The following is a 113,646-nucleotide window of genomic DNA, read 5'->3' on the forward strand; positions in this document are numbered from 1 at the left end:
AACGGCAGGGTCAGCACGACGATCAGGGCCGACAACCAGTCGTGGAGCGCCATGACGACGATCAGCAGCGGCGTCGCCAGGGCCGTCAGCACCAGCTGCGGCAGGTAGCGCGCGAAGTACTCGTCGAGGGCGTCGAGCCCGGGGCCGACGAGCGTCGCGACGCGCGCCGAGGAGTGGCGGTCGACCCAGGCGCGCCCCCGGTCGGCGACCGCGCGGACGACCCGGGCCCGCAGCTGGCTCTTGACCTGCGCCGCGGCCCGCGCGGCCGTCACCTCGAGGGCCCAGGCGACGAGCGATCGTGCCGCCACCGAGACCCCGAGCCCCAGCAGGGTGGTCGAGAGACCGGAGACGCGCCCGTCGACGACCTGGACCACGGCCGTCGTGGTGAACCAGGCCACGGCGACGATCGCGAGGGTCTGCGCGAGGCCGAGCACGGCACCGAGCCCCAGGAACACCCGGGCGGCGGAGGCGTAGCGCAGGAGGCGCGGGTCGAGCGGCTTCACGGACGTCGCCTCAGTGCGCGGCCGGGATGGTAGCCCGGGTGATCCGCTTGCGGAAGATCCAGTAGGTGAAGCCCTGGTAGCCGAGGATGAGCGGGACGAAGACGAGGGCCACCCAGCTCATGATCGTCAGGGTGTAGGTCGAGCTCGACGCGTTGGCGATCGTGAGACCGTTCGCCGGATCGTTGCTCGCGGGCATCACCCAGGGGAAGAGCGCGGCGAACAGGCTCGACACCGCCAGGGCGATCGTGAGGGCCATCAGGCCGAAGGACCGGCCCTCGCGACCGCGCAGGTTCGCGACGAAGGAGGCGATCAGGCTGACGGCGGCCCCGGCCGAGAGGACCACCGAGGCGAGGGTCCCGTGCATCAGCGAGGTCAGGACCAGGAAGGACGCCGCGACGACGATCGTCACGAGCCCCGCGCGGGTGGCCAGGCGCCGGGCCCGGTCACGGATCGCCCCCTCGGTCTTGAGCGTGACGAACACGACGCCGTGCGTGAAGAAGAGCAGCAGGGTCGTGAGACCGCCCAGCAGGGCGTAGGGGTTCAACAGGTCGACCAACGTCCCGGTGTAGTTGTGCCCCTCGTCGAGCGGCACGCCCTGCACGACGTTGGCGAACACCAGCCCCCAGACGAACGCCGGCACGGCCGAGCCGACGACGATCATGAGGTCGAAGCGGCGCTTCCACGAGGACTCGGGACGCTGGTGGCGGTACTCGAACGAGACGCCCCGCGCGATCAGGGCCAGCAGGATGAGCAGCATCAGGAGGTAGAAGCCGCTGAACAGCGTGGCGTACCACTCGGGGAAGGCCGCGAACAGGAACGCACCGGCGACGATGACCCAGGTCTCGTTGAGGTCCCAGACCGGACCGATGGTGTTGATCAGCACGCGCCGGTCGGTGTCGTCGCGACCGAGGAAGGGCAGGGACATGCCGACCCCGAAGTCGAAGCCGTCGAGCACGAAGTAGCCGACGAAGAAGAACCCGAGGATCACGAACCAGAGGGTGGGGAGGTCCATGGTCAGAGCCTTTCTCGCATCGGTTCGGTGGGGGTGGTGGGCATCAGTAGACCGTCGCCTCGTGGCGGATCTCGCCCGACACGGGGTCGGGTTCGGGGGCGTCGGCCGGCCCCTTCTGGGCGGCCCTGACGATGAGCTTGAACTCGACGACCGCGAGCGTGCCGTAGATCAGCGTGAAGGCGACGAGCGAGATGAGCACCGTCAGGCCGGTGACGCCCGGCGAGACGCCGTCCTCGGTCTTCAGCAGCCCGAAGACGAGCCAGGGCTGTCGACCCATCTCGGTGAAGACCCAGCCGACGATCATGGCGAGGAGGGGCATCGGGTAGCTGAAGACCGCGGCCCGCCAGACCCACCTGTTCTGCGGCAGGCGTCCTTTGCGGGTGATCCAGAGGCCGACGAGCGAGACGAGCACGCTGACCATGCCGAGGCCCATCATCCAGCGGAAGGACCAGTAGGTGACCCAGATGATCGGGGTGTAGTCCCCCGGACCGTAGAGCTGCACGTACTGCGCCTGGAGGTCGTTGATGCCCTCGACCGTGCCGTCGAAGGTGTGCGTCGACAGGAACGACAGCAGGTACGGCACCCGGATGCTGAAGAGCTCGTGCACCCCGTCGGGCGTGCCCAGGGTGAAGATCGAGAACGAGGCGTCGGCGCCGGTGCTGGTCTTGTACAGGGCCTCCGCGGCCGCCATCTTCATCGGCTGGGTCTCGACCATGGCGAGACCCAGCTGGTCGCCCGTGATGAAGGTGAGCGCGCCGGCGGCCACCATCGTCCAGAGACCGAACCGCAGGGCCGGTCGCATCGTCTCGAGGTGCTGGTTGCGCGAGAGGTGCCAGGCGGCGACGGCGACGATGACCGCGGCCGAGACCATGAAGCAGGCGAAGATCGTGTGCGGGAACGCGGCGAGGGCGACCTTGTTGGTCAGCACCTCCCAGATGCTCGTGAGCTCGGCCCGCCCCTTCTCCTCGTTGATGTCGTAGCCGACCGGGTTCTGCATGAAGGCGTTGGCGGCGATGATGAAGTACGCCGAGAGGATGCTGCCGACCGTCGCACCCCAGATGCTCAGCAGGTGGAGCTTCGGCGGCACCTTGTCCCAGCCGAAGATCCAGATGCCGATGAAGGTCGCCTCGAGGAAGAACGCGAGCAGGCCCTCGAGCGCGAGCGGGGCGCCGAACACGTCGCCGACGAACCGCGAGTAGTCGGACCAGTTCATGCCGAACTGGAATTCCTGGACGATGCCGGTCACGACGCCCATGGCGAAGTTGATCAGGAAGATCTTGCCGAAGAACTGGGTCAGCTGCAGGTAGTGGACGCGGCCGGTGCGCACCCAGGCCGTCTGGAAGACCGCCACCGTGAAGGCCATGCCGATCGTGAGGGGCACGAACAGGAAGTGGTAGATCGTGGTGAGCCCGAACTGCCAGCGGGACAACAGCAGCGGGTCGAGCAGCTCGTTCATCGGGATGTGCCTTCTCCCTCGGATGGTGGTGGTGGTCGTGCGTCGCACCGTCGGGACGTGTCGAGCCTAGATCCGAAGATGAACGACACCTGTCGTTTAGGGCACCCGGGCGCCGTGCACTCGCTGTGAATAGGCTCGGGCGGGTGAACGACGTGCTGACGACCCTGCTCGACCTGGTGCAGTCCGTCGATCCCGTGCTGAGGACGGTGCTGGCCGGCATCGCCATGGTGCTCGAGACGTCGGTGCTGCTCGGCCTGATCGTGCCGGGCGACACGGTGGCGATCGTGTCGGCCACGGCGGTGGGGTCACCCTTCGAGTTCGGTGCGCTCGTGGTCGCCCTCGTCCTCGGCGCCCTGGTGGGCGAGAGCGTCGGGTTCGCCCTCGGCCGGTTCTTCGGACCGAGGATCCGCGCGAGCGCGCTCGGACGGCGCCTCGGCGAGGCGAACTGGGTCCGGGCCGAGAACTACCTCGCGCGACGGGGCGGCATCGCCGTCTTCGTCTCGAGGTTCCTGCCGGTGCTGCACTCGCTCATCCCGTTGACGGTGGGCACGAGCCCGATGCGCTACCGGACGTTCCTCACCTGGACGGCCCCCGCCTGCCTCCTCTGGGCCCTCGCCTACGTCTCCGTCGGCGCGGCGGCCGCGGGCAGCTACCGCGAGCTGGCGGACCGACTGCACCAGGCCGGGTACGTCTTCGTCGGCATCATCGTCGCGTTCGTCCTGCTGGTCGTCGTCGTGAAGAAGGTCCTGCACCACCGCGAGGAGCGCCACATGACACGCCCCGACGGGGACGCGGGCGACGGGTCGTCCTGACCCGCGCCTCCTCGGGGTCGCCCTCCGGGCGGGGCCCGGACGACGGAGAGCCCCGTTCCGCGGACGGAACGGGGCTCTCGACGAGGGGGCCTAGCTGTCGAGCAGGCCCTTCTCGGTCAGGTAGTCCTTGGCGATGGTGGCCGAGGACTCCTTGTCGGTCTGGCTCTTCGAGTTGAGCTTCTGCAGGTCGGAGGCGCTCAGGACCTCGTCGACGCTGTCGATGACGTCCTGCGCGTCGGAGTCGACCTTGTCGGACACGATCGGCACCACGTTCTGCGGCAGGATCATGTTCTCGGGGTCTTCCAGGGTGACGAGGTCGTTCTCGGCGATCAACGGGCTGGCCGTGTAGATGTCGGCCAGCTGGACGCTGCCGTCGGTCAGGGCCTTGACCGTCAACGGGCCACCACCGTCGTCGATCGGCGTCGAGGTGACGTCGACACCGTAGATGCTCTTCAACCCGGGAGGGCCGTAGGGACGTTCGGCGTTCTCGGGCGGAGCACCCAACGTCAGCGTGCCGGAGTAGTCCTTGAGGTCGGCCAGGCTCGTGATGTCGTTCTCCTCGGAGAACTCCTTCGTCACGTTGTAGCTGTCCTGGTCGGACGCAGCAGCGGCCTTCAGCGCGGTCAGACCGGAGGGCAACGCGGCGGCGAGGGCCGTCTCGACCTCTTCGGGCGACTTGGCGGTCTCGTCTTTGTCGTAGTACTGCAACAGATTGCCGGTGTACTCGGGGAAGACGTCGATCTTGCCGGACTCGAGCTCGGGCAGGTAGACCTCGCGCTGACCGATCTGGTACTGACGGTCGACCGTGTAGCCCTTGGCCTCGAGGGCCTGGGCGTACAGCTCGGCGATGATCTCGTTCGAGTAGTACTGCTGCGAGCCGATGACGAGCGTGTCGCCGTCGCTCGACGCCGACGAGTCGCCGGAGCTCAGCGGGTCGCTCGACGCGCACCCTGCCAGGGCCACCATGGCCCCGATCGCGACTGCGCCGAGAACGGTGAGCCGGCCCTTCTTGTTCGCTGTGATCACTGTGTGCCTTTCGTGAGGGGTGTTGCCGCGACCGCCCCGGGCCGGACGGCCCTGGAGCGGATGTCGGTGGGGCGCCCGGCCGTGACCCCGGCGGGGACGACGAGGCGCTGGACGATCGAGAAGAGGATCTCGAGGACGACCGCGAGGGCGATGACGAGGATGGAGCCCGCCAGCATCTTCGGGTAGTCGTTCGCCCGGAGGCCCGTGATGATGTAGCTGCCGAGACCGCCCGCGCCGACGAAGGTGGCGAGGGTCGCCGTCGCGACGACCTGGAGGACGGCGGACCGGATGCCGCCGATCAACAGGGGCAGGCCGAGGGGCATCTCGACCTTCGTCATGATCTGCCACTCGGTCATGCCCACGGCCCGTGCGGCGTCGACGGTCTTGCGGTCGACGGCCTCGAACCCCGAGTAGGCACCGGCGAGCACCGACGGGATCGCCAGGATGACGAACGAGATGATCGGCGCGGTGAGGCCGATGCCGACGGACAGGGCGATCAGGGTGATGACGCCGAAGGAGGGCAGGGCACGCGCGCCGCCCGAGATCGAGACGGCGATCGAGCGACCATGGCCGGTGTGTCCGATGAGGTACCCGACGGGAACGGCGATCACCGAGGCGATCACCACCGAGAGGGCGCTGTACCAGAGGTGCTGGCCCAGCCTCGTGGGGATGCCGTCGGCACCCGTCCAGTGGATCGGGTCCGCGAGCCAGGCGAACGCCTCGACGAAGAAGTTCACGGCAGCACGACCTTCTGGCGGGCCTGGACGGGAGCGACGGGCTTGATCTTCGCGTCCTTGCGGCTCCAGGGCATGAGGACCCGCCCGAGGAGCACGAGCAGGAAGTCCAGCACGAGGGCCATGACGATGGTGAGCACGATCCCCGCCACGATCTCGGCGGTGATGTCGCGCTGGAAGCCGTCGATGAAGAGGAGTCCCAGACCGTTGACGCCGAGCACCCCTCCGACCGTGGCGAGGCTGACCGTGCTCACCACGACGACCCGCAGACCGGCGAGCATGACCGGACCCGCCAGGGGGAACTCGACCCTCCAGAACCGTTGCCAGGACGAGTAGCCCACGGCCATCGCCGACTGCGTGACGTCGGCCTCGACGGCGGCGAGGGCGTCGGCCACCGACCGGACCATGAGGGCGATGCCGTAGAGGGTGAGGCCGATGACGATGTTGACGGGACTCCGCAGCGAGGTGCCGAAGACCACCGGCAGGGCGATGAGGAGGGGCAAGGACGGAATCGCGTAGAACAGACCGGCGACCGTGAGGATGCCCCTCGACACCCGGTACCGGTTCGCGAACCAGCCGATGGGCAGCGAGATGACGAACGCCAGGATGACCGGCGGCACGCTCAGGCCGAGGTGCACGATCGTCTTGTCGAGGATGTAGTCGCTGTTGGACCAGATCCAGTTCACGACGCCTGCCCACCTCGGACCGACTCGGTCAGCACCCCGGCGGTGCGCCCGTCGCCGTCCACCACCACCTGCCCGGTCGGCGTCTGCTCGACGTGGAGGGCACGCTTGCCCCGGTTGGCTCCGATGAACTCGGCGACGAAGTCGGTGGCGGGTGCCGAGAGGATCTCGGAGGGGCTGCCCTGCTGGGCGATCTGGCCGCCCTTCTCGAGGATCACGACCTGGTCGCCGAGGTAGAAGGCCTCGTCGATGTCGTGCGTGACGAAGACGACGGTCTTGTCGAGTTCGCGCTGCAACCGGATGAGCTCTTGCTGCAGGTCGGACCGGACGAGCGGATCGACGGCACCGAAGGGCTCGTCCATGAGCAGGATGTTCGGGTCGACGGCGAGGCCACGGGCCACGCCGACCCGCTGTTGCTGCCCACCGGACAGCTGGCTCGGGTAGCGCTGGGCCAGGTCACGGTCGAGACCGACCGTGTCCATGAGCTCGAGGGCGCGGTCACGGGCGACCTTCTTCGACGTGCCCTTGAGGACGGGGACGGTCGCGATGTTGTCGACGACCTTGCGATGCGGAAGGAGACCGGAGTTCTGCATGACGTAGCCGATGCTGCGGCGGAGCCCGACGGGCTCGAGGTCGCCGATCGACTTGCCGTCGATCTCGATGACACCGGAGGTCGGGTCGACCATGCGGTTGATCATCCGCAGGATCGTCGTCTTGCCGCAGCCGCTCGACCCGACGAAGACCGTGGTCTTCCGGGACGGGATCACCAGGCTGAAGTCGTCCACCGCCAGGGTGCCGTCGGGGTACTGCTTCGTCACGGAACGGAACTCGATCATGGGTGGCTCATTCCTCGTGGGCAGCACGAATCGACACTTGCCAGGGCGTTCACCCAACCACAGATCCCGACGAAGCGTCATCGACCCCGCCGGGGCCCCCGACGCCGGCCGTCACACGGCCGACGAGGTCAGTGCGCGCCGACGAGGGGCTCGAGGTAGCCCGTCAGGACCGTGCGGCACTGGTCGACGAAGCGGCCGTCGCCCTCGGCGTCGTCGATGAAGGCACGCGCCAACAGGGCGTTCGCGATCTCGACGGCCACCTGGAGGCCCAGCTCGAGCTCGTCGGTGCGCGGCACCGAGCAGTGGTCGACGAGCACGGCGAGCAGCTGCTCGGCCAGGGGGCTCGTGTACTGGCGCGTCTCGGGCGTGCGCACGTCGGGTGCGTCGCCGAAGCGGATGGCCCGGAAACCGGGCTCGCTGCGGTACATCTCGGCCTTGGCGTCGACGAACAGGTCGACGGCACGACGCCAGTCGGTGACGGCGTCGTCGGACACGGCCTCGTCGACCCGGACGGTCAGACGCTGGACGGAACGCAGGGCGAGCGCGTCGACGACGGCGATGCGGTCGGGGAAGTAGCGGTAGACCGTGCCGATCGAGGCGCCCGCCCGCTCGGCGACCATGGCCGTCGTCAGACGCTCGTAGCCGATCTCGTCGATGATGGCCGCGGCCGCGTCGAGCAGCCCGGTGAGCCGCGCGGAACTGCGAGCCTGGACCGGCTCGTTCCTCAGCAGCGGTGAACCCCCGGGCAGTGCGTCATTGACGTCGGTGACGAGCAACGTTTCTCCGTTTCGTGGCGATGCCTCGACGGGGTCGGGCACGGTGCGATGACGTCGGAAGGGGGACCGAGGTGGCGGTCACCGGATGTCGGCGGCTGCCACCAGAATGGATCGCATGTGCGGACGATTCGTGATGGCACGCGCCTCGAGCGACCTGGTGGCCCTGTTCGACGTCGATGTATCAGGAGACACTCTCCCAGAGCCTTCCTGGAATATCGCTCCGACCCGGCCGGTGAGTCTGCTCGTCGACGCGGCTCCTCGGGGCGAGGACGCCGGCGGCCCGCCGGTCCGCCGGCTCGCCGCGGCGCGGTGGGGTCTCGTGCCCGGTGGCTCGGCAGGGCCCGACTCCGGTCCCCCGCTGTTCAACGCACGGTCCGAGTCGGTCGCCGAGAAGCCGTCGTTCCGCGACGCCGTGGTCTCGCGCCGCGGCCTGGTCCCGGCCACCGGGTGGTACGAGTGGCACACCCTGCCCGACGGCTCTAAGCGCCCCGTCCTCGTGCGGCTGCCCGACGACGAGGTGGTGCTGTTCGGCGCGCTCTACGAGTGGTGGCGAGACCCGTCGGCCGAGGTGGGCGCCCCGTCTCGGTGGCTGTTGTCGACGACCGTGTTGACCCGCGCCTCCTCGGGTCCGGTGTCCGAGGTGCACGACCGCATGCCGGTGCTCGTCGGCACCGACGTCATGGACGACTGGCTCGACCCCGAGACCGAGGGCGACGACGACCTGGTGCAGGGCATCGCCGGCCTCAGCGACGAGATCGCCGCGCGCCTGCTGCACCACGAGGTCGGCCCCGAGGTCGGCTCGTCGTCGGTCGACCACCCCGGTCTGCTGGCCCCCGTCGGCTGATCCGGTCCGTCGGCGGTCCGTCCGTCCGTCCGACGACCCATCGTGCGAGACTGACCGGATGCCCGACACCCGCAAGGCACCGCCCGCCGCCGTCGAGCCCTTCCTCCACCGAGCGGCCCGCATCGAGAACTCGGTCCACCGCTTCCGTGAGAAGCGAGCCCGACGCCGCGGCCTCCTGCCCACCGTCGTGCCGTACACCGGCTACGGCGCTCCCGGATGGGCGCGGGTGCTGTCCCGCGTCCTGCTCACCCGGACGGGCACGCTGTCGGGCGTGGACCGCCTCAACGTCCGGGGGTGGCGCAGCTTCACCAGCGTGCCCGTCGAGAAGGCCCTGGTCGAGGTCTCGCTCGGCGGTCGCGTCCAACGCGTCCAGGCCGACCGCGGTGGCGTGCTCGACGCCCGCATCGCCGTCGACCTCGAACCCGGCTGGCACGTCGCGACCCTGAGCACCGAAGGGTCCGTGCCGGTCGAGGCGCCGATCTTCGTCATCGATCCGGAGGCGCGGTTCGGCATCGTCTCGGACATCGACGACACCGTGATGGTCACCTCGTTGCCCCGGCCGCTGCTCGCGGCCTGGAACACCTTCGTGCTCAACGAGCACGCCCGTCGCCCGGTGCCCGGCATGGCCGTGCTCTACGAACGCCTGAACGCGGCGAACCCCGGGTGCCCCGTCATCTACCTCTCGACGGGCGCCTGGAACGTGGCGCCGACGCTGTCCCGCTTCCTGTCCCGCAACCTGTACCCGAGCGGCGCACTCCTGTTGACCGACTGGGGCCCCACCCACGACCGGATCTTCCGCAGCGGTCGCCTGCACAAACAGGAGTCCCTGCGCCGCCTCGCCGACGAGTTCCCCGAGCTCAAGTGGCTGCTCGTCGGCGACGACGGGCAGCACGACGAAGAGCTGTACGGCACGTTCCTGCACGACCACCCCGAGAACGTGGCCGCCGTGGCGATCCGTCAGCTGTCGCCGAGCGAGGCCGTGCTGGCCGGTGGACGGTCGCGGTCGGAACACGCCGAGGGCAGCGACGTCGTCTGGGTGTCGGCACCCGACGGCGCCGGCCTGTGGGAACAACTCCTCGACAACGGCGTGATCGACTGACCCTGGCAGCTCGTGGTGATCCTGTGATAGTGGGATAGTCCTGTTTTGTGAGTCGACATGGCTGCTATCGTGGATCATCCCGAGATTGGAGCATCGTGTTCGACGACGACCAGGCCGCACGAGTGCCGGTGCCCCCGCTCGTGTCGACGGACGAGCGTGAACGCCAGGTCGGCGAGCAGGTCCGTCGCCTGCGGCTCGACCGGGGACTCGACCAACTCGAACTCGCCCGACGGGCCGACCTGTCCCCCAGCACGGTGCAGTCCCTCGAGGCCGGCCGCGGCAGCACGTTGCGCACGCTCGTCCGCGTCCTGCGGGCCCTCGGTGCCGACGACGTCCTCGGGGGCATCGCCCCGGCGAGCGCCGTCAGCCCGCTCGACGTGCTGCGGTCGGCGGGCGACGAGCCGCGACGTCGGGTGTATCGCCCGAGGGGCGGACGATCACCGGGCGGCGACTCGTGAGCTGGGTCCCGGTCCGGGCGGTCGAGGTGACGGCGTGGGGTCTCCGGGTGGGGGCCGTGGCACTCGACCCGGGGATCGGGGCGTACGTCTTCGAGTACTACCCGGACTGGGTGGCGCGCGGCATCGAGTTGGCGCCACTGACCATGCCGGTGCGTACGCGGCGGCACGTCTTCCCACAGTTGCCCGAGGCGACGTTCCATCGCCTGCCCGCCGTGCTGGCGGACGCGATGCCGGACGACTTCGGCAATGCGGTGATCGACGCCTGGTTGGTGCGCCAGGGGGTGTCACGGCAGCAGGTGAGCCCGCTCGACCGGTTGGCGTACATGGCGGACCGGGCCATGGGGGCGTTGGAGTTCCGGCCGGCGCGGGGACCGCGTCAGCGGACGACGAGCGCGGTCGAACTGAGTGCGCTCGTCGAGGGGGCACGCAGCGTGCTGGACGCCAGCTTCGGCGACGACCGCGAGGCGGAGTCGGCGATCAGGTCGTTGATCCAGGTGGGGACGTCGGCGGGTGGGGCGCGGGCGAAGGCGGTGGTCGCGTGGAACCGTGGCACGGGCGAGATCCGGTCGGGCCAGGTGGCGGCGCCGGACGGGTTCGAGCACTGGTTGATCAAGCTGGACGGGGTGGGCCCGGACTCCGAGCTGGGGTCGGGAGGTCTCGCCGGACGGGTCGAGTACGCGTATTCGCTGATGGCGGGGGCGGCGGGGATCGACATGGCCGAGTGCCGGTTGCTCGACGAGAACGGGCGGTCGCACTTCATGACGCGTCGGTTCGACCGCCGGGCCGAGGGCAAGGCCCACGTCCTGACGCTGTGCGGGGCGGCCCATCTCGACTTCCGGCAGCGACAGGCCCACGACTACGGGCAGCTGTTCGACGCCGTCCGTCGGATGGGGTCGGGCGACGAGGCGATGGCGCAGGCGTTCCGCCGGATGGTCTTCAACGTGCTGGCGGCCAACAACGACGACCACACGAAGAACTCGTCGTTCCTGTTGGCGGGGCCCGAGGCGTCGTGGGGGCTGTCGCCCGCGTACGACGTGACGTTCGCGCACAACCCGACCGGGCGGTGGACGTACCAGCACCTCATGGGGGTGGACGGCGTCTTCCGTGACGTCTCGCGGGCCGACGTGATGCGCCTGGCGGATCGTTTCCTGGTGCGGGACGCGTCGGGCATCGTCGACGAGGTGCGCGACGCGGTGGGGCGGTGGCGGTCGTTCGCCGACGAGGCCGGCCTGCCCCGCGAGGCGGTCGTCCACGTCGAGGAGGCGCTGCCCGGCTGGTGAGGACGCCGGCGCCTCGGCACCCGGGCCTCGGCCCCGCACCGGGGGGTGGCCGATGTCGGTGGGGGTTCGTAGACTCCGTTCGAACACACATTCGAACGAGAGGTCGGCAGATGAGGGTGGACGAGAAGGTCCCGGTCGAGACGACCGCCGACGGGGCGCCCCTGCGCTTCGAGTGGCGGGGGGTCGTGTACGGCGTCGTCAGTTCGCCCGAACTCTGGGTCACTCGGACCGACTGGTGGCGATCGGCGACCCGGGCACCACGCGGGGCGAGCGCGCACCTGCTCGAGATGACGGTCTGGCGGGTCGACGCCGTGCCGCTCACGGACGGTGCCCACCGGGTCGACGGCACCTTCGACCTGGCGCTCGACGGCCGAGGCGACTCGTGGTTGCTGCTCGGGGTGTTCGACGACCGGGTCGAACAGCAGCTGTTCGCCTGACCCCGGGCGTCCGTCGGACGACGATGGCGGTGAGCCGTGCGCCGTCGGGAATTCCCCCCGTGCCACACTCGTTGACGCACCAGGCGCCCTGCGCCCCGGGGACGCCGTGGTCCCGCACCACCCGCCTCCCCGACCGAAGAGAGCCTCCCGATGAATCCGTTGCTGTGGTTGTTCGACGCGCAGGTGCACATCGGCGACCAGACGATCCTCTGGCGCGAGGTGGTGGGCAACGTCTTCGGCCTGCTCAGCGCCCTCGGCGGCATGAGGCGCAAGGTCTGGGCCTGGCCGATCGGCATCGTGGGCAACGCGCTGCTGTTCACCGTCTTCCTCGGCGCGGTGTTCGACACCCCCAACCCGGTGAACCTGCTCGGGCAGGCCGCACGCCAGGTGATGTTCATCGTGGTGTCGATCTACGGCTGGTACCGCTGGAAGCACGCCGACGACGCCGGCGGCGCGGCCGTCGAGCCCCGCTGGGCGGGGTGGAAGAACCGGGTGCTGATCGTCGTCGTCCTCGTCGGCGGCACCGCCGCGTTGACCCCCCTGTTCCGCCTGCTGGGGTCGTACGAACCCGTGTGGGCCGACGCCTGGATCTTCACCGGGTCGCTCCTCGCCACCTACGGCATGGCCAAGGGCTGGGTCGAGTTCTGGTTGATCTGGGTCGCGGTCGACCTCGTCGGCACTCCCCTGTTGTTCAGCGCCGGCTACTACGCGTCGGCGTTCATGTACGTCTTCTACGGCGCCTTCACGCTCGCGGGGTTCGTCGTCTGGGCTCGCACCCGGCGGCAGAAGCCCAAGGTCGAGACGCTCTGGCCCGATCCGACGCTGCAACGCTGATCCCGGCCCCGGCGCGCGCTGGTTTGATGAGCGCATGCCCCTGCCCATCGAGAACTACGCACTGATCGGCGACCTGCACACCGGAGGCCTCGTCGGCTCCGACGGCAGCATCGACTGGCTCTGCCTCCCCCGCTTCGACTCCGCGTCGACCTTCGGTGCCCTGCTCGGCGACCACGACGCCGGACGCTGGCTCGTGGCCCCCTCCGACGCCGCCGCCACCTCGACCCGGCGATACGTCGACGACACCTTCGTGCTCGTCACCCGCTGGACGACGCCCACCGGCGTGGTCGAGGTCACCGACCTCATGCCCTACGGCGACCGGCGGGCCGACGTCGTCCGCCGGGTGACCGGGGTCTCGGGCACCGTCTCGATGCACGTGGACCTCGCGATCCGGTTCGGCTACGGGACGGCCCTCCCCTGGGTGCGGCAGATCCCCGAGGGCGACGAGACGGCCCTCGTCGCCACGGCCGGGCCCGACGCCGTCGTGGTCCGCGGCCCGCGGCTGACGGCCACCGACCACACGCACGAGGCGACGTTCGACGTCTCCCCCGGCGAGACGGTCGACCTCAGCCTCACCTGGTACCCGTCCCATCGCGAACCGCCGGCGCCCCTCGACGTGCCGGCCGGCATCGACGAGACCGTCGCCTGGTGGCAGGCATGGGCCTCACGCTGCTCGGCCCCCGAGGCCTACGCCCCCGAGGTGCACCGGTCGCTCCTGATCCTCCGAGCCCTCACCAACGAGGACACCGGAGGCATCGTCGCCGCGGCGACCACGAGCCTGCCCGAACGGTTCGGCGGCTCGCGCAACTGGGACTACCGCTACGTCTGGCTGCGTGACGCGTCGATGACGCTGCAGGCCCTCATCCTGCACGGATACGCCGAGGAGGCCGACCGGTGGCGCGGCTGGCTGCTGCGTGCCATCGCCGGGGACCCCGCCGACGTGCAGATCATGTACGGCCTGGCCGGCGAGCGGTACCTGCACGAGAGCGAACTCGGGCATCTGCCCGGCTACGACGGGGCCTCACCGGTGCGCATCGGGAACGCCGCGTACGAGCAGTACCAGGGCGACATCTTCGGCGAGGTGATGGTGGCCCTGCACGAAGCCCGCCTGCTCGGCGTCGAGGAGAGCGAGTACTCGTGGCCCCTGCAGCGTGCCCTCATGCAGTACGTCGAGGACAACTGGACCCGGCCCGACAACGGCATCTGGGAGATCCGCGGCGAGTTGCAGCACTTCACCCACTCGCGGGTGATGATCTGGGCCGCTCTCGACCGGGCCATCAAGGGCATCGAGCAGTTCGGCCTCGACGGCCCGGTCGACCGGTGGCGTCGGCTGCGTGACGAGGTGCGCACCGAGATCGAGACCCGCGGCTGGAACGCCGACCGCGCCTCCTTCACCCAGCACTACGGCACGACCGAGGTCGACGCGTCCCTGCTGCAGCTGCCGCAGGTCGGCTTCGTCGCCGCCGACGACCCCCGGATGCTCGGCACCGTCGCCGCCATCGAGCACGATCTGCTGCAGGACGGCCTGCTCCTGCGTTACCGCACCGAGAGCGGCATCGACGGCCTCGACGGAGCGGAGAACCCGTTCTTGACCTGCTCGTTCTGGCTGGCCGAGCAGTACGCCGCCTCGGGGCGCGTCGACGACGCCGTCGCCCTGATGGACCGGCTGGTCGGCTACTGCAACGACGTCGGGATGCTCTCGGAGGAGATCGAGGTCGCGACGGGGCGCCACGTCGGCAACACCCCGCAGGCGTTGTCGCACCTGGCGCTGGTGCGCGCGGCCGACGCGATCGGGAAGGCGCACGACCGCGGGTGACCCGACCCGCGCCTCCTCGGCTGCCGGACGCGACGACGGCCGCCCTGCTCGGGAGAGCGGGGCGGCCGTCGAGGTCTGCCGGTCAGGAGTGCGCGACCAGGATCAGGCGAGCCAGTCCGACGGACCGGTCGACCCGGCGGCGTAGGTGTCGAGCGGCACCTGGTCGGCCTTCCAGGCCTCGATCACGGGAGCGACGATCGCCCAGCAGCGCTCGGCGACGTCGCCGCGGATCGAGAGCGTCGGGTCGTCGTGGAAGATGCCGCTGAGCACCTCGCCGTAGGGCGTGAGCTCGGGCTTGCCCAGGGTGACCGACATCGTCGACTTCTCGAGGTCGAACGGGTTGCCCGAGCCGTTCGTGGTGACGCCGAGCTCCATCGTCTCGGGGCTGATCTCGATGCGGAGCGTGTCGGGCGTCGACGAGCCGTTGAGGCCCTCGGGAAGCGCGGGGACCGGCTTGAAGGTGATGAGCACCTCTTTGCGGATCTTGGTCATGCCCTTGCCCGAACGCAGGATGAACGGCACGCCCGCCCAGCGACGGGTCTTGACCTCGAACTCGACCTCGGCGAGGGTCTCGGTCTGGCGCTCGTTGTCGACGCCGTCCTCGTCGGCGTAGGCGGGGACGTCCTTGCCGTCGATCGTGCCGGCCGCGTACTGGGCGCGACGGCTCGAGGCGACCGGGTCGGCGTCCTTGACCCAGGTGGCGCGCAGGACGCGGGCGATCTCGCTGCGCAGCTCGACCGAGTCGATGCTCGACGGGGCGTCCATCGCGATGACGGCGAGCACCTGCAGCAGGTGGCTCTGGATCATGTCGATCAGCGCGCCGGCCTTGTCGTAGTACTGGGCGCGACCCTCGAGGCCGAGGACCTCGTCGTAGAAGATCTCGACCTTCTCGATGTTCTCGCTGTTCCAGACCGGCTCGAAGAGGCGGTTGGCGAAGCGCAGGCCGATCATGTTGAGGACCGTCGCGCGACCGAGGAAGTGGTCGGTGCGGTGGATGCGCTCCTCGGGGACGATCTTGAGGAGTTCGGCGTTGAGCTCGCGGGCGCTCTCTTCGTCCGAGCCGAACGGCTTCTCGAGGGCGAGGCGCAGGCCGTCGGGCAGGTCGATCTCGGCGAGCGCCTGGATCACCTTGGTGCTGATGGCGGGAGGCAGGGCGAAGTACATGACCGGCGTGCCCTCGCTGGCCTCGAACAGGGCCTTCAGGTGCTCGACCGTGGTCGGGTCGCCCTGGATGTACCGGCTCGACGCCAGCGTCTTCTTGGCGAGGTCGCTGCCGGCGTCGCCGTTGAAGGCGGTCTTCACGACGTCGTCCCACTCTTCGGGGCTGCGCTCGCTGCGGCCGGTGCCGATGAGCTGGACGTCGACGCCGCGGTCGCTCTTGAGCAGGCTCGCGAGGCCGGGGAGCAGCAGACGCTCGGTGAGGTCTCCGCTGGCTCCGAGGATGATGAGGGTGGTGGTGTCTGTCACAGTGCAGCTTTCGTGGGAGGGCGACGATCGTGTCGTCGCTGGTCGATCAGGCGGCGGGGGTTCTCGGGGCCACGGGTGTCAACGCACAGGGGGGACGGACATTCCCGTCGACCGCCCCGGCCGCGGAGGGCACGGGTCGCGTCTCGGCGCCGGTGCCCGGTCAACCGTACTGCTCCCGGAGGGTGAGCGCCGTATCGGGGTCAGCGACCGTCGTCGGCCTCGCCGTCCTGCACGGTGTCGTGCGGGGCGGTGTCGCGGGGTGCGCTGTCGTCGTCGACCGGCCCCGTGCTGTCGGTGCCGCCCACCCGGCCGCCGGTGTCGTCGTCGTCGGCCGCGCGCCCCTCCTCGGCGGCGTCGTCCTCGGGGCGGGGCGCGGTGGTGTCGTCGGGGTCGAGGGCGGCGATGATGCGTCCGAGCGAGACGGCGATCGAGACGCCGCCGCTCGTGTCCGTGGTCGGGCGGTCCCGGTGGCGGTCGACGGCGTCCCAGAGGTCGGCGACGCGTCGCCGGGCGTCGGTGAACGCGTCGACGTCGTCGGCCCCGTGGCGTCGGATGACGGTGGCGACGCCGTGCACGGCGTGGGCGACGTCGGGCGCGAGGTCGTCGGGCATGCCGATCTGCCGGCCGATCCGGCGACCGAGGATGCCCGAGACCTCGGCGACGTCCTGCAGGTGGAACGAGACGCGCTCGTACGTGGCGAGATCCGCGTACTCCTGGCCGAGGTCGCGGCGGCGGAGCAACCACCGCGGGTTCATGCGACGGGACTCGTCCGCGTAGGCGACGGTCTCGCGGACGCGGCGGAGGGTGCTCGGCAGGACGCCCACGCGACGCTCCCATTCGTCGTCCTCGAGGGGCCAGGGGGTCTCGAACACGCCGGCGACCTCGTCGGCACGGTCGGCCAGCGAGTCCTTCACCCGGAGGAGGCGATCCTCGGCGCGCGAGGCGTAGAGCGGCGGCACGAGCACCAGGTTGACCACGACGCCGACGACGACGCCGACGCCGATCTGCACGATGTAGCCCAGCGAGTAGGCCTCGGCGTTCGCGCCGCCGAGCAGCAGCACGAACAACCCGGCCGTGAGCACCCAGTCGCGACCGGCGCCGAGCCAGCGGATGCCCGCCACGAGCACGCCGACCCCGACGACGAGCGCCACCGCCAACACGCCGGGCCGACCGTCCTGCAGCGAGAAGACCGCCGTGGCGAGGGCGATGCCGACGACCACGCCGACCAGCACCTGGAACCCCTGTCGCAGCGAACTCTTGATGGTCGGGTACATCGCGATCACGGCGCCGAGCGGCGCGTAGTACGGGTAGTCGGCGGCGACGCCGGGCACCTGCGGCGCGATCCAGTAGGCGAGGGCCGCGGCGAGCGCCGTCTTCACGGCGAGCAGGAGGCGCGGTTGGGCCAGCAGGACGCGGGTCCAGTGGGTCGCGGTGCGGGCGTCGCGACGCAGGGCGGACCGTCGATCGGGCGAGGTGGAGCCTCGATCGGTCGGGGTGGGGCGTCGATCGGACATGCCCCGATGATGACAGGCCGTGGGACCCGAGGGACGGGCCACGGGGTGCGACGGCCGATCGGAGCGACGTACACTGGTCGAACACCTGTTCGAACGACCCGGCCGGGGGTTCAGCAGCCCGAGGTACCGACCATGAGCTTCACCCACCTGCGCGTCGCGTCGGCGTTCAGTGCCCACCACGGCACGGCGCACCCGAAGGCGCTCGTCGACGCCGCCGTCGCGGCGGGTGCCGACGCGGCGGCGATCACCGACCGGGACGGGCTGTACGGGGCGATCCGGCACGTCGGGGCCTGCCGGACGGCGGGCGTCGACCCGATCGTCGGAGTCGAGCTGGGGTGCCGGGACGACCGCGAGGGGTTCGTGGACGGTGGTGCCGACGGCGGCGGGGCCGTCGGCGGGGTCGACCGCATCGTGGTGCTGGCGCACGGGGCGCGGGGCGGCGGGCCGGCGAAGGCGGGGTGGGCGGCGCTGTGCCGGCTGATCAGCGCGTCCCACGGTCGGGCCACCCGCCGCGCCAGCGGCAGCGCCAACAGCGTGGCGACCATCGCCCGGTCCCGGGTGAGGGGCTTCGTCCAGGGCGAGACCGAGCCGGCGGCGACCGTGCTGCTGGGGCCCGACTCCGACGTGGGCCGACTGGTCCAGGCGGGGCGTCACAGCGAGGCCGCGGCGTCGCTCGCCGACTGGGCGGCGACGCTGCCGGGCGGCGTGGTGGTCGAGGTGGTCTGCCACCTGACCGAGCCGGGCGAGAGCCGCAGCATCCGGCACGCCGCCCGCATGCTCGAGTTGGCCGACCACGTCGGGGTGCCGGCCGTGCTCACGAACGCCGTGCGGTACCTCGATCCCGACGAGGCCGTCACGGCCGACGTGCTCGACTCGGCGGGGCACCTGGCCGCCCTCGGCTCGTTCCGGCCCCAACCGAACGCCCAGGCCTACCTCAAGCGCCCCGCCGACATGCGCCGACTGGCCCGTCTGGTGAGCGACGCCTCGTCGTTGCCCCGCAGCGTCGGCGACGAGATGCTCGCCGCCACCGAACGCCTGGCCGACCGGTGCCGACTCGACCCCGTCGCCGACCTCGGCTGGGGCCGCCCGAAGGTGCCGGAGCTCAGCGCGATCGGCGTCGACGGCGACCCCGACCAGGCGCTGTTCCGGCAGGCCCAGGCCGGCGTCACCGAACGCTTCGGCGACGCCGACCGTGCCCTGCGCGACAAGGTCGAGGACCGCATGCGCTACGAACTCGGCATCATCACCGGGTTCGGCTTCGCCGGGTACTTCCTCACCGTGGCCGACGTCTCCGCACTGATGCGCGACCTGCGGGTGCGCAACGCGGCTCGGGGATCGGGGGCGGGCAGCCTCGTCACCTACCTGCTGCGCATCTCGAACGTCGACCCGATCGAGCACGACCTGCTGTTCGAACGGTTCCTCGGCAACAAGCGCGAGACCCTGCCCGACATCGACATCGACGTCGAGGCGGCGCGGCGGCACGAGGTCTACCGGGCGATCTTCGACCGGTACGGCAGCAACCGGGTCACGCTCATGTCGATGCAGTCCACCTACCGCGGACGCGGGGCGGTGCGCGACGCCGGTCTCGCGCTGGGCCTCGACGACGAGCAGATCGACCTCGTGGCCAAGAACGTCTGGCGGTCGAACGCCCGAGACCTGCGCACGGCGATGGCCGAGAAACCCGAGCTGCGCGAGATCGCCGAACTCGCCCGGAGCAACGACCAGATCGACCTGCTCGTCGACCTCAGCGAACGGCTCGACCGTCTGCCCCGGCACATCTCGATGCACCCGTGCGGGGTCATCCTCGGCGACTCCGACCTGCTCAGCACGACCCCCGTCCAGCCCAGCGGCATCGGCCTGCCGATGAGCCAGTTCGACAAGTACGACATGAACGACGCCGGCCTGCTCAAGCTGGACGTCCTCGGCGTCCGCATGCAGAGCTCGCTCGCCTACGCCCTCGACGAGATCGAACGCGTCAACGGCCCCCGTGCCGCCCTCGCCGGTGCCCTGCCCGTCGACGTGCCCTACGTGAACCGCCAGGGTCGGATCGAGCTCGACGAGATCCCGCACGACGACGAGCCCACCTTCGAGGCGATCCGCACCACCCACACGCTCGGCATGTTCCAGATCGAGAGCCCCGGGCAGCGCGAGCTGATCGGCAAGATGCAGCCCGACCGCTACGAAGACCTCATCGCCGACATCTCGCTGTTCCGGCCCGGCCCGATGAAGGGCAACATGATCGCGCCGTTCCTCGACACCAAGCACGGATTCCAACAACCCGACTACCTGCACCCGAGCTTCGCGTCGTTCCTCGACGACAGCTACGGGGTGGTCATCTACCACGAGCACGTGCTGCGCATCCTCGAGGCGACCATGCAGGTGTCGCTCGCCGAGGCCGACGAGATCCGACGGCACATGGGCAAGGGCGACGACGACGCGCTCGAGGCCACCTTCCGCGAGCGCACCCGCGGCAACCTCGACCCCGCGACCGGGAGGCGACGCTTCGACGACGCCGCGGTCGACCGGATCTGGGCCGCGCTCAAGGGGTTCGGGTCGTTCGGCTTCTGCAAGGCCCACGGGGCCGCGTTCGCCCTGCCGACCTACCAGAGCGCGTGGTTGAAGACCCACTACCCGGCCGAGTTCCTGGCGGGCGTCCTCACCCACGACCCGGGCATGTACCCGAAGCGGTTGCTGCTGACCGAGGCGCGACGCATGGGCGTCCCCGTGCTGCCGCTCGACGTCAACGCCTCGACCGACGTCTACCGGGTCGAGCGCCTCCGGCCGCCGGCGACCCCGATCGCGCCGACCCGGGTGGGCGACCTCGGTCTGCGGCTGTCGCTGGCCGACGTGCACGGCATCAGCGACGCCGAGCTGGCCCGGGTGGTCGTGAACCGTCCCTACGACTCGATCACCGACTTCTGGCAGCGGGCGACGCCGTCCCGATCGCTCTTCGAGCGCCTGGCGCAGGTCGGGGCGCTCGACTCGGTCGCCGGGCCCGGCCGCACCCGCGGCGACGTCCTGGCGCGGGTGCGAGCGCTCACCGGCCGGTCGTCGCGCCCGAAGGCCACCGACGTCGAGAACCAGCTCGACTTCTCGATCGACGACTCCGACACGGTGCCGACCGGCACGCCCGACGTCGACGCCCGGCAGCGGGTCGCCGACGAGCTCGACATCCTCTCGATGGAGGTCAGCGAACACGTGATCGAGAGCTACCGGCCCATGCTCGACGACCTGGGCGTGGTGCGCGCCGCCGACCTGCGCGACCACTGGAACGGCACGACCGTGCTCGTGGCGGGCATCCGCATCGCGACCCAGACCCCGCCGATGCGCAGCGGCAAGCGCGTGGTCTTCATCAGCCTCGACGACGGCAGCGGCTGCTCCGACTCCACGTTCTTCGAGGAGGCCCAGGCCCGCGCCGGCTCGCTGCTGTTCGGCACACAGCTGATGGTGATCCAGGGACGCACGCGTCGCACCGGCGAGCGCGGCATCTCGCTCGAGGCCGAGAACGCGTGGGACCTCAAGGCGATGTGGCGCGACTGGAACGCGGCCCGCGCCTCCTCGTCCCTGGCCGTCGGCAACTCCTGACCCGTGTCGTCACCACGGCGGCCGGGGCCGCCGCTCGTCCGCGCACGTCGCAGCAGCCAGGAATTGCCGACACCCCGTGCGTAGGGTGGCGACATGAGCGATCAGCAGGTCAAGGGCAGCTACGTCGAACCGGGTCAGGAGTACACCCGCGACACCAACTACATCGAGGACCGCATCACGCGCGATGCCGTCGACGGGTGGCCGGTCGAGGCCGGTCGCTACCGCCTGGTCGCCGCCCGGGCCTGCCCCTGGGCGAACCGCAGCGTCATCTCGCGACGCCTGCTCGGGCTGGAGGACGCGATCTCGCTCGGCCTGCCCGGCCCCACGCACGACGCCCGCAGCTGGACCTTCGACCTCGACCCCGACGGTCGCGACCCCGTCCTCGGCATCGAACGCCTCCAAGAGGCGTTCTTCGCCCGCACGCCCGACTACCCGCGCGGCATCACCGTGCCGGCGATCGTCGACGTGCCGAGCGGCAAGGTCGTCACGAACGACTTCCCCCAGATCACCCTCGACTTCGCGACCGAGTGGACCGCCCACCACCGCGAGGGCGCCCCCGACCTCTACCCCGAGGCCCTCCGCGGCGAGATCGACGAGGTGAACGCCGTGGTCTTCCACGACGTCAACAACGGGGTCTACCGCGCCGGTTTCGCCGGGTCGCAGAAGAGCTACGAGCGGGCCTACCGCACCCTCTTCGAGCGGCTCGACTGGTTGTCCGAGCGACTGGCCGGTCAGCGCTACCTCGTGGGCGACACCATCACCGAGGCCGACATCCGGCTGTTCACCACGCTCGCCCGGTTCGACGCCGTCTACCACGGGCACTTCAAGTGCAACCGGAACAAGCTCAGCGAGATGCCGGTGCTCTGGGCCTACGCCCGCGACCTGTTCCAGACCCCCGGGTTCGGCGACACGATCGACTTCGACCAGATCAAGGCGCACTACTACGTCGTGCACTCCGACATCAACCCCACGGGCATCGTCCCGGTCGGTCCGGACGCCTCGGGATGGCTCACCGACCACGGGCGCGAGCAGCTCGGTGGCCGCCCCTTCGGCGACGGCACTCCCCCGGCACCGCCCCGCGCCGGCGAAGAGGTGCCGACGCTCGTCGGGGCCTGAGGCACCGCCTCGTGCTCGATCCCTCGGACCGGTTGCGCACCACACGCGACGAGGCCCTGGCGCTGGCCGCGCGACTGCTCGGGGACATGGAGGCGGTGGCCGCGGCCCGCGAGGGAGCCAACGTCGACGACGAGCACGACCCCGAGGGGTCCACGATCGCCTACGAACGGTCGCAGCTCGACGCCGTCCGGCGATCGGCCCTCGAACGCGCCGCCGACGCCGAGGCCGCCCTGGCCCGGCTCGCCGACGGCACCTTCGGGCGCTGCGAGCGATGTGCGGCCCGGATCGGCGAGGCTCGGCTCGAGGCGCGACCCACCGCCCGACTCTGCATCGACTGCGCGAGCTGACCCGCGCCTCCTGCCGGTGCCCCGTCCCGCGCCCTCAGCGGGGGCGTCGGCGGGGGCGTCAGCCCCAGATGCGAGCGATCTGCTCGTCGAGGAACGACTCGAACCAGGCGTCGCGGTCGGTGACGACGTCGGTGAGGTGACCGAAGAGCTCGAAGCTGAGATGCCCGTAGAGGGCCGTCCAGGCGGTGATGCCCGCGGCCAGCACACCGGGGGCGACCGACGCCCCGAGGCCCTGGGCGAGCTGCGTGAACTCGTCGGCCAGGCCGGCTCGCACGGGCATCGCCCGCAACGTGGCTCCGCTCGCCGCCGCGTCGTCGACCGCCCCGAGCAGGAGCAGCCCCACCGCGATCGCCGGTTCGACGGTGTCGACGGGGGCCGCGTACCCGGGGACGGGTGAGCCGTAGAGCAGGGCGTAGCGGTGCGGGTCGGCGATCGCCCAGCGACGGGTCGCACGGGCCGTCTCGCGGAAGCGCTCCTGGTGGTCGGCCCGGTCGACGTCCTGCTCGGCCCGACGGGCGGCCTCGGCGAGGTCGACGTAGGCGTCGGTGATCAGGCGGGTCAGCAGGGCGTCGCGGCTCGGGAAGTACCGGTAGATCGCCGAGGACGCCATGCCCAGGTCGCGCGCGACGGCGCGCACCGAGAGGGCGGCCGCTCCCACCTCGGCCAGCTGCCGGTGGGCCGAGGCGAGGGCGCGCTCGACGATCTCGGTCCGTGCCCGCTCGCGGACGCCCCCCACGGCCCGGTCGCGTCCGTCGTCCCCTGCGTTCGTGGTCATGCCCCGATCCTGTCGTCCGAGAGCACGCGACACAAACGAGAGCACCGCTCTTGCGTATCGGGCCGCCCGACCCTAGGGTCAGATCCGAGAGCACCGCTCTCGCTCATCGCCCCCAGGAGGACCCCATGCCCACCCATCTCGTCGTCGGAGCCGGAGCCATCGGCACCCCCCTCGTCCGCCGCCTCGCCGAGCGGGGCGACACCGTGCGCGTCGCCACCCGCCGCGGCACCGCGATCGCCGGGGCCGCCCCGTTCACGCTCGACGCCAAGGACGCCGCCGCCCTGACGAACGCGGCCCACGGCGTCGACACGATCGTGGTCTGTTCGAACCCGCCCTACCCCGCCTGGGGCGTCGAGTGGCCGGCCATCACCACGGCCCTGATCGAGACGGCCTCCACCACGGGGGCGCGCATCGTGCTGATGGGCAACCTCTACGGCCACGGGCCGGTGTCCGAGCCGATGACCGAGCACACGCCCCTCGCCTCCGCCGAGGGGAAGGGCAGGGTGCGTGCCGACAGCTGGCAGCGGCTCCTGGCCGCGGCCGACCGGGGCGTCCGGGCCGTCGAGGTGCGCGCGAGCGACTACTTCGGGCCCGGTGCCGGGCGCAACGCCCACCTCGGCAGCGACTTCTTCGGGCCGCTCGTCGCGGGCCGCACCGCCCACGCGGTCGGCGACGTGACCCAGCCGCACGCCTGGGCGTACCTGCCCGACGTCGTCTCGACCCTCGTGGCCGCCATCGACCGCGACGAGTGGGGACGCGCCTGGCTGACGCCGCACGCCACCCACGCCTCACGGGTCGCGATCGCCGAGGAGGCGCGGCGCCGCTACGGCCTGACCGGTCGCGTCCGCCCGTGGAACCCGCTGCTGTGGGCCGGCCTGACCCGCACGGTGCCGTTCCTCCGCGAGGTGAGGGCGATGCAGTACCAGTTCGACTCGCCCTTCGTCGTGGACTCGTCCGAGAGCGAACGCCTGCTCGAGATCGGACCGACCCCGTGGCCCGAGGCGCTGGACGCGACGATCGCGGCCGCCCGCAACGCCGTGCATCGGTAAGTCCTGACTCCTGTCGCCCCGCACGACGACGGCCCCTGCCCCCGGGGACGTCCCGCGACGGCGCGACGGGAAGCAGGAGTTGCCGACGGGACCGACGGTTCCCCGAGGTCACAGCAGACCCCCACGCGCCGCCCTTCCCCGACGGCCGCACGCCACCGTACGCTGACAGCACCCCGGCGACGACGCCGCACGACGGCCGACTCGCCCCGATCGACGACGATTGGTGCTCCATGACGCTGACCGCGAGCCGTCCGCCCCGCGACGTCGGGCCGCAGCGCCGGGTGGTGCGCGACTCGTGGGACCGCGCCTCACGGCACCGGCTCGATCCCGACGGCCTGCCCCGACTCGAGCTGCCCGAGGACGACCTCGACGACTGGCGTCGGGACCACCCGTTGGCGCTCGCGCTGCCCGTGGTGCGTCGTCTGCTCACGGACGACGTCTCGGGCTCGGGACTGCTCGTCGCGATGGGCGACGAGCACGGACGCCTGCTCTGGGTCGAGGGCGACCACGCGGCCCGCCGCCGCGCCGAGGACATGCTGTTCGTCGCCGGTGCGGGCTGGTCGGAGTCGCGGGTCGGCACCTCGGCCCCGGGCACCGCCCTCGTGCTCGACCGGGGCGTGCAGATCCGCGGCGACGAGCACTGGAACCACCGCGTGCGGGCCTGGAGCTGCACGGCCGTCCCGGTCCACGATCCCGTCGACGGGCACGTCATCGGAGTCGTCGACATCACGGGAGACGAGCGGGCGGCCGGCTCGTTGACGCTGCCCCTGGTCACGGCGACCGTCGCGGCCGTGGAGGCGCACCTCGCGCTCCTGGGATTCGCTGCGGTCGATCGCGTCCCGACCCGCACCCCCCGGCGGCCGGTCCGATCCGGTCCGGACTCCCCCGCCGGCCTGACGACCCTGGGCCGTGACGAAGCCGTCCTCACGGTCGGGGACGGCCGCATCGCGCTGGGTGCCCGGCACTCCGAGATCATGACCCTGCTCGCCCACCGGACCGCCGGCTACACCGCTCACGAATTGGCCGACGCGGTCTACGGCGACGTCGACGCGGTGTCCACCCTGCGCCCCGAGATGGTGCGCCTGCGGCACGTCGTCGAGGCCCTCGACCCCACGCTGGTCCCCCTGTCGCGCCCGTACCGCCTGCCCCGCCCGGTGGCCCTCGACCTCGACGCGCTCGTCGGACTCGTCGACCGCGGTGCCCACCGCGCCGCCGTGCGAGCCGACACCGGCCCGGCGCTGCCCTCGTCCACGGCACCCGGCGTCGTGGCGCTGCGGGTCGAGGTCGCGGCGACCGTCCGGGACGCGCTGCTCACCGGCGGGTCGATCGAGAGCCTGGTGTCCTACTCCGAGTCGGACGCGGGTCGCGACGACGTGCGCGTGCTGCTCGAGCTGCTGCGTCGGCTTCCGCCGGGATCGCCCCGGCGGACGCACCTGGTCGCGCACCTCGAGGCGCTCGGTGGCCGGGACTGACGCGCAACCGGATGCAACCCCGCCCGACGTAGCCTGCCGCCAGCGGCGGGCGACCCCCGCCACCGACCCGACACCGTCGTCGAAAGGGACCGTCATGACCGTCACCACTCCCCCGAACACCTACGCCGCGCCGGGACGGCCCGACGCGAAGGTGGCCTTCAAGCCCCGCTACGACCACTTCATCGGCGGCGAGTACGTCGCCCCGGCGAGCGGGCAGTACTTCGAGAACCCGAGCCCGGTGAACGGCAAGGTCTTCACGGAGGTCGCCCGGGGCAACGCCGCGGACGTCGACAAGGCGGTCGAGGCCGCCTGGCGCGCGTTCGACTCGTGGAAGAAGACGACGATCGCCCAACGCGCGCTGATCCTCAACAGGATCGCCGACGTCATGGAGGCGAACCTCGAGATGCTCGCCGTCGCCGAGACCTGGGACAACGGCAAGCCCATCCGTGAGGCCCTCGCCGCCGACGTCCCGCTCGCGATCGACCACTTCCGCTACTTCGCCGGGGCGATCCGGGCGCAGGAGGGTTCGACCGGCGAGATCGACGCCGACACCGTCGCCTACCACTTCCACGAACCGCTCGGCGTGGTCGGCCAGATCATCCCCTGGAACTTCCCGCTGCTGATGGCCGTGTGGAAGCTCGCCCCCGCCCTCGCCGCCGGCAACTGCGTCGTCCTCAAGCCGGCCGAGCAGACCCCCGCGTCGATCCACGTCTTCATGGACCTCGTCAAGGACCTCCTGCCCGCCGGGGTGCTCAACATCGTCAACGGCTTCGGCGTCGAGGCCGGCGCCCCCCTGGCGAGCCACCCGAACATCCGCAAGATCGCGTTCACCGGCGAGACCACCACCGGGCGCCTGATCATGCAGATGGCGAGCGAGAACCTCATCCCGGTGACGCTCGAGCTCGGCGGCAAGAGCCCGAACGTCTTCTTCGCCGACGTCGCCGACGAACGGGACGACTTCTACGACAAGGCCCTCGAGGGCTTCTCGTTCTTCAACCTGAACTCGGGCGAGGTGTGCACCTGCCCGAGCCGGGCGCTCGTGCAGCAGTCGATCTACGACCAGTTCACCGCCGACGGCGTCGAGCGGGTGAAGAAGGTGAAGCAGGGCGACCCGCTCTCGATGGACACCATGATCGGCGCCCAGGCGTCCAACGACCAGCTCGAGAAGATCCTGAGCTACATGGACATCGGCAAGCAGGAAGGCGCGACGCTGCTGCTCGGCGGCGACCGGGCCGACCTGGGCGGCGACCTGACCGGCGGCTACTACGTCAACCCGACGATCTTCGAGGGCCGCAACTCGATGCGGATCTTCCAAGAGGAGATCTTCGGCCCCGTCCTGTCCCTGACGAGCTTCAGCGACTACGACGACGCCATCAAGATCGCCAACGACACCCTCTACGGTCTCGGTGCCGGCGTCTGGAGCCGCAACGGTGCCCAGCTCTACCGGGCCGGCCGCGACATCCAGGCCGGTCGCGTCTGGTCGAACACGTACCACCAGTACCCCGCCGGGGCGGCGTTCGGCGGCTACAAGCAGTCCGGCATCGGTCGCGAGAACCACAAGATGATGCTCGACCACTACCAGCAGACCAAGAACCTGCTGGTCAGCTACGCGGACGGTCCGATGGGCTTCTTCTGATGACGCCCGAGCAGACGGCCGCCGCCGCGCCGGCAGCGGCAGCAGCCGAGGAGGCGCGGGTCGGCGCGGTCACGCCGGCCCCCGCCTCCGGGATGGTCGCCGCCACCCCCTCCCGGGTCGACGTCTCCCCCGAGGCGGCGACGTTCCTCGTGTCCCTGACGGCGCAGCACGGCCCACTGATGTTCCACCAGTCGGGTGGCTGCTGCGACGGCTCGTCGCCGATGTGCTACCCCGTCGGGTTCTTCCGGGTGGGAGCCGTCGACGTCCACCTGGGCGACCTGCACGTCGACGGGATCGACCCGATCGAGGTCTACATGTCCCGGAGCCAGTTCGAGTACTGGAAGTACACGCACCTCACGATCGACGTCGTGCCGGGCCGCGGGGCCGGGTTCTCGATCGAGAGCCCGGAAAGCCGGCGGTTCCTGATCAGGTCACGTCTGCTGGACGACGACGAGCTGCGGGCGTTCGGACTCGACGGCGCGGGGGGCGACGCCCCGGCCTGACCGGCCGACGTCGCCCGGGGATTCAGTCGGCCGGCGGGTGGGGCAGGGCGTAGACGCCGTGCCCCACCCGGTCGACCACGCCCTGCCGGGCGAGGACGCTCAGCGTCGACAGCACGCTGCTGCGCCGGTAGTCGGGCAGGGCGGCGACGATCTCGGTGGTGCGCCGGGCGCCGTCCCGCAGCACCTCGGGCACGCGCTCGGCCAAGGAGTCGCCGACGGGCGCGGCCGCCGGGGCGACGTCCGTCGGGTCGCCGGCCCGCGCCTCCTGGTCGTACTCGGCTCGGGCCTGGTCGAGGCCCTCGGCCGAGACGCGGGTGGTCGCCCCGTCGGCGCCGGAGGCGTGCGCGTAGGGCGCGAGGGTGAGCGACCGGCCGACGCGGGCGTACACGGCCGACGCGCTGGTGCCCTGGTGCTCGGCGATCTCGGGGTACGACGCGCCGCCGAGCAGCAACACCGCCTCGCCCTCGACGCCGAGCCACTGGCCGAGGCTCGCGATCTCCCAGCCGGCGGCCGTGACGGCCGAGCCCCAGACCTCGATGTCGTCGGCGTGGTCGGTGGTGAGCGTCCTCAGGTCGTCGAGCAGGTCGAGCAGGCGTTCGCGGGCGTCGTCGACGATCTCGGCCGTGAACTGCGGCGGGCGGCGAAGTTTGATCGGTCGTGACATTTGTGAAAGACTATCCAAGTTGCCTTCGTGGCACCACGACGTCGTCCGGCAGTCCGGGCGTCACATCCCCCACTTTTTTGGAGTTCCCATGGCTTTCGCAATCGTGCGCGCCGGTGGCCGTCAGGAGAAGGTCGAGGTCGGCACGATCCTGACCGTCGACCGCCTCAAGGCCGCGACCGCCGACACCGTCTCGTTCGTCCCCGTCCTGCACGTCGACGGCGACACCATCCTGTCGGGCGACGACCTGGCCAAGGTCACGGTCGAGGGCGAGGTCCTGAACGACCTGCGCGGCCCGAAGATCGTCATCCAGAACTACAAGAACAAGACCGGCTACAAGCGTCGCATGGGCTTCCGTGCCGACCTGACCCGCGTCAAGATCACCTCGATCACCACCAACTAAGGGGCTGACACCACATGGCACACAAAAAGGGCGCATCGTCCACCCGCAACGGTCGTGACTCGAACGCACAGCGCCTCGGCGTGAAGCGCTTCGGCGGCCAGGTCGTCCTCGCCGGCGAGATCATCGTCCGCCAGCGCGGCACCCACTTCCACCCCGGCGTCAACGTCGGCCGCGGCGGCGACGACACCCTCTTCGCCCTCGCCCCCGGCTCGGTCGAGTTCGGCAACAAGGGCGGCCGCAAGGTCGTCAACATCGTCGCCTCCGCGACGGCCGTCGCCTAGGCGACAGCACACGCGTCATCCGCCTCGGGGCGGTCGGGCCCAGGCCCGGCCGCCCCGAGGCGTTTCCGTGCCCGCTGTACCCCTCGTCCAGGCGGCACTGGGCGAGGACGCGTAGACGGGAACGATGAAGGCACTCACGTACCAGTCCGTCACCAACGTCTCCGTCGAGGACGTCCCCGATCCCACGATCATCGACCCGAGCGACGCCGTCATCAAGGTCACCTCGGCCGCGATCTGCGGAAGCGACCTGCACCTGTACGACGCCCTGGGCGCGTTCCTCGACAAGGGCGACGTGCTCGGCCACGAGACCATGGGCATCGTCACCCAGGTCGGTTCCGAGGTCAGCCGCATCAAGGTCGGCGACCGCGTCGTCGTCCCCTTCGTCATCGCGTGCGGCCACTGCTTCATGTGCGACCGCGGACTCTTCTCGCAGTGCGAGACCACCCAGGTCACCGAGTACGACTCGGGCGCCACCCTCTACGGTTTCAGCAAGCTCTACGGCCAGGTGCCCGGTGGCCAGGCCGAGCAGCTGCGGATCGCGCGTGCCGACGCCAACCTCGTGAAGGTCGGCGCCGACCTGCCCGACGAGCGCTACCTCTTCCTCAGCGACATCCTGCCGACCGCCTGGCAGGGCGTCGAGTACGCCCAGGTGCCCGAGGGCGGCACCCTGGTCGTCCTGGGCCTCGGCCCGGTCGGCCAGTTCGCGTCGCGCATCGGCAAGTACCGCGGCTACCGCGTCATCGGCATCGATCCGGTGCCCGAGCGTCGCGCCATGGCCGAGCGCCACGGCGTCGAGGTCCTCGACCTGACGAAGGACGTCGCCGACGTCGTCAAGGGCATGACCGACGACCGCGGACCCGACTCCGTCGTCGACGCCGTCGGCATGGAGGCGCACGAGCACGCCGGCATCGGCCTCGTGCAGAAGTTCGCCGCCGCCCTGCCCGACGCGATCGGCCAGGCCGTCATGCAGAAGGCCGGCATCGACAGCCTCGGCGCCATGCACCTCGCCTTCGAGATCGTGCGCCGTGGCGGCACCGTCTCGCTCAGCGGGGTCTACGGCGGCACGGCCGACCCCACGCCCTTCCTCACGCTCTTCGACAAGCAGATCACCATCAAGATGGGCCAGTGCAACGTCCAGAAGTGGATGGACACCCTGATGCCCCTCGTCGAGGACCCGACCGACCCGCTCGGCACCGAGGACCTCGTCACCCACCCGGTGCCGCTCTCCGAGGCCGCCGCCATGTACGACGTCTTCAAGAACAAGGAGGACGGCTGCATCAAGGTCGTCCTCAAGCCCTGACGCCTCGACACGTCAGAGACCTCGACGACGCGACCCCCGCCTCCTGGGGGTCGCGTCGTCCCGTGAGGCGGGCTAGCGTCGTCGCTCGGGAATGCGGCCTGTTCGACGACCGTTCACCGAAACGCGCGCGCACGTTCACCCCACTCATGGCAAACGGGTGATGGACTGGTGACGAATCAACAACGAGGGTCTCGTCCCGAGCCCACGTCGGCGACATCGATTGAGAGAACCATGGATCTCCGGACGGCCGAACACCCCAGGCCGAACCACTTCATCCTGCACCTCAGCGACACGCACCTCGTCGGCGGGGACCGCGACCTCTACGGCGCCGTCGACAGCGAGGCCCGGCTCCGTCAGATCATGGACGAGATCGAGGCGTCCGACGGGCGGCCCGAGGCCATCGTCTTCACGGGCGACCTCGCCGACAAGGGCGAGCCGGACGCCTACCGCAAGCTCCGCGCCCTGATCGAGCCCGTCGCCGAGCGACTCGGAGCCCAGGTCATCTGGGCCATGGGCAACCACGACGACCGCAGCGCGTTCCGGTCCGAGCTCTTCGGGCAGCTGCCGTCGCAGCGACCCGTCGATCTCGTCTACGACGTCAACGGCCTGCGCGTCATCACCCTCGACACGACCGTGCCCGGCCACCACTTCGGCCGGCTCTCGGGAGACCAGCTCGACTGGCTCGCCGAGGAGCTCTCGACCGATGCCCCCGACGGCACCATCATCGCCATGCACCACCCGCCGGTCCCGAGCGTGCAAGACCTGACGGCCCTCGTCGAGCTGCGTGACCAGGCGGCCCTCGCCGAGGTGATCGAGGGCAGCGACGTCCGCTCCATCATCGCGGGGCACCTGCACTACTCGACCAACGCCACCTTCGCGGGCGTTCCCGTCTCGGTCGCGTCGGCCACCTGCTACACGCAGGACCTCAACGTCGCCGGCGGCGGAACCCGCGGCCGCGACGGTGCCCAGGCGTTCAACCTGGTGCACGTCTACGAGGGCACCGTCGTGCACTCGGTCGTGCCGATCGGCACCTACGAGACCGTGGGCGAGTACGTGCCCGCCGACGTGGTGGCCGAGCGTCTCGCCGTCGCCGGCGTGCGCATCGCCCCCGCCGCCCCCCGCCACCGCGCGACGGACACGGCACCGGTGCCCGTGGTGCCGCGTGACCTCGCGCTGACGGGGCCGATCGACACGCTCTGACCGGGCGGGCGGGCCCTCGCACGACCGCAGCCGGTCTCGTGCACCGTCGGCAACTCCTGGCTCATGCTGCGCGCGACGGCCGGTGCCCCCTTCCCTGGCCCGTCGTGCAGCACGGAGCAGGAGTTGCCGACCCGCTCGGTGCCGTCGACCCCGCCCCTCCCGACGCAGCCACGCCGACGACGACCGACCGCCCCGAACACGGCCCGCGCGAGTCGGCAATTCCTGCTTCACGTCGCTCGAACGACGCCGACACGCCCCCGCCTGCGATCGCCGTGACGGGAGTCAGGAGTTGCCGACAAGGGACGAGGGCACCGTGACAGGAGGCGGGCGGTGCCGACCCGGGCGCCGGCGACGGGCGGACCGGGTCAGCCGTGGGCGGGGGTGCGGGCCTCGGCGGCCATGGCCGCGCGCAGCCGACGCAGGTACCCGTCGCGGAGGACGTGACGGAGGCGCGGTGGCAGATGCGGGACGACCGCAGCCGTGACGCGCATGACCCGGTCGTAGCGGCGCTGGGCGGCCGGCGACCAGGGCAGGCCGAAGTCGTCACGGACTCGACCCGGCAACGACCCCGCGGTGACGAGCCGGGCGAGCGGCATCACCGCCCTCAGCCACCACGGCCCCGTCGTCGGGTGCAACAACTCGTGGGCGACCCGACGCGTGACGTCGTCCACCACGAGGTGCGCGACGGCGTCGTCCCAGTAGCGCCGGAACGACGCCGCATCGGCCGGCCACAGCTCGCGCGGCATCTGCAGCGACGTGCCGACGAGGGCGTAGTCCTGGTAGACGGTCTCGGCGTGGGCCGGGTCGATCGGCCCGTGCACCCGCTCGAACAGCTGCACGGCCGAGTCGTAGAGCGTGGCTGCGACCCAGAGCTGCAGATCGGGGTCGAACGCGTCGTACCGCACCGGCGAGGACCCGCCGTCGTGCACCGGACGGTGCGCCCGCCCGACGACCCGGCGGACGTGGGCCACCTCGGACGGGGTGCCGAAGACGATGGCGTAGAGGTACGTCATGGTGCCGTGCAGCCGCGACAACGGGCGCTCGACGAAGTCGCTGTGCTCGGCGACGCCGTGCCCCACCCCGGGGTTCGCGAGTTGCAGCAGGATCGCCCTGCCCCCACCGGCCAGGAGCAACGACTCGCCCGCCATGTCGGAGATGCGCCGCACGTCCGAGCCGTGAAGGGTCCAGGGCAGTCGCATGCGGTCAGCCTACGGCGGGCCGTCGGTAGGGTGCTGACATGGCCACCCCCGACTTCGTCCTGTCCCTGCGCGAGAAGATCGGCACGGCACCGCTGTGGCTCGCCGGCGTCACCGCGGTCGTGGTGCGCGGTGACGAGACGTTGCTGGTGCGCCGAGCCGACACCGGCGCCTGGACGCCGGTGACGGGCATCGTCGACCCGGGCGAGCACCCCGCCGACGCCGCCGTCCGCGAGACCCTCGAGGAAGCCGACCTGAACGTCGTCCCCGAACGGCTGGCCTCGATCGGAGTGACCGACGAGGTCGTCTACCCGAACGGCGACCGCGCGCAGTACCTCGACCACACGTTCGTGATGCGCTACGTGTCGGGCGAGCCCTCCCCCGCGGACGGCGAGAACACCGAGGCCCGCTGGTTCCGGCTGGACGACCTGCCGACCATGGGCCCGGACATGCTCTCTCGTCTCGACGCCGCACTCTCGGGCGAACAGGCCGCCCGCTTCGGCACCTCGTCGAGCTGAGCGGCCGTCCGGACGACGGTGACGGCCACCGCGCCGGTGACCGGCGACCGGTGACCGGCGGCCGGTGATGCCCGTCACACCCGCGACGCGGGTACGACCGGCGTCAGTCCGACCCTTCGAGCCCCCGCCGGGACGACGATCCGGTCGCCTCGCCCGACTGCGCCGCCTCGGCCCCGAGTGCCCGCCTGTCCTGCTCAGCGTTCTCGAGGGCGACGCGCTGCATCTCGTCCTTCTCCCACGGTGCGGGGAACGGGTAGTACCGCTCGAGGAAGTCCGTGACCGTCGCGGTCCGCTCGTCGTCGGTGACCTCGGGGAAGCTGCCGTCGTTGAGGCAGAAGAAGTCGAACGCGCGTTTCTTCAGCACCTCGGACAACGACGCCAGCCCCGACACCATCGTGGTGTCGATGTAGCTGACCTTCGCGTTCTCCTGCACGATCGCCCGACCCGTCATCAGCGAGTAGTAGTGGTAGAGCGAGTTGGTGACCGAGATGTTCTCCTTCGCACGGAAGGGGCTGCCCGCCGTGGCGGCGAACTCGTCGGCGAACTCGTGCTCCATCTCGAACAGGACGCTGCGGCGCAGCGGCGCGGCGGTGTGCTCGAGGTGACGCGTGAGGACGCGGCCGAAACGCTGCTGCAGCAGGCGGCGGTTGACCCGCGCGGCGTTCTCGAACCCGCTGCGGTCGATGTTGTTGTGCCCGAGCCCGATGCGGGTGTCGGCCTCGATGAACTTCGTGACGGAACCCGGTGAGAAGAACATGCTCGGCGCGACGGGTCGCCCGAAGAACATGTCGTCGTTCGAGTACAGGAAGTGCTCGCTGAGCCCCTCGATGTGTTGCAGCTGCGACTCGACGGCCTGCGAGTTGTGCGTCGGGAGCATCGAGAGGTCGCTGAAGAACTCCTCGCTGCGCACGACGCGGACGCGGGGGTGCTCGCCCAACCACTCGGGCACGGGCGAGTCGGTCGCGATGTAGATGTTCCGGACCCACGGGGCGAACATGTAGACCGACCGCAGGGCGTACTTGAGCTCGTCGATCTGACGGAACCGGGCAGCCGAGTCGTCGCCCTCGCCGACCACGTGACGCTTGGCCTGGGCGGCCCGGGCACGCTGGTACTCGATGGAGTTGCCGTCGACCCACGAGAAGACGATGTCGATGTCGAAGGTGATGTCGGTGGCGTGGTCGTCGAACATGTGCTCGAGGGTGGGCCACTCGATGCCGTACCGCTCGACCGTCTGTTCGACGGCCTCGGCACGGGGCAGTTCGGTGCGCATCAGCGCGTTCTCGGTCGGGGCGAGGATCTCGTCGTCGGTGATGATCCAGAACTCGACCTGCACGGCCGTGCCCGCGCCGTAGCGGAGGCGGCCGATGGGCTCGACGCGGGGCCGGTAGACGCGGAAGACCCGCTCGGTCTCGAGCTCGAGCCCGCCCTCGACGACGAGGGACGCCTGACCCTTGCGGGGTTTGGCGTAGAAGGGCTCGGTGGCCGAGGCCGCGACCATGGCGGCGGTGAAGCGGTCACGGTGGACGGTGTCGACGGCGATCACCGGGCGGACGTCGTTGCCGCGAACGAGCAGGAAGGGCACCTGGGCGGCGTCGAGCACACGCCGGATGTAGAGCAGGTCCTCGATCATCGACTGTTGGGGCGTGAGGTGACCGTTGAGGAGCGTGTACTGGCCCTTGCGGACGACGACGTCCTCTCGATCGAGACCACCGGCTCGGTGACGAGGGGTCAGGAGAGGGCTCTCGGACGTGCCGACCATCTCTGACGTACCGGGGATCTCCGTGGCCATGCAGACTCAACCTTCCGTGCGGGCCTCGGGCGGGCGGACGCACCCTCGGCATTTTACGGGGTCGGAGGCACCTCGGCGGATCCGCTGCCCACGACGGTCAGCGACGGCCTCGGACCGGGGCGGCCCCCGTGGTCGTCGCGGCCGCGGTCGGCACCTTCACGAGCACCCCGACGGCGATCATGAGCGCCGCGGCGACGAACTGCAACCCTTGCCAGAGGTCGGGCTGGACGGGCACCACGAACACCGGGTTCCAGAGGACGGCCACGGCGGCGAGCAGGGGCAGCGCCCACCAGGCACGCCCCCGGTAGGCGAAGACGAGGACGATCAGGGCGAAGATCGACACCACGTACCGGAACACGGTGAAGACGTCCGAGCCGAGCAACGCGGTGCCGGCCAGCAGGGCGATGGCCGCGATCAGGCCGGGCGCCAGGGCCGGACGCGTGAACGCGGGGGCGGTGGGGGTGGGCACCGCCTACTCGATGTCGTAGGCGACGTCGAGGACGCTGATCGGACGGCTCATCGGCGGCTCGTCACGCAGGCGCTCGAGGGCCGGCTGCAGTTCGCCCAACCAGGCCTGGTAGCCGGCGTCGCTGAGGTGGACGTGGTCGGCGGCGAACTCGGGTCGCAGCGCGTCGCCGGATTCGTCGGCGAGGGCGGGCCAGAGGTCGAGCCACTGCGCCCGGACCGTCGAGGAGAACTGACGGAGGTGGCGGTTGGCGTCCTTGAGGCGGGGTGCGAACTCCGCCCCCCGCGGCGCGATCGACTGCAACAGCAGACGCGTGCCGGGCAGTTCACGACGCATCGCCACCATGAAGTTCTCGATGCCGCGCACCACCTGTTCGACCGAGCGTCGCGCGGTGAAGTCGTTGGTGCCGATCATGAGCACGACGGAGTCGGGGTTCGCGGCCACGACGTCGTGGAGCCGTTCGGTCAGGCCGGCGACCGTGTCGCCCCCGACGCCCAGGTTGACGACCTGCTCGTCGGGCAACCACGCCGCCCAGTCGCCGTTCTCGGTCAAGCTGTCGCCGACGAAGGCGACGGTCTCTCGGTGTGTCATCACGACCTCCTGGTGGTCTGCTGAAGTGCCCCCATCGTGCCATCACCCGCTGGGAGCCGCGAACCGGCGCGCGCGTGCGCACCGCCCCGACCTCATTGACGGAAGCGCCGCGGCCTCTTCGACCAGACGCGGTCGAGCGCGTGGCGGACGCGCGGCAGCAGCACCACGAACGACGACACGACGACGAGCACCCCGAACAGCACCCCGAGCCACAACGGCACGGGCGACATGGCCTCGTCGCCCGCCGGGTACAGCGGCACCGGCGACGACGTCAGGACGAGGAGGCGCGGGTCGGTCACGCCACGGCCGTCGCGTCGGTCGTGGCCCCGCCCGCGGCACCGGCCGCCCGCGTGCCGGTCGCCCGGGCGGCCGCCTCCCGCTCGGCCGTCGCCGTGATGCGCCGCAGCATGCCCGAGAAGATCACGCCGTGGAACGGCAGGATCGCGAACCAGTAGAGGCGCCCGCCGAGTCCCTGCGGGAAGAACACCGCGCGTTGGCGGTAGTGCGAGCCGCCGTCGGGACGCGGCTCGACCGTGAGTTCCAGCCACGCGCCTCCGGGGACCTTCATCTCGGCCCGGAGCCGCAGCAGGCGGCCGCGATCGAGCTTCTCGACCCGCCACCAGTCGAGGGCGTCCCCGACGCGCAGGGTGGTCGCACTGCGGCGGCCGCGACGGAGGCCCACTCCCCCGACCAGTCGGTCCATCCAGCCGCGGGCCGACCACGCCAGCGGGAACGAGTACCACCCGTTCTCGCCGCCGATGCTCTCGAGCACCTTCCAGAGCTCGGCGGCCGGAGCGGAGGTCTCGGTCTGCCGGTCGTCGGTGTAGACGATGTGCCCGGACCAGTCGGGGTCGCTCGGCAGCAGGTCGCTCGGCGCGCCGGCGACCGACGAGTCCTGCCAGCTGGTCTCGACGTCGCCGTCCTGTTCACGCTGCAGGGCGAGGCGGACGGCGCGACGGTAGGGCAGCAGCCCCTCGGCGGGCGGGGGCACGACGGCGTCGATGTCGTGCTCGCGGACGACGCAGTCGTACTGCAGCGACGCGATGATCGGCACGGCGAGGGCGCGGGGCACGGGGGTGACGAGGTTGACCCACTGCGAGGCGAGCCACGGGGTGAAGACGGGGAGGGACGCGATCGGCCGCTGCTTGAGGCCGGCCTCGAGGGCGTACCCGTTCATCATCTGCCCGTACCGGAGCACGTCGGGACCGCCGATGTCGAAGGTGCGGTTGACGTCGTCGGGCACGTCGGCCGCCCCGAGCAGGTAGTGCAGCACGTCGCGCACGGCGATCGGCTGGATGAAGTTGCGGACCCACTTCGGTGCCGGCATGTAGGGCAGCACGTCCGTCAGGTGGCGCACCATCTCGAACGAGGCGCTGCCCGACCCGATGACGACGCCGGCCTGCAGGGCGACGGTCGGGACCCCGCTCGCCAGCAGGACGTCGCCGACGTCCTTGCGCGACTGCAGGTGCTTCGACAGGTCGCCCTCGGGGTGCAGTCCGCCGAGGTAGACGATCCGGCGGACACCCGCGTCGCGCGCCGCGTCGGCGACGGTGTGCGCCGCGTCGGCCTCCGCGCGCTCGAAGTCGCCCTTGCCACCCATCGCGTGGGCGAGGTAGTAGACGACGTCGACGCCCTCCATGGCGGGACGCACCGTCTCGGGGTCGGTCAGGTCGCCCTGGACGACCTCGACGTCGCCGGACCAGGGCACGTCCCGCAGCTTCTCGGGCGATCGCACGAGCACCCGCACGTCCGCCCCGGCGGCCACGAGCCGCGGCGTCAACCGCCCGCCGATGTACCCGGTCGCCCCGGTCACCAGCACCCGGCGGGAGGCCACGGCATGGTCGGTGTCGCTCGTGACGGGGGCGCTCGACGTCTCGGCGTCGGGAGTGTTCGCTGACATGGGCCCAAGCTACGCTGGACCCCATCATGACTACCCAGCAGCTCCCCACCGTCTCCGCCGTCGCCGGCATGATCGACCACGCGATCCTCAAGCCCGAGCTCACCCGCGCCGAGGTCGACGCGGCCCTCGACGACGCCGCCGCGAACCACGTCTTCAGCGTCTGCGTCCGGCCCTCCGACATCGCGCACGCCGTCGAGCGCCTCGAGGGCACCGGCGTCCTCGTCGGCACCGTCATCGGCTTCCCCCACGGCACGACCTCGACGGCGGCCAAGGCCGCCGAGTCGCGCCAGGCGATCGCCGACGGCGCCGCCGAACTCGACATGGTCGTCAACATCGGCTGGCTGCGCAGCGGCATGACCGCCGAGGTCGAGGCCGACGTGCGTGGCGTGGTCGAGGCGGCGGGCGACACGCTCGTCAAGGTCATCCTCGAGACGGCCTACCTCGTCGACGACCAGATCGTCGCCGGTTCGACGGCCGCCGAGCGCGCCGGAGCCGCCTTCGTCAAGACGTCCACGGGCTTCGCCGGTGGCGGGGCGACGCTCCCGCACCTGCGCCTCATGCGCGAGGCCGTCTCCGAGTCGGTGCAGGTCAAGGCCTCGGGCGGCGTGCGCGGCCTCGACACCGTGCTCGAGATGCTCGAGCTCGGCGTCACGCGCTTCGGCACGAGCGCCAGCGGCACGATCCTCGCCGACCTGGCGCACCGCCTCGAGACGGGCCGCGCCTCGGGCGCGGGCGACGACACGACGTCGTACTGACGAGCCGAGGAGGCGCGGGTGACGTCGACGACGTGACCCGCGCCTCCTCGAGGCCGTCGGGCCGCACCCTCGCACGGCTCGGCGTCCCGTCGTCGACGTGCGCCGGACGATCTACTCACGGCGCTCGACGCGTGACGCTCGACGCCAGACGCCTCAGGCGGTCGGCAGCCCCAAGATCTCGCGCGTGCGGACGACGTCGGCCCTGATGTGCGCGATCAGGGCGTCGAGCCCCTCGAAGCGCACGTTGCCGCGCACCCAGTCGACGAAGTGGACGGTGACCTCGAGCCCGTAGAGGTCGAGCGAGACGTCGAGCAGGTGCGCCTCGACCTGCTTGGCCGGCACCCCCTCGAACGTCGGGTTGTTGCCGACCGACACGGCCGCCGGGTAGAGCGTGTCGCCGACCGAGACCCGGGCGGCGTAGACGCCGTCGGCCGGGACGAACCCCTCGCTGTCGCGGGCCAGGTTGGCCGTCGGGAAGCCCAGCTCGCGGCCCCGCTGTTCTCCGTGGACGACGATGCCGCGCACCGACGGCTCGCGGCCGAGCAGGACGCCGGCCTCACGGACGTCACCCGCGTCCATCAGCTCGCGGATCCAGGTGGACGACGCTCGGCGGCCGCCACTCGGTCTCACGTCGTCGATCGACACGACCCGGAACCCGCGCGAGGCACCGAGGCCGCGCAGGGTGTCGACGGTGCCGCTGCCGCGCACGCCGAACCGGAAGTCGTCACCCACGAACACGACGCGAGCGTGCAGGGCCCCGACGAGGATGCGGTCGACGAACTCGTCGGGCGTCAGCGCCCGCAGCTCGGCGTCGAAGGTGAGCATGAGGGTCGCGGCGACCCCGGCCTCGTCGAGCAGCTCGCGCTTCTGACGGTTGCTGACGAGAGCCGTCGGCACGTCGTCGGGTCGCAGGACCGCCAACGGGTGCCGGTCGAACGTGACCACGGTGGACACGAGACCCTCGTCGCGCGCCACCCCCTCGAGCATGTCGATCACGGCGCGGTGCCCGACGTGGACCCCGTCGAACTTGCCGATGGTGACGGCGCTCGGCCCGAAGTCGGGCGGCACGTCGCCGACCAGGTCGTAGAACTGCACGCGCGCTACCTCGTCGTGCCCGGGCCGCGAGGGACCCCACCGGCCCCCACGCCGTCGGCGCCCGCCCCGTCGACCCCCGAGGCGTCGACGGCCCGGGCCACGCGGCCCTGCCGGCGCAGCCACAGGATGCCGAGCACGGGCAGGACGAGCGGCACGAAGCCGTACCCGCGACCGAAGAACGACCACACGGTGTCGTGCGGGAAGAGTTCGGGGTCGAGCACGGTCACGAGACCGATGATCAGGACGCCGGCGAGCTCGAAGCTGATGGTCGCCCAGGCCACGGCGTACCACCCCTGGCCACGGCCGATGAGGGCCACGGTGGCGACGATGTAGACGACGGCCGACAACGCGCTCAGGGTGTAGGCCAGCGGGGCCCCGGAGAACTGGGTCGCGATCTGGAAGACCGACCGACCGGTGGCGGCGAGGGCGAGGAGGGCGTACACGGCGATGAGGACCCGGCCGAGGCCGACCGCGCGCGTTGACTTCTGAGTGACCATCTCGTCAAGGATAGGACTCCGACGCCTCCACCGCCGACCGGGTGGGTCAGAGGCCCTGGACGGTCCAGATCTGGAACATCCGGTAGACCATCACCGCGATCGCGAACGACGAGGTCGCCAGCACGAGGTTGCTCCAGCGCGTCCGGTCGACGAGGGCCCAGACCGTCGCGAGGGGCGGAAGGAGGATGGCCGAGACCAGGTAGATGTAGAACTCGACGAGGTTGCCCGTCGGTCCGTTGCCGACGAAGGGCGCGACGATCGCGACGACCAGCTGCACCAAGAGGAGCAGCAGCACGACGGCACCCGTGCCGACGGTGATGTCGTCGGGCTGACGCTTGGCGAAGCAGGCGACCACGCAGACGATGCCGGCCACCACGGCCACCACGACCTGCACCCAGGTGAACCACTCGATCATGCCTGCACCTCGTCGGTCGGGAAGTTCACGATGGGCTTGGCGGCCCCGCCCCGCACCGAGACCAGGCCGGCGAGGGCGCCCGTCGGGGTGACGGCGGCGACGGGCCCCGGGGTGTCGGCCAGCTCGACGGCCACGCGCTTGCCGTGCCCGAGGTCGACGGCCTCGGCAGCGGTCATGGACCACTCGGGGAAGAGGGTGCGGGCGACGTCGACCGGAGGGAGCAGCGCCGGGGCGACGTCGATGCCCTCGAGGACGGAGGCGCGGGTCACGTCGAACGGCCCGACCCGCGTCCGACGCAGTGCGGTCAGGTGTCCCCCGACGCCGAGGTCGGCTCCGAGGTCGCGGGCGAGGGCCCGGACGTAGGTGCCGGACGAACACGAGACCCGCACGTCGAGGTCGCGCACGGGCACACCGTCGACGACGGTGTCGCGTCGCTCGAGCACGGTGAACTCGGAGATCGTCACGTCGCGGGCCTTCAACTCGACCTCGACCCCGGCACGGGCGAGGTCGTAGGCGCGACGGCCGTCGACCTTGATCGCGCTGACCGTGGTGGGCACCTGGCTGATCGGCCCGGTCAGTCGCGCGATGCCGGCGTCGACGGCGTCGTCGGTGACGTCTCCGGCCGCGGTCGTCGAGACGACCTCGCCGTCGCTGTCGTCGCTGGTGGTGGAGACGCCGAGGCGGATGGTGGCGTCGTAGCCCTTGTCGAGGCCGACCAGGAAGGTCAGGAGGCGCGTCGACGAGTTCAGGCCCAAGACCAGCAACCCCGTGGCCAGCGGGTCGAGCGTGCCGGCGTGGCCGACCTTGCGCGTGCCGGCGGCCTTCCGCACCCGGGAGACCACGTCGTGGCTGGTGATGCCCTGCGGCTTGTCGACGAGGAGGAGACCGCTGTTCACCCGACGACGTTAGCGCAGCAGGACCGCGACGGAGCCGGGGACGCGCTCAGCACGCGTCGTCGAAACGTCGACGGGGGTGCTCGCGGTCGGAGTTGTCGACGACGGCCGAGGCCCTGGCCCGGGCGTCGAGTCGCGAGTCGTCGGCCGTGACCCACACCCGGTAGTGCCACAGCCCCGCGAGGCCGGGGCGGGCGAGGTCGGTGCCGTCGACGAGCAGCACCGCGTCGGCGGGGCCCGTGACCCAGGCGGACTCGACGGAACGCTCGGCGTCGGCGTCCCAGGCCCGGTCGACCCAGCCCGTGCTGCCGCCCATCCGGAACGGCTCGACGAGCACCCGTCGGAAGAGGCTCTCGTCGAGGACCGGAGCGGAGTCACGAGACGCCCCTGCGGGCCGTTTCTCGAAGCCGGCGAGCGAGGCCCGGAACGCCGCGTGGCCCTGCTCGCGGAAGGCCTCGAGGAGGTCGTCGGCGAGACCGGCCGCACCCGCGCCTCCATCGCTGTCGATCGCGACGAGCACGCGTCCGCGCCCGTAGTTGTGCACGATCTCGGTGGCGAGTTCGCGCAGCGTGTCCTTCTTGGCAGGGGCCCATCGGGTGGTCATGCGGCCACCGTACGCCCGACGGCCGGGACCTCGCCGGGCACGCCCTCGACGAGCCGTAGGCTCGTATGGTGAGCATCTCCCCCGCCGTGGCCGCCTGGTTCCGCGAGAACGGTCGCGACCTCCCGTGGCGGCGTCCCGGCTTCACGGCCTGGGGCACGCTGGTCAGCGAGATCATGCTCCAGCAGACCCCCGTGGCCCGCGTCGTGCCACGACTCGAGCAGTGGCTCGACCGCTGGCCCACGCCACGCGACCTGGCGGCGTCGCCGGCCTCCGAGGCCGTGCGCGCCTGGGAACGCCTCGGCTACCCGCGTCGGGCCCTGGCCCTCCACGCCGCCGCCGTGGCCATCACCGAGCGACACCACGGGGTCGTGCCGGAGGACGTCCCCTCGCTCCTGGCGCTGCCCGGGATCGGCGACTACACCGCACGGGCCGTCGCGGTCTTCGCCTACGGCCACCGACACCCCGTCGTCGACACGAACGTCCGCCGGGTCCTGGCCCGTGCGGTCGAGGGACTCGCCGAACCGTGGGCGCCGAAGGCCTCGCGGGACCTCCCCCTGATGGAGTCGCAGCTGCCCGACGACCTCGAGGAGGCGCGGGTCACTAACGCGGGCGTCATGGAGTTGGGTGCCCTGGTCTGCACGGCGCGGTCACCGAAGTGCGACGTCTGCCCGCTGGTCGATCGGTGCGCGTGGGTGCTGGCGGGTCGTCCTGCGCACACCGGGCCGCGCCTCCGGACCCAGGCCCGCTTCGAGGGATCGGACCGCCAGGTGCGCGGATTGATCCTGGCCGAGCTGCGGGCCAGCGACGTCCCCGTCACGGCGGCCGAGATCGCGACCGTCTGGCCGGACGACGTGCAACGCGCGAGAGCCCTCGCCGGGCTGCTCCGCGACGGTCTGGCCACGGGGTCGCCCGACGAGGGCTATCGCCTGCCCGACTGAGGCGGGGGCGTCCTGACGGGTGCCCTGGCTAGCGGGTCGAGCCGTCGGGCTCGGTCGATTCGCCTGCGGCGGGTGCCTCGAGCTCGTCGTCCATCGCCAGGTCGTCGTCGAGATCGTCGTCCGCGTCGAGGTCGTCGTCCGCGTCCAGGTCGCGGGGCTTGACGTACGGGTCGGCGTCGCCGGCGTACTCGGCCGACGAGGCCATGGTCTGGCTCTCGTGGTCGCGCTGGCGAGCTTCTTGCAGCAGACGATCGATCGAGGCCGCGTTCTCGGGGAGTGCGTCGAGGATGAACTCGAGGCTCGGGGTGAGCCGCGCGGTGATGTTCTTGCCCACCTCGCTGCGCAACATGCCGGTCGCCGACTTGAGGGCGGCACCCGTGTCGCGCCGTTCGTCGTCGGTGCCGTAGACCGTGTAGAAGACCGAGGCGTGCTGCAGGTCTCCCGTCACCTTGACGTCGGTGATCGTCACGAACCCGAGTCGAGGGTCCTTGATGCCGCGTTCGAGACGCCGCGCGATGATCTCGTGGATGCGGTCGGCCATCTTGCGGGCGCGTTGCGCGTCAACCATTGTTCACTCCTGTTCGTGCTGCTCGCCGCCGTGGCGAGAGGGGTGAGGCCCCGCCCCGACCGTAGTCGGAGCGGGGCCTCGTGTACTGCGACGACGCCGGGTCAGCCCCGGGGCTTCTCGACCATCTCGATGGTCTCGATCTCGTCGCCGATCTGGATGTCGTTGAACTTGCCGAGACCGATGCCGGCCTCGAAGTCCGTCCGCACCTCGGTGACGTCGTCCTTGAAGCGACGCAGCGAGTCGATCGCCAGGTTGTCGCCGACGACGACGCCCTCGCGGATCACGCGGGCACGAGCGTTGCGGGTGATCGTTCCCGAGCGCACGATGACACCGGCGATGTTGCCGACCTTCGACGAGCGGAAGATCTCGCGGATCTCGGCGACACCGGACTGCTTCTCCTCGAACTCGGGCTTGAGCATGCCCTTGAGCGAGTTCTCGATGTCCTCGAGGGCCGCGTAGATGACCGAGTAGAACCGGACGTCGACACCCTCGCGAGCAGCGCGCTCACGAGCCTTCGTGTCGGGACGGACGTTGAACCCGATGATGACCGCGTTGTCGACCGTGGCGAGGTTGACGTCGCTCTCGGTGACGGCACCCACACCGCGGTGGATGATGCGCAGCTGCACGCTGTCGTCCACCTCGATCTTGAGCAACGATTCTTCCAGCGCCTCGACGGCACCGGACACGTCACCCTTGATGATGATGTTGAGGGCTTCGACCTTGCCCTCTTCGAGAGCACGGGTGAAGTCCTCGAGCGAGATGCGCTTGCGGGCCTTGGCCAGCGAGGCGTTGCGTTCGACGGCTTCGCGCTTCTCGGCGATCTGACGGGCGGTGCGGTCCTCCTCGGTGACGAGGAAGGTGTCACCAGCCCGGGGAACGCTCGACAGACCCTGGACCAGCACGGGCCGGCTCGGGTAGGCCTCGTCGACCGAGTCGCCGTTCTCGTCGACCATGGCGCGGACGCGGCCGTAGGCCGTACCGGCGACGATGGCGTCACCGACGCGCAGCGTGCCCGACTGGATCAGGACCGTCGCTACGGCACCGCGACCCTTGTCGAGACGGGCCTCGATGGCGACGCCACGGGCGTCCTTGTCGGGGTTGGCGCGCAGGTCGAGACCGGCGTCGGCCGTGAGCAGGACGGCCTCGAGGAGGGCGTCGATGTTCTTGTTGTCACGGGCCGACACGTCGACGAACATGACGTCTCCGCCGTATTCCTCGGCGACGAGGCCGTATTCGGTGAGCTGCTGACGCACCTTCGCCGGGTTCGCGCCCTCTTTGTCGATCTTGTTGACCGCGACGACGATCGGCACGCCGGCCGCCTGGGCGTGGTTCAACGCCTCGACGGTCTGCGGCATGATGCCGTCGTCCGCCGCGACCACGAGGATCGCGATGTCGGTCACCTGGGCGCCACGGGCACGCATGGCGGTGAACGCCTCGTGACCGGGGGTGTCGATGAAGGTGATGGCGCGCTCGACGCCCTCGTGCGGAGCCCACACCTGGTAGGCGCCGATGTGCTGCGTGATGCCACCGGCCTCGCCGGCGACCACGTTGGCGTTGCGGATCGCGTCGAGCAGACGCGTCTTTCCGTGGTCGACGTGGCCCATGACCGTGACGACCGGGGGGCGGATCTGCAGGACGGACTCGTCCTCGTCCTCGAGCTCTTGCTCGAGGTCGATGTCGAAGCCCTCGAGGAGCTCCTTGTCTTCGTCCTCGGGCGAGACGACCTGGATGTTGTAGCCCAGCTCTTCGCCGAGCACCTGGAAGGTGGCCTCGTCGAGCGACTCGGTCGCCGTCGCCATCTCACCGAGGTGGAACAGGACGGTCACCAGGTTGCCGGGGCTCGCGTCGATCTTGTCGGCGAAGTCGCTGATGGACGCACCACGGCGCAGACGGACGATCGTGTTGCCGTCGCCGCGGGGGACGCTGACGCCACCCAGCGACGGGGCCGACCGCATCTCGAACTCGGCCCTCTTCGTCCGCTTCGACTTGCGTGCCTTGCTCTTGCCGCCACCACGACCGAACGCACCGGCGGTTCCGCCACCGGGGCCGCGGCCTCGACCGCCACCACCGGAGGGACGGGGTCCGCTGAAGCCGGGACGGAAGCCGCCGGCCGCGCCGGGGGCACCGGCGCCGGGACGCTGGAAGCCACCGCCGGCACCACCGGGACGACCCGCGCCGCCACCGGCGGGACGCTGACCGAAGCCGTTGGGACGGGGGCCGGCACCGACGCCGGGACGCGGAGCGCCCGGACGAGGAGCACCGGGACGGGGAGCCTGCGGGCGCGGGCCCGCGGCGCCGCCGGGACGAGGCATGCTGCTGGCCGCACCGGAGCCGCCGGGACGAGGAGCACTGGGGCGCCCCATGCCCTGGTTGCTGGCGAAGGGGTTGTTGCCGGGACGAGGGGCACCGGGGCGCGGGCCGCCGGGCTTGGGTCCCGCGGCGCCGGGCTTGGCGGCGTCGTCGGCCGGAGCCGCCGCGTCGTCCTTGGCTGCGGCGGCTGCTGCGGCACGCTGCGCCTCGGCCTGGGCCTGGCGCTCGGCGACCGTCAGCGGGGCGACGGGTGCGGGTGCCGCGTCGACGTCGGGCTCGGCAGCCGCCACGGGGGCGGGCGTCGGCTCGGCGACGGGAGGCTTGGGGGCTGCCGGACGGGGACCGCCGGGCTTGGGGGCCGAGCTCGCGGGCTGCGCGGCGGCACCGGCCGAGGGGGCCTTGGCGGCGGGGGTCGCGGGCTTCGCGGCACCGGCGAAGGCCTGGCGCAGCTTGCGGGCGACGGGAGGCTCGACGCTGGAGGACGGTCCCTTGACGAACTCGCCCATCTCTTTGAGCTTCTCTAGTGCGGTCTTGCTGTCGATCCCCAGCTCGCTGGCGATCTCGTGTACGCGTGGTTTAGCCACAGTTCTCCTGTCTCGGGCCCTTCCCGAGACGGGAAGAGCCTTAGTTCTGGACGGGTCTCATTTCGAGCCGCTCATTAGTGGTTGCTCATTAGTTGTCCATGTGCCGTTCAGCCTGTTCTGTCGTGGCGATGGGTCGTGAAGTGGTGATCCGCGCGAGGTGGGCGCGGAGCTCGTCGACGTCGGGTTCGGAGTCGAGGCGGAGCGCACGGCGGAAGGCCTTGCGCTTCACTGCCGACTCGAACGCGTCGATCGACGGCGTCAACCACGCACCCCGCCCGGGAAGGGTCGCGGTCGGATCGACCACGAGACGTCCGTTTCGGGCGACGACCCGCACGAGTGCGGATCGCGGAGCGCGCGCTCGAGTACCGATGCACGTTCTGACGGGTTCCACCTTACCCCCTCGGGTCGTCGGACGGGAGACGCCGAGGGCGAACGGCGTGGTGCGCCGGTCGCCCTCGGCCACCCGGGTTCTCGTCGGGGCGATCAGTCGTCTTCGATGATGCTGTCGGGCTGGATGGGTCATTCCCGAGACCGGGCCGCCGACGCTGGCGCGTCGTCGACCCGGCGCGCGGATCGACATCCACTCAGTCGTCTTCGAGGATGCTGTCGGGCTGGATGTCGATCCGCGCGCCCGTGAGCTTCGCGGCGAGGCGGGCGTTCTGGCCCTCCTTGCCGATGGCGAGCGACAGCTGGTAGTCGGGGACGAGCGCCCGGACGGCCTTGGTGGACGCGTCGATCACGAAGGCCGACGACACCTTGGCCGGCGACAGGGCGCTGGCGACGAAGGTGGGGAGGTCGCTCGAGTAGTCGACGATGTCGATCTTCTCGTCGTTGAGTTCGGTGGTGACGGCGCGGACGCGCTGCCCCATCTCGCCGATGCAGGCGCCCTTGGCGTTGACGCCGGGCTCGGTCGCACGGACGGCCATCTTGGTGCGGTGGCCGGCCTCGCGGGCCAGGGAGACGATCTCGACGACGCCGCTGGCGATCTCGGGCACCTCGAGGGCGAAGAGCTTGCGCACGAGCGACGGGTGGGTGCGCGAGACCGTGATCTGCGGCCCCTTGGTGCCCTTGCTGACGCCCGTGACGTACACGCGGATGCGCGAGCCGTGGGCGTACTTCTCACCCGGCACCTGCTCCTCGGGCGGGAGGATCGCCTCGACGGTGCCGAGGTCGACGTGGATCATGCGGGGGTTGGGCCCCTGCTGGATCACGCCCGCGACGATGTCGCCCTCGCGGCCCTTGAACTGGCCGAGCACCTTGTCGTCGCCGATGTCGCGCAGGCGCTGGTTGATGACCTGCTTGGCCGCGAAGGCCGCGATGCGGCCGAAGTCGCTGGGGCTGTCGACGGACTCGCCCACGACCTCGCCCTCGTCGTCGCGTTCGATGGCGAAGACCGAGACGTGCCCGGTCTTGCGGTCGAGTTCGACGCGAGCGACCGGGATGCGGCTCTCGGGCTGGTTCGTGTGCTTGAGGTAGGCCGTGAGGATGGCCTGCTCGATGATGCGCACGAGTTCGTCGAAGGGGATTTCACGCTCGCGCTCCATGAGACGCAGCACGCTCAGGTCGATGTCCACTGAGGGCCTCCACTATTCAGATCTGCAGGCTGCACGCACGATGGCGCGCGCAGCATCCCCCTACGGTACCCGAGAGCGGGGTGGACGGCGGACCGTCCGCGAGCCCGGCACCGCGCCTCCTCGGGGTCGTCACGACCGGGACGAGGAGGCGCGGTGCCGGCGCTCAGGACGCTCGCGGAGCCGTGAGGGTCGCGACGGCCTCGGCCACGGGGACCGGCGTGCGCTCGCCCGTGCGGCGGTCCCAGAGCTCGACGACGCCCTCGCCGGCCGAACGGCCGACGACGACGATCTGCGGCACGCCGAGGAGTTCGGCGTCGCCGAACTTGACGCCGGGCGAGACCTTGGGTCGGTCGTCGTAGAGGACGTCGAGACGGTGGGCCTCGAGGTCGGCGGTGAGTTTCTCGGCGACCTCGTAGACCACGGGGTCCTTGCCCGTGGCCACGACGTGGACGTCGAAGGGGGCGACGTTGGCCGGCCAGATCAGACCCTTGGCGTCGTTGTTCGCCTCGGCGATCACCGCGAGGATGCGCGTGACGCCGATGCCGTACGAGCCCATCGTGACCGTGACCTGCTTGCCGTTCTCGTCGAGCACCTTGAGGCCGAGCGCCTCGGCGTACTTGCGGCCGAGCTGGAAGACGTGACCGATCTCCATGCCGCGGGCGGTCTCGATGGGGCCGGAACCGTCGGGCGCGGGGTCGCCCTCGCGGACCTGCGCGGCCTCGATGGTGCCGTCCGCGGTGAAGTCGCGGCCCATGACGAGGTCGGCGACGTGCACGCCCTTCTCGTTCGCCCCGGTGACCCAGGCCGAGCCCTCGACCACGCGCGGGTCGACGAAGTAGCGGATGCCCGAGTCGGACTCGCCGCCGAGCACCTGGGGGCCGAGGTAGCCGCGGACCAGCACGGGGTTCTTCGCGAAGTCGGCGTCGCCGGCGGCCTCGACCTCGGCCGGGGCGAAGGCGACCTCGAGCCGCTTCATGTCGACCTCACGGTCACCCGGCAGGCCGACCACGACGAGCTCACGGCGTCCGTCGAGGTGGCTGAGTGCGACGACGACGTTCTTGAGCGTGTCGGCGGCCGTCCAGGGCCCGGAGTCGCGGGACTCGTCGGCGTTGAGCTGGGCGACCAGCGAGTCGATGGTCGGCGTGTCGGCCGGGGCCAGGCGTCGGGAGGGGGCCAGGCCCTCGAGCGGGACCGTGTCGGGGACGATCGTCGTGAAGGCCTCGACGTTGGCGGTGTAGCCGCCCGCCGAGCGGACGAAGGTGTCCTCGCCGATGGTGGTGGGGTGCAGGAACTCCTCGCTGCGCGAACCACCCATGGCCCCGGCATCCGCCTTGACGATGACGTACTCGAGGCCGAGCCGCGTGAAGATGCGCTCGTAGGCGTCGCGCTGCTTCTGGTAGCTGTCGTCCAGACCGGCGTCGGACGCGTCGAACGAGTAGGCGTCCTTCATGGTGAACTCGCGGCCGCGCAGCAGGCCGGCCCGGGGTCGAGCCTCGTCGCGGTACTTGTCCTGGATCTGGAACAGCGTCAGCGGGAGGTCCTTGTAGGACGAGTAGAGGTCCTTCACCAAGAGGGTGAAGGCTTCCTCGTGCGTGGGGGCCAGGAGGTAGTCGGCGTCCTTCCTGTCCTTGAGGCGGAACATGCCGTCGCCGTACTCGGTCCACCGCCCGGTGGCCTCGTAGGGCTCGCGAGGCAGCAAGGCGGGGAAGTGCACCTCTTGGGCGCCGGCGGCCTGCATCTCGTCACGGATGACCGCCTCGATCTTCGCCTTGACGCGCAGGCCGAGCGGCAGCCAGGCGAAGACCCCCGGTGCCTGACGGCGGATGTACCCGGCACGGACGAGCAGCCGGTGGCTGGTCACCTCGGCGTCGGAGGGGTCTTCTCGGAGGGTGCGGACGAAGAGCTGGGAGAGACGTGTGGACACCCGTCCAGCTTAGGGGCGTGCCCGGGTCACCACGGCTTGCCGTCGTAGTCACCCGGGTTCTGCTCGTAGTAGCGGTCGCGGTCGGTGTCCTGCTGTTGCTGCTGCTGGCTCTGTTCGCCCTGCTGCTGCAGTTGGTCGAGCGGGTCGTCGGACTCGGCCTGCCCCTCGCCCTCGCCGGGCTCGTCTCCCCCGGCGCCGGGATCGCTGCCGTCGTCCCCTCCCGGCTGCTGCTCGTCGCCCTCGCCCCCCTGGGCCTGCTGCCCCTTCTCGTCGAGGCGCTGCTGGGCGTCGTCGAGCGGCTGGGAGGTGTCGGGCTGCCGGGGGTCCTCCGGCGGCTGGAAGCACCCCTCGGGAGCCTCGTCGACGGTCTTCGCCCCGAGTTCGTACAGCGCCTCGGCGTCGGCGTAGCGCAGTTCGAGCAGGGCAGCATCGCCCTGGGCCTCGATCGTGAGAACCAGGTTGACCCGGATGACGCACGAGATCGTGGCGTCGTCGGGGGCGAGGTCGAGTGCCGTGACGAACTCCTGACGCGCGACGTCGAGCACGCCGATCTGGGCGTAGGCGGTCCCCCGGTCGAAGTGGTGCACCCAGGGCTCGACCACGTTGGCGACGCCGAGGGGTTCGGACCAGGAGGCGCTGCGCTCGAACTCCCTGTCGCCGTACGACCACTGCGTCAGGGCGGCGAAGGCGGGCAGGCTCAGCAGCTTCAGGGCCACGAGCAGCACGACGAGCACGACCGGGGCCGACCAGAGCAGCAGCCGACGCCGGAGGCGTCTCCGGTACTGCTCGACGTCGGGCCCGGCCTCGGCCTCGTGGGCGCGGCGGATCTCGTCGACGGGCGGGGGGACGAGGGTGTCGGTCACGAGCGGACTCCCCTCTCGGGTCGTGAGGCGTCGAGTCCCGACGGCGCATCGCGCCCTCGACCGCGTCCGGCGCGGACGGGCCGTGGTGGACGGACCTCGCCCAGTGCCCTCGCCACGAGTGCGACGTCGAGGAGCAGCAGGACGAACAGGGGGATCGCGGCGATCCAGTAGAGGTCGATCAGGCTGTCGGCCCGCCCCTCGTCGGAGGCCACGGCGCCGTCGCGGGCGTCCGCGACCGCAGCGTCGACGGATGTGTCCGCCGTGCGGTGCACGTACGGCACGCCGAGCTGATCGGCGATGCGCCGCAGGGCGTCCTCGTCGATCGTCGAGACGGCATCGGGATCGCCGGGCTGTGTGCGGTCCTGGATGTACTCCTTCGTCGAGTACTCGTCGCCGTAGCCGTCGAAGACGCGCATCTTGCCTCCCCGCTCGGTGCCGTAGCCGAAGACGGCACCGCCGTCGACGTCGCCGGCGGATGCCGCAAAGCTCTCGGGCTCGGTGCCGCTGGTCTGCTCGCCGTCGCCGAGGTAGTAGACGACGTTGGCCCGTTCGGGCGCACTCTGCCGGGCCTCGGACAGCCGCTCGGCCAGCAGGTCGTTCGCCTCGCTGACGGAACTGCCGCTCGAGTAGTAGGTGACCTCTTGGTTCATGGCGTCGGCGGCGGCGACCACGGCGGAGGCGTCGTCGGTCAGCGGCGTCCGCAGGACGGCGGTGCTGTCGAAGGACAGCAGCGAGAACCGGGCTCCCGCCAGCTGCGAGGTGACCTCGGCGATGTCGGCCCGCACCCCGTCGAGTCGACGCCGACCGTCGCCCCAGTCCTCCGCCGCGATGCTCGACGTCGTGTCGACCACGAAGAAGACGTTGAGCTGGGCGACCGACGCCTGCGCCGACCCGCCCGGCAGGCTCGGCCGCACGGCGACGACGAGGAGCAGGGCGACGATGACCAGACGTCGCACCCAGGTGAGAAGGGCCCGTCGTCGGCCCCGCTCGGCCACCACGCGCCAGCCCGTGAACCCGAGCAGGGCGACGGCGGCCACGGCGAGGAGCCACCAGGGCAGGACGGGCTGGAACACCAGCGCCCGGGCGATCACAGGCGCACCCGCCAGAGCAAGACGAGCCCGCCCATCGCTACGAGCAGGGCGGCGATCGCCAGGGCCTGCGGGTGGTCGGTCACCACGAGCCGTCGGGCACCGGTGAAGAGCCCCGCCTCGCGGGCGTCGATCTCGTCGACGATCTGCGGCACGGTCGTCGAGTCGTCGAGGGCGTAGTAGCCACCGTCGGTCGACTCGGCCGCGGTGCGCAGTTCGGCGGCGACCTGGTCGGCCACGGCGTCCGTGGCGTGGTCGGCGGGGTTCACCGCGTACACGCGGACATCCCGCTCGGTCGCCAGGTCGGCCGCCTCGGTGAGCGTGAGCAGGGCCTTGCCGTTGACGTAGTTGTCGGTGGCGAGCACGACCGACTTGGGCCGCGTGCTGTCGTCGTCGCCGAACCCGAGGACGCACGACGCCAGACCGTCGCCGATCAGCGACGCACCGTCACCGAGGTCGGTGCCCGTCCAGTAGCGGGTCCCGTTCTCGCCCATGGTGTCGAACGAGTCGCGGTACTGCTCGAGTTGCGTGCGCACGAAGTCGTAGTCGTCGGTGAGGGGGAACGCCTGCACGGCCGAGCTGTCGAAGAGGTACAGCCCGACGCGTTCGCCGTCGAGCCCCTGCGAGAGGGTCGAGAACGTGTCGACGATCTGCGAGTCGACCTCGGTCATCGAACCCGACACGTCGAGGCAGAGCATGATGTCGCGCTTGTACGACTGGGGCTCGACGACGTCGGTGCTCGATACGCGGGCCGCGAGCAGGACGCTGATGCCGGTCAGCGCCACCATGGCGACGAGCACGACCGCGAGCGCGGCACGGTAGCGCCGGACGACGCGCTGGTACGCGGGCAGCGCGGTCAGCCGCTCGCCGTGCGCGACCGGGACGCCGAGGCGACGGAGGCGCGCTCTGTCGCGGCGCCTCCACCGCACGTAGAGCCATGCCGCGACCGCCACGACCGCCAGTGCGACCAACGGGACCCACCAGAAGATCAGCCCCATGACGACACCAGGTCCCTCGCGGTGGCGACGGCACGGGCCGGGTCGCCGGGCGCTTCGAGCCGGAAGGCCGGCGGGTAGTACTGCTCGACCGCACCGACGAGCCGGGGCAGGTTCGACTCGCGGAGGTCGGCGAGGGTCATCACGTGGGTGTCGACCCCGTTCGTCTCGTGCGCGAAGAACCGCAGGAGCAGGCTGAGCCGGGAGTGCACGCCACGGTCGTTCAGCCGCCCCGAGGACGCGGCCGTCTCGACCTCGTCGATCAGGGCGAGGTACTTCGCCTTGGTGTCGGCGAGGGCGACCGGTCGGGAGGCCGCGCGGGCCGCCCGCTGGGCCGGAGGGAGGCGGCGGGCCGAGAGACGGATCACGAAGACGTACCAGGCGGCCACCAGCGCCAGCCCGACCAGGCCGAGCACCAGCCAGAGCACCCAGAGCGGGTACTGGTAGGGCCCGAAGAAGTCGTCAGCGCCCGACACGACGGTGCTTCTCGATCAGGGTGAACAGCCCGGGAACGACCTCGGCCTGGCTGCCGAGCCGTTGGCTGCTGATGCCGAGGGCCAGGAGCTCGCGCTCGGTGTCGCCGACGCGCCGCAGGGAGGAGTCGTCGAACTCTCGACGGAGCTGCGCGTTCTCGCGCAGGTACGCCGGCAGTCCGGCCATCTCGCGGACGTCGAAGACCTCGCCCGCCCGACCCGCGCGCGTCATCAGGTCGGCGTCGCCGATCGTCAGCCAGACGACCTCGTGCTGCGCGCGCAGACGCCGGAGCAACCGGGTGATGCGATCGTCGATCGCTAAGTCGTCGGTGATCACGAGCAGCATGGAGCGCCGCCGGATGCCCCGCGCGACCCACTCGAGCACGGCCGCGAGGTCGCTCGTCGGGGCGTCGAGGTCGACGCGTCGGTCGACCTGCCGCAGGAGGGTCTCGAGGTGGGCTTCGGTCGCGCCCGCCGGGTGCGCGCGTGTGCCCGACGAATCACCCGCCACCAGTGACACGACGTCCCCGTGCTTGGCGGCGATGTAGGCGAGGGCGCCGGCCGCCATCAGGGCGATGTCTTTCTTGCTTTCGCCACTCGTGGCCGTCGCGGCCATGTTGCGACCGGTGTCCATCACGAGGACGAGGTTCTGCCGGCGGCTCGCGATGTACCGCTTGACCAGGGGCTCGCCGTGACGGGCCGTGGCCTTCCAGTCGATGTCTTTCACCTCGTCGCCCGGGACGTAGGCCCGGAGGTCGTCGAAGTCGTGGCTGCGCCCGTGGTGCACCGAGGCGTAGCCGCCCTCGAGCAGGTCGATCGTGCGTCGGTGGGCGAACAGCCCCATCTTCGTCCGGACGCGCAGCAACAGGCTGGCCACCGGCGTCAGGGGGTCTGGACGGCGCCGAACACGGCGTCGATGATCGTCTCGGGCGCGACCTCGTCGGCCGTGGCCTCGTAGTTGAGGATCATGCGGTGTCGCAGCACGGAGTGCCGCAGGTGCTTGACGTCTTCGGGGATGACGTAGTCGCGCCCGCGCAGCAGGGCGAGGGCACGGGCCGCCTGCATGAAGGCGATGCTGGCCCGGGGGCTGGCCCCGAACTCGACGTAGTCGGCGAGGGTCGCCGGGATGTACTGCTGCGGATGCCGCGTGACGTAGATGAGCTGCACGATGTAGTTGACGATCGACGCGTCGACGTAGACGCGCTTGGCCAGATCTTGCAGGTAGACGACGTCGGCCAGGCCGACGCCCGTGGACGGTGCGGCGGCCTCGTCGTAGACGCCGCTCTCGATGCGCCGGATGATCTCGGCCTCTTCGGCGGGGGTCGGGTAGTCGAGGATCTCTTTCAACAGGAAGCGGTCGAGCTGCGCCTCGGGCAGTTGGTAGGTGCCCTCTTGCTCGATCGGGTTCTGGGTGGCCAGGACGAGGAAGGGCGACGGCAGTCGGTAGACCGTCCCCCCGATGGTCGTCTGGCGCTCTTGCATCGCCTCGAGCATGGCGCTCTGGGTCTTGGCGCTCGAGCGGTTGATCTCGTCGAGCAGGACGAAGTTCGAGTGGACCGGCCCGAGCTGGGTGACGAAGGTCGATTTCTGGGCGTCGTAGATCTGGGTGCCCGTGATGTCGCTCGGCAGGAGGTCGGGCGTGCACTGGATGCGCCGGAAGCTCGCGTCGATCGACTGCGCGATGGTCTGGGCCGCGGTCGTCTTGGCCAACCCCGGGACGCTCTCGAGCAGGACGTGCCCGCCGGTGATGAGGGCGACGAGCAGGGTGTCGCGGAGTGCGGTCTGACCCACGACCTTGCGACCGAACGCCTGCGACACCGCCCCGACGATCTGCCGAGCCCGCTCGAGCTCGGCGGGAGTCACGGGGGCCGGAGCCGGCGGCGGGGTCTGGCTGGCGGTGGCGGTGTCGGTCACGCGCCCCACTGTAAACCAGTCCCCCGACAGCTCCCGTGCCCCCGAACACCACATCTCATCGCCGCAGCGCGCGCCTCGCCAGCCAGTTGCCCAGGAACTGGACGAGCTGCACCAGCACGATGATCAGCAGCACCGCGGCCCAGGTCACGACCGGGTCGAACTGCCGGTAGCCGTAGAGCAGGGCGAAGTTGCCGAGCCCGCCGCCGCCGATGTAGCCGGCCACCGCCGACATGTCGACCAGCGCGACGAAGATGAACGTGTAGCCGAGGACGAGCGGTCCGAGCGCCTCCGGCAGCAGCACCGTTCCGATGATGCGGGCCGGGCCGGCCCCCGCCGCCCGTGCGGCCTCGATGACGCCCGGCTGCACGGTGAGCAGGTTCTGTTCCACGATGCGCGAGATGGCGAACGACGCGGCGAGCGACAGGGTGAAGATGATGGCCGGGTTGCCGCTGCCCGACCCTATGACGAACCTCGCCAACGGCTGGGCCGCGGCCAGGAAGATGATGAACGGGATCGGTCGGAACACGTTGACGACCACGTTCAGCACGCCGTAGACGACGCGGTTCGCGAAGAGGGCTCCGCCCCGCGTCAGGTACAGCGCCAGGCCGAGCAGGAGTCCGCCGATGCCGCCGAAGAGGAGGGTCAGGGCGACGATGTAGACGGTCTCGACGGCCGCCTGCCACAGCATCGGCTGCAGTTCGATCAGGGAGTCCATCAGCGTCCTTCCGTGGGTCGGACCGACGTCGTCGGCGAGGTGGGCAGCTCGTTCGCGTCGTCGCCCAGGTCGGCGACGGCCGCTCGGACGGCCGCGTCGTCGCCGGTCACGGCGAGGGTCAGGGTGCCGAACGTGCGTCCCTGGATGTCGTTCACGCCGCCGAAGACGATCTCGAACGACAGGCCGTGCCGCGCGAGCAGCGCGAAGACGTCGCGCTGGTCGACGCCACCCTCGGCGATGCGCACCGACACCAGGACGCCGGGGTGGCGGGCCCGCAGCGCATCGAGTTCGTCACCGTGCGGCGTGCCCGCGATGACCGTCGAGACGAACCGTTTGGTCGACGCCTGCTTCGGGTCGGAGAACACCTCGAAGGTGGGGCCGGTCTCGACGACACGACCGGAGTCCATCACGGCCACCCGGTCGGCGATCGACTTGATGACGTCCATCTCGTGGGTGATCACGACGATGGTGATGCCGAGCTCGGCGTTGACGCGTTTGAGCAGGGCGAGCACCTCGCTGGTCGTCTCGGGGTCGAGGGCGCTCGTCGCCTCGTCGGCGAGCAGGATGCGGGGGTTCGTCGCGAGCGCGCGGGCGATGCCGACGCGCTGCTTCTGACCGCCCGAGAGCTGGTCCGGCCGCGCGTGGGCCTTGTCACCGAGGCCGACGAAGTGCAGCAGGTCGCTGATCCGCCGCTGGTGCTCGTCCTTGGGTACCCCCGCCGCCTTGAGCGGGAACTCGACGTTGCCCCAGACCGTCTTCGACGAGAACAGGTTGAACTGCTGGAAGATCATGCCGATGCCGGCCCGGACCGAGCGCAGTTCGCGCTCACGGAGGCCGGTGATCTCGCGGCCGTCGACGCGGATGCTCCCGCTCGTCGTGGGCTCGAGGGCGTTGACGAGGCGGACGAGGGTGCTCTTCCCCGCGCCCGAGTAGCCGATGATGCCGAAGATCTCGCCCTCGGCGATCTCGAGGCTGACGCCGTCGACCGCGGTCAGCGGTGCGGCGCCCTTCTCACGGGGCGGGTACGTCTTGACGACGTCGGTCAGGGTGATGGCGGGCACGCGTTCTCCTCGGCACGGGCGGAGGCCCGGACCGCGAGCGGATGCTGCGCGCGGTCCGGGCCGGGGTGGCGACCTGGTGGGTCAGCCGTTCTGTTCGACGAGCTTCTCGGTCTCGGTCAGCGACTTCTCGAGGTCGCTCGCGGGGATCTTCGTGATGATCGCCGTGCCACCCGAGTTGTCGACGACGCCGTCGGTGACGGCCTTGGTGTCCTGGTAGATCTGGACGAGCTTCTGGTAGGTGGCATCGTCCTTGTCTTCCGCACGGGCGGCGAAGACGTTGGCGTAGGGCACCGACGAGGGGTCGTTGGGGTCGTCCTGAGCGATGACGTCGTCGGTCGACAGACCGGCCTTCGTCGCGAAGTCGTTGTTGATGATCGCACCGGCGTAGTCGGGCAGTGACGTGGCGGCGAGGTCGGCGCTCACCGTCGCGACCTTCACCTTCGACTTCGACTCGTCGACGTCGTTGACGCCCGAGAAGATCGTCCCGCCGTCCTTCAGCGAGACCAGCCCGTTCGACTGCAGGACGAGCAGGGCGCGGGCCAGGTTGCTCGAGTCGTCGGGGATCGCGATGGTGTCACCCTCCTGGAAGTCGCTCAGCTCGGTGTACTTCGACGAGTACAGGGGCAGGGGGTAGATCGCCGTCGAACCGATCGGCACGATGTCGTTGCCGGATGCCACGTCGTACTGCGCGAGGTAGACGATGTGCTGGAACTGGTTCAGGTCGATCTCGCCGTCGGCGAGGGCGGGGTTCGGCTGCTCGTAGTCCGAGTAGTCCACGAGGTCGACCGTGATGCCCTCGTCCGCCGCGGCCTGCACGAAGTCGGCCCAGTACGGGTCGCTCGCGCCCACGACGCCGATGCGGACGGTCTCGTCGTCGCCACCGCCGCGGGTGACTCCGATCGCGATGCCGACGGCGGCGAGCACGACGACGACCGCGACGATGACGGCGATCAGACGACCGGGGCCCTTCTTGGGGGCGTCGATCAGGGGGGCGCTGCTGGTCATGGGTTCCTCTCGGGGCGCTGCGGGAGCACCGCTCGGGGGTGGGCCGGGGCCGTCACGGTGCGTCGTCCATGCTGGCGGACGCCCCGGGGCGCGTCACATCGGGGCGTCACACGACGACACACGGCCCCGTCGGCCCGGCCGCGGACGTGACCACGCGAAGGAGGCGCGGTGCGAGATCTCTCGCACCGCGCCTCCTGACGGGGTCGCGTCGCCCCCGGGGTGGACCCGGTCAGACGGTGACGACCTCGGGCGAGCCCAGCTCGCCGGGGGGCATCTCGGCGGCGAGACGGTTTGCCTCGTCGATGAGGGTCTGGACGATCTCGGACTCGGGAACGGTCTTGATGACCTCGCCCTTGACGAAGATCTGACCCTTGCCGTTGCCCGAGGCGACGCCGAGGTCGGCCTCGCGGGCCTCGCCAGGACCGTTGACGACACAGCCCATGACGGCGACGCGCAGCGGGACGGTCATGCCCTCGAGCCCGTCGGTGACGTCGTTGGCCAGCTTGTAGACGTCGACCTGGGCGCGACCGCAGCTCGGGCAGCTGACGATCTCGAGCTTGCGCTCGCGCAGGTTGAGCGACTGCAGGATCTGCAAGCCGACCTTGACCTCTTGGGCCGGCGGGGCGCTGAGGCTGACGCGGATGGTGTCGCCGATGCCCTCGCTCAGCAGGATGCCGAAGGCCGTGGCCGACTTGATCGTCCCCTGGAACTCGGGCCCGGCCTCGGTCACTCCGAGGTGCAGGGGCCAGTCGCCGCGTTCGGCGAGCTGGCGGTACGCCTTGACCATGACGATCGGGTCGTTGTGCTTGACCGAGATCTTGAAGTCGTGGAAGTCGTGCTCCTCGAAGAGCGAGGCCTCCCACACGGCGGACTCGACGAGCGCCTCGGGGGTGGCCTTGCCGTACTTCTGCAGGATGCTGGGCTCGAGCGAGCCGGCGTTGACGCCGATGCGGATCGAGACGCCGGCGGCCTTCGCCGCGGCGGCGATCTTGCCGACCTGGTCGTCGAACTTGCGGATGTTGCCGGGGTTGACCCGGACCGCCGCGCACCCGGCGTCGATCGCCTGGTAGACGTAGTTGGGCTGGAAGTGGATGTCGGCGATGACCGGGATCTGGCTCTTCTTCGCGATGATCGGAAGGGCCTCGGCGTCGTCACGGCTCGGCACGGCGACGCGCACGATGTCGCAGCCGCTGGCCGTGAGCTCGGCGATCTGCTGCAGGGTGGCGTTGATGTTGGGGGTCGGAGTCGTGGTCATCGACTGCACGCTGACGGGGGCGTCGCCACCCACGAGCACCTTGCCGACCTTGATCTGCCGCGTCTTGCGGCGCGGGGCGAGGACTTCGGGGACCTTCGGCATTCCGAGATTGACTGCTGGCACGGAGTCATCGTAAACCTCGGCGCTGGACGCCGAGTGACGGACGCGTGACCGGTGCGTCACGGGTCGCTCGCGACCGGACGTCAGCCGAAGATGTCGATCGGGTTCACGATGTCGGCGTAGGTGAGCAGGACGGTCATGCCGCCGAGCAGGATCACGATGGCGAAGGTCACGGGGATGGCCTTGGCCGTGTCGACCGGGCCCGGGTCGGGCCGGCGGAGGAGCTTGGCGAAGCCGCGGCGGATCGCCTCGATCAGGGCCCCGGCCACGTGACCGCCGTCGAGCGGCATCAGCGGCACCAGGTTGAACACGAAGAGGGCGACGTTGAGGCTCGCGAGCAGCCCGACGAGGGTGCTGATGCGGTCGACCACCGGGATCGTGTCGAGGCTGGCGATCTCGCCCGCCATGCGACCGACGCCGACGACGCTGACCGGTCCGTTCGGGTCGCGCTCGGCCCCGCCGAAGGCGGCCTGGGCCACCCCGACCAGACGCTGCGGCAGGGTGACGATGACGCCGACGACGTGCGAGATGTTGTCGCCGACCGCCGGCAGCACGGCCGTCACGGGCTCGCGCACCTTCTCGTAGGCGAACCCGATGCCGACGAAACCGACCTCCTGCGTCTGCGAGCTGCCGTCGGGGTTCGTCGCCACGGCCCCGCTCGACGTCGTCACGTAGCGCTCGGACAGGGCCGGAGTCACCTGGAGCGTGCGCTCGGTGCCGTCGCGGTCGACCACGACGTCGAGGGTGTCGCCGGGAGAACGCTGCAGGATGCCCGTGATCTGGTCGCCGTCGGTCACGGTCGTCCCGTCGATCGACACGATGCGGTCGCCGTTCAGCATGCCCGCGGCGTAGGCCGGGGCCTCGGGCGCGTCCGAGGGGCAGCTCGTCTCGGTGGAGCCGGCGGGCAGGACGCAGGTGCTGACGCTGCCGACCGTCGTGCTCGCCTGCTGGACGCCGAAACCGCAGAGCAGCACCGCGAACAGGGCGATCGCGATGAGCAGGTTCATGAACGGGCCGCCGAGCATGATGATGACGCGCTTGTACACGGGCAGGCGGTAGAAGGTGCGCGATTCGTCGCCCTCGTCGACGGTCTCGGCGCTGGCCGTCCGGGCGTCCTGCACGAGGGTGTTGAAGAAGCCGGTGCTCGACTGGCGCGCGCCTCCCCCGGTCCTTCCCGGGGGGAACATGCCCGACATCGAGATGTAGCCGCCGAGCGGCAGGGCCTTGACGCCGTACTCGGTCTCGCCCTTCTTGCGCGAGAAGACGGTCGGCCCGAAGCCGATCATGTACTGGCCGACCTTCACGCCGAACTTCTTCGCCGGCACGAGGTGGCCCACCTCGTGCAGGGCGATCGACACGGCCAACCCGACGACCATGACCAGGACGCCGAGCACGAAGAGGAGGATCGTCTGCACCGGGCAAGGCTAGCCGCCCGTGCCCGGACGTCCACCGCGTCGGGGCCATGACGACGCTGGGAGCCCCGAACTGGGGCGGCGGGCTCAGTGGGCCGGCATCGCGGGCGCTCAGCGGGCCGGCAGCGTGGCGGGCTCAGCGGGCCAGGAGCGCGTCCGCCTCGGCACGGGCCCAGCGTTCGGCCTCGAGCACGCCCTCGAGGCTGCTCTCGCCCGCGGTGTGCCGGTCGACGACGGCCTCGACCACGTCGAGGATGTCGAGGTACCCGACGCGTCCCGCGTGGAACGCCAGGACGGCCTGCTCGTTGGCCGCGTTGAAGACGGCCGGGTACGTCCCCCCCGCGCGCCCGACCTGCTTGGCGAGTCGCACGGCCGGGAAGGCCTGTTCGTCGAGGGGCTCGAACGTCCAGGTGGAGGCGCGGGTCCAGTCGAGCGGGACCCCCACGCCCTCGACGCGGTCCGGCCAGGCGAGCCCGAGTGAGATCGGGAGGCGCATGTCGGGAGGCGAGGCCTGGGCGATGGTCGAGCCGTCGACGAACTCGACCATCGAGTGGACGATCGACTGCGGGTGCACCGTGACGTCGATGTGGTCGTAGTCGACGTCGAAGAGCAGGTGCGCCTCGATCACCTCGAGACCCTTGTTGACGAGGGTCGACGAGTTCGTCGTCACCACCAGGCCCATGTCCCAGGTGGGGTGCGCGAGCGCTTCGCGCGGGGTGACGTCGGCCAGCGATTCCCGTGTCCGGCCGCGGAACGGCCCACCCGACGCCGTCAGGACGAGCCGACGCACCTCGCGGTCGGAGCCCGACCGCAGCGCCTGCGCGATCGCCGAGTGCTCGGAGTCGACCGGCACGATCTGGCCGGGGGCGGCGCGCTTCGTCACGAGGTCGCCTCCGACGATCAGACTCTCCTTGTTGGCCAGGGCGAGCGACGCCCCAGAGTCGAGGGCGGCGAGGGTCGGCGCGAGGCCGACCGAGCCCGTGATGCCGTTCAGGACGACGTCGGCCCGGACGTCGCGGACGAGCTGCACCGACTCGTCGGTGCCGAGCGCCGTGTGCTCGACCCCGAACTCGGCGGCCTGCGCGGCCACGCCCTCACGGTCGGAACCGGCGGAGAGGCCGACGACCTCGAAGAGGTCGGGGTGGGCCCGGACGACGTCGAGGGCCTGGACCCCGATCGAACCGGTGGAGCCGAGGATCGTGATGCGACGCATGGGGTCAGCCTAGGGCGAGCTTCGTCGGGGCCGCCCACCGCCGTGAGGCGAGCCGTGGTGGGGCGGACCGGGGGCTAGGCGACGGAGAGGATGTCGATGACGAAGACGAGCGTGTCGGTGCCCCCGATGCCGGCCGACGGTTGACCGGCCTCGCCGTAGCCCTCGGCGGGCGGGATGATCACCACGACCTGCGAGCCGACCGTCTGACCGATCATGGCCTTGGCGAACCCGGGCACGACCTGGTCGGTCGAGAACGGTGTCGGCGTTCCCTTGCCCCAACTCTGGTCGAAGACCTCGCCGGTGGTCCAGTTCACGCCCTGGTACTGGACGGTGACGTTCGCGGGGTCGGGGACGACGGGGCCGTCGCCCTTCTTCAGGACCTCGATCTGCAGGTCGGACGGCGGTTCGGTGCCGGGCGGGATCGTCACGGTGGGCCGACCGTCGTCGGCGAGCTCGACCGTCGGGAAACCGTCCTTCGGGGGCTGGGCCTCACCCGTCGCCTTGGTCGGCACGATCGAGACGACGTCCGCGACGATCACCACGGGCGTGGGTGTGGCCGCCTGCTCCCCCGCGGTCGCGGTCGTCATGTCGGCCGCCGAGGCGACGGTCACCGTGCGGCTGCCCGAGGGCACGCAGGCGATCGCGTCGACGATGCCCGGCACGTAGTAGTCGGTGCTCACCGTGAGCTGCGTGGGCTGCTGGCCCTCGTCGAAACCGGCCGAGGTGACCTCGGCCCCGGTGGTCGCGTCGTAGACCGCGATGCGGACGTTGGCCACCGCGCCCTGCCCGGCGACCTCGCCGCTGCCCTCGACCAGGGTGGTGCGTTGGGTCGACGGGACCTTGAGCGGGGTGTCGAAGACGACCTCGGGCTTGCTCTCGACCTCGCCCGTGACGTCGACGCCGTCGGAGAGCTCCCCGGACGCCGGAGCCTTGCAGTCACCCGCCGCGCCGCTCGCCGTCGGCGACGGTGAGGTGGAACCCCCCGTGCATCCGCTCAGCACGAGGACGACGAGCGGAACGGCCGCCACGGCGGCGAACCGTCCTCGGCGGACACGGGCGGACGAACGAGGAGGCGCGGTGCGGATCATCGGGGAGTCGTGTCGGGGGTCGGCGGCGACGGTCGACTAGGAGACGGCGAGGATGTCGATGACGAAGACGAGCGTGTCGGTGCCCGAGATGCCGGCCTGCGGGGCGCCGGCCTCGCCGTAACCGTCGGCCGGCGGGATGACGACGACGGTCTGCGATCCGACGGTCTGCCCGACCATGCCGTCCGCGAAGCCGGTGATGACCTGGTCGGTCGAGAAGGTGGCCGGTGCACCGCGCGACCAGCTCTCGTCGAAGATCTCGCCCGTGTTCCAGATGACGCCCTGGTACTGGACGGTGACGGTGTCACCGGCCTGGACCGTGGCTCCGTCGCCCTTGATCAGGGTCTCGACACCGAGTTCGGTCGGAGCGTCCGCGTCGGGGACGGTCACCGTCGGGCGGCCGTCGGCGTCGAGCTCGACCGTCGGGAACCCGTCCTGCGGGGCCTGGGGCTCGCCCGAGGCGCGCAGCGGGACGTCGGAGGTCGCCTGCGACGAGCTGCTCGGCGTCGCCGCATCGGAGGACCCGCCGGCGTCACCGGCACAGGCCGCGAGCGACAGGAGGAGGGCGGGGACGGCCAGGAGGGCGAGGGAACGGCGCATGGGGATCTCTCGGTCGGGGTGACGGGGGTCGTGCCGTGGGGCTCGGCGCGGCGGAGGTGCCGTGCCATTCTGCCTCACGCCGGGTCGGCTTCTCTGGACACCGCCACGACGGTGGGCTCGTGACCGACCGGGAAGGCGACCGACGCGGCGATGAAGCACTTGCGGCTCGCCTCGGCGTGCAGCTCGAGGGCGCGCTCGACCATGTCGTCGTCGGCGACGGTCACCCGGGGCCGCAGGGTCACCGAGGTGAAGCGACCACCCCCGTCGTGCGTCTGGGTCATCCGTCCCACGGCGGCGTCCTCGTACGCGACCACGACCACCCCGGCGGCCGCGGCGACGTGCAGGTAGCTGAGCAGGTGGCACTGCGCCAGTGCGGCGAGCAGCAGCTCCTCGGGGTTCCAGCGGTCCGCGTCACCGTGGAAGGTGCGGTCGGCCGACGCCAGGACGTCGTGCTGCTTGCCGGTGGCGACGATCGTGGCGTCGCGGCCGTACGAACGGTACGAGGTCGTGCCCTCGCCCCGGTCGCCCGTCCAACGGACGTCGACGGCGTAGTCGTGGTCGAGCATGCTGCCTCCCTCTCGGGCCCCTCGTCGGTGCGACGTGGTCGCTTGGCGGGCCTCGGTACACTCCCCATCATGACCGACCCCCGCCCCGCCGCGCCCTCCCGTCACCCCCTGACCGCCTCGGCCAGCGTCGAGCTGGCCGTGCTCGAGCGCTCGGGTTGGGACGAGAGCCGTCACCTCGGAGCCGGTGTCGTCGTGGACGCCGACGGACGCGAACTGCGTCGGATCGGGGACGCCGACGCGACCATCTACCCGCGCTCGTGCCTCAAGCCGTTGCAAGCGCTCACGGTGCTGCGGTCGGGGGTCTCCCTCGACGGCCCCCAGGCCGTGCTGGCCACGGCGAGCCACGCGGGCACGCCCGCCCACCTCGAGGTGGTCGAGGCGTTGCTCGGCCGGTCGGGCAGCACCGAGGACGACCTCCTCTGCCCGCCGGACTGGCCCGGTGACCGGGCCAGCGCCCGCGAGGCCACCGCGCCGCGCCGGCTCGCGATGAACTGCTCGGGCAAGCACGCCGCGTTCCTCCTCGCCTGTGCCGAGAACGACTGGGACCCGTCCCGCTACGTCGCCACCGACCACCCCCTGCAGGCCGCGGTGCGCGAGACGGTCGCCGAGTTCACCGGCGAGGCCGCTGACCACTCCGGCGTCGACGGCTGCGGTGCCCCGGTGATCGCGACCACCGTGGTCGGCCTGGCCCGGGCGATCGCGCGCATCACCGGGTCGGTCGGCACGACCGGGTCGGGACGCGACGGCCACGCCGCGCATCTCGTCGAGGCCGTCCTGGGCGACGCCTGGGCGATCGACGGTCCCGGTCGAGCCAACACGGTGACGATCGACGAGCTGGGCGTGTTGGCCAAGCTCGGCGCCGAGGGCGTCATGGTGATGGGCACGACCGACGGCGTCGCGGTGGCCGTGAAGGTGCTCGACGGGAACGTGAGGGCCGGCACCCTGGTCGCGCTGCGCCTCCTGGTCGACGAAGGGGCCGTCGACGCCGCCGCCGCCGCTCGCGTCGTCGAGCGCACGCTCGAGAAGGTCACCGGCGGTGACGGCCTGGTGGGCCGCATCCGCCTGGGCAGCGGGGTCGACCGCTAGGCGCACCGCGCGACGTCGTCGAGCACCGACACGAAGGCGACCCGCAGGCTCTGTCGGCACGGCCGGCCGTCCTTGAGGGTGACCGTCGCTCCTCCGTCCTGACCGATCACGACGACGGTGTCGACCGGGGGTGGCTCGGCCTCGGGCCGGGCCCCGCCCGAGGTCGGCGCCCGGACCACCACGCAGTCGATCGCCGCGGCCGCGTCGACCGACGATGCCCCTGCGGCCCGCAGCTGACGGCGGAGGCCCGACGCCACGGCCTCGGCCACCACGGGTGGACCGACGACCCTCACGGCCGACGAGAGGGGCACGCACAGCGGGGCCTCGTCGAGGGTGGCCGCCTCGGCCCGGAGGCGTGCCAGACGATGGGCGACCGGGTCGCCCGGCTCGAGGTCGTCCTCGGGACGCCCCTCGAGGACGAGCCCGCTGGAGGCGCGACCCACCCCGAGCACCAGCACCCGGGTCGGACGACGTGCGACGTCGCACTCGTCGAGCCGATCGGCCGTCGGGTACCAGTCGGCCAGCTCACGCGACCGCACCGCCCGGAGGCGCGCGACGACCTCGTCGACGTCGTCGAGGGCGGCCAGGAACCTCGACCGTTCGCGCCGTGCCGTGAGCGTCGCCCCGACGACACGGTCGACGGCCCAGCCGACGAGGACCGCGAGAGCCGTCGCGAGCGAGAGCCCGAGGACGGCAGGCGGCGCGGTCCACGGGACGAGAGCACCGCACGCGGACACGACGGCACCCGTCGACATCGCCGCCACGGGCGTCGCCGTCGGGCGGGGTCTCGTAGGCCCGGACGGCAGCCGGACGCGGGACGGCAGGACCGGTGACGCCGCGGTGGTCGAGGAGTTCATGACTCCAGTGGAGCGGAGCACCGTCCGCGGCGGGTACCGGGTGGTCGGGCCGGGGGAAGGACCGACCACCCTTCCGCGTGGGGAGGAGCCGTGGGTCAGACCACGACGAAGAACTGCTCGCCGATCTCGACCCGGGTTCCACGCGTCACGCGGACGCGGACTCCGGGATCGGCACGGCGGGGCGGGAGGTCACGAGGACGGACGACCGTCCCGTTGCCGGACCACCGGTCGCTGACCCAGAGGGCTCCGGCCTCCTGACCGAACTCCAGATGCGTCTTCGACACGGACTTGCCGGGATCGACGATGCGGACGAGCTGGTCGAAGCGCTCCCCCGGCTGGGGCGTCGGTGCACGGCCGACGAGGCCGGTCCCGTCGACCGTGATGCTCTCACCGGTGCTGAACTGCAGCACGTACTCGGTTCCGAGTGCACCACGACGGACGATCCGGGTCTCGTCGACGTCGGCGTCGTCGGGCAGGTCCACGGGCACCCGACGCGGGCGCCAGGACGGAGCCGACGACGACGTGGGAGCAGGGGGGAGGTCGGCGACGCTCGGCGTCGGAGTCGCCGCCGGTCGTTCGGCGCGGAATCCCGGGACGTGGTCGATCGGTTCGGGTGCCGGGCGTGGCGTATCGTCCTGCCGGTCGTCGGCCTCGTCTCGGACGGGTACGTCGTCGCCGGAGCCCGGGCCGTCCGGAGAGGTCCCGGCGTCGTCGGAGCCCGATCCGGCGCCCTCACGGTCCTGTGTGGCGGAACGACGGCGGAGGACGGACTCGTCGTCGGGTCTCCATTCGGGCGGGAGCGGGACGACAGGCCCCGTGAACGACAAGGCGACCGACTGCACGACCGCACCGCATTCACCGCAGAAGATGTCGTCCTCGTCGATGGGTGCGCCACAGTGCGTGCACCGTTCGGGAACGACGGCGGAGCCCGGTTCGACGAGCGGTACGGGGTCCACGAGCGGTGCGGGCTCGACGAGCGGTACGGGCTCGGGGCGGTCGGAGTCGGGGAGGGCGGGCCGGGACCCGCTCGGGACCGGCGGGCGGAGGTCACGGCCGAGCGCGGCCACCGGGGCGGTGTCGCCGTCCCGCGGCCCGTCGGCCGTCGGCCGCACGAGAGGCGGCGGGCCCGCAGGAGGCGCGACCCGGTCGCCGGGGACGACCTCGGAGGAGGAGTCGGACGAGGGAGCGGACTCGTCCGGCATCACCGTCGCCTCGGGGTCGGTCGCGCCCTCGGTGTGGTCGTTCTCGACCGGCCGGGTTCCGTCAGGGGCGGTGGACGTCTCGACCTCGCCTGACCGGACCTCGCCGTCGTCGTCTCGACGTCCGTGGGGCGCCTCGGCGGAGAGGGGTTCGACGGCGACCACCACGTCGGGAGAGGACTCGTCCGATGCGAGAGGCGTCAACGACGCCGTCCAGAGCGGGGCGGACGAGGGGCGGGGCCCGTTGTCGGGGTGCTCGGAGGGCATTCGGAGCGGTGTGGGCGATCCGACCGTCTCGGGTGGCGGCGTCGCGAGGGCCCCGACGGGGCCGTCGGGGACGGCGGAGATGCCAGGGACGGCGGGACTGCCGGGGTCAGGGGTCCTCGGGGACTCGGCCCGCGCCTCCTCGGAGGCCGTCGGGCGGTCGTCCTCGCCCGTGGACACGACGGTTCGATCGTCCACCGGCCACACCGGGGGCTCGGGAGCCGACGCGGACGCTTCGGACCGGGCGTGATCGACACGGGGCGGCTCGACCTCGACCCCGGGCACGCCGGTGTCGGCCTGACGGTCGCGCACCCACCACGGGGGTTGCGCATCGCTGCGGCGGGGGTGCGAGGTCGCACGCGGAGGAGCCTCGGGCAGGTCGGGCGCACTGGTGGCGTCGACGTGCTCGGCGGCGGCGTCGGCCCGACGTCGGGCAGCCGCGAGGTCTGCGCTCGAGACCGCCCGACCGCACTCGCCGCAGAACATCGCGCCGACGGGCAGGGGGCTGGCACAGGTGGGGCAGTACATCAGTCGTTCCTCTGTCGCTCGGGAGGGGTGCGCCCATGGTAACCACGCAAAGATCGGAGCGAGACCGCCGCGGCGAACCGCTGCCGCCTCGTGAGCCCGACGCCGAGGGCGTGTCTCATCTCGGCGACGGCCGTCCAGACGCGGTCGGCGTCGGACTCCGCGGGCGGGTTCGGCGAGAACACCGCACGGTCCGCCACCCGGGCGAGCACTGCGGGACGCGAGCCACCGACGACGGCGGCGACCTCGCTCCGGGTCGCCGCGGGCGGGGTGCGGATGCCGTGGTCGACCACGGCATCCTGGAACTCGTGCCAGCCGCCGCTGATGCGGTCGGAGGGACTCGTCGCCGTTCGGCGGCGACGACGCCGCTGCGCCTTGAGGACCACGACCGTCACGAACGGGGCCGCGAGCACTCCGGCGACGAGGGCGCTCCAGCCGACGACCCGCACGACCGCCAGGACGATGGCCAACCAGGCCGGAGGGGTCTCGGGATCGTCCTGCTCGGACTGCGGCGGCGTCTGGTCGTCCCGCATCTGAGGGTCCTGGGGTGGGGGCTGGACGACGGACTCGGGCCGGGAGATCTGCGTCGGGTCCTGCACCTGGTCCTCGGGGATGGGACGTTCGGCCGGGTTCGGGTCGAGCGCCACCCAGCCGTACTGGGCGGTGTCGACCTCGATCCAGGCGGTCACGCTGGACCCCGTGACGTCGACGGGGCCACCGTCCGTCTCGGGGGCGAATCCCATGACGACCCTCGCGGGGAACCCCAGCCGGTCGGCCATCAGCGCGGCGGCCGTCGCGTACTGCTCGGCGTCGCCGATCATGACGGGGTCGGTGAAGAGCTGGGCGATGCGGTCCGCACCGTGCCCGGATCGGCTGACGGGTTCGTCGGCGGTGACGCCGTGGCTCACGTAACCGTCCTCGCGCAGGGCGCTCAGCGCCGCCCGGAGTCGCGCCCCGGGGCCCTGGACTCCGGCGACGTCCTCCTCGAGCGAGGAGGTGAGCTCGTCCGGCACGTCCCGCGGCGTCGGCACGGTGGCGGTCCCCGGTGTGAGCGCGTCGAGCTCGTCGTCGCCGGGCTGGCGGGGCTCGACCGCGTCCAGTCGGTACGAATCGCCCTGTCGCAGTCCGCCGAGGACGGCCGCCGTGCCCGTGAGGTCGTTGTAGAAGAACGCGTCCCGCCGGGCATCCGCCGTGGGTCCGCCGAACGAGACGGACTCGAGTCGGCCGACGGTGGGGAGCCAGAGGTCGTCGTAGGCACCGATCGTGACGTTCACCGCGGTCGCCTGCCCATCGACCCGGGATTGGTCGACGTCGGACGGCACGCGGGTGAAGAACCCGGAGGCGCTGTCGACCTCGCCGCTGCCGACGCTGTAGACGACACCGTCGTAGGTGTCGAGCGTCGCCACCCGCAGTCGCTGACCGTCGCGGAGGCCCGCGACCGTGAGGAGCGCCTGGTCGACGGTGGGCTCCTGTTCGTACGCCCGGAAGCCGCTGAGCGGGCTGACGTGGTCCCGCGGATCGAACGGTTGCTCGACCACCGTGCGGGCCACGGTCCGCGAGGTGACCGGCGGGATCGCGGCGACGGCGACCGTGCCGGCCGTCCCTGCGACGGCCAGCGTGGCGAACGCGCCGACGACGGCACGGACGGCCACCGGGCGGTGCCCGGCAGACGTCGTGACAGCACGGGTGGTGAGGGCCCCGAGCGCGATGCGACGTCGACGGAGGCGCCACCAGACGACCCAGGCGACCACCGTCACCAACACGGCGAGACCGGTGACGCGGGGCCACCAGGCCTCGCCCGGACCGAGCACGATCGCCGCGATCCAGACGACGACGGGAACGACGACGGCGAGTTCTCCGCGTCGGCTGCGGAGCGCGACGGACAGGCCGACGACCGTGCCGACGAGGACCAGCGCGAAGACCGGCACCAGCAGGGCCTCGTAGCTGCCCACCGGCAAGGCGATGGTGACGAGCTGCTTCCAGCCGAGAGCGGTCGCCGAGACCAACGTCAGGAGGCCCCGACCCGTGGGCAGCACGCCGCCGAAGGCTTGCGACGGCACGGCGAGCGGCACCCCGAGCAACAGGTACGCCACGATCGTCGCCGCGAACACCCACACGCTCGACAGCCGGAGGGCGGCCGTGCCCAGCGCGATGACCACGCCGACGGCGAAGGCGACGACGACGAGCACGACGAAGGCGGCGCTCTCGTACACCGGCCAGAAGGTCACGGTCGCGGCGCCGAGCGAGGCCGCGAACAACGCGACGACCCAGGCGACGAACGGGGCTCGCAGTCGTGACGGCCGCGCGCGGGACCGTGCGCGCGGAGGAGGCGCCGCGGGCCCCGCGGGCGTCCGGACCCCGTCGACGACGCTCATGCGCTCGCCGTTCGGGCGAGCGACTTCTGCAGGTCCTCGAGGAACCCGATGGTCAGCACGGTGAGATCGGCGATGCGCCTCATGCCGGGGACCGTCTCGGGGTCGCACACGATCGCCACCGCCTCCACCCCCAGGGGGAACTGCAGGGCTGCGGCGCGCATCTCGGTGACCGTCGTCGTGGACCCGACGACGAGGAACGCCACCGAGATCCCCACGACCTGATCACCCGCCACCCGCGCGACGTCGGTGATGGCCAGCGCCGACTCCGCCGACGTGACGACCGCGAGTTCGTCGAGCAGGCGGTTCCGGGTCAGCGTGCTCAGGGAGCGGATCTCGAGGTTCTTCCGCTTGGCGAACTCGGGGGTGGTCTCGCCGACGACGACGCTGACCTCACGCGCGTCACGGATGGCGCGGGCACCGAGAGAACCCGCGACGCTGACGGCCAGTTCGAACTCGTCGTCGTTGGCGAAGTCACCGGCCGCGAGGCTCAGGGCGATGACCAGGTGGCTGCGCCGGCTCTCCTCGAACTGCCGCACCATGTAGGTGCCCGTCTTGGCGGTCGACTTCCAGTGGATGTTCCGTCGTTCGTCGCCCGGCTGGTACTCGCGCAGGGCGTGGAACGAGATGTCGCTGGGCGAGAGGTCACGCGTCGGGTTGCCCTCGAGGTCACGGATGAGACCCGTGCTCGTGCTCGGGATGCCGATGGTGCGAGGGTGCACGAACACCTCGGTGACGCCGGTCCACTCGATCTCGCGTCGGGCGAGGCCGACCGGGTCGCCTCGCACGGTGCTGACCGGACCCACGGCCACGACGCCGCGTCGCGTGGTGGGCAGGTCGAACGACTCGGCGACCTCGTCTCCCGATCGGAGGCTCGGCAGGCCGATCTCGGCGAGACCCGGACCGACGGGGACCTCGACGGACACTCCGAGGATGCGGCGGGCGCTCGCGTTGCGCACCCGCACGGTGCCGGCCGCCGGGGCGCCGACGGCCACGCGCTCGTGCGGGATCTCGAGTGTGATGCGGACGGTGTTCCGTCCGACGAGAGCGAGCCCTGCGACGAGCAGCAGGACGATCGCGGCGAAGCCGACCACCACGAGCTCGGTCCAGCCGAGCAGGTAGCCGACGAGCAGCCCGACCGGTGCGGCGACGAGCATCGACCACCCGAAGGGCGTGACCACCGAGGAGGCGCTGGTGAACGCCCGGCGGACGGAACGGCGAGCCCCACGCGTCGTCCTGACCAGCAGGACGAGCAGGTCCGCTCCGATGCCGGTACGGTCGCCGACGATCCGGGTCCGGGCGTTCGTCAGTCCTTGCGTTCCCGTCGAGAACGCGGAATCGAATCGCTGGTCGGCGCCGCGGGTGCCGACCCGCGGTCGTGTCCGGCCGGCGCGGGACCCGTCCACGGTCGACCCCGGCGCGGGCCGGGCGGCCCGGTCGGTGCCTCGGGGACGCTCGCTCACACGGCTACCCGCTCGGCGGGTGGCGCCGTCTCGATGAGCAGCTGGCTCACGACGCTGGACGGCGTGACCCCGTCGAACTCCGCTTCGGGGTCGAGCACGAGACGGTGGGCGAGCACGGGCTCGGCGAGCGACTTGACGTCGTCCGGGATCACGTAGTGACGACCGAGGGACGCCGCGTAGGTCTTGGCCGAACGGACGAGGGCCAGCGCACCGCGGACGCTCACACCGAGACGGACCTCCTGGGCCGTTCGCGTCCCGTCGACGAGCCGGGCGACGTAGTCGCTGATGGTGGGCTCGACGTGCACGGTGCGGGCGAGTTGCGCCATCTCGGTGATGACCCCGGCCTGGACGATCGGGTTGAGGCTGCCCTCGTGGACCCTCGTGGCGGAGCCCTCGAGGATGCGGACGGTCGCCGCGTGGTCGGGGTAGCCGATCGAGGTCTTCATGATGAACCGGTCGAGCTGGGCCTCGGGAAGACGGTAGGTGCCGGCCTGCTCGACCGGGTTCTGGGTGGCGATCACCATGAACGGCGAACCCACGGCGTGACTGACGCCGTCCACGGTCACGCGGCTCTCTTCCATCACCTCGAGGAGGGCGGACTGCGTCTTGGGGCTGGCGCGGTTGATCTCGTCGGCGAGGACGATGTTGGAGAAGATCGGCCCGCGGTGGAACTCGAACCCACCGGCCTTCTGGTCGTAGATGCTGACGCCGGTGATGTCGCCGGGCAGGAGGTCGGGGGTGAACTGCACACGGTTGCTCGAGCCCTGGACGCTCTGGGCGATCGCGCGGGCGAGCGAGGTCTTGCCCGTGCCCGGGAAGTCCTCGAGCAGCAGATGCCCCTCGCTCAGCAGAGCCGTGAACGACAGCCGCACGACGAAGGTCTTGCCCAGCAGCACCTGGTCGACGTTGGCCACCAGTCGCCCGAAGATGTCGGAGAACCAGGTCGCCTGCTCGGGGGTCATGCTCATGTGTCTTCGTTCCTCGATGTGTCGTTCATGGGCTTCAGCCGCAGGTGACCCGTGCGTAGCCGCTGTCGGTCTTGCCGTCGACCGTCCCGCGGATGCGGACCTCCGTCGCCGAGGGATCGACCCGGGACGTCGTCGTGTACGCGCCGTTCCTGTCTCCCGACTGCCAGTTGTCCAGGATGAGGGGCGACACGTTGAACTCGACCGTCGCCGAGAAGTCGAGGTTACCGTTCGACGGCGGGTTGACCACGAGGGGTTCGCCGGGGACGCACGAGACGATGACGGGCCGCACCGTCACGGGCGTCGCAACCTGACGATCGGACGCGGCGCCACAGAACGTCTCGGAAGCGTCTCGACAGCCTCGGACGTAGACCTGGAGTTCGGTGCCGTATCCCCCGGTGGAGACGAAGCCGTCGGCGGCCAGGGGCTGCCAACCCGTCTGCCCGTTCTGCGACCACTCGAATCGGACTGCCGTACCCGACACCACGTCGGTCGCGGAGACCCTGACGTCGAAGCGTCCCCCACCGTTCTCGATCGACGCCACGGTCGCGCGAGCAGCACCAGGGGCCTTGAGTGCCGTGGTGCGACCCGAGCCCGCGGAACAGAAGGTGCCGTTGTCCGCCTTCACGACGTAGAGGTAGGTGACGCCGTCCTCTGCGGACGAGTCCGTCGCTCCCCCGCCGGCGAGGGGAACGGGGTCACCCGGGGTGTCGCAGGACACCGGCCCGTCCGAGCCGGCGACGCGGACCACCCGGTACGTGGGAGCCGATCCGCCGTTCGCGGTCGACGGCGTCCAGGTGATCTGCACGCCGCCGCTCACGGGAGTGGCCGTGACCTGGGGTACCCCGGGGCTACCGACGGGTACCACCCGCGTCAGGGACGCCCGGGCCCACGCCGCCTCGCTGTCGACGTCGGCGTCGTTCTTCGCGAAGACGTTCACCGTGTAGTTCTGGTTCGGGACGAGGCTGGGGATGACGGTCTGCTGCACCCCACGGCGAACGGTCTGGGATCCCGTCGTGGGCCCGGACCATTCGACGACGTACGACTGGATCGCGGAGCCCGGCCGGGGATCCGGCGAGTCCGTCCACCTGATCCGGGTGTCGCCCTGGCCCGACGGCACCGCAGTCGCGCTCAGGCCCGTGGGTGCGGCGGGAACGTAGTCGGCACTGTAGGCGGGACTCGGCGCCGATGCAGCGGAGTCCCCGACGCCGTTGGTGGCGACGACCGTGAAGGAGAACCGCTGGCCCGCGGGCAGGTCGGTCAGGGTGCAGACCGTCGCCAGCCCGCAGGCCTTGGAGTACGAGCCCCCGGCCGAACCCGCCCCGGTCAGACGGTAGCCGGTCAGCGGCGAGTTGTTGGCCGCGGGAGCCGTGTAGCTCAGGGTGAGCTGTCCCCCCGTGAAGGTGCCCGTTCGGACCGGAGCATTGGGGGCGTTCGGGACGTCCTGCACGCTGATGGTGACGGTGCCCCAGACGTATCGGTCGGGGTCGTCCGTGACGTCGGCGACCTGGTACTGGAGGTTCGTGTCGCCGGGGGCCGCGGAAGCCGCGACCGAGACGGCGAGACTCCGGTTGTCACCGCTCGGCGTGATGGAGACGCCTTCCGGCACGCTCGACCCGTTCAGCCCACGGATCGCCACCACCCGCAGCGCCTGCCCGGGGAAGGGATTGGTCGCCTGGTCGTTCTGCAACACGTCGACCGAGGTCGAGGCCCCGCGCTTGACGACGGCACGATCGGCGGCCGGTTGAGCGAGCGGGCGGGTCGATCCCACGACCGACACGGTGACGGCACCGCTCCGGCCCGGGTTGAGGGCATCGCTGACGGCGACGGGGAGCGACCTGCTCGTCCCCTTCGCGGTGCCGGCCTCGGCCGAGACGGTGAGCTTCGACCCGGACAGGTCGAAGCCGAAGCCCGCGACGCCGCCCTGTTCGACCGAGTACCGGAGCTCGTCGATGTCGTCCGGATAGGGGTACGTGGTGAGCCGAGCGAGGTCGAGCGTGCGGGACTGGCCCGGTTCGAGGTCGATCGAGGTGCCGTTGAAGACGGGTGGCTGGTTCTCTCGCGACGTCACCGTGATGGGCAGCACGAGCGACGCCGTCCGACCGTCCGGGTCGTCGGCCGAGCGACCGTCGGTCACCTGGAACGAGATCGAGGCCGTACCCGAGAACAGGTCGGCGGACGTGAACCGGAGGGTCGTGTCGTCGACCACGAGGGCGTCGCCGTTCGAGTTCGTCGCCCGGACCGTCGCGGGGTCGGTCAGTCGGACTCCGTTGGTGCCGGCGGAGATCACGTAGCGGTCGAGGTCGATCGTGACGGCCTTCTCGCTCTCGACCGTGATCGGACGGACCGTCCGGTCGACCTGCGGAAGGGCGTCGTCGAAACCGGGCACGACGATGAACGCGTAGGAGCGGACGCCCGGGTCGTCCTTCCTCGAGACCGAGAACGGGATGATCTGGCTCGAATCGGTGATGCGGACGGTCACGCGCGAGTTCGGCGTCACCTCGGCCGTCGAGCCGAATCCCGGGGCAAGTCCGAGGTCGAGCTGCGAGGTGCTGCCGTCCGAGAAGAACACGTTGGTCAGGGGGTTGACCGTCACGGTCTGCCGACCGGCGATGTCGCTGAGTCCGAGGACCGTGTCGTCGGCGAGTGGGTAGTTGAGTGGTGCGTCGGGATCGACGGTCACGGTGACGAAGGTCGAGTTCTGCCCGCCGCGCTCGTTCGACACCGTGTAGACGAGGCCGTACGTCCCGGGGGTCTCGGGGGGCGTCACCGACACCATCGTCCCCGACACGACCTTGGCGACGACACCCTCGCCGTTCGGCTCGACGGCGTCGACCGACAAGGCGCCCCCGTCGGGGTCGGAGTCGTTGTCGAGCACCCGGACCGTGATGGAACCCCCGGGTCGCATCGTCACGGCGTCCGCGACGGCGATCGGGTTGCGCGATCCGTCGGCGCGGGTCGAGATCCCCACGCGGACCGTGCCGGTGGCCCGGGCACCCAAGCCGTCCACGACCGCGTAGGTGAAGCTGTCGGTGCCCGCCGAGCTGGCGTTCGCCTGGTACTCGACGTAGTCGGTGCCGACGGTCGACACGCTGCCCTTCTCGGGGTTCGTGCCCACCCCGAGCAGCTGGACCGAGTCGCCGTCGGGATCGATGCCGTCGAGCGGAACGCCGATGCGCACGGTCTCGCCTGCGACGACGCGCGCCGTCACCGACTGGGGCGCGGGGGCGGCGTTGCTGCCCGCGTCGACCTCGCGGACCGCGATGGCGACCTGGGCCGAGGCCCGCTGCCCGTCGGGGCCCTCGACGGTGTAGGTCGCCGTGACGTTGCCCGGGGTGGTGGGGGCCAGGTACCGGAGGCGGTTACCCGACGCGAAGAGCAACCCGCTGCCGGCCGGGACGTCCCTCTCGAGTCGCGGCACCAGCGTCAACTCGTCGCCGTCGGGCTGCTCGTCGTTGGCGAGGACGTCGATGTCGATGGAGTCCCCCACCCGGACGGTCACCTGGTCGTCGGTCGCGATCGGCGGCTGGGTGATCGCCCGGCGCGGGATCTCGACCACCGTCACGGTGCCGGTCGCGGAGGCGAGGCCGTTGCTGACGGTGTAGCCGAAGGTGACCGGCCCGTCGTCGAGCGGGGCCGCGAGCGTGATGCGGGCGTAGCGCTGATCGAGGGTCTCGACCCTGACCCCGGACGCGGCGGGCACGGCATCGGTCGCCGTGAGCATGAGGACGTTGTTGGCCGGGTCACGATCGGTCGCGACGACGTCGAGCGTCTGCGTGCCCAACGTCTCGACGAAGATCGTCTTGGGCGTCGTGACGGGCGGTGTGCCCGCGTCCGGAGGGGATTGGACGTCCACCCTGACCGTGCCGGTCGCCGTCTGGTCGCCGTCCGTCACGGTGTACTCGAGCAGGTGGGTCCCGGGCACGTCGCTGAGGAACCGGAACGTGCCCTGTTCGTAGTTCGGCGTGACGGTGACGTCGGCCTTCGCCGGGACGCTGTTCAGCTTGACGGTGCCCGTGCCGCCTCGAGCGTAGGTCAGCGGCCGCACGGTCAGCTGCTGGCCCGCATAGGCCTGCTGCGAGAAGGGCAGGGCTTCGAGGGGCACCTGCCCTGCCCCCATCACGCTGATCGCGAGCGATCCTCGCCCCTCGTCACGGCCGTCCGAGACCGTCAGGGGGACGTCGACGGTCGTGTCGCCCGCACCGGCGTCCTGGTAGACGACGTCCCCCGAGGGCTTGTACGAGAGCCCCGCCGCCCCTCCTGCCGAGGTCAGGTAGAAGGCATCACCGTCGGGGTCGATCCAGTCGCCGAGCACCGAGGTGGTGACCCGGCCCGACGACGACACCGACGCCGACGTCCTGCGCGCCTGCTGCGGCGGCGAGTTCTCCGACGGTTGGCGCACGGTGAGGGCGACCGTCGCGCTGGCCTGACCGCCACGTCCGTCGGAGATGGTGTAGTCGAACGAGAACGTGCCGGAAGCCGAGTCGGTGAGGGTGAGGAGCACCTGTTGTCGGTCGTTGACGAGGTCGATCCGGCCGACGGCATCGTCGAGTGCGGACACGTCGTCGATCACGAGCGGGTCGCCGTTCGGGTCGTAGTCGTTGAGCAGCACGGGCAGGGTGCTCGCTCGACCGGGTCGTGCGCCGAACGCGTCGTCCACGGCGACCGGTGGTTTCTGGTCGAGATCCAGCTCGGGCGGTTGCTGGTCGTCGTTCTCCTGTTGCTCTTCTTGGTCGCGGTCCTCTTGGAAGAGGTCCGACCAGTTGTCGATGAGCTCGCCGGAACGCTGGACCGCCCAGGACCGACCCGACGCCGGATCGTTGAGCACGACCCGGCGCGCGTTGACGTCGAAGACGAGGCTCGCCCCTCCGGTGACCTGGTCGAGGTCGAGGACTCCCCCGCGGGCCGACGCACAGTCGCTCCACGCCGACCCGCCCGCCCAGGCGCCGAAGCGGCAGTCGCCGACGACGACGGGTCGCGCGGGCTTGCCCTCGCGTCCGCCGACGACCTCGGCGACCCGTGAGGAGTCGATCGACACGGACAAGAGGCCGGTGGACGTCGCGACCAGGACCTCGTCGCCCGTGTCGGACCCCGTCTGCAGAGCGAGCCCGCCCGAGGCCCGGTCGGACAGGTCGACCTGCCGTCCGTCGACGACCAGTTCCCCCGTGACGGCATCGAGCACGGCCCAATGACCGCCGACCGAGGCCACCTGGTACCCGGAGGACGACGAGGCGGGCACGTCGTGCATCTCGGCGACGTCGGGTGACACCGTTCCGTCGAAGATCGACACCCTGCCGGTGTCGGACGAGTAGGCGACCACACGGCCGTCGGGCGTGACGTCGGTGACCAGTCCCTTGCCGAGGCTGAGATCGGGGTCGACCTCGTTGCTGAAGGACGCCAGGTCCGAGAGCGGTTGGCTCCAGACCTCTCCCGTGCCCTGTGACACGACGAGCACACGGTCCCCGGCGATCGACACGTCGGGCGATTCGGGCGGGAGCGGGACGCTCTCGGCCACCTCGGCCGTGGCGGTGTCGACGACACCGACCGTGGCGTTGCTGCGATCCACGAGCAGGACGTCCTGCTCGCGTTGGACGACCGAGAGGTCGGCACCGGTGCCGCGCACGGCGGAGTTGAGCTGCAGGACGTCGGTGTTCGCCCGACCGATCGCGGCGCGTTCTCCGTTGGCGACCCAGACCGTTCCGTCGGAGAGGTCGACGCGCTGGGCCTCGTAGCCACCGCTGGCCACGGCGACGGTCGTCACGAGCGTGGCCACCACGACCACTCCGACCCCGGTGACGACGGCGGATCGACGACGGGAGGCCCAGTCGAGCAGCCGCCCCATCAGCCCTGACCCGCCGTCGCGCAGTTCTCGTTGCTCTCCGGGCCGGTCGAACCACCGCGACTCACGGAGACGGTGATGCAGACCTCGTCACCCGGGTCGGCAGGGGTGGCGACGAACCGGTCGGCGGATTGCTGGCTCGTCTGCCCCCCGGTCGAGATGACGTAGGTGTCACCTGCCCGGAGCCCCGGGTCGCTCCAGGTGAAGACCACCGAGGAGCCGTCGCTCGACGACGCGACGTCGGCCACCCGGGGGATGTCGGTCGACGTCGAGCGGACGAGCACCAGCGTCGCGGCGGCTGCGAGACCGATCCCCACCACCGACGCCGCCACGAGGGCCCACGTCACGACGAGCAGCGACCGACGCCGCGTCGGACGTGTACCCGTGCTGCGAGGCACGGCGCGGCTCTGCTGGAGCGAACCGCCGTGCTGCGCCTGGACCTGGGCCTCGGTCGCCCGGCGCCGGCGGCGACGCCGCGAGGCCTGCACGGGGGTCACACCTCGGAGGCGCGTCTTGTCCTCGAGGTCGGCCACGGTCGCCAGGGCCCAGTCGTCGACCGCCACCTCGATGGGGGTCTGCGCGACGCCGATCTCGCTCTCGACCTGCTGGAGCTCGCGCACGAACTCGAGGACGCTGGCCTGGCGGTTCTCGGGGCGCCGCGACATGGACCTCGCGAGCAGTCGCTCGAGGGTGGGAGGGACGTCCGTCCGTCCGGTCGGCACGAGCTTGGCCTTGTCGATGCGACCGATCAGGTCGGACGCGCCGTTCTTGTCGCCGCCGAGGACCTCGAAGGGGCTCCGGCCCGCGAGCAGCGAGTACACCGTCGCCCCGAGGGACCACACCTCGGACTCGATGGTGCCGTTGGTCTCGTCGAGCAGCACCTCGGGGGCCGACCACGGGATCGACATGCCGACGACCTCCTGCGGCTCGCTCTCGCTGAGGGACGCGGCGATGCCGAAGTCGGACAGCACGGGGTGTCCGTAGGCCGTCATGAGGATGTTCGACGGTTTCAGGTCGCGGTGCAGGACGCCCTGCCGGTGGGCCGTCTCGACCGCGCTGCCGATCTTGACGCCGATGCGCAGCACCTCGGCGACGGGGATGCGGTCGCGCCGGTACCGCTCGCTCAACGACGACGAGCAGAGTTCCATCACCAGGTACGGACGGCCGTCGGCCGAGACGCTGGCCTGGAACACCGTGAGGATCGACGGGTGGGCACTCAGCTGGGCCATGAGGTTCGCCTCGGCCTGGAACATCTGGCGGACCTGGTCGTTCACGACCTCGCTGAGCATGACCTTCACCGCGACCTGCCGGCGCGGCATGTTCTGTTCGTAGAGGAACACGTCGGCGAAGCCGCCCGACCCGAGCACGCGCACATGCGAGAATCCCGGCAGGACGGGGGGCGCCGAAGGCAGTCGTCGAGCCACGTCGCCTCCTCTGGGGATCGATGCCGGGTCGGCCGGGCGGAACAGGTCGGCGTCGGTCCGACCGCAGCCATTCTACGTGGGGGTCCCCGACGCCCGAGAGGCCCGTGGGCCCCCCTGTGGACGGACCCGGTCCCCCCATTTCGGGGGCGGGGCCGTCCGTGTCCGCGTGTCGCGCCTACTAGGCGTCCGTCGTCTCGGCGCTGCGGACGTCCACGACGACGGCCGTGACGTTGTCGCGTCCACCCGCCTCGACGGCGGCCTCGACGAGGGCCGTCGCCGCCGGCTCGGCACCGTCGACGCCGCCGAGGAGCTCGGCGATCCGCCCGGCGGACAGTTCTTTGGTCAGGCCGTCCGAGCAGACGAGGAGGCGCAGGCCGGGTCGGGCGGGCACCCTCCAGTAATCCGGACGCGGGTCGACGTCGAACCCGACCGCCCGGGTGATCACGTTGCTGTCGGGGTGCTTCTCGGCGTCGTCCGCGTGCAGGAGCCCCGCGTCGACCATCTCCTGGACGACGGAATGGTCGACGGTCACCTGGCGGAGACGGCCGTCTTCGAACATGTACACGCGGGAGTCGCCCACGTTGAAGACCGTGAAGTCGACCTCGGCGCCTTCTCCCTCTCGTGAGAGGAACGCCCCGGTGGCCGTCGTGCCGACCCCGAGCTCGGTGTCGGCCGCCGCCACCGCGATGTCCTCCGTGGCCACGCGGAGGGCCGTCTCGACGTCGTCCGTGGTGGCGAACGGGCGTGACGCGATCTCGCTCATGCGGCGCACGACCGCGTCGCTCGCCACGTCGCCCGCGCTGTGCCCTCCCATGCCGTCGGCCACGACGAACAGCGGCGCCTCTGCGAGGTAGCTGTCCTCGTTGTGCGCTCGGCGACGACCCACGTCGGTCACCCCCGCCCAGTCGAAGGTGAGCCCCGGGCCGTCGAGGCCGAGGGCGTGGGCGGTCGTGGGGCGGCCGAGCTCTGTCACAGGAGGGGTTCTTTCGTCGGGATGATGCGCTGGGGAGGCAGGATCTCGAGAAGGTTCCCGTCACCTACGTCCACTATCGTGCCTGCACGGGCGACGAGCGACTCGCCTTGCCGGAGAACGATGGGAACGCGTCCGGGCTCGATCACCCGGGTCCCGTTCGTCGAACGCAGGTCGGTGACGACGACGGTGCCCCCTTGCTGGCGCACGTCGACGTGCGCCCCCGAGACCTCGTGTCGCGGAGACGGCACGGTCACCAACCGTGGCAGGGGTCCAGAGCCCACGCGCGGCCCGGTCGGGCGACGCCCCACGATGACGGGCACGTCGAGCGACAGGTCCTGCCCGGCGACCCTCACCCCGTGGAGGCGCGGGGTGGGTCGGCCCGACGGGTTCGGCTCCCCGCTCGTCGGCGGCCGTGCCGGCGGGGAGACCCGGAGGACCGTGTCGTCCGCGTCCGTCTCGTCGACGCCCGAGGGGCGGGCCGGGCGACCGACGACCGTGTCGTCGATCGAGCCGACTCGGTGCCATGATCCTGGTGACTGTTCGGTGGGCATCTCGTTCCTCTCACCGGGGGCTCTGGCGCGGTTCGGCGACCACGACCTCCACGCTAGCGCCCGGTGACCGGTCCGTTCGGGTGCCGCGTCCACACCCGCGCCCAGGCTGCACCACCGCACGTCTCCTCCCCACGCCGGGTGCGGCAGCCGTCGGTTCACACCCGGCCCGTTCTCCGGCGTCCCGACCGGGCGGCCGCCCTAACGTGACGCCATGACCGACCTCGTCCTCGTACCCCCGCTGCCACCCGGCCGTGCCGACGACGACGAACCGCCGGGGCTCGTCCGACTCGACTCCCCCGTGGGACGAATCGAGATCGTCAGTCGGCACTTCGCCGTCGAGGGCCTCGCGATCGAGCGTGAGGGCGTCCTGCCTCACGACGGTCAACCCGAGCGGCCCGACAACCTGCTCGATGCAGCCCGACGTCAGGTCGACGGCTACTTCGAAGGAGTGCGCACGCGCTTCGATCTTCCGCTCCGCCTGGTCGGTTCGAGCTTCCAGCGCTCGGTCTGGTCTGCGCTGCTCGAGGTCGAGTGGGGACGGGCCACGACCTATGGACGACTCGGCGGGACCTTCGGCAATCCTCGGGCCGGGCGAGCCGTCGGTGGAGCGGTGGCGGCGAATCCGCTCCCCCTGCTCGTCCCGTGCCACCGTGTCCTGGGCCGGACGGGCGGCGTCACCGGCTACACCGTGGGCACAGGGGTCGAGACGAAGAAGTGGCTCCTCCGCCACGAGGGCGTCGCGTTCCGAGAGGGTCCCGTGCCCCTGGACTGAGACAGATCTGAAGGGTCGCCGCCCGCCCGGCGATCAGACGGACGCCTGCAGGACCGACTCCGCCACGAGCACGCTCTCGTCTCCGGGTTCGAGCACGAACCCTCGACCGCGGGCCCACTCCGTCAGGTCGCCGAGGTCGGCCAGGTCCGGACGATCGGCCAGGAGGGCGCGAACGAACAACCCCTTGCTCTTCTTGTTGAAGTGGTTGAGGGCTCGGCGTCGGTCGCCCGCATCCGAGACGACACGGACGTACGTCGACCTCGTCCCCGCCGGCCCCAGACCGACGTATCCCTCGGATCGCAGGTCGACGACGAGTTCGCCGACGCTTGCCAGGACCGCGGACACCGGCCCTCGCCAGAGTTTCTTCAACGACGTCCGGGGAACCCTCGAGTCGTGTGAGAGCCGGTAGGCGGGGATCTCGTCGCCAGCCCGGAGCAAGCCGAACAAGGCCGAATGCACGAGTACGTGCCGGTGAGCCCACGTCCACGCGTCGGCACTCATGCCTGCCACACCGAGAGGGTCGAAGAGGACCCCCGTGTAGCGCGACAGAGCGGGCATCGTGGGCGACACGGTCACGAGCCGGTTGCGCTCGACCTCGTGAGCCTGCGTGGGACCGAGTTTGAGTGCGGCGGCGGCCGCCGCGACGTCGGCCGACATCTCGTCGAGCAAGGCCAAGGAGGCGCGGCGAGGGCCGTCGAGCTCGTCGAACGACAGTGCCGTCACATCGAGCCGCGAACCGACGCTGCCCCCGTCGAGTTTGGTCTCGGACGGGGGCAGCAGGAACAGCATGTCGTTCGGTGGTGCAGACGGGCGGAGCTCAGTTGAGCTGTGCGTTGCGCGCGACGACCGTCACGGTGTCGTTCTCGACGGACAGGAAACCGTCGTCGGCAGTCGCCTCGACGGTGGTGCCGTCGGACAACCGGACCCTGACCTGACCCGAGGCCAGGATGGCGAGGATCGGCTCGTGACCGGGAAGGATTCCGATCTCACCCTCGGCGGTGCGAGCGACGATCGACGACGCCTCGCCCGACCACACTTCGTGGTCGGCCGAGACGACGCTGACAGTGAGAGCAGCCACGATCAGCCGTTCTCCTTCTGGATCTGAGCCCACTTCTCTTCGACGTCCGAGATGGAGCCGACGTTGAAGAATGCCTGCGTGGCCACGTGGTCGAATTCGCCGTCGGCGATCGCGGTGAAGGACTCGATGGTGTCCTTCAGCGGGACGGTCGAGCCCTCGACACCGGTGAACTTCTTGGCCATGTAGGTGTTCTGCGAGAGGAACTGCTGGATGCGGCGCGCACGCGACACCGTGATCTTGTCCTCTTCGGAGAGCTCGTCGACACCGAGGATGGCGATGATCTCTTGCAGCTCCTTGTTCTTCTGCAGGATGGCCTTGACCCGGATCGCCGTGTCGTAGTGCGCCTGGCCCAGGTAACGCGGGTCGAGGATGCGGCTGGTCGACGTCAGCGGGTCGATCGCGGGGTAGAGACCCTGCGACGCGATCTCACGCGACAACTCGGTGGTCGCGTCGAGGTGCGCGAACGTCGTCGCGGGAGCCGGGTCGGTGTAGTCGTCGGCAGGCACGTAGATCGCCTGCAGCGAGGTGATCGAGTGACCGCGCGTCGAGGTGATGCGCTCTTGGAGGACACCCATCTCGTCGGCCAGGTTGGGCTGGTAACCCACCGCCGAGGGCATGCGACCCAGAAGGGTCGAGACCTCGGAACCGGCCTGCGTGAAGCGGAAGATGTTGTCGATGAAGAGGAGCACGTCCTGCTTCTGCACGTCGCGGAAGTACTCGGCCATCGTGAGGGCCGACAGCGCGACGCGGAGACGGGTTCCCGGCGGCTCGTCCATCTGGCCGAAGACCAACGCGGTCTTGTCGAACACGCCCGCTTCGTCCATCTCGGCGATGAGGTCGTTGCCCTCGCGGGTACGCTCACCGACGCCGGCGAAGACCGACACACCACCGTGGTCCTGCGCGACACGCTGGATCATCTCCTGGATGAGGACGGTCTTGCCGACACCCGCACCACCGAAGAGACCGATCTTGCCGCCCTGCACGTAAGGCGTGAGGAGGTCGATGGACTTGATGCCCGTCTCGAACAGCTGGGTCTTGGACTCGAGCTGGTCGAACTTCGGGGGCTTGCGGTGGATGGGCCAGCGCTCGGTGATCTCGACCGTCTCGTCACCCTCGAGGTTGAGGATCTCGCCCGTGACGCTGAAGACCTTGCCCTTGGTGACGTCGCCGACGGGCACCGAGATGGGCGCGCCGGTGTCGATGACCTCCTGCCCACGGACGATGCCGTCGGTGGGCTTGAGGGCGATGGCACGGACGAGGTCGTCACCGAGGTGCTGGGCGACCTCGAGCGTGATCTGCGTGGTCGTGTCACCGATGGTGATCTTCGTGGTCAGCGCGTTGTAGACGCCGGGGATGGCATCGTGCGGGAACTCGATGTCGACGACGGGGCCCGTGACCCGGGCGATGCGCCCGACGCCGGGAGCCGACTCGGTCGCGACCGGTGCGGTTGCGGTGTCAGTCATGGCTTCTCTCTCTTCGGATGATGATGCTGTGGTGCAGAGCTCTACTTGGCCGACCCGAGGGCGTCTGCGCCGCCCACGATCTCGGAGATCTGCTGCGTGATCTCGGCCTGACGCGCGTTGTTGGCCAGACGGGTGAAGTCGCGGATGAGGGTGTCGGCGTTGTCGCTGGCAGCCTTCATGGCCTTCTGACGGGCGGCGTGCTCGGAGGCGGCCGACTGCAGCATGGCGTTGAAGATGCGGCTCTCGATGTAGACCGGCAACAGGGCGTCGAGGACCTCGGTCGGATCGGGTTCGAAGTCGTACAGCGGCAGGACCTCGTCCTCTCCGGGCTCTTCGATGCCCTCGACGACCTCGAGGGGAAGCAGACGGACGACCTCGGGAACCTGGCTGACCATGTTCACGAAACGGTTGTAGACGATGTGGATCTCGTCCACGCCGCCCTCGGCCGCCTCGGTGAGGAACTTGGAGACGACGGCGTCGCCGATCTCTTTCGCCGTGACGAACTCGGGCTGGTCCGTGTTGCCCGTCCACACCTGCTCGGCGTCACGACGTCGGAAGGCGAAGTACCCCTGGGCCTTGCGACCCACGAGGTAGTAGACGACCTCTTTGCCCTGGCTCCGCAGCAGCTGCGCGAGCTGCTCGCTCTCTTTCAGCGTGTTCGAGCTGAATGCACCGTTGAGGCCGCGGTCCGACGTGAACACGACGATCGCGGCACGCTCGACCGTCTCGGGCTCGGTGGTCAGCACGTGGTCGACGTCCGAGAACGTCGCCACGGCCGACACCGCGCGGGTGATGGCTCGCGAGTACGGCCCGGAGGCTTTCATCCGGGCCTGCGCCTTCTGGATGCGCGAGGCCGAGATGAGCTCCATCGCGCGAGTGACCTTCTTGGTCGTCTGCGCAGAGCGGATCCTCTGCCGGTAGACCCGGAGTTGGGCTCCCATTACTCTCCTGTTGTCTCGTCAGTCGTGAACGTCGAACGGGCGCGTCAGCGCTTCGTCTTGACGATCTTCTCCTGGTTGACGTCGTCGGCGTCGGTGGCCTCGAACTCTTCACGTCCCACCGAAGCGAGAGGCTTGCCCTCACCTGTCTGGAATTCTTGCTTGAACGAGTCGATGCCGCTCTCGAGAGCCGCGACGATGTCGTCCGACAGCACGTTCTTCTCCCTGAGATCGGACAACACCGACGTGTTCCGACCCATGTAGTCGAGCAACTCGCGCTCGAAACGCAGGATGTCGGGCACGGGGACCTCGTCGAGCTTGCCGTTGGTGCCGGCCCAGATCGAGACGACCTGGTCCTCGACCGGGTAGGGCGAGTACTGCGGCTGCTTGAGGAGCTCGGTGAGACGTGCACCACGTGCGAGCTGACGACGGCTCGCGGCGTCGAGGTCGGACGCGAACATCGCGAACGCTTCGAGCGAGCGGTACTGGGCCAGTTCGAGCTTGAGCGTGCCGGAGACCTTCTTGATCGACTTGACCTGGGCGTCACCGCCGACGCGCGACACCGAGATGCCGACGTCGACCGCGGGACGCTGGTTCGCGTTGAAGAGGTCGGACTGCAGGAAGATCTGGCCGTCGGTGATGGAGATCACGTTGGTCGGGATGTACGCCGAGACGTCGTTGGCCTTGGTCTCGATGATGGGCAGACCCGTCATCGAGCCGGCGCCCAGCTCGTCGGACAGCTTCGCGCAACGCTCGAGCAGACGCGAGTGCAGGTAGAAGACGTCACCCGGGTAGGCCTCGCGTCCCGGCGGACGACGAAGGAGGAGCGAGACGGCACGGTAGGCCTCGGCCTGCTTCGACAGGTCGTCGAAGATGATGAGGACGTGCTTGCCGCTGTACATCCAGTGCTGACCGATGGCAGACCCGGTGTACGGAGCGAGGTACTTGAAGCCGGCGGGGTCCGAGGCGGGAGCGGCGACGATCGTCGTGTACTCCATGGCTCCGGCCTCTTCGAGGGCACCCTTGACCGAGGCGATCGTGGAGCCCTTCTGGCCGATGGCGACGTAGATGCAGCGGACCTGCTTGTTCTCGTCGCCGGACTCCCAGTTGGCCTTCTGGTTGATGATCGTGTCGATCGCGATGGCCGTCTTGCCGGTCTGGCGGTCGCCGATGATGAGCTGGCGCTGCCCACGACCGACGGGGATCATGGCGTCGATCGCCTTGATCCCGGTCTGCATGGGCTCGTGGACCGACTTGCGCTGCATGACACCGGGGGCCTGGAGTTCGAGGGCACGACGACCCTCGGTGGCGATGTCGCCGAGACCGTCGATGGGTGCGCCCAGCGGGTCGACGACGCGACCCAGGTAGCCGTCGCCGACGGGGACGGAGAGGACCTCACCCGTGCGGGTGACCTCCATGCCCTCTTCGATGCCGGAGAACTCGCCGAGGACGATGGCGCCGATCTCGTCTTCGTCGAGGTTCTGAGCGAGACCCTGCGTGCCGTCCGCGAAGCGGATGAGCTCGTTGGCCATGACGCCGGGGAGCCCCTGGACATGGGCGATGCCGTCGGCTGCGTCCGTGACGTGGCCGACCTCGGTGGTTGAGGCCTTCGAAGGGTCGTACGACGAGACGAAGTCCTTCAGCGCGTCGCGAATCTCATCCGGGCTGATCTTGATGTCTGCCATTGTGATTCCTATTCGTAGCGAGGCTTCGGGAGGCCTCGAGTCTGTGTGTGAGAGCGTGACTAGCCGGCGAGCTGCAGGCGGAGCAGGCTGAGCTTCGTCGCAACGGTGCCGTCGATGACCTCGTCGCCCACCTGGACGCGGAGACCGCCGACGACGGCGGGATCGATGACCTGGTTGATGCGCAGGCTACGCCCGAACTGCTTGGCCAAACCGTGCTGCAGCCGAGTGACGTGGGCGTCGTCGAGGTGGACGGCGCTCGTGACGGTGGCGACGAGCTGATCGGACTGGTCGGCGACGATGTCGGCCGCGTGACGGAGGAGCTCACCGATCCGACGGCCACGGGGCTGCTGCACCAGGTGCATCACGATGGTGACCGTCTGACGACTGGCCTTCCCTCCGAGCAGACGCTCGACGAGGTCCGCCTTGGCGGCGGGATCGCCCAGCTTGGAGCCGAGGGCCAATTCGAGCTGCGAATCCGTACGGACGGCCGCATCGAAGGCGAAGAGCTCGTTCTCGATGCTGCTGTCGGCCGGCGTGGTCGTCGCGATCGCACGGAAGGCGACCTCTTCGATGCCGGCGAGCAGATCGTCGGACGACGACCAGCGGCTGCCGACGACCGAGACGAGCACGGCTCGCGTCGACTCGGAGAACGACCCGAAGAGCCGGTCGAGCAGCTGCTTCTTCGTCGCCACGTCGACAGCGGGGTCGGCGAGATACGACTGCAGCTGAACGGAGCCGCCGATGACCCGACCGGCGTCGAGCAACTGCTCGCCGGTCGTCAGGTCGACCGACCCGCCGAGGTCGGACAAGACCGACCGCGCCGAACCGAGTGCTTCTCGGGACATGGAACCCATCGTCAGTTGCCCGCCTTAGCGTTCTCGTCCGCCTCGAGGTCGGCCAGGAAGCGGTCGACCACGGCCGACGCCTTCGCGTCGTCGCTCAGCGACTCACCGATGACGCCGGAGGCGAGGTCGATGGCCAGCGATCCGACTTCGGACCGGAGCGAGGCCACGGCGGCCTGGCGCTCGGCCTCGATCTGCGCGTGGGCGGAGGCGGTGATGCGGTCGGCCTCGGCCTGCGCCTGCTGCTTGAGCTCGGCGATGATCTCGTTGCCCTCGGCGCGCGCAGCCTCACGGATGCGAGCGGCCTCGGCACGAGCGTCGGCCAGCTGCTTCTTGTATTCGTCGAGGGCCTTGGCAGCCTCGGCCTGTGCGGCCTCGGCGTGCTTGATGCCGCCTTCGATGCGCTCGGCACGCTCGTCGAGGATCCTGCGGAACTTGGGGATCGCGAAGAGCCCGAAGAACGCGGCGATGACCACGAAGACGACCAAGGACCAGAGGATGTCGTAACCAGCGGGGAAGAAGATGGCGGCGCCTTCGGGCGCACCACCCTCGGCCGCGAGGATCGTCTCGATCATCGGTGTGTCGTCCTAACTGATCAGGAGAAGATGAAGCCGGCGGCGAGGCCGATGAAGCCCAGCAGCTCGGTGAACGCGATGCCGAGGAACATCGTGACCTGCAGGCGGCCGGCCAGCTCGGGCTGGCGGGCCATGGCCTCGACGGTCTTGCCCGCGACGATGCCGATACCGATGCCGGGGCCGATCGCAGCGAGGCCGTAGCCGACGGTCGCGATGTTGCCGTTGATCTCAGCGAGGATCGTGGTGGTGTCCACTTGTGTTTCCTTCCGGTTGGGCGATGCACGTCGGATGACGTGCGTCGTCTGTATTTAGTGTTCTTTCGCCGCGGCCTGTTGGATGTAGACCGAGGCGAGGAGCGTGAAGACGTAGGCCTGCAGCACGGCGACGGCCATCTCGACGATGGTCATCACGAAGCCACCGATGAGGGTGAGAGCACCGAAGGCCATGAAGCCCCCGCTCATGCTGAAGAAGAAGAAGTGCGTCGCCGCGAAGCAGAGCACCAGCAAGAGGTGGCCGACCATCATGTTCAACAGGAGTCGGAGGGCCAGGGAGATCGGCCGCACGATGAAGATGTTGATGAACTCGATGGGCGTCAGCAGGATGTACATGACCCACGGCACACCGGGCGGGAAGAGGGCGTTGCGCAGGAACGTCGCGCCACCGGCCTCGCGGAAGCCCGCGTAGATGAACATGATGTAGGCCACGACCGCCAGCAGCAGGGGCATGGCGATGACCGACGTGCCTGCGATGTTGAGGCCGGGGATGATTCCCGTGATGTTCATGGCGAAGATGCCGAAGAACATGGCGGCCAGCAACGGCAGGTATTTGCGTCCGAGCTTCTCGCCGAGGATCTCCTCGACGATCTGGATGCGGACGAAGTCGAGGCCCAGCTCGGCGATGCTCTGCCCGCGGGACGGGATGAGCCGCCCCTTGCGCAGGGCCAGCCAGAACAGCAGCAACATGACGGCGATCGCGAAGAGGCGGACCAGCATGATGCGGTTCAGCTCGAAGGGGGTGCCCTCGAAGAAGATGGCGGGAGGGAAGAACTCGTCAAGAGTCGGGGCATGGAATCCCCCGTCCCCGTGGCCGGCTTCGGCAGCGGAGAGCAGGTTCACAGCGTTCGCTATCAGCGCTATCTCCTGTGTCGGGGCGAGCACCCTGAAGTGTCGCGACGATTGGTGGGGTTTGTCATCCGTGCACGCTGGAGACGCGGCCGGGGAACGTCGTCAACCCTATCAAGGTAATGGTTGCTTCCACGAATCGGTCGAGGTATTTTCACCGTGTGCACGCATGGTCGTCAGTCCTGCGGAGCAGGGGGAAGCGTGGCATCGCTCACGTACGACAGGCGCCCCCGGACGACCACGAGGGCGTCGACTGCCAGCGTGCCGATGATCGAGACCACGAGGGCCAGGAACAACACGACGTCGTCCACGAACGGTTGGTCGCGCAGCAGGACGAGCAAGACGATGAAGATGACCAGCTTGAGGAGCCAGGCACCCATCACGATGCCGAAGAACGCACCGAGGGTGAAGCGGATCGCCACGAGCATGCTCGCGGCCGTGATCGCCGCGAAGAGGATCGCGAGCCCCACCCCCACGAGGGCGCTCCACAGGCCGTCGGTGCCGGCGAAGAGGTAGCCGAGCCCTCCTCCGACCACGGCGATGACGAGGGCGAGTGCGCCCGTGTACTTGAGGATCTGGGTGAAGATCGAGCTGGCGTTCATGGGTGGTCCTTCGGGTTCGTCAGTTCGGGCACCTCGGCCTTGGCCGCGGTGTCGGTGTCGTGCGGGTCGAGGACGTCCGCGGCGGCGTCGAGCGGGTCGAACCGGTCGGACTCCGTCGTCGACAGATCACCCGTGCGGGTCGTCTGGACGGCGATCTCGACCTTCTTGCGACGGCTGAGCGGAGACAACGTGGCGGCGGTGCAGGCGACCAGGCCGACGCCGAGGAAGACGGCGACCAGGTAGGTCGGCTTCACGAAGAGGAACATCAGGCCCCCGACGGCCGCCACGATCGTCCAGGCGTAGAAGATCAGGACGGCCTGGAAGTGCGAGTGTCCCATGTCGAGCAGGCGGTGGTGCAGGTGCTTGCGGTCGGCGGTGAAGGGGGACTTCCCGGCACTGAGTCGGCGGAGGACGGCCAGGCCGAAGTCGAGCAACGGCACGACGAGGATCGCGAAGGGCAGGACGACCGGGATGAACGCCGGCAGGAGTGCCGTCCGGGAGATCCCGGCCGGGTCGATTTGCCCGGTGACCGAGATCGCACTCGTCGCCATGACGAGTCCGGTGAGGAGCGCACCCGCGTCGCCCATGAAGAGCTTGGCCGGGTGCCAGTTCAGCGGAAGGAAGCCGAGGCAGGCCCCGATCAACACGGCGGAGAGGAGGGCGGCGAGGTTGAAGTACTCGGTCTGGCCGATGGTGATCGAGATCACGAAGCTGTAGACGAAGAAGACGCCGTTCGCGATGATCGCGACCCCGGCCACGAGACCGTCGAGTCCGTCGATGAAGTTCACGGCGTTCATGACGAGGACGATCGTGAGGACCGTGAGGACGAGCGACATGTAGGGCGAGCCGATGGCCAGGCTGCCCCCGATGGGCAACGAGACGAGTTGGACGCCCTGCCACGCGAGGACTCCCGCGGCGACGATCTGGCCCGCCAGCTTGGTCATCCAGTCGAGGTCGTACAGGTCGTCGACGACTCCGATGACGACGATGATCGTGGCGGCGCCGATGATGGCCAGAGGAGGCCCCGCGTCGGCGAAGACGAGACGGAAGTAGTCGACACCCGAGATCAAGGGGAAGACGAACCACGCCGCGAGCAGCGCGACCACGATGCCGGCCCACATCGCGATTCCCCCGAGACGCGGCGTGGGCGTCTGGTGGACGTCCCGCTCGCGGATCTGGGGATAGAGGCGGTACTTGAGGCCCACCCGCCAGACGACGACGGACAACACGAAGCTGACCCCCGCCGAGATCGCCAGCGCGAGGAGGTAGTACCTCACGCGAGGGCGTCGACCCCGACGACGCGGATGATCTCGGCGTCGGACAGGACGCCGTGGCGCACGATGCGCAACACCCCGTCGGCGCCGCCCGTCGCGTCGACGATCGTCGACCCCGTGTTGGCGCCGGCCCGGTGTTCGTACGTGGCCCCCGCAGGGCCGTCGTCGAGGTAAACCGACACGGAGTCGCCGAGCATGCGGCGGGCGTCGCCTGCCGTCTCGGCCGCGGGCTGGCCCGTGAGGTTGGCGCTCGACACCGCGAGCGGGCCGGTCTCTTCGAGCAGCTCGAGGGCGATGCGGTGGCTCGGCACGCGCAGGGCGACGGTGCCGCGCGTCTCGCCGAGATCCCAGCTGAGCGACGCCTGCGCACGGAAGATGACCGTGAGCGGGCCGGGCCAGAACTCGTCGAGCAACGGACGGACGACCTCGGGCACCCGGTCGGTGAGAGCGGCGAGGGTCTCTTGGCCCTTGATCAGCACCGGAGGCGGGGACTGGCGACCACGACCCTTGGCGTCGAGCAGGCGCTGCACGGCGGTCGGGTCGAACGCGTCGGCCGCGACGCCGTACACCGTGTCGGTCGGCAGGACGACGAGCTCGCCTCGACCGATGGCACCGCGCGCCATGCGCATGCCGGCGAGGAGTTCGGAGTCGACGGAGCAGTCGTGAAAAGTGGCCATGACCTGACGATGATAGTGCGACGGACCGGGAACCGGTCAGCGCACCGCCGTCGTGGCCCGGTCGCGGCCGGTGAGGTCGGGATGCGTGGCCGGGGAGCGCCAACCGTCGGCCGTCAGGAGGTCGCGGATGGCGCCTCCTTGGAGCTCGCCGTGCTCGATGACGAGCGCTCCGCCCGGGCGCAGCAGCCGCCGGGCCGTGAGGGACAGTGCGCGGACCAGGTCGAGGCCGTCCTCACCGCCGTAGAGGGCGAGCGCAGGATCGTGGAGTCTCACCTCGGGGTCGCGCGGGACCATGCCGACGGGCACGTACGGCGGGTTCGACACCACGACCGAGACCGTGCCGTCGAGTTCGGGCAGGGCGTCGGCGAGGTCGCCCTCGACGAGGCGCACGTTGTCGACCCCCACCGCGTCGATGTTGCGACGGGTCCAGACGGCCGCCTCGGGAGACAGCTCGACGGCGACGACCGTGGCCGTCGGCACCTCGGAGGCCATCGCCAGGGCCAGGGCGCCGCTCCCGGTCCCGAGGTCGACGGCGACGGGTGACGCGTCCGCCCTGGAGCGCAGGGCGTCGATCGCCAACTGGGCGACGCCTTCGGTCTCGGGTCGCGGGACGAAGACACCCGGCCCCACCCGCAACTCGAGGTGGCGGAAGGACGCCCGCCCCGTGATGTGCTGCAGGGGCTCGCGGGAGGCGCGGCGCGTGATCGCGGCGACCAGCGCCTCCTGCTCGTCCGGCGTCAACGACGCGGCCGTGACGGCCCTCGCCCGCACCACTCCCCTGTTCAGGCCCGTGACGTGACCGACCAACAGTTCGGCGTCGACGTCCGGCGACGGTACCCCGGCGTCGACGAGGACGGCCGACGCGACCCGGAGGGCCACGTCGACCGTCGTCACGCCGTCGAAGGCCGTGGCGATCGCATCGGTCACGACGCGGTGTCGCCGATCTCGGCGAGACGTGCCTCTTCGTCGGCCTGGATGCACGACTCGACGACCGCGTCGAGCGCACCGTCCATGACGGCGTCGAGGTTGTACGCCTTGTAGCCGGTGCGGTGGTCGGCGATGCGGTTCTCGGGGAAGTTGTAGGTGCGGATGCGTTCCGACCGGTCCATGCCCCGGATCTGGCTCTTGCGGGCGTCCGACGCGATGGCCGCCTGCTCTTCTTGCTGACGGGCCAGGATGCGGGCCCGCAGGACGCGCATGCCGGCCTCGCGGTTCTGCAGCTGGCTCTTCTCGTTCTGCATCGCGACCACGATGCCCGTGGGCAGGTGGGTGATGCGGACGGCGGAGTCGGTCGTGTTGACCGACTGGCCGCCGGGGCCGCTCGACCGGTAGACGTCGATCTTGAGGTCGTTCTGGTTGATGTCGACCTCTTCGGGCTCGTCGACCTCGGGGAACACGAGCACGCCCGTGGTCGAGGTGTGGATGCGGCCCTGCGACTCGGTCGCCGGCACCCGCTGCACGCGGTGGACGCCACCCTCGTACTTGAGGTGCGCCCAGACGCCCTGCGAGGGGTCGGACGCGTTCGACTTGAGCGCGACCTGCACGTTCTTGTAGCCACCGAGGTCGGAGTCGTCGCTCGCGATCATCTCGGACTTCCAGCCCTTCGACTCGGCGTAGTGCAGGTACATGCGCAGCAGGTCGGCCGCGAACAGGGCGCTCTCGGCCCCGCCCTCGCCGCCCTTGATCTCCATGATGACGTCGCGCCCGTCGTCCGGGTCGCGCGGGATCAGGAGGCGCCGCAAGCGCTCCTGGGACTCGTCGAGCGCCTGCTCGAGGACGGGCACCTCGTCGGCGAACGCCTCGTCCTCCTTCGCGAGTTCGCGCGCGGCCTCGAGGTCTTCAGCCGCCTGCTGCCACGTCGAGTGAGCAGCCACGATGCGGCTGAGCTCGGCGTAGCGGCGGTTGATCTTCTTGGCGCGTGCGGCGTCGGCGTGGACCGCCGGATCGCTGAGCTGCGTCTGCAGGTCGTCGTGCTCGGCCAGCAGCACGGCCACCGACTCGAACACGCTCAGTGCTCCTTGTGGCCGGAGTCGTGTCCGTTCGACGCGGGGACCGACTTCTGGACCTGGACGAGGAACTCGACGTTCGACTGCGTCTCGCGCAGGTTGCGCAGGACGATCTCGAGGGCCTGCTGCTGGTCGAGCCCGGCCAGGGCGCGGCGCAGACGCCAGGTGATCTTGACCTCGTCGGGGCTGAGCAGCATCTCTTCACGTCGCGTGCCCGAGGCGTTGACGTCGACCGCGGGGAAGATGCGCTTGTCGGCCAGGTGGCGCGACAGGCGGAGCTCCATGTTGCCGGTGCCCTTGAACTCCTCGAAGATGACCTCGTCCATCTTCGAACCGGTCTCGACGAGCGCGGTCGCGAGGATGGTGAGCGAGCCACCGTTCTCGATGTTGCGCGCGGCACCGAAGAAGCGCTTGGGCGGGTACAGGGCCGACGAGTCGACGCCACCCGAGAGGATGCGGCCCGACGCGGGTGCGGCCAGGTTGTACGCACGGCCGAGACGCGTGATCGAGTCGAGCAGCACGACGACGTCGTGGCCCAGCTCGACGAGGCGCTTGGCGCGCTCGATGGCCAGCTCGGCGACGGTGGTGTGGTCCTCCGCCGGACGGTCGAACGTCGAGGCGATGACCTCGCCCTTGACCGTCCGCTGCATGTCGGTGACCTCTTCGGGGCGCTCGTCGACGAGCACGACCATGAGGTGGACCTCGGGGTTGTTGATCGCGATGGCGTTGGCGATCGACTGCAACACCAGCGTCTTGCCCGCCTTCGGCGGCGAGACGATGAGACCACGCTGACCCTTGCCGATCGGCGACACGAGGTCGATGATGCGGGTCGAGAGCTTCTGGGGCTCGGTCTCGAGACGGAGGCGCTCCTGCGGGTAGAGCGGGGTCAGCTTGCTGAACTCGACGCGCTTGGCGGCCTCGTCGACGGGCTGACCGTTGATCGAGTCGATCCTGACGATCGCGTTGTACTTCTGGCGCCCCTGGCCCTGGTCGCCCTCGCGGGGCTGACGGATGGCGCCGACGACCGCGTCGCCCTTGCGCAGGTGGTACTTCTTGACCTGACCGAGCGAGACGTAGACGTCGCTGGCACCGGGCAGGTAGCCCGTGGTGCGCACGAAGGCGTAGTTCTCGAGCACGTCGAGGATGCCCGCGACGGGGATGAGGACGTCGTCCTCGCCGATCTCGGGCTCGACGTCGTCGTTCTGCGCCCCACGACCGCGCTTGCGGTCCCTCTGACGGCCACGGCCCTGTCGGCCGCCCTCGTCGTTCTGACCGCCGGACTGGGGCCCGTTGCCGGACTGCTCGCCGCGGGCGGCGTCGTTCTTCTCGCCGGCTTCGCGCTGGGCCTGCTGCTCGGCCCTCTGGTCCGCGCGCTGCTGGTCGCCGCGCTGCTGGCCGTTCTGGGGGGCATCGGCCTTCTGGCCACCGTTCTGCGGAGCGTCGGCCTTCTGGCCACCATTCTGCTGGTTGCCGTTCTGCTGGCCACCGTTCTGGTCGGCCTGGGTCTGCTGCTGACCACCCTTGCCGCGGTTGCGGTTGCGGCTCCGGCGGCCCCCACCCTGCTGGCCACCGTTCTGCTGGTCGCCGCCCTGCTGGTCGGACTGGCCCTGCTGGTCGGACTGGCCCTGCTGGTCGGACTGGCCCTGGTCGGACTGGCCCTGCGCTTCGGAACCGGCCCCGTCGGAGGGCGCGGACGGGGAGGTCTCGAGGGAAGCCGAGCCGTCGGCGGCCGGGGACTCGACCGACGCACCGGGCTGCGCCGCGTCGGCGGCGACGGACGCGTCGGAGGCGCGGCGCGAGCCGCGACGACGCGACGGGCGCTCGGAGGCGGCCTTCTCGGTCGGAGCCTGCTCGGTCGAACCCTGCTCGGCGTCGGCGGCCTCGACGGCCTCGGTGGCGGGCACCTCGACGAGAGGAGTGACACCGGTCTCGCCGGCGTTGACGTGGGCGCCGGCGGCCCGGGACTCGGGAGCCCCGGCGGCCGACGTGGCGCGGCGCGAGCCCCGGCGGGCACGGGTCGGTGCCTCGGTCGGCTCGGTGGGCTCGGTGCCCGTCTCGACGACGGGGGCCTCGGCACCCTCGGCGACGGCGGTCTCGACGGAGGCCTGGACACCGGCGTCGACGACTCCGTCGAGCGTCGGCTGGGGCGCGACCTCGGCGGCCGCCCCCTCGCCCTGCTTCGCCGCGATGGCGGCCACGAGGTCGCCCTTGCGCAGCTTGGAGATGCCGCTGATGCCCAGCGACGAGGCGAGGGCCTGCAGCTGGGGCAGGCGCATGGCGGTGAGTTCGGGCGTGGACGGCGCAGCGGCGCCGTTCTGGACGTCAGTCACGAGTGATGGGTTCCTTTCGCTCCCCCGCGTTGATCGGCGGGGCAGAGCTGGTCACACCTCGTGGCCTCTCACCTGCACTGAACGGGTTCGCCCCGAGGGGGCGACCCTGTGCCGGCTCTGCCCTGAACGAGCAGCTGCCCGGGATGAGCAGGAGGCCTGGGAGGTGCGGTGCGCGCCGACCAGATCGGCAGACGAACACTGCTAGATGTGCACTACGGGATGTGCGACCCGGGGACTCGAAGACTTGTGACCCCACGCGGTAATCCCTGCGAAGAACTGCGGGGACGAAGCTAGATGCCCAGGAAATCTGAGTTTTCTACCGGGTGCGGCACCACTGTAGCACCTTTGAGATCGACGGCCAGCATCAACGGACGCCACGCCGAGACGGCGTGTTCGCGCACCAGTTCGGCGGCGAACAAGCGCTGTGCCGGGTCGCTGCCGAGGACCAGGAGGGAGGGGCCGGCCCCCGACACGACGGCCGCGAGACCGGCGTCGCGCAGCATGCGGATGAGGGCGTCGGTCTCGGGCATGGCACTGGCGCGATAGCTCTGGTGCAGGCGGTCCTCGGTCGCCGCGAGCAACAACTCGGGACTCTGCACGAGGGCCGCCACCAGCAGAGCGGACCGCGACACGTTGAACGTGGCGTCCTCGTGCGGAACGGAGGCGGGCTGCAGGCTCCGCGCCAGCTTCGTCGAGAGCGTCGATTCGGGCACGAACACGACGGGCGACACGCCTCGGTGCACGAGCAGTCGCTTGTGGGACGGACCGTGCGAGTTCATCCAGGCGATCGTGAGGCCGCCGAACAGCGCGGGTGCCACGTTGTCGGGGTGACCCTCCATCTCGGTCGCCAGGGCGAGCAGAGCCGCGGAGTCGAGTTCGACCGTGCCCTCGAGCAGTCCCTTGGCGGCCATGATGCCCGAGACGATCGCGGCTGCGGACGACCCGAGTCCCCGGCCGTGCGGGATCGCGTTGCGGGCCCGGAGCCGCAGCCCCGGCAGAGGGACGTCGACCGACGCGAAGGCCGCGGCGACGGCCTGGACGACGAGGTTCGAGCCGTCGGTGGGCACCTGACCGGCCCCGACGCCCGTGACCTCGACCGAGACCCCGGGCTCACCGGTCGCCGTGACCTCGAGCTCGTCGTAGAGCGACAGCGCGAGCCCCAGCGTGTCGAAGCCGGGACCGAGGTTGGCCGAGGTCGCGGGGACCTTGACCAGCACCGAACGCCCGACGACCCCGGGGGTCATGCAGAGGCCGGCGCGAGACCGAGCACCTCGGCCACCCGGGCCGTGTCGCTCGCGACCACGGTCGGTTGCACGTCGCTGCCGTCGGCGCGCCGCAGGGCCCATTGGGGGTCCTTCAGGCCGTGGCCCGTGACGGTGAGCACGACGGTGGCCCCGGCGGGGATGACCCCGGCGTCCGCCCGCTCGAGCAGACCCGCCACGCTGATGGCCGACGCGGGCTCGACGAAGATGCCGACCTCGGCCGAGAGGATCTTCTGCGCGGCGAGGATCGCTTCGTCGGTGATGGCCCCGAACCAGCCGTCGGTCAGGTCGCGCGCCTCGAGGGCGAGCTGCCACGAGGCGGGGTTGCCGATGCGGATCGCGCTGGCGATGGTCTCGGGAGCCTTGACCACCTCACCGGCGACGATCGGCGCCGAGCCGGCGGCCTGGAACCCGAACATGCGCGGCAGCTTGGTGGCGCGGCCGATCTCGAGGTCTTCACGGTAGCCGCGCGTGTAGGCCGTGTAGTTGCCGGCGTTGCCGACCGGGATGAAGTGGAAGTCGGGGGCGTCGCCGAGCACGTCGACGACCTCGAACGCCCCGGTCTTCTGGCCCTCGATGCGGTCGTTGTTGACCGAGTTGACGAGGTGGACCGGGTAGTTGGCGGCGAGGTCGCGTGCGATGTCGAGGCAGTCGTCGAAGTTGCCCTGGATCTGCAGCAGCTGACCGTCGTGCGCGACGGCCTGGCTCAGCTTGCCCATGGCGATCTTGCCCTCGGGGACGAGCACGGCGGCCGTGATGCCGGCGTGGGCGGCGTAGGCGGCGGCCGAGGCGGACGTGTTGCCGGTCGAGGCACAGATGACGGCCTTGGCCCCGTGCTCGACGGCCTTCGAGATCGCCATCGTCATGCCGCGGTCCTTGAAGGAACCGGTCGGGTTCATGCCCTCGTACTTGACGTAGACCTTCGCGCCCGTGCGGTTCGACAGGGCCGGAGCCGGGATGAGCGGCGTTCCGCCCTCGCCGAGGGTGACGATCGGGGTGGCGTCGGTGACGTCGAGACGGTCGGCGTATTCGCGCAGGACACCCTGCCACTGGTGGGCCATCAGGCTCCTTCGACTCTCAGCACGCTCGTGACGGAGTTCACGACCGTGGCGTTCTTCAGGGCGGTCACCGTGGCGGCGAGGTCGGACTCGCGCGCCCGGTGGGTGCCGATGATCAGCGTAGCGGTGGCCACGGCGTCGCCCTCGCCCGTGACGCCCGGCGTCGCGCCCGACGTCTGTTCGACGTTGTGGACGCTCACGCCGTGGTCGCTTAGCACCCCGGCGACCTCGGCGAGGACGCCCGGCTGGTCCGCCACGTCGAGCGTGATCTGGTACCGCGTGGACACGCGACCGATCGGCAGGACGGGCAGGTTCGCGTGGGTGGACTCGGCGACGCCGGGACCGCCGATGACGTGGCGTCGGGCGGCCGAGACGAGGTCGCCCAGCACGGCGGACGCCGTCTCGACTCCCCCGGCGCCGGCGCCGTAGAACATGAGGTCTCCGGCCGACTCGGCCTCGACGAAGACGGCGTTCTTCGCACCGTGCACGGCCGCGAGCGGGTGGCTCAGCGGGACGAGCGCCGGGTAGACGCGTGCGCTGACGCCCTCGACGCCGTCGTCGTCGACCAGGCGCTCGCAGATCGCCAGGATCTTCACGACGTACCCGGCCTTGCGAGCCGCGACCACCTGGTCGTGCGTGACGGACGTGATGCCTTCGCGGTGCACGGCGGAGAGGGGCACGGCCGTGTGGAAGGCGAGGCCGGCCAGGATGGCCGCCTTCTGCGCCGCGTCGTAGCCCCCGATGTCGGCCGTGGGGTCCGCCTCGGCGTAGCCCAGGGCCGTGGCCGTCGCCAGGGCGTCCTCGAGGCTCGAGCCGTCGGTGTCCATGCGGTCGAGGATGAAGTTCGTCGTGCCGTTGACGATGCCCATGATGCGTTGGACGCGGTCGCCGGCGAGGCTGTCGCGCAACGGGCGGATGATCGGGATGGCACCGGCCACGGCGGCCTCGTAGTACACCTGCGCGCCCACCTGCTCGGCGGCGTCGAACAGTTCGGGACCGTGGCTCGCGAGCAGGGCCTTGTTGCCCGTGATGACGTCGGCCCCCGAGTTGAGCGCCTGCAGCACGTAGCTGCGGGCCGGCTCGAGTCCGCCGATCAACTCGACGACGATGTCGGCGCCGACGATCAGCGACTCGACGTCGGTCGTGAACAGCTCGCGCGGCAGGTCGACGTCGCGCGGCGCGTCGACGTCGCGCACCCCGATGCCGACCAGCTCGAGCCCGGCACCGGCGCGCCCGGCGAAGTCGTCGCCCTGCTCGAGCAGCAACCGCGCCACCTGCGACCCCACGGAGCCGGCGCCCAGCAGGGCGACCCTCACGTTGCGGTATTCGATCATGTCAGTCCGTTCTCGGGTGCTTCGTCGGCGGGGTGCGGTGCTCGCACGAGGTGAGGAGGCGCGGATCGCTCAGTCGAGGCCGGCGTCGCGGGCCAGCAGGTCGGCTTCGCTCTCGCCCCGCACGATCACGCGTGCCCGGCCGTCGCGCACGGCCACGACTGGCGGACGCCCGACGTGGTTGTAGTTGCTGGCGAGGCTGTGGCAGTAGGCCCCGGTGGCGGGCACCGCGAGCAGGTCGCCGGGGACGACGTCGCCGGGGAGGTAGTCGGCGAGCACGACGACGTCGCCGCTCTCGCAGTGCTTCCCGGCGACCCGCACGAGGGCGGGCGGAGCCGAGGAGGTGCGGTTCGCGATGCGCACGGAGTAGTCCGCCGCGTAGAGGGCCGTCCTCGCGTTGTCGCTCATCCCGCCGTCGACGCTGACGTAGCGCCGCACCGCGCTGCCCTCGTCGGTCGCGACCGAGACGTCCTTGATCGTGCCGACCTCGTAGAGCGTCGTGCCGGCCGGACCGACGATGACGCGTCCGGGCTCGACCGCGAGAAGCGGCACGTCGACGCCGAGGCGGAGGCACTCCGCCTGGACGATGTCGGCCAGGGCGACGGCGAGGTCGTCGAGCGGGCGGGCGTCGTCGGCGCTCGTGTACGCGATGCCGAAGCCCCCGCCGAGGTTGAGCTCGGGCACCGGGCCGGACGCCAGCAGGTCGGCGTGCACGGCGAGCAGGCGGCGGGCGGCCTCCGCGAAGCCGTCCGAGCCGAAGATCTGCGAGCCGATGTGCGAGTGCAGGCCGACGAACTCGAGCGACGGCTGCCGGCGGATCGAGTCGACGATGTCGGCGGTCTCGGAGAGCGGGACGCCGAACTTCTGGTCTTCGCGGGCGGTGGCGAGGTACTCGTGCGTGGAGGCGTGGACCCCCGAGTTGACCCGCAGACGCACCCGCTGGACGCGTCCGTGCCGTTCGGCCGCCGCGGCGACCCGTCCGACCTCGGCGGCGTTGTCGAGCACGACGGTGCCGATGCCGGCCTCGACCGTGCGGTCGATCTCGGCGAGCGACTTGTTGTTGCCGTGGAACCCCATGCGGGCGGGGTCGACCCCGGCGGCCCGGGCCACGGCGAACTCGCCGCCGGTGCAGACGTCGACGGCCATGCCCGCCTCGGCCACCCAGCGGGCGACCTCGGCGGAGAGGAACGCCTTGGCGGCGTAGTAGACCGTCGCCGTCGTGCCGATGCGGGCCGCCTCGCGCTCGAACGAGCGGACGGCCTCGACCGCGCGGGCACGGGCGTCGTCCTCGTCGAGGACGTACAGCGGCGTGCCGAACGACGCCACGAGGTCGGAGACGGTGACGCCGCCGAGCACGAGTTCGCCGTCGGAGGACCGCTGGGCCGTGGCCGACCAGACGGCCGGGTCGAGGGCGTCGGCATCGGTCGGCTCGTGGAGCCAGGCGGGGGCCAAGGGGTTCGGGGACACGCGGACCTCGGGGGTTCGAAGGACGGGGAACGACATCAGAGCCTACCGACCGCCGAGGTGCGTGACGGCCAGGGTCGGGGCGACCTCGTCGCCACACCGGAGGTCAGGAGCAGGACCCCTTGGTGCCGATGCCGCTCGACGAGATCGGCAGGCCCGGCGACGTGACGTCGAGGGTCGCCGCCGACGGCGTGACGTCCACGGCGGTGAGGGTGGTGCCCTGGGGCAGGTACTGCGCGGCGCACACGTCGAAGGCGTAGCCGCCGATGAAGGGGGCGAGGTCGAGCGACACCGACGTGTCCCGCAGCGACGCCGTGGTCGGGGTGAGCGAGATGACCCGGCCCTCGCTCGTGATCGAGGGGGTCGCGACGACGTCCACGGGGACGACCGTGTTCACCAGCGGGATCGTGAAGTCGCGGGCGTAGGTGACCTGTCCTTCGCCGAAGGAGATCGCTCCTCCGCTCTCCTGCACGGCCGCGAGCCCGTTGACGGTCGCCGCGTCGGCGGTGATCGTGCCGGTGATGGCCCCGGTCGATCCGCTCAGGTCGGTCGGCACGTCGCGGACGTCGAAGTCGAACGACAGGCCATCCGAGGACCCGGCGGACGAGATGATGGCCTGGTCGATGGTGCCCTGCACCAGCTGCCAGAGCATCGAGAAGCCGCCGATCTGCACGTCGACGGGACCGGCCGCGTCGCCGAGTTGCTGCGAGATCTGCTTCCCGGCCTGGTCCTCGGCGACCGTCCGCACGACGAGGTCGGCGACCACGGCCAGGATCCCCAGCACGACCACGATCCCGAGCAGGACGAAGACGAAGATGCCGAAGCCCCGGCCTCGGCGGCGGGCGACGGGCTTGGCCTCGAAGAAGTCGGAGTCGATGTCGCTCATCGGGCCATCTTGTCAGCCGGGTGGCGAGGGACGCTCACGCCGCGCCTCCTGCGGTCGAGACCGAGGAGGCACGGCGCGCGCGGTCACATGCGGTCGGGTGCCGAGACGCCCAGCAGTCCGAGCCCGTTGCGGATGACCTGGCCCGCCGCGTCGTTGAGCCACAGGCGGGTGCGGTGCAGGTCGGTGACCTCGTCGTCGCCGAGCGGCGTGACGCGGCACGTGTCGTACCAGCGGTGGTAGGTGCCGGCGAGTTCTTCGACGTAGCGGGCGACGCGGTGCGGCTCGCGCAACTCGGCGGCCTGGACGACGACGCGGGGCAGCTCGGACAGGGCGCCGAGCAGGGCGCTCTCGGTCTCGTGCGTGAGCAGCGACGCGTCGAACGCGTCCCGCGTCACGCCGGCGGCCTCGGCGTTGCGCGCGACCGCACGGGTGCGCGCGTGAGCGTACTGGACGTAGAAGACGGGGTTGTCGTTGCTGCGCTTCGTGAGCAGGTCGAGGTCGATGTCGATCGAACTGTTCACCGGGCTGCGGACCAGCGAGTACCTGCCGGCGTCGACGCCGACGGCGTCCACGAGGTCCTCCATCGTGACGACGGTGCCCGCACGCTTGGACATGCGCATCGGCTCGCCGTCGCGCAGCAGGTTGACCATCTGGCCGATGAGGATCTCGAGGTTGACGCCCGGCTCGTCGCCGAACGCCGCGCACATCGCCATCATGCGACCGACGTAGCCGTGGTGGTCGGCGCCGAGCATGATGAGGTTGCGTTCGAAGCCACGTTCGCGCTTGTCGAGGTAGTACGCCAGGTCGCCGGCGATGTAGGCGGCCTCGCCGTCGCTCTTGACGATGACGCGGTCGCGGTCGTCGCCGAAGTCGGTGGTGCGCAGCCAGGTGGCGCCCTCGGACTCGTAGACGTGCCCGAGCTCGCGGAGCCGGGCGATGGCGCGCTCGACGGCCTGGGATTCGTGCAGCTCGTTCTCGTGGAAGTACACGTCGAAGTCGACGCCGAAGTCGTGCAGGGACGACTTGATGTCGGCGAACATGAAGTCGACGCCGGCGGCGCGGAAGACCTCTTGCGCCTCGTCACGCGGCAGGGCAGCGGCGTCGACGCCGGTCGAGGCCACGACTCGCTCGACGATGTCGCCGATGTACTGCCCGCCGTAGCCGTCGTCGGGGGTGGGTTCGCCGAGCGCGCTGGCCAGGAGGCTGCGGGCGAAACGGTCGATCTGCCCACCGTGGTCGTTGAAGTAGTACTCGCGGGTGACGAGCGCGCCCTGCGCCTGGAACACGCGGGCGAGGCTGTCGCCGACCGCTGCCCAGCGCACGCCGCCGAGGTGGATCGGGCCGGTGGGGTTCGCCGAGACGAACTCGAGGTCGATGGTGACGCCTCGGTAGTAGTCGCCGCGACCGTAGGACTCGCCCTGCTCGACGATCGAGCGCGCGAGGAGGCCCGCGGCCGCGGCGTCGAGGCGGATGTTGATGAACCCGGGGCCCGCGACGTCGACGTCGGCGACGCCGTCGACCTCGGCCAGGTCGGCCGCGATGTCGGTGGCGAGCTCACGGGGGTTCGTGCCGACGCGCTTGGCGAACTTCATGGCCACGTTCGACGCCCAGTCGCCGTGCTCGCGGTTCTTCGGACGCTCGAGCGCCACGTCGCCCTCGGTCACCGCCACGTCGAGGGTGCCTCGGCGTTCGAGGACGCCCTGGACGACGGCGAGCAGGGACGTGGAGAGTTCGGCGGGAGTCACGAGGGTCGATCTTACCGGGAGGCACGGAGACGACGGCGAGCCCGCCGTCGGTGATGATGGAGGGATGAGCCCCGCCTCGACCCGCTCCCCCGTCGTCCTGCGCACCCTCGTCGTGACGGGTGCCCTCGCCCTGACGCTGACCGCCTGCACGGCACCGTCGCAGGCCGCGCCGAGCGCGACCCCGACCTCGGTCGAGGAGTCGCCCTCCACCCCCGTCGCCACGCCGACGGCGGCGGCCACGCCCGAGCTCGTGAGCACGCCTTTCGACGTCGACTGCGGCGAGCTGCTCGATCCCGGCTCGCTCGCGGCCTGGTACCCGGGGATGACGGCCGTCGCCGACGACGAGGCGAGCGGCGACGCGAGCCGCGACGGCGAGGCCCTGCAGCAGGTCGCCGACGCGGACGGCACGACGTGCACGTGGCAGGACTCCAGCGGCGCCACCGTCACGGTCGGTGTCGCGCACTTCGACGCGGACAGCCTCGACGAGCTGGCCAACGACCTCGTCGCGACCAGCAACTCGGTGCCGACCTTCGGCGTCGAGGGCTACTTCGACACCCCCGGTGAGATCGGCACGGCCGAGGCGTTCTCGTCGCCGGCGTTCGTCGTCGCCCGTTCGACGACCTTCCTCGAGCCCGGCGACGCGGAGCCGGTCGTGTCGGCCGTGCTGTCCGCACTGAGTCAGGTCGACTGAGACCGAGGGCGAGAGGCGGGCTCGGGTGAGGGGCGCGGCCTAGGCGACCAGCGCCTCCTGGTCCGTTCGCGAGGCGGCGGACGCGGCGAGGCGACCCACCTCGACGGAGGCGGCCAGGGACGCCAACAGTGCCTCGAGTTGGCCGACCGGAGCTCCTCTGTCTTCGGGGTGCCACTGCACGCCGACGACCGGGGCCGAGTCGTGCTCGACGGCCTCGACGGTGCCGTCGGAGGCGCGGCCGACGACGCGCAGGCCCTGGCCCAGGCGGCCGACGGCCTGGTGGTGCGCGCTCTGGACGACGGGCTCGGTGCCCAGGGCCCGCGCGAGGCGACTACCGGGCTCGAGCCCGACGGCGTGCGGGTGCATGAGCTGATCGACCGGCGCGTCGGGGGTGCGGTGCACCCCGTCGTGGTCGTCCAGGTGTTGCACGAGGTCTCCGCCGAGGGCGACGTTTATCAGCTGGTGGCCGCGGCAGATACCCAGCAGCGGAGTGCGGCGGGCGACGGCGCGGCGCACGACGGCGAGCTGGGCCTCGTCGGCCACGGGGTCGTGGCGACCCTCCCCCGGGTAGCCGGTCGCGCCTCCGTAGAGACGGGGAGAGAGGTCCTCGCCACCGAGGATGACGATCGCATCGGCGTCGGCGGTCACGCGCAGCAGCTCGTCGGTGCCGAGGTCGCCCGCGGCGAAGCGCGTCGCCCGCCAGCCCGCGGCCTCGGCGGTCGCGCGGACACGGGAGTTCATGTCGTCGACGTAGGCGTGGTACTCGGGGGCGTGCGGCCGGTGCCGGGTGACCTCGACCACGGCGAGACGCATCGAGGCGACGGCGGGGTCGCTCGGGCGGGTCGACGGGGCGGCGTACGAGGTCATGGCTCCATGCTGCCGTCGGGACGGGCGCCCTGCCAGGTGCGTGTCGTCGCGTTACGCCGCTGCGGCGGCAGCGGTCGCGCCGCCGGCTCCCTCAGGGGTGGTCAGGGCCACAAGGAGGCGCGGGTCCAGCCGTCGCCGTCGCGGTCGTACCGCAGGCGCACCTGGTCTCGGCCCGTGGTGGCCTGCCAGAACTCGATCGACGTCGGGTCGACCCGCCAGGCCGTCCAGTCGTCGGGGACGAAGGTGTCGTCGGACTCGATCGTGGCCTTGGCCTCGGCGAGGCGACGCCGCGTCTCGGCCTCGTCGGTGATCGGGCTGCTCTGCGGCTGCGTCATCGCGACGGCGCGCGAGTCGGGGTGGCGAGCGGTGAAGTCCTTCTCGCTGACGTCGCGCGGACCGGGCGTCGCCCGGCCGAGCACGCGGACCTGGCGGCCCTGCTCGCGCCAGTACAGGGTGAGCGCCACCCGGGGGTTCTCGGCGATCTGCCGTCCCTTCGGGCTGATCGACGAGGTCGCGAACCAGAGGGCACCGTCGTCGACGTCCTTGAGGAGCAGGGTGCGGGCCGTGACGTCGCCGTCGGACGACGAGGTCGAGATCACCATGGCGTGCGGCTGGGCGACGTCCTGGTCGACGGCCTCGACGAGCCACGCGACGAACTGGTCGACCGCGTCGTCGGCCACGTCGTCGACGTCGAAGGTGGGCAACTCGGGGTGGAAGACCTTGGCGGAGCGGAGACGCTCGCGCAGCGTCGGACCCTCGGGGTCGGTGCGGTCGGAACGGGTGCCGGAGTCGGCTCGGTCGGTGCGGGTGTCGTCGGTCACTCCCCCACGATGCACCTCCTGCGGCGGGGCCGTCCCAGGCCGGACCGATTCGCTGCTAACCTGGACGACGTTCCCGGGCCCCCATAGCTCAGGGGATAGAGCACTGCCCTCCGGAGGCAGGGGCGGCAGTTCGAATCTGCCTGGGGGCACCACTTCTTCTCTCGAAGCCCCTCTCGATGCGACGGCCTTCCGGTGCCGCGGTCGAACGGAGCCGGCAGGTCAGTCGGACTGCTGGCGGCGGGCGCGGACGGCGTCGTCGCGGTCGAGCTCGCGACGCAGGACGCGTTCGGGGACGGCGACGTGCTCGGCGGCCTCGCGCATGCTCGCTCCCCCGGCCCGCAACTGACGGGCCGCGTCGAGGCGGCGTCTCGAGACGGGGGGCTTCGGGGTCTGCGCCACCCGCGCCTCCTGCCGTTTGCGGGTCTCGGCGCGGTGGAGCTCGCCGCCGACCTGCTCGTCGAAGCGGGCCAGGGCGGCGGTGACGCGGAAGAAGAAGCGGCCGTAGGCGTTGAGCTCGTCGATCTGCTCGTCGATCGAGCGGAAGGCGACGCCCAGGGCGTCGAGGGTCGCCATCACCCCCACCAGCTCGGCCACCGAGCGGCCGATCCGGTCGACGTTCGTCACGACGAAGACGTCGCCTTCCCGCAGGCTGCCGATCGCCTTGGCGAACTCGGGGCGGGACTGCCTGGTGCCGGTGGCGTGGTCCACGAAGACCCGTTCGCACCCGCCCGCCCGCAGGCGCTCCGCCTGACGATCGGACGACGGGTCGTCTCGCGAGATGCGGGCGTACCCGACGACGGTCACGGTGGGCCTTCCGGCGAGGCGAGGGTGGACAGAGAGGTGAGGCCCCGCCGACGGCGAGGCCTCGAGGACGTCCGCCCGGAGGCGCGCGTCAGTGGTGGGTCGAACTCAACTGTAGGTGAGCGCGATCACCGCGACGTCGAGCGTGCGATACGAACCCTCACGCCGGACGGCCGTGCGGACGCGCCCCCGCAACACCTCGAACAACCCGTCGGACTCGTGCACGAACCCGATCACCCCGGCGGTCGGCGTCGACACGCGGTGGAATCCGTCACCCAGGGGGACGACCTCCGCTCGGGACGTGCGCTCCAAGACAGCACCCATGATGTCTCCTTCTTCGTTCTCCGGCCCTCGTACCGGGCCGTCATCGCAGCGTACCCCGCATGTGGGGTACAAGTCCCCGTGGAGTTGTCAGACTGGTCCTCTGACTCGTTCCTCGGACAGAGGCGAGGCCTCGCCGTCCGATCAGGCCGGCGGAGCCTCGGGCAGGGCCCCACGACGCCGTCGGCGACCGGCCGCGATCGTGACCCCGACGCTCGCCGCCGTGACGCAGGCGAGGGCGACGACCTCGCGCACCCCGAGCGCCTCGCCGAGCACGACGAGGCCGGCCAGGGCTGCCACCGCCGGCCCCAGGCTCGACAGGACGCCGAACACGCGCGTCGGCAGCCGCCGCAGCGCCACCGACTCGAGCGCGTACGGGATCGCGGAGGTCAGGGCGGCCACCACGAGGAACACCAGCAGGAGGCGCGGGTCGGCCCGGACGGCCACCGTCGCGTCGTGCGCCCCGAACGGGACGACCACGAGGGCGGCGACCAGCATCGCGGTCGCGAGGGCTCCCATCGGGTCGCGGCCTCGACCCAGGGCGGCGTTCGCGAGGATGTAGCAGGCCCAGAACGCCCCGGCGCCGAGGGCGAGCAGCACGCCGACGACGGGGATCGCCCCGGTCGAGTCGGAGCCGAGCAGCACGACCCCGGCGAGGGCGAGCAGGGCCCAGGCCGCGTCCCACCAGCGTCTCGTCTGCACGAGTGCCACGACCAGCGGACCGAGGAACTCGAGGGTGACCGCGACCCCGAGCGGCACGACGTCGATCGCGAGGTAGATGAGCGAGTTCATCCCGGCGAGGGCGAGGCCCAGCAGGACCACGCCCGGCCACGTTCGGCGGGGCCATCGCCAGGGGCGCGGTCGGAAGACGAGCACCAGGAGCGTCGCGCCGAAGGCGAGGCGCAGGCTGGCGGCGCCCAGCGGTCCCAGTGCCTCGAAATGCGTCTTGGCGAGGGCGGCCCCGAACTGCACCGAGACGATCGCCGCGACGGCGAGCAGGGGCGACGGCACACGGCCGAGGGGGCTGGGGTTCACGGGGCTCCGGGTTCGTCACGGGGTGCGCGGCGGCACAGTACGATCGTGGCATGAGCGACGCCTTCTCCGTCATCTCGCCGGTGGTGGAGCTCTTCGGCTGGTTCGGGTTCATCGTCGGCACGCCCTTCCTCCTGGCCGGGTGGGTGCTCCGGCGCCGCGCGACCCGCCTCGAGAGCACCGTCGGCGTGGTCATCCCGCCGCCCGACTGGGCCCGTGCCGCCACCGCCCGATGGATGGACGTCGACGGGCAGCTGCACGAGACGCAGTTCGGCGACGTCCCGGTGACGACGCCGCTCGAGACCGAGCTCACCGTGCACTACGACCCCGACCGACCCCACCGGGCCCGCGTCCACCCCCCGCACGACGACGGACGGGCTCCCCGCACCGTGGGGGTCGTGCTCTACGCCGTCGGGGCGGTCTGCGCCGTCGCGTCGGTGGGCCTGCTCTTCGTCTCCTGACCCGTCTGGCGGCCGGTTCGACGTCGCCTCCTGCGCGCGCACGGCACCCCGGGCGGTCTGACGGGGGCCGTCGATAGACTCCCCCGCAACGAGCGAGGGGAGCGTCGTGAGCACGAGATCCACGACCGGCCGACGACCGACGAGACGAACGGTGGCCGCCGTCGCCACGGCGGTCCTGGCCGTGGTCGGCACGATCGCCTTCGGTGCGGTCCCGGCTCAGGCCGTCGAACCGGTCGAGTTCTCGGGCGCCTACGTGGTCGACCAGGCCGACGTGCTGTCGAGCGCGGACGAGGCCGAGGTGACCGACGCACTCGACCGGCTCGCGACCGACACCGGCGTCAACCTCCTCGTCGTCTACGTCGACTCCTTCTCCTCGCCTTCCGACCGCACGGCCTGGGGTGAGGCGACGGCGTCCCTGAACCAACTGGGCGCGAACGACGTGCTGCTCTCGGTGGCGGTCGACGACCAGTTCTACGACCTCTCGGCCGACACGTCCGTGATCTCGGAATCGGACCGGCAGGCGCTGCAGACCGACGTCGTCGTGCCCGAGCTGCGTGACGGCGACTGGGCCGGTGCCGCCGTCGCCCTGGCCGACGGCATCCGCAGCGACGAGGCCGGGCCCGACCTCAGCTGGGTGCTCTGGGCGCTGCTCGTGCTGGTCCTCGTCGCGGCGGCCGTCGCCGTCGTCGTCGTGGTCCGCCGGGCACGACGTCGACGCAGCGAGTCCGACGCGCAGGAGGCCCGCCAGGACGAACTCGACAAGCGTGCCGCACGGGTGCTGGTCGCCCTCGACGACGAGTTGACCGCGGGCGCTCACGAGGTGGGTTTCGCGGCGGCACAGTTCGGCGACGACGCGGCGCGACCGTTCGCCGAGGCACTCGACGCGGCCCGGGTGCACGCCCGCGAGGCCTTCGCCCTGCAGCAGAAGTTGGACGACGCCGTTCCCGACTCCCCCGAACAACGCCTCGAGTGGACCACCCGCATCATCGAGTTGTGCGAGGCGGCCGACGCGTCGCTCGCCGAGCAGTCCGCCGCGTTCGACGAGCTGCGTGAGGCCGAGGGGCGGGCACCGAGCGACGTGGCGGCACTCCCCGGCGAGATCGCGACCCGACGAGCCCGGCTCGCCTCGGCCCGCACCCTCATCGGCGAGCTGACCACGATCTACTCGGTGCGGGCGGTCGCGTCGATCGACCAGAACGACGACCAGGCCGACCGTCTGCTCGAGTTCGCCGACGAGAGGGTCGGTACGGCGGCGACCGCGCTGGCGTCGTCCTCCACGTCGGAGGCCGTCGTCGCCGTCCGAGAGGCCCGTCAGGCCCTGGCGCAGGTCGACCAGCTGCTCAGCGCGGTCGACGGGGCCGCCGAGTCGCTGCGGACGGCGGGCAACACCATCTCGGCCATGACCCTCGACCTGCGGCAGGACATCGCGACGGCCGAGGGGCTGCCCGACGGTTCGGCCCCGCAGGGCGTCGACGTCGCCGGCTCCGTCTCGGCTGCACGGGCCTCCGTCGCGCTGGCCGAGACGACGACCGACGACCCGCTCGCCGTCGTCGCCTCGCTCGGTGCTGCCAACGACCGCATCGACCAGGTGCTGGCGGCCGTGCGCGACGACTCCGAGAAGCAGCGCCGGGCCCAGGCGGCCCTCGACCAGGCGCTGCTGACCGCGCGGAGTCAGATCAGCGCCACCCGCGACTTCATCGAGACCCGTCGCGGCGGCATCGGCCCGCAGCCGCGCACCCGGTTGTCCGAGGCCGAACGTCACCTGGCCACCGCGGTGTCGCTCGCGACGTCCGACCGCGACGCCGCACTGTTCGAGGCCCACCAGGCCGTCCAGTTGTCTCAGGCCGCAGCCGCCGGTGCCGAGGCCGAGGTCTCGTCCTACCAGCAGGCGAGCCCGTTCGGCGGCGGAGTCGGCACGCGGGGGTCGGCCGGGGCCGATCTCGGCGGCATCGTCACCGGCATGCTGCTCGGTGGACTCTTCAGCGGGGGTGGCGGCGGCTTCGGCGGTGGCGGCGGAGGCTTCGGCGGGGGTGGCGGCGGCTTCGGTGGGGGCGGTGGCTTCGGCGGCGGGGGTGGCGGCGGAGGCGGCCGCAGCTCGGGCGGCGGCCGGTTCTAGGGTCCGCCCGTCACGGTCCACGCCCCGTTCCGCCCCATCCCCCCACCACCCCGAGACAGCAGCACGACCGACAAGACGAGCACCACTCCACGGCACCACCTCTCGAAAGGACGCACCATGGCAAAGCAGTCGATCTTCGGACGCATCGCGCAACTGACCCGCGCGAACATCAACAGCCTGCTCGACCAGGCCGAGGACCCCAGCAAGATGCTGGACCAGATGGTCCGCGACTACACCAACAGCATCGCCGAGGCCGAGGAAGCCGTCGCGACCACCATCGGCAACCTGCGCCTCCTCGAGCAGGACCACGCCGAGGACGTCGCCGCCGCCGCGGACTGGGAGCGCAAGGCCCTCGCGGCGAGCAACAAGGCCGACGAGCTGCGCTCGTCGGGCAACACGGTCGACGCCGACAAGTTCGACGCCCTCGCTCGCGTGGCCCTCGGCAAGCAACTGCAGAGCGAGAAGGAGGCGAAGACGGCAGAGCCGCAGATCGCCTCCCAGACGGACGTCGTCGACAAGCTCAAGACGGGGCTGGGCGGCATGCGGTCCAAGCTCGACCAGCTCGCCGCCAAGCGCGACGAACTGAACGCGCGCTCGAAGACCGTCGAGGCCCAGACCAAGGTCGCCGACGCCGTCCAGAGCATCGACATCCTCGACCCGACGAGCGAGATCAGCCGCTTCGAGGACAAGGTCCGCCGCGAGGAGGCCAAGATGCTCGGTCGTCAAGAGCTCGCGGCCTCGAGCCTCGACGCCCAGTTCGAAGGCCTCGACGACCTCGGGGAGCAGACCGAGGTCGACGCCCGCCTCGCCGCCCTCAAGCTCGGCGCGCTCGACAAGTGAGCCAGCCGCCGCCCGTCACGCCTGCGCCGGTGGACGTCCCGCCGGTGCAGGCGCGCCGGGCGGCACCCCGCCTGATGGGCGTCGACGTCGCCCGCGGCCTCGCCGTGCTCGGCATGTTCGCCGCCCACATGTGGCCTCGGCCGCTGCTCGACGAGCGCGTCTTCGACGGGCG

General features: G+C 70.9%; 107 protein-coding genes and 1 tRNA gene (2 of these 108 running past the window's edge). 30 read left to right on the top strand and 78 right to left on the bottom strand.

From position 1 onward, the window contains the following. The 3 genes in view from cydD to ACIOSR_RS02055 are tightly spaced (at most 43 nt apart) and all read right to left on the bottom strand, a layout consistent with a single transcriptional unit that may run on beyond the window. Positions 1-503, bottom strand: the 5' portion of a protein-coding gene (cydD, locus tag ACIOSR_RS02045) for a thiol reductant ABC exporter subunit CydD (RefSeq protein WP_056045708.1). 1,141 nt of this gene lie to the left of the window's left edge; the window shows 503 of its 1,644 coding nt (coding positions 1-503); the start codon lies at positions 501-503; its stop codon lies off the left edge, out of view. A 10-nt stretch (positions 504-513) separates the two neighbouring features. Then, on the bottom strand, positions 514-1,515 hold the full coding sequence (cydB, locus tag ACIOSR_RS02050) for a cytochrome d ubiquinol oxidase subunit II (RefSeq protein ID WP_056045711.1): 1,002 nt from the start codon (positions 1,513-1,515) through the stop codon (positions 514-516). A gap of 43 nt (positions 1,516-1,558) precedes the next feature. Then, a complete protein-coding gene (locus ACIOSR_RS02055) occupies positions 1,559-2,971 on the bottom strand; it encodes a cytochrome ubiquinol oxidase subunit I (RefSeq protein WP_123570195.1) in 1,413 nt (470 codons plus the stop codon). 143 nt (positions 2,972-3,114) lie between these two features. On the opposite strand from ACIOSR_RS02055, the gene ACIOSR_RS02060 reads away from it, so the two are divergent. Beyond that, complete coding sequence (locus ACIOSR_RS02060; RefSeq protein WP_402751714.1) at positions 3,115-3,783, top strand: DedA family protein; 669 nt, start codon at positions 3,115-3,117, stop codon at positions 3,781-3,783. A gap of 90 nt (positions 3,784-3,873) precedes the next feature. Here ACIOSR_RS02060 and ACIOSR_RS02065 read toward each other — a convergent pair whose 3' ends face one another. The 5 genes from ACIOSR_RS02065 to ACIOSR_RS02085 form a co-directional block, all read right to left on the bottom strand. Beyond that, the gene (locus ACIOSR_RS02065) at positions 3,874-4,809 is read right to left on the bottom strand and encodes an ABC transporter substrate-binding protein (protein WP_277959322.1); all 936 of its coding nucleotides are present in this window, start codon (positions 4,807-4,809) and stop codon (positions 3,874-3,876) included. Next, a complete protein-coding gene (locus tag ACIOSR_RS02070) occupies positions 4,806-5,546 on the bottom strand; it encodes an ABC transporter permease (protein ID WP_402751715.1) in 741 nt (246 codons plus the stop codon). Before ACIOSR_RS02070 ends, ACIOSR_RS02065 begins: the two co-directional genes overlap by 4 nt. After that, a complete protein-coding gene (locus ACIOSR_RS02075; protein ID WP_402751716.1) occupies positions 5,543-6,229 on the bottom strand; it encodes an ABC transporter permease in 687 nt (228 codons plus the stop codon). Before ACIOSR_RS02075 ends, ACIOSR_RS02070 begins: the two co-directional genes overlap by 4 nt. Next, on the bottom strand, positions 6,226-7,062 hold the full coding sequence (locus tag ACIOSR_RS02080) for an ABC transporter ATP-binding protein (RefSeq protein WP_159824824.1): 837 nt from the start codon (positions 7,060-7,062) through the stop codon (positions 6,226-6,228). Before ACIOSR_RS02080 ends, ACIOSR_RS02075 begins: the two co-directional genes overlap by 4 nt. Before the next feature lie 128 nt (positions 7,063-7,190). Then, entirely contained in the window at positions 7,191-7,838 is a 648-nt protein-coding gene (locus tag ACIOSR_RS02085; RefSeq protein WP_056045731.1) for a TetR/AcrR family transcriptional regulator, read from the bottom strand. Between the two features lie 115 nt (positions 7,839-7,953). Here ACIOSR_RS02085 and ACIOSR_RS02090 point away from each other — a divergent pair, with 115 nt between their 5' ends. The 7 genes from ACIOSR_RS02090 to ACIOSR_RS02120 all read left to right on the top strand — a co-directional run bounded on the left by ACIOSR_RS02090 (position 7,954) and on the right by ACIOSR_RS02120 (position 14,606). Further along, entirely contained in the window at positions 7,954-8,682 is a 729-nt protein-coding gene (locus tag ACIOSR_RS02090; RefSeq protein ID WP_402751717.1) for an SOS response-associated peptidase, read from the top strand. 58 nt (positions 8,683-8,740) lie between these two features. Further along, positions 8,741-9,781 (top strand): App1 family protein, encoded by a 1,041-nt coding sequence (locus tag ACIOSR_RS02095; protein ID WP_056045734.1) that lies wholly within the window; start codon positions 8,741-8,743, stop codon positions 9,779-9,781. A 95-nt stretch (positions 9,782-9,876) separates the two neighbouring features. Next, on the top strand, positions 9,877-10,239 hold the full coding sequence (locus ACIOSR_RS02100; RefSeq protein ID WP_056045735.1) for a helix-turn-helix domain-containing protein: 363 nt from the start codon (positions 9,877-9,879) through the stop codon (positions 10,237-10,239). Continuing rightward, on the top strand, positions 10,236-11,519 hold the full coding sequence (locus ACIOSR_RS02105) for a type II toxin-antitoxin system HipA family toxin (RefSeq protein ID WP_173150961.1): 1,284 nt from the start codon (positions 10,236-10,238) through the stop codon (positions 11,517-11,519). Before ACIOSR_RS02100 ends, ACIOSR_RS02105 begins: the two co-directional genes overlap by 4 nt. 110 nt (positions 11,520-11,629) lie before the next feature. Further along, the gene (locus tag ACIOSR_RS02110) at positions 11,630-11,956 is read left to right on the top strand and encodes a DUF6504 family protein (RefSeq protein ID WP_055972315.1); all 327 of its coding nucleotides are present in this window, start codon (positions 11,630-11,632) and stop codon (positions 11,954-11,956) included. Positions 11,957-12,106: 150 nt separating this feature from the next. Then, positions 12,107-12,790 carry a nicotinamide riboside transporter PnuC gene (gene pnuC, locus ACIOSR_RS02115; protein WP_159824818.1) on the top strand — a complete coding sequence of 228 codons (684 nt, stop codon included), beginning with the start codon at positions 12,107-12,109 and terminating at the stop codon, positions 12,788-12,790. Continuing rightward, the gene (locus tag ACIOSR_RS02120; RefSeq protein ID WP_267659704.1) at positions 12,771-14,606 is read left to right on the top strand and encodes a glycoside hydrolase family 15 protein; all 1,836 of its coding nucleotides are present in this window, start codon (positions 12,771-12,773) and stop codon (positions 14,604-14,606) included. Before pnuC ends, ACIOSR_RS02120 begins: the two co-directional genes overlap by 20 nt. A 102-nt stretch (positions 14,607-14,708) precedes the next feature. Here the strand turns inward: ACIOSR_RS02120 and ACIOSR_RS02125 are convergent, their stop codons facing one another. Both ACIOSR_RS02125 and ACIOSR_RS02130 read right to left on the bottom strand, forming a co-directional pair. After that, on the bottom strand, positions 14,709-16,073 hold the full coding sequence (locus ACIOSR_RS02125) for a glucose-6-phosphate dehydrogenase (protein ID WP_402751718.1): 1,365 nt from the start codon (positions 16,071-16,073) through the stop codon (positions 14,709-14,711). Between the two features lie 200 nt (positions 16,074-16,273). Beyond that, positions 16,274-17,587, bottom strand: coding sequence for an aromatic acid exporter family protein (locus tag ACIOSR_RS02130; RefSeq protein WP_402751719.1), 1,314 nt, complete (start codon positions 17,585-17,587; stop codon positions 16,274-16,276). A 132-nt stretch (positions 17,588-17,719) separates the two neighbouring features. Here ACIOSR_RS02130 and ACIOSR_RS02135 point away from each other — a divergent pair, with 132 nt between their 5' ends. The 3 genes from ACIOSR_RS02135 (at position 17,720) to ACIOSR_RS02145 (ending at position 22,635) form a co-directional block, all read left to right on the top strand. After that, complete coding sequence (locus ACIOSR_RS02135) at positions 17,720-21,172, top strand: DNA polymerase III subunit alpha (RefSeq protein WP_123570204.1); 3,453 nt, start codon at positions 17,720-17,722, stop codon at positions 21,170-21,172. A gap of 93 nt (positions 21,173-21,265) precedes the next feature. Further along, positions 21,266-22,288, top strand: coding sequence for a glutathione S-transferase family protein (locus tag ACIOSR_RS02140; protein ID WP_123570205.1), 1,023 nt, complete (start codon positions 21,266-21,268; stop codon positions 22,286-22,288). A gap of 11 nt (positions 22,289-22,299) precedes the next feature. Continuing rightward, on the top strand, positions 22,300-22,635 hold the full coding sequence (locus tag ACIOSR_RS02145; protein WP_233568334.1) for a TraR/DksA C4-type zinc finger protein: 336 nt from the start codon (positions 22,300-22,302) through the stop codon (positions 22,633-22,635). 58 nt (positions 22,636-22,693) lie between these two features. Here ACIOSR_RS02145 and ACIOSR_RS02150 read toward each other — a convergent pair whose 3' ends face one another. After that, complete coding sequence (locus tag ACIOSR_RS02150; RefSeq protein WP_285063579.1) at positions 22,694-23,410, bottom strand: TetR/AcrR family transcriptional regulator; 717 nt, start codon at positions 23,408-23,410, stop codon at positions 22,694-22,696. Between the two features lie 125 nt (positions 23,411-23,535). Between ACIOSR_RS02150 and ACIOSR_RS02155 the strand changes: the two genes are divergently transcribed. The 4 genes from ACIOSR_RS02155 to ACIOSR_RS02170 all read left to right on the top strand — a co-directional run bounded on the left by ACIOSR_RS02155 (position 23,536) and on the right by ACIOSR_RS02170 (position 28,070). Continuing rightward, complete coding sequence (locus tag ACIOSR_RS02155; RefSeq protein WP_402751720.1) at positions 23,536-24,459, top strand: NAD-dependent epimerase/dehydratase family protein; 924 nt, start codon at positions 23,536-23,538, stop codon at positions 24,457-24,459. A 230-nt stretch (positions 24,460-24,689) separates the two neighbouring features. Further along, entirely contained in the window at positions 24,690-25,931 is a 1,242-nt protein-coding gene (locus ACIOSR_RS02160; RefSeq protein ID WP_402751721.1) for a GAF domain-containing protein, read from the top strand. A gap of 94 nt (positions 25,932-26,025) precedes the next feature. Further along, entirely contained in the window at positions 26,026-27,567 is a 1,542-nt protein-coding gene (locus ACIOSR_RS02165) for an aldehyde dehydrogenase family protein (protein ID WP_056045771.1), read from the top strand. 92 nt (positions 27,568-27,659) lie between these two features. After that, a complete protein-coding gene (locus tag ACIOSR_RS02170; protein WP_402752197.1) occupies positions 27,660-28,070 on the top strand; it encodes a DUF779 domain-containing protein in 411 nt (136 codons plus the stop codon). A gap of 22 nt (positions 28,071-28,092) precedes the next feature. Here ACIOSR_RS02170 and ACIOSR_RS02175 read toward each other — a convergent pair whose 3' ends face one another. Further along, positions 28,093-28,734, bottom strand: coding sequence for a hypothetical protein (locus ACIOSR_RS02175; protein WP_402751722.1), 642 nt, complete (start codon positions 28,732-28,734; stop codon positions 28,093-28,095). 88 nt (positions 28,735-28,822) lie between these two features. Here ACIOSR_RS02175 and rplU point away from each other — a divergent pair, with 88 nt between their 5' ends. From rplU to ACIOSR_RS02195, 4 genes are all read left to right on the top strand, one after another. Continuing rightward, complete coding sequence (gene rplU / locus ACIOSR_RS02180) at positions 28,823-29,134, top strand: 50S ribosomal protein L21 (RefSeq protein WP_054144935.1); 312 nt, start codon at positions 28,823-28,825, stop codon at positions 29,132-29,134. A gap of 14 nt (positions 29,135-29,148) precedes the next feature. After that, complete coding sequence (rpmA, locus tag ACIOSR_RS02185; RefSeq protein WP_043596143.1) at positions 29,149-29,415, top strand: 50S ribosomal protein L27; 267 nt, start codon at positions 29,149-29,151, stop codon at positions 29,413-29,415. A gap of 124 nt (positions 29,416-29,539) precedes the next feature. Then, positions 29,540-30,715 carry an alcohol dehydrogenase catalytic domain-containing protein gene (locus tag ACIOSR_RS02190; protein WP_200412716.1) on the top strand — a complete coding sequence of 392 codons (1,176 nt, stop codon included), beginning with the start codon at positions 29,540-29,542 and terminating at the stop codon, positions 30,713-30,715. Positions 30,716-30,946: 231 nt separating this feature from the next. Next, positions 30,947-31,915 (top strand): phosphodiesterase, encoded by a 969-nt coding sequence (locus ACIOSR_RS02195; RefSeq protein ID WP_056045780.1) that lies wholly within the window; start codon positions 30,947-30,949, stop codon positions 31,913-31,915. A gap of 365 nt (positions 31,916-32,280) precedes the next feature. Here ACIOSR_RS02195 and ACIOSR_RS02200 read toward each other — a convergent pair whose 3' ends face one another. Continuing rightward, entirely contained in the window at positions 32,281-33,114 is an 834-nt protein-coding gene (locus ACIOSR_RS02200) for an oxygenase MpaB family protein (protein ID WP_402751723.1), read from the bottom strand. Positions 33,115-33,152: 38 nt separating this feature from the next. On the opposite strand from ACIOSR_RS02200, the gene ACIOSR_RS02205 reads away from it, so the two are divergent. Further along, positions 33,153-33,629: an NUDIX hydrolase gene (locus tag ACIOSR_RS02205; RefSeq protein WP_402751724.1), complete on the top strand. Its 477-nt coding sequence runs from the start codon at positions 33,153-33,155 to the stop codon at positions 33,627-33,629. Between the two features lie 103 nt (positions 33,630-33,732). On the opposite strand, the gene ACIOSR_RS02210 is transcribed toward ACIOSR_RS02205, so the two are convergent. From ACIOSR_RS02210 to ACIOSR_RS02230, 5 genes are all read right to left on the bottom strand, one after another. Continuing rightward, the gene (locus ACIOSR_RS02210; RefSeq protein ID WP_402752198.1) at positions 33,733-35,388 is read right to left on the bottom strand and encodes a stealth conserved region 3 domain-containing protein; all 1,656 of its coding nucleotides are present in this window, start codon (positions 35,386-35,388) and stop codon (positions 33,733-33,735) included. A gap of 127 nt (positions 35,389-35,515) precedes the next feature. After that, entirely contained in the window at positions 35,516-35,887 is a 372-nt protein-coding gene (locus ACIOSR_RS02215) for a DUF6804 family protein (RefSeq protein ID WP_056045790.1), read from the bottom strand. Positions 35,888-35,890: 3 nt separating this feature from the next. After that, positions 35,891-36,475, bottom strand: a complete 585-nt coding sequence (locus ACIOSR_RS02220; RefSeq protein ID WP_402751725.1) for a GDSL-type esterase/lipase family protein — start codon at positions 36,473-36,475, stop codon at positions 35,891-35,893. 92 nt (positions 36,476-36,567) lie between these two features. Then, entirely contained in the window at positions 36,568-36,774 is a 207-nt protein-coding gene (locus ACIOSR_RS02225) for a hypothetical protein (RefSeq protein ID WP_159826405.1), read from the bottom strand. Continuing rightward, positions 36,771-38,375, bottom strand: coding sequence for an SDR family oxidoreductase (locus ACIOSR_RS02230; RefSeq protein ID WP_402751726.1), 1,605 nt, complete (start codon positions 38,373-38,375; stop codon positions 36,771-36,773). The genes ACIOSR_RS02225 and ACIOSR_RS02230 overlap by 4 nt, the downstream gene beginning before the upstream one ends. A gap of 26 nt (positions 38,376-38,401) precedes the next feature. On the opposite strand from ACIOSR_RS02230, the gene deoC reads away from it, so the two are divergent. Beyond that, entirely contained in the window at positions 38,402-39,130 is a 729-nt protein-coding gene (deoC, locus tag ACIOSR_RS02235) for a deoxyribose-phosphate aldolase (RefSeq protein ID WP_402751727.1), read from the top strand. A gap of 153 nt (positions 39,131-39,283) precedes the next feature. Here the strand turns inward: deoC and ACIOSR_RS02240 are convergent, their stop codons facing one another. Genes ACIOSR_RS02240 through ACIOSR_RS02260 form a run of 5 tightly spaced genes read right to left on the bottom strand, consistent with a single transcriptional unit; the run spans position 39,284 to position 42,634 of the window. Continuing rightward, positions 39,284-40,225 (bottom strand): bifunctional riboflavin kinase/FAD synthetase, encoded by a 942-nt coding sequence (locus ACIOSR_RS02240; protein WP_056045804.1) that lies wholly within the window; start codon positions 40,223-40,225, stop codon positions 39,284-39,286. Positions 40,226-40,230: 5 nt separating this feature from the next. After that, complete coding sequence (locus tag ACIOSR_RS02245; protein ID WP_402751728.1) at positions 40,231-40,722, bottom strand: hypothetical protein; 492 nt, start codon at positions 40,720-40,722, stop codon at positions 40,231-40,233. Positions 40,723-40,768: 46 nt separating this feature from the next. Further along, positions 40,769-41,137, bottom strand: a complete 369-nt coding sequence (locus ACIOSR_RS02250) for a hypothetical protein (protein WP_123570217.1) — start codon at positions 41,135-41,137, stop codon at positions 40,769-40,771. After that, complete coding sequence (gene truB, locus ACIOSR_RS02255; protein ID WP_402751729.1) at positions 41,134-42,033, bottom strand: tRNA pseudouridine(55) synthase TruB; 900 nt, start codon at positions 42,031-42,033, stop codon at positions 41,134-41,136. Before truB ends, ACIOSR_RS02250 begins: the two co-directional genes overlap by 4 nt. A gap of 46 nt (positions 42,034-42,079) precedes the next feature. Then, positions 42,080-42,634 carry a hypothetical protein gene (locus ACIOSR_RS02260; protein ID WP_402751730.1) on the bottom strand — a complete coding sequence of 185 codons (555 nt, stop codon included), beginning with the start codon at positions 42,632-42,634 and terminating at the stop codon, positions 42,080-42,082. Between the two features lie 65 nt (positions 42,635-42,699). Between ACIOSR_RS02260 and ACIOSR_RS02265 the strand changes: the two genes are divergently transcribed. Then, a complete protein-coding gene (locus tag ACIOSR_RS02265) occupies positions 42,700-43,572 on the top strand; it encodes an A/G-specific adenine glycosylase (RefSeq protein ID WP_402751731.1) in 873 nt (290 codons plus the stop codon). Positions 43,573-43,600: 28 nt separating this feature from the next. Here ACIOSR_RS02265 and rbfA read toward each other — a convergent pair whose 3' ends face one another. The 20 genes from rbfA to ACIOSR_RS02365 all read right to left on the bottom strand — a co-directional run bounded on the left by rbfA (position 43,601) and on the right by ACIOSR_RS02365 (position 64,897). After that, positions 43,601-44,140, bottom strand: coding sequence for a 30S ribosome-binding factor RbfA (gene rbfA, locus ACIOSR_RS02270; protein WP_123570219.1), 540 nt, complete (start codon positions 44,138-44,140; stop codon positions 43,601-43,603). A 101-nt stretch (positions 44,141-44,241) separates the two neighbouring features. Further along, the gene (gene infB, locus ACIOSR_RS02275) at positions 44,242-47,034 is read right to left on the bottom strand and encodes a translation initiation factor IF-2 (RefSeq protein ID WP_056045821.1); all 2,793 of its coding nucleotides are present in this window, start codon (positions 47,032-47,034) and stop codon (positions 44,242-44,244) included. A gap of 88 nt (positions 47,035-47,122) precedes the next feature. Continuing rightward, on the bottom strand, positions 47,123-47,614 hold the full coding sequence (locus ACIOSR_RS02280) for a YlxR family protein (RefSeq protein ID WP_402751732.1): 492 nt from the start codon (positions 47,612-47,614) through the stop codon (positions 47,123-47,125). A gap of 4 nt (positions 47,615-47,618) precedes the next feature. Further along, positions 47,619-48,608 carry a transcription termination factor NusA gene (gene nusA / locus ACIOSR_RS02285; protein WP_056045823.1) on the bottom strand — a complete coding sequence of 330 codons (990 nt, stop codon included), beginning with the start codon at positions 48,606-48,608 and terminating at the stop codon, positions 47,619-47,621. 163 nt (positions 48,609-48,771) lie between these two features. Further along, positions 48,772-50,532 (bottom strand): proline--tRNA ligase, encoded by a 1,761-nt coding sequence (locus tag ACIOSR_RS02290; protein ID WP_200412579.1) that lies wholly within the window; start codon positions 50,530-50,532, stop codon positions 48,772-48,774. Between the two features lie 26 nt (positions 50,533-50,558). After that, positions 50,559-51,395: a hypothetical protein gene (locus ACIOSR_RS02295; protein WP_056045829.1), complete on the bottom strand. Its 837-nt coding sequence runs from the start codon at positions 51,393-51,395 to the stop codon at positions 50,559-50,561. Continuing rightward, a complete protein-coding gene (locus ACIOSR_RS02300) occupies positions 51,392-52,486 on the bottom strand; it encodes a VWA domain-containing protein (RefSeq protein ID WP_402751733.1) in 1,095 nt (364 codons plus the stop codon). Before ACIOSR_RS02300 ends, ACIOSR_RS02295 begins: the two co-directional genes overlap by 4 nt. Further along, complete coding sequence (locus tag ACIOSR_RS02305; RefSeq protein WP_056045834.1) at positions 52,483-53,481, bottom strand: VWA domain-containing protein; 999 nt, start codon at positions 53,479-53,481, stop codon at positions 52,483-52,485. Before ACIOSR_RS02305 ends, ACIOSR_RS02300 begins: the two co-directional genes overlap by 4 nt. Beyond that, the gene (locus tag ACIOSR_RS02310; protein ID WP_402751734.1) at positions 53,472-53,954 is read right to left on the bottom strand and encodes a hypothetical protein; all 483 of its coding nucleotides are present in this window, start codon (positions 53,952-53,954) and stop codon (positions 53,472-53,474) included. Before ACIOSR_RS02310 ends, ACIOSR_RS02305 begins: the two co-directional genes overlap by 10 nt. Next, positions 53,941-54,828: a DUF58 domain-containing protein gene (locus ACIOSR_RS02315; protein ID WP_173150983.1), complete on the bottom strand. Its 888-nt coding sequence runs from the start codon at positions 54,826-54,828 to the stop codon at positions 53,941-53,943. The genes ACIOSR_RS02310 and ACIOSR_RS02315 overlap by 14 nt, the downstream gene beginning before the upstream one ends. A 5-nt stretch (positions 54,829-54,833) precedes the next feature. Next, entirely contained in the window at positions 54,834-55,865 is a 1,032-nt protein-coding gene (locus tag ACIOSR_RS02320) for an AAA family ATPase (protein WP_402751735.1), read from the bottom strand. Positions 55,866-55,920: 55 nt separating this feature from the next. Further along, positions 55,921-56,580, bottom strand: a complete 660-nt coding sequence (locus ACIOSR_RS02325; RefSeq protein ID WP_056045843.1) for a methionine ABC transporter permease — start codon at positions 56,578-56,580, stop codon at positions 55,921-55,923. Next, a complete protein-coding gene (locus tag ACIOSR_RS02330; RefSeq protein ID WP_173150985.1) occupies positions 56,580-57,641 on the bottom strand; it encodes a methionine ABC transporter ATP-binding protein in 1,062 nt (353 codons plus the stop codon). The genes ACIOSR_RS02325 and ACIOSR_RS02330 overlap by 1 nt, the downstream gene beginning before the upstream one ends. Positions 57,642-57,722: 81 nt before the next feature. Then, a complete protein-coding gene (locus ACIOSR_RS02335; protein ID WP_056045848.1) occupies positions 57,723-58,646 on the bottom strand; it encodes a MetQ/NlpA family ABC transporter substrate-binding protein in 924 nt (307 codons plus the stop codon). Between the two features lie 229 nt (positions 58,647-58,875). Then, entirely contained in the window at positions 58,876-60,024 is a 1,149-nt protein-coding gene (gene ispG / locus ACIOSR_RS02340; RefSeq protein WP_171007237.1) for a flavodoxin-dependent (E)-4-hydroxy-3-methylbut-2-enyl-diphosphate synthase, read from the bottom strand. An 80-nt stretch (positions 60,025-60,104) separates the two neighbouring features. Then, positions 60,105-61,436 carry an RIP metalloprotease gene (locus ACIOSR_RS02345; RefSeq protein WP_199736192.1) on the bottom strand — a complete coding sequence of 444 codons (1,332 nt, stop codon included), beginning with the start codon at positions 61,434-61,436 and terminating at the stop codon, positions 60,105-60,107. A 133-nt stretch (positions 61,437-61,569) separates the two neighbouring features. Further along, entirely contained in the window at positions 61,570-62,646 is a 1,077-nt protein-coding gene (gene dxr / locus ACIOSR_RS02350) for a 1-deoxy-D-xylulose-5-phosphate reductoisomerase (protein WP_056045850.1), read from the bottom strand. Between the two features lie 74 nt (positions 62,647-62,720). Beyond that, positions 62,721-63,734, bottom strand: a complete 1,014-nt coding sequence (locus ACIOSR_RS02355; RefSeq protein WP_402751736.1) for an FKBP-type peptidyl-prolyl cis-trans isomerase — start codon at positions 63,732-63,734, stop codon at positions 62,721-62,723. A gap of 36 nt (positions 63,735-63,770) precedes the next feature. Next, positions 63,771-64,331 (bottom strand): FKBP-type peptidyl-prolyl cis-trans isomerase, encoded by a 561-nt coding sequence (locus ACIOSR_RS02360; protein WP_056045854.1) that lies wholly within the window; start codon positions 64,329-64,331, stop codon positions 63,771-63,773. Between the two features lie 74 nt (positions 64,332-64,405). Next, positions 64,406-64,897 (bottom strand): OsmC family protein, encoded by a 492-nt coding sequence (locus ACIOSR_RS02365; protein ID WP_056045857.1) that lies wholly within the window; start codon positions 64,895-64,897, stop codon positions 64,406-64,408. Between the two features lie 69 nt (positions 64,898-64,966). Between ACIOSR_RS02365 and ACIOSR_RS02370 the strand changes: the two genes are divergently transcribed. Further along, complete coding sequence (locus tag ACIOSR_RS02370; RefSeq protein WP_402751737.1) at positions 64,967-65,983, top strand: asparaginase; 1,017 nt, start codon at positions 64,967-64,969, stop codon at positions 65,981-65,983. On the opposite strand, the gene ACIOSR_RS02375 is transcribed toward ACIOSR_RS02370, so the two are convergent. The 9 genes from ACIOSR_RS02375 to ACIOSR_RS02415 all read right to left on the bottom strand — a co-directional run bounded on the left by ACIOSR_RS02375 (position 65,980) and on the right by ACIOSR_RS02415 (position 82,415). Next, positions 65,980-66,840, bottom strand: coding sequence for a hypothetical protein (locus ACIOSR_RS02375; RefSeq protein ID WP_173150989.1), 861 nt, complete (start codon positions 66,838-66,840; stop codon positions 65,980-65,982). The genes ACIOSR_RS02370 and ACIOSR_RS02375 overlap by 4 nt on opposite strands. A gap of 95 nt (positions 66,841-66,935) precedes the next feature. Further along, positions 66,936-68,831 (bottom strand): zinc-ribbon domain-containing protein, encoded by a 1,896-nt coding sequence (locus ACIOSR_RS02380; RefSeq protein WP_402751738.1) that lies wholly within the window; start codon positions 68,829-68,831, stop codon positions 66,936-66,938. Then, a complete protein-coding gene (locus ACIOSR_RS02385) occupies positions 68,831-71,203 on the bottom strand; it encodes a transglutaminaseTgpA domain-containing protein (protein WP_402751739.1) in 2,373 nt (790 codons plus the stop codon). Before ACIOSR_RS02385 ends, ACIOSR_RS02380 begins: the two co-directional genes overlap by 1 nt. Beyond that, positions 71,200-72,663, bottom strand: coding sequence for a DUF58 domain-containing protein (locus ACIOSR_RS02390; protein ID WP_342211786.1), 1,464 nt, complete (start codon positions 72,661-72,663; stop codon positions 71,200-71,202). The genes ACIOSR_RS02385 and ACIOSR_RS02390 overlap by 4 nt, the downstream gene beginning before the upstream one ends. Next, entirely contained in the window at positions 72,660-73,631 is a 972-nt protein-coding gene (locus ACIOSR_RS02395; protein WP_200412587.1) for a MoxR family ATPase, read from the bottom strand. The genes ACIOSR_RS02390 and ACIOSR_RS02395 overlap by 4 nt, the downstream gene beginning before the upstream one ends. A gap of 34 nt (positions 73,632-73,665) precedes the next feature. Next, positions 73,666-79,470, bottom strand: a complete 5,805-nt coding sequence (locus ACIOSR_RS02400) for an Ig-like domain-containing protein (RefSeq protein ID WP_402751740.1) — start codon at positions 79,468-79,470, stop codon at positions 73,666-73,668. After that, positions 79,470-80,834, bottom strand: coding sequence for a protein kinase (locus ACIOSR_RS02405; protein WP_402751741.1), 1,365 nt, complete (start codon positions 80,832-80,834; stop codon positions 79,470-79,472). The genes ACIOSR_RS02400 and ACIOSR_RS02405 overlap by 1 nt, the downstream gene beginning before the upstream one ends. Before the next feature lie 235 nt (positions 80,835-81,069). Continuing rightward, complete coding sequence (locus ACIOSR_RS02410; protein ID WP_402751742.1) at positions 81,070-81,864, bottom strand: PP2C family protein-serine/threonine phosphatase; 795 nt, start codon at positions 81,862-81,864, stop codon at positions 81,070-81,072. Next, a complete protein-coding gene (locus tag ACIOSR_RS02415) occupies positions 81,861-82,415 on the bottom strand; it encodes an FHA domain-containing protein (RefSeq protein WP_402751743.1) in 555 nt (184 codons plus the stop codon). Before ACIOSR_RS02415 ends, ACIOSR_RS02410 begins: the two co-directional genes overlap by 4 nt. Before the next feature lie 211 nt (positions 82,416-82,626). Between ACIOSR_RS02415 and ACIOSR_RS02420 the strand changes: the two genes are divergently transcribed. Next, on the top strand, positions 82,627-83,187 hold the full coding sequence (locus tag ACIOSR_RS02420) for a methylated-DNA--[protein]-cysteine S-methyltransferase (protein ID WP_173150995.1): 561 nt from the start codon (positions 82,627-82,629) through the stop codon (positions 83,185-83,187). Positions 83,188-83,220: 33 nt separating this feature from the next. Here the strand turns inward: ACIOSR_RS02420 and ACIOSR_RS02425 are convergent, their stop codons facing one another. The 21 genes from ACIOSR_RS02425 to argS form a co-directional block, all read right to left on the bottom strand. Further along, positions 83,221-83,976, bottom strand: coding sequence for a YaaA family protein (locus tag ACIOSR_RS02425; RefSeq protein WP_173150996.1), 756 nt, complete (start codon positions 83,974-83,976; stop codon positions 83,221-83,223). A 28-nt stretch (positions 83,977-84,004) separates the two neighbouring features. After that, the gene (locus tag ACIOSR_RS02430) at positions 84,005-84,265 is read right to left on the bottom strand and encodes a F0F1 ATP synthase subunit epsilon (RefSeq protein ID WP_043594515.1); all 261 of its coding nucleotides are present in this window, start codon (positions 84,263-84,265) and stop codon (positions 84,005-84,007) included. 2 nt (positions 84,266-84,267) lie between these two features. Next, on the bottom strand, positions 84,268-85,728 hold the full coding sequence (gene atpD, locus ACIOSR_RS02435; protein ID WP_043594513.1) for a F0F1 ATP synthase subunit beta: 1,461 nt from the start codon (positions 85,726-85,728) through the stop codon (positions 84,268-84,270). Between the two features lie 41 nt (positions 85,729-85,769). Continuing rightward, positions 85,770-86,669: a F0F1 ATP synthase subunit gamma gene (locus tag ACIOSR_RS02440; protein WP_056045889.1), complete on the bottom strand. Its 900-nt coding sequence runs from the start codon at positions 86,667-86,669 to the stop codon at positions 85,770-85,772. Positions 86,670-86,713: 44 nt separating this feature from the next. Next, positions 86,714-88,351, bottom strand: coding sequence for a F0F1 ATP synthase subunit alpha (atpA, locus tag ACIOSR_RS02445; protein WP_056045891.1), 1,638 nt, complete (start codon positions 88,349-88,351; stop codon positions 86,714-86,716). Positions 88,352-88,410: 59 nt separating this feature from the next. Continuing rightward, complete coding sequence (locus ACIOSR_RS02450; RefSeq protein WP_173150998.1) at positions 88,411-89,205, bottom strand: F0F1 ATP synthase subunit delta; 795 nt, start codon at positions 89,203-89,205, stop codon at positions 88,411-88,413. A 2-nt stretch (positions 89,206-89,207) separates the two neighbouring features. After that, positions 89,208-89,768 (bottom strand): F0F1 ATP synthase subunit B, encoded by a 561-nt coding sequence (locus tag ACIOSR_RS02455; protein ID WP_056045898.1) that lies wholly within the window; start codon positions 89,766-89,768, stop codon positions 89,208-89,210. Between the two features lie 20 nt (positions 89,769-89,788). Beyond that, positions 89,789-90,022, bottom strand: a complete 234-nt coding sequence (gene atpE, locus ACIOSR_RS02460) for an ATP synthase F0 subunit C (protein ID WP_043594505.1) — start codon at positions 90,020-90,022, stop codon at positions 89,789-89,791. A gap of 54 nt (positions 90,023-90,076) precedes the next feature. After that, positions 90,077-90,883, bottom strand: a complete 807-nt coding sequence (gene atpB, locus ACIOSR_RS02465) for a F0F1 ATP synthase subunit A (RefSeq protein ID WP_043594504.1) — start codon at positions 90,881-90,883, stop codon at positions 90,077-90,079. Positions 90,884-91,065: 182 nt separating this feature from the next. Then, the gene (locus ACIOSR_RS02470; RefSeq protein ID WP_123570236.1) at positions 91,066-91,491 is read right to left on the bottom strand and encodes a hypothetical protein; all 426 of its coding nucleotides are present in this window, start codon (positions 91,489-91,491) and stop codon (positions 91,066-91,068) included. Next, entirely contained in the window at positions 91,488-92,768 is a 1,281-nt protein-coding gene (locus ACIOSR_RS02475) for an MraY family glycosyltransferase (protein WP_402751744.1), read from the bottom strand. Before ACIOSR_RS02475 ends, ACIOSR_RS02470 begins: the two co-directional genes overlap by 4 nt. After that, complete coding sequence (locus tag ACIOSR_RS02480) at positions 92,765-93,442, bottom strand: L-threonylcarbamoyladenylate synthase (protein ID WP_056045907.1); 678 nt, start codon at positions 93,440-93,442, stop codon at positions 92,765-92,767. The genes ACIOSR_RS02475 and ACIOSR_RS02480 overlap by 4 nt, the downstream gene beginning before the upstream one ends. 36 nt (positions 93,443-93,478) lie before the next feature. Then, positions 93,479-94,369: a peptide chain release factor N(5)-glutamine methyltransferase gene (prmC, locus tag ACIOSR_RS02485; RefSeq protein WP_402751745.1), complete on the bottom strand. Its 891-nt coding sequence runs from the start codon at positions 94,367-94,369 to the stop codon at positions 93,479-93,481. Then, the gene (gene prfA / locus ACIOSR_RS02490) at positions 94,366-95,448 is read right to left on the bottom strand and encodes a peptide chain release factor 1 (RefSeq protein WP_056045910.1); all 1,083 of its coding nucleotides are present in this window, start codon (positions 95,446-95,448) and stop codon (positions 94,366-94,368) included. Before prfA ends, prmC begins: the two co-directional genes overlap by 4 nt. A 2-nt stretch (positions 95,449-95,450) precedes the next feature. Then, a complete protein-coding gene (gene rho, locus ACIOSR_RS02495) occupies positions 95,451-97,778 on the bottom strand; it encodes a transcription termination factor Rho (RefSeq protein ID WP_402751746.1) in 2,328 nt (775 codons plus the stop codon). A 290-nt stretch (positions 97,779-98,068) separates the two neighbouring features. After that, entirely contained in the window at positions 98,069-99,022 is a 954-nt protein-coding gene (gene thrB / locus ACIOSR_RS02500) for a homoserine kinase (protein WP_123570242.1), read from the bottom strand. Further along, a complete protein-coding gene (gene thrC, locus ACIOSR_RS02505; RefSeq protein WP_056045920.1) occupies positions 99,019-100,101 on the bottom strand; it encodes a threonine synthase in 1,083 nt (360 codons plus the stop codon). The genes thrB and thrC overlap by 4 nt, the downstream gene beginning before the upstream one ends. Beyond that, entirely contained in the window at positions 100,101-101,432 is a 1,332-nt protein-coding gene (locus ACIOSR_RS02510; protein ID WP_402751747.1) for a homoserine dehydrogenase, read from the bottom strand. Before ACIOSR_RS02510 ends, thrC begins: the two co-directional genes overlap by 1 nt. A gap of 69 nt (positions 101,433-101,501) precedes the next feature. Next, positions 101,502-102,932: a diaminopimelate decarboxylase gene (lysA, locus tag ACIOSR_RS02515; protein ID WP_402751748.1), complete on the bottom strand. Its 1,431-nt coding sequence runs from the start codon at positions 102,930-102,932 to the stop codon at positions 101,502-101,504. Positions 102,933-102,999: 67 nt separating this feature from the next. Beyond that, the gene (locus ACIOSR_RS02520) at positions 103,000-103,779 is read right to left on the bottom strand and encodes a DUF2993 domain-containing protein (protein WP_402751749.1); all 780 of its coding nucleotides are present in this window, start codon (positions 103,777-103,779) and stop codon (positions 103,000-103,002) included. 83 nt (positions 103,780-103,862) lie between these two features. Next, positions 103,863-105,524: an arginine--tRNA ligase gene (argS, locus tag ACIOSR_RS02525; protein WP_402751750.1), complete on the bottom strand. Its 1,662-nt coding sequence runs from the start codon at positions 105,522-105,524 to the stop codon at positions 103,863-103,865. 64 nt (positions 105,525-105,588) lie between these two features. Here argS and ACIOSR_RS02530 point away from each other — a divergent pair, with 64 nt between their 5' ends. Continuing rightward, complete coding sequence (locus ACIOSR_RS02530; protein ID WP_056045933.1) at positions 105,589-106,215, top strand: hypothetical protein; 627 nt, start codon at positions 105,589-105,591, stop codon at positions 106,213-106,215. 39 nt (positions 106,216-106,254) lie between these two features. On the opposite strand, the gene ACIOSR_RS02535 is transcribed toward ACIOSR_RS02530, so the two are convergent. Then, entirely contained in the window at positions 106,255-107,082 is an 828-nt protein-coding gene (locus ACIOSR_RS02535) for a gamma-glutamyl-gamma-aminobutyrate hydrolase family protein (protein WP_402751751.1), read from the bottom strand. 101 nt (positions 107,083-107,183) lie between these two features. Next, complete coding sequence (locus tag ACIOSR_RS02540; protein WP_056045936.1) at positions 107,184-107,903, bottom strand: pyridoxal 5'-phosphate synthase; 720 nt, start codon at positions 107,901-107,903, stop codon at positions 107,184-107,186. A gap of 77 nt (positions 107,904-107,980) precedes the next feature. Here ACIOSR_RS02540 and ACIOSR_RS02545 point away from each other — a divergent pair. Further along, a tRNA-Arg gene (locus ACIOSR_RS02545) sits at positions 107,981-108,055 on the top strand. A gap of 67 nt (positions 108,056-108,122) precedes the next feature. Here the strand turns inward: ACIOSR_RS02545 and ACIOSR_RS02550 are convergent. From ACIOSR_RS02550 to ACIOSR_RS02560, 3 genes are all read right to left on the bottom strand, one after another. Then, positions 108,123-108,707 (bottom strand): recombinase family protein, encoded by a 585-nt coding sequence (locus tag ACIOSR_RS02550; protein ID WP_173151004.1) that lies wholly within the window; start codon positions 108,705-108,707, stop codon positions 108,123-108,125. A 105-nt stretch (positions 108,708-108,812) separates the two neighbouring features. Next, positions 108,813-109,028 carry a hypothetical protein gene (locus ACIOSR_RS02555; protein WP_148053617.1) on the bottom strand — a complete coding sequence of 72 codons (216 nt, stop codon included), beginning with the start codon at positions 109,026-109,028 and terminating at the stop codon, positions 108,813-108,815. A 141-nt stretch (positions 109,029-109,169) separates the two neighbouring features. Beyond that, the gene (locus ACIOSR_RS02560; RefSeq protein ID WP_123570250.1) at positions 109,170-110,060 is read right to left on the bottom strand and encodes a DMT family transporter; all 891 of its coding nucleotides are present in this window, start codon (positions 110,058-110,060) and stop codon (positions 109,170-109,172) included. Positions 110,061-110,110: 50 nt separating this feature from the next. Here ACIOSR_RS02560 and ACIOSR_RS02565 point away from each other — a divergent pair, with 50 nt between their 5' ends. The 4 genes from ACIOSR_RS02565 to ACIOSR_RS02580 form a co-directional block, all read left to right on the top strand. Further along, a complete protein-coding gene (locus tag ACIOSR_RS02565; RefSeq protein ID WP_043596924.1) occupies positions 110,111-110,518 on the top strand; it encodes a hypothetical protein in 408 nt (135 codons plus the stop codon). Positions 110,519-110,624: 106 nt separating this feature from the next. Then, entirely contained in the window at positions 110,625-112,634 is a 2,010-nt protein-coding gene (locus ACIOSR_RS02570) for a TPM domain-containing protein (protein ID WP_402751752.1), read from the top strand. A gap of 117 nt (positions 112,635-112,751) precedes the next feature. Next, entirely contained in the window at positions 112,752-113,474 is a 723-nt protein-coding gene (locus ACIOSR_RS02575; protein WP_056045949.1) for a PspA/IM30 family protein, read from the top strand. 29 nt (positions 113,475-113,503) lie between these two features. Continuing rightward, a protein-coding gene (locus ACIOSR_RS02580) for a DUF418 domain-containing protein (RefSeq protein ID WP_402751753.1) crosses the window boundary here: on the top strand, positions 113,504-113,646 show its 5' end (the start). The gene runs 964 nt beyond the window's last position; 143 of the gene's 1,107 nt are visible here — the first part of the coding sequence; it begins with the start codon at positions 113,504-113,506; its stop codon lies beyond the right edge, outside the window.

It is taken from the genome of Frigoribacterium sp. NPDC087798, assembly GCF_044742985.1.
In the GTDB taxonomy this organism is placed as follows: domain Bacteria; phylum Actinomycetota; class Actinomycetes; order Actinomycetales; family Microbacteriaceae; genus Frigoribacterium.

What these genes read in the sequence shown, in the direction of transcription:
- cydB (WP_056045711.1), bottom strand. Translation starts at nt 1,515, where the DNA reads ATGGACCTCCCCACCCTCTGGTTCGTGATCCTCGGGTTCTTCTTCGTC.
- ACIOSR_RS02055 (WP_123570195.1), bottom strand. Translation starts at nt 2,971, where the DNA reads ATGAACGAGCTGCTCGACCCGCTGCTGTTGTCCCGCTGGCAGTTCGGG.
- ACIOSR_RS02080 (WP_159824824.1), bottom strand. Translation starts at nt 7,062, where the DNA reads ATGATCGAGTTCCGTTCCGTGACGAAGCAGTACCCCGACGGCACCCTG.
- ACIOSR_RS02090 (WP_402751717.1), top strand. Translation starts at nt 7,954, where the DNA reads ATGTGCGGACGATTCGTGATGGCACGCGCCTCGAGCGACCTGGTGGCC.
- ACIOSR_RS02095 (WP_056045734.1), top strand. Translation starts at nt 8,741, where the DNA reads ATGCCCGACACCCGCAAGGCACCGCCCGCCGCCGTCGAGCCCTTCCTC.
- ACIOSR_RS02110 (WP_055972315.1), top strand. Translation starts at nt 11,630, where the DNA reads ATGAGGGTGGACGAGAAGGTCCCGGTCGAGACGACCGCCGACGGGGCG.
- pnuC (WP_159824818.1), top strand. Translation starts at nt 12,107, where the DNA reads ATGAATCCGTTGCTGTGGTTGTTCGACGCGCAGGTGCACATCGGCGAC.
- ACIOSR_RS02130 (WP_402751719.1), bottom strand. Translation starts at nt 17,587, where the DNA reads ATGTCCGATCGACGCCCCACCCCGACCGATCGAGGCTCCACCTCGCCC.
- ACIOSR_RS02135 (WP_123570204.1), top strand. Translation starts at nt 17,720, where the DNA reads ATGAGCTTCACCCACCTGCGCGTCGCGTCGGCGTTCAGTGCCCACCAC.
- ACIOSR_RS02140 (WP_123570205.1), top strand. Translation starts at nt 21,266, where the DNA reads ATGAGCGATCAGCAGGTCAAGGGCAGCTACGTCGAACCGGGTCAGGAG.
- ACIOSR_RS02150 (WP_285063579.1), bottom strand. Translation starts at nt 23,410, where the DNA reads ATGACCACGAACGCAGGGGACGACGGACGCGACCGGGCCGTGGGGGGC.
- ACIOSR_RS02155 (WP_402751720.1), top strand. Translation starts at nt 23,536, where the DNA reads ATGCCCACCCATCTCGTCGTCGGAGCCGGAGCCATCGGCACCCCCCTC.
- ACIOSR_RS02160 (WP_402751721.1), top strand. Translation starts at nt 24,690, where the DNA reads ATGACGCTGACCGCGAGCCGTCCGCCCCGCGACGTCGGGCCGCAGCGC.
- ACIOSR_RS02165 (WP_056045771.1), top strand. Translation starts at nt 26,026, where the DNA reads ATGACCGTCACCACTCCCCCGAACACCTACGCCGCGCCGGGACGGCCC.
- ACIOSR_RS02170 (WP_402752197.1), top strand. Translation starts at nt 27,660, where the DNA reads ATGGTCGCCGCCACCCCCTCCCGGGTCGACGTCTCCCCCGAGGCGGCG.
- ACIOSR_RS02175 (WP_402751722.1), bottom strand. Translation starts at nt 28,734, where the DNA reads ATGTCACGACCGATCAAACTTCGCCGCCCGCCGCAGTTCACGGCCGAG.
- rplU (WP_054144935.1), top strand. Translation starts at nt 28,823, where the DNA reads ATGGCTTTCGCAATCGTGCGCGCCGGTGGCCGTCAGGAGAAGGTCGAG.
- rpmA (WP_043596143.1), top strand. Translation starts at nt 29,149, where the DNA reads ATGGCACACAAAAAGGGCGCATCGTCCACCCGCAACGGTCGTGACTCG.
- ACIOSR_RS02190 (WP_200412716.1), top strand. Translation starts at nt 29,540, where the DNA reads ATGAAGGCACTCACGTACCAGTCCGTCACCAACGTCTCCGTCGAGGAC.
- ACIOSR_RS02195 (WP_056045780.1), top strand. Translation starts at nt 30,947, where the DNA reads ATGGATCTCCGGACGGCCGAACACCCCAGGCCGAACCACTTCATCCTG.
- ACIOSR_RS02200 (WP_402751723.1), bottom strand. Translation starts at nt 33,114, where the DNA reads ATGCGACTGCCCTGGACCCTTCACGGCTCGGACGTGCGGCGCATCTCC.
- ACIOSR_RS02205 (WP_402751724.1), top strand. Translation starts at nt 33,153, where the DNA reads ATGGCCACCCCCGACTTCGTCCTGTCCCTGCGCGAGAAGATCGGCACG.
- ACIOSR_RS02210 (WP_402752198.1), bottom strand. Translation starts at nt 35,388, where the DNA reads ATGGTCGGCACGTCCGAGAGCCCTCTCCTGACCCCTCGTCACCGAGCC.
- ACIOSR_RS02220 (WP_402751725.1), bottom strand. Translation starts at nt 36,475, where the DNA reads ATGACACACCGAGAGACCGTCGCCTTCGTCGGCGACAGCTTGACCGAG.
- ACIOSR_RS02230 (WP_402751726.1), bottom strand. Translation starts at nt 38,375, where the DNA reads ATGTCAGCGAACACTCCCGACGCCGAGACGTCGAGCGCCCCCGTCACG.
- deoC (WP_402751727.1), top strand. Translation starts at nt 38,402, where the DNA reads ATGACTACCCAGCAGCTCCCCACCGTCTCCGCCGTCGCCGGCATGATC.
- ACIOSR_RS02245 (WP_402751728.1), bottom strand. Translation starts at nt 40,722, where the DNA reads ATGGTCACTCAGAAGTCAACGCGCGCGGTCGGCCTCGGCCGGGTCCTC.
- ACIOSR_RS02250 (WP_123570217.1), bottom strand. Translation starts at nt 41,137, where the DNA reads ATGATCGAGTGGTTCACCTGGGTGCAGGTCGTGGTGGCCGTGGTGGCC.
- ACIOSR_RS02260 (WP_402751730.1), bottom strand. Translation starts at nt 42,634, where the DNA reads ATGACCACCCGATGGGCCCCTGCCAAGAAGGACACGCTGCGCGAACTC.
- ACIOSR_RS02265 (WP_402751731.1), top strand. Translation starts at nt 42,700, where the DNA reads ATGGTGAGCATCTCCCCCGCCGTGGCCGCCTGGTTCCGCGAGAACGGT.
- rbfA (WP_123570219.1), bottom strand. Translation starts at nt 44,140, where the DNA reads ATGGTTGACGCGCAACGCGCCCGCAAGATGGCCGACCGCATCCACGAG.
- ACIOSR_RS02280 (WP_402751732.1), bottom strand. Translation starts at nt 47,614, where the DNA reads ATGTCGATCCGCGCGCCGGGTCGACGACGCGCCAGCGTCGGCGGCCCG.
- ACIOSR_RS02305 (WP_056045834.1), bottom strand. Translation starts at nt 53,481, where the DNA reads ATGGGGCTGATCTTCTGGTGGGTCCCGTTGGTCGCACTGGCGGTCGTG.
- ACIOSR_RS02325 (WP_056045843.1), bottom strand. Translation starts at nt 56,580, where the DNA reads ATGGACTCCCTGATCGAACTGCAGCCGATGCTGTGGCAGGCGGCCGTC.
- ACIOSR_RS02335 (WP_056045848.1), bottom strand. Translation starts at nt 58,646, where the DNA reads ATGACCAGCAGCGCCCCCCTGATCGACGCCCCCAAGAAGGGCCCCGGT.
- dxr (WP_056045850.1), bottom strand. Translation starts at nt 62,646, where the DNA reads ATGCGTCGCATCACGATCCTCGGCTCCACCGGTTCGATCGGGGTCCAG.
- ACIOSR_RS02355 (WP_402751736.1), bottom strand. Translation starts at nt 63,734, where the DNA reads ATGATCCGCACCGCGCCTCCTCGTTCGTCCGCCCGTGTCCGCCGAGGA.
- ACIOSR_RS02360 (WP_056045854.1), bottom strand. Translation starts at nt 64,331, where the DNA reads ATGCGCCGTTCCCTCGCCCTCCTGGCCGTCCCCGCCCTCCTCCTGTCG.
- ACIOSR_RS02365 (WP_056045857.1), bottom strand. Translation starts at nt 64,897, where the DNA reads ATGCTCGACCACGACTACGCCGTCGACGTCCGTTGGACGGGCGACCGG.
- ACIOSR_RS02370 (WP_402751737.1), top strand. Translation starts at nt 64,967, where the DNA reads ATGACCGACCCCCGCCCCGCCGCGCCCTCCCGTCACCCCCTGACCGCC.
- ACIOSR_RS02375 (WP_173150989.1), bottom strand. Translation starts at nt 66,840, where the DNA reads ATGAACTCCTCGACCACCGCGGCGTCACCGGTCCTGCCGTCCCGCGTC.
- ACIOSR_RS02380 (WP_402751738.1), bottom strand. Translation starts at nt 68,831, where the DNA reads ATGTACTGCCCCACCTGTGCCAGCCCCCTGCCCGTCGGCGCGATGTTC.
- ACIOSR_RS02385 (WP_402751739.1), bottom strand. Translation starts at nt 71,203, where the DNA reads ATGAGCGTCGTCGACGGGGTCCGGACGCCCGCGGGGCCCGCGGCGCCT.
- ACIOSR_RS02395 (WP_200412587.1), bottom strand. Translation starts at nt 73,631, where the DNA reads ATGAGCATGACCCCCGAGCAGGCGACCTGGTTCTCCGACATCTTCGGG.
- ACIOSR_RS02400 (WP_402751740.1), bottom strand. Translation starts at nt 79,470, where the DNA reads ATGGGGCGGCTGCTCGACTGGGCCTCCCGTCGTCGATCCGCCGTCGTC.
- ACIOSR_RS02415 (WP_402751743.1), bottom strand. Translation starts at nt 82,415, where the DNA reads ATGCCCACCGAACAGTCACCAGGATCATGGCACCGAGTCGGCTCGATC.
- ACIOSR_RS02420 (WP_173150995.1), top strand. Translation starts at nt 82,627, where the DNA reads ATGACCGACCTCGTCCTCGTACCCCCGCTGCCACCCGGCCGTGCCGAC.
- ACIOSR_RS02425 (WP_173150996.1), bottom strand. Translation starts at nt 83,976, where the DNA reads ATGCTGTTCCTGCTGCCCCCGTCCGAGACCAAACTCGACGGGGGCAGC.
- atpD (WP_043594513.1), bottom strand. Translation starts at nt 85,728, where the DNA reads ATGACTGACACCGCAACCGCACCGGTCGCGACCGAGTCGGCTCCCGGC.
- ACIOSR_RS02440 (WP_056045889.1), bottom strand. Translation starts at nt 86,669, where the DNA reads ATGGGAGCCCAACTCCGGGTCTACCGGCAGAGGATCCGCTCTGCGCAG.
- atpA (WP_056045891.1), bottom strand. Translation starts at nt 88,351, where the DNA reads ATGGCAGACATCAAGATCAGCCCGGATGAGATTCGCGACGCGCTGAAG.
- ACIOSR_RS02450 (WP_173150998.1), bottom strand. Translation starts at nt 89,205, where the DNA reads ATGGGTTCCATGTCCCGAGAAGCACTCGGTTCGGCGCGGTCGGTCTTG.
- ACIOSR_RS02455 (WP_056045898.1), bottom strand. Translation starts at nt 89,768, where the DNA reads ATGATCGAGACGATCCTCGCGGCCGAGGGTGGTGCGCCCGAAGGCGCC.
- ACIOSR_RS02470 (WP_123570236.1), bottom strand. Translation starts at nt 91,491, where the DNA reads ATGAACGCCAGCTCGATCTTCACCCAGATCCTCAAGTACACGGGCGCA.
- ACIOSR_RS02480 (WP_056045907.1), bottom strand. Translation starts at nt 93,442, where the DNA reads ATGGCCACTTTTCACGACTGCTCCGTCGACTCCGAACTCCTCGCCGGC.
- thrB (WP_123570242.1), bottom strand. Translation starts at nt 99,022, where the DNA reads ATGACCCCCGGGGTCGTCGGGCGTTCGGTGCTGGTCAAGGTCCCCGCG.
- thrC (WP_056045920.1), bottom strand. Translation starts at nt 100,101, where the DNA reads ATGGCCCACCAGTGGCAGGGTGTCCTGCGCGAATACGCCGACCGTCTC.
- ACIOSR_RS02510 (WP_402751747.1), bottom strand. Translation starts at nt 101,432, where the DNA reads ATGATCGAATACCGCAACGTGAGGGTCGCCCTGCTGGGCGCCGGCTCC.
- lysA (WP_402751748.1), bottom strand. Translation starts at nt 102,932, where the DNA reads ATGTCGTTCCCCGTCCTTCGAACCCCCGAGGTCCGCGTGTCCCCGAAC.
- ACIOSR_RS02520 (WP_402751749.1), bottom strand. Translation starts at nt 103,779, where the DNA reads ATGAGCGACATCGACTCCGACTTCTTCGAGGCCAAGCCCGTCGCCCGC.
- ACIOSR_RS02530 (WP_056045933.1), top strand. Translation starts at nt 105,589, where the DNA reads ATGAGCCCCGCCTCGACCCGCTCCCCCGTCGTCCTGCGCACCCTCGTC.
- ACIOSR_RS02535 (WP_402751751.1), bottom strand. Translation starts at nt 107,082, where the DNA reads ATGACCTCGTACGCCGCCCCGTCGACCCGCCCGAGCGACCCCGCCGTC.
- ACIOSR_RS02555 (WP_148053617.1), bottom strand. Translation starts at nt 109,028, where the DNA reads ATGGGTGCTGTCTTGGAGCGCACGTCCCGAGCGGAGGTCGTCCCCCTG.
- ACIOSR_RS02565 (WP_043596924.1), top strand. Translation starts at nt 110,111, where the DNA reads ATGAGCGACGCCTTCTCCGTCATCTCGCCGGTGGTGGAGCTCTTCGGC.
- ACIOSR_RS02575 (WP_056045949.1), top strand. Translation starts at nt 112,752, where the DNA reads ATGGCAAAGCAGTCGATCTTCGGACGCATCGCGCAACTGACCCGCGCG.